The sequence below is a fragment of the Actinomadura madurae genome (genome assembly GCF_047130825.1).
In the GTDB taxonomy this organism is placed as follows: Bacteria; Actinomycetota; Actinomycetes; order Streptosporangiales; family Streptosporangiaceae; genus Spirillospora; species Spirillospora madurae.
This window is the reverse complement of the sequence record NZ_CP083237.1, coordinates 6,744,781-6,858,285: the sequence shown is the minus strand read 5'-3', so window position 1 is coordinate 6,858,285 and position 113,505 is coordinate 6,744,781. Positions and strand designations below refer to the sequence as shown.

Genomic DNA, 113,505 nt, shown 5'->3' with positions numbered 1-113,505 from the left:
CCATGAGCGCGCCCCACATCGCGGCGAGCACCGGGGCGGCGGAGCCGTCCGAGCCCGCGTACATGCTGCCGTCACCGGTGTTGATCGGCCCGGTGGGGATCTTGGGCGTCTTCGGCTCCATGTTGTTGCCGCCCTTCTCCGGGCTGGTGCTGAACCGGACCGAGCCGAAGCCCTTGCAGACCACCGTCGCCGTCGTCGGGTCGGGCAGCTTGCTCCGGAACGTGCCGGTGGCGGTCCAGGTGGCCTTGCCGGCCTTCTTCACCGGCAGCGGGTTCCTGGTGTAGCCGTTGCCGGTGATCGTCACCGTGCTCGGGCAGGTCACCGTGAAGGTCGTGGACAGACCGGGCGCGACTCGGCGGCTCGACAACTTCACCTTGTCGTAGCCGAACTTGAACGTCGGCTTCGTCGGCGACGGGCTCGGCGACTCCGTCGGCTCGCCGCTGATCTGGTACCAGTGCGGCTGCTTGTCCCCCGCCTTCTTCATGCACTTCAGCAGCGTGCCGTCCGCGGCCTTGGCGGTCTTGCCGAGATCTTCCTTCTTGCAGAACTGCCCATCCTTGGGCGGCGCGGTCGCGAGTGCGGGGCCCGCCATCCCGAGCACCAGGGAACCCGCGGCGATCGCCGCCGCGGCCAGCCGAGTTGCGCGCATTGCCTTTCTCCTCTGATCGGGGACTCCCGTGCCCTCCGGGCGAGGACCGCACTTCAGCGATGGCGGGGATGCCGCGGGCCGGCGGCTGGCATGCGAGTGCGCTCGTGGTCCGGTTCCCGGTGAGACGCAAGAGAATGATGGGCCCGAAGCTTAACGGCGAGCCATTGCGACACAACCCCGTAACTGGGGAAAGATTGGTTGTCTGACCGAGTCCGGACATCTGTCGAGCTCGTGTAAACCGCTGCGACGGCTACGCGACCTCCTGATCAATATGCCGTCTGAACAGGCGTGTCGATATCCGGCGGAGATCAATGGCTCGAACGGCTCTGGGTGAACGCGGCGTTGATCTTAGCAACGGAATTCCGGGACGCTCAGCCAAGGCGTGCCTGGAGAATGCCCTCGACGCCATGGAGGAAGGTCTCGGAGACCAGTTTCGGGTCGAAGAGGCAGCCGGCCGCCATGGCGCCGTCCCGGAGCATGACGAGATGCCGGCCGGCCAGGTCGGCGGGTGCGTCGCCGACCTGTGCCAGCAGATCCGTGACGGTGTTCAGGAACCACTGCCGGTGCGCCAGGACGGTCTGGTGGATCGGGTGGGCGGGATCGGGATATTCGGCCGCCGCGTTGAGGAAGGCGCACCCCCGGAAACCGGGAGACCGGATGCCTTCGGTGATGGAGGTGCCGACGGCTCGGACTTTGTCGGCCGCCGTACCGCCGCTCGCCTGAGCCGCGCCGATCTGCGCCCGGATTCCCTTGTCGGCCTGGTCGAGATAGGCCAGGACGAGGTCTTCCTTGCCCGAGAAGTGCCGGTACAGCGTGGCGCGGGTCACCTGCGCCTCCGCGATGATCCGGTCGACGCCGACGGAGTGGATCCCCTCGGCATAGAAGATCCTCGTCGCGGTGCCGAGCAGCCGCGCTCGCGCTTCGGACGTCCTGCCGCCTTCTGGGCTCCGGCTCATGCCGCCCAGGGTAGCAACATGATGAGGGAGAACGTTCGGTCTTGACAGCGCCGCGGCGACCTGCTTCTCTTAATGAGACCGAACGTTCTCCCTCTCCAGATGCGGAGCTAAGGACCCGATGACCCAGCCGCTGCACCGAACCACGCCGCCGAGAGGCACCCCCATGGACACCGCCACCGCCACCGCCACCAGCGATCCCGCCACCCTGCGGAAGCTGTACTTCCTGCGCTTCGCGTTCGCCGCGATCTGGGCCGCCCTGCTGTTCACCACCGCGGACACGCTCGGCCCGGCGAGCGTGGCACTGCTGCTGATCTACCCCCTGTTCGACGTGGCCTCCGCGGTCGTCGACGCGCGATCCACCAGGGCGAGGGGCGGGACGGCTTCGGCCCTGTTCGTGAACATCGCGGTCAGCTCGCTCACGGTCGCCGGCCTCGCCGCCGCCGCGACGTCCGGTATCCCGGCCGTCCTGCGGGTCTGGGGAGCCTGGGCCATCACCGCGGGGGTCGTCCAGCTCATCGCGGGCGCCGTCCGCCGGGGCATGGGCGGGCAGTGGGCGATGATCATCAGCGGCGCCATCTCCACGTTCGCCGGCGCCTCGTTCCTCCTCCAGGCGGGTGCCGACGATCCCTCGCTGGGCGCCCTCGCCGGCTACGCCTTCCTCGGGGGCGTGTTCTTCCTCATCTCCGCGTTCCGCCTGTCCACCGCCGCCCGCCACGGGGCATGACCACCCGTCCCGCGTCGATGGGCCCGGCCGGAACCGGCCGGGCCCATCGGCATGGGTGACCGCGGGGCATGCTGGGAGTTCGGCGGAGAGGAGCCACGATGACCCTGACGATGACCGCGGCCGAGCGGGAGGCATTTCTCGCCGAAACCTACGTGGGCGTTCTGAGCGTCGCGGACGAGGCGGGCCGGGCGCCGCTGGCGCTGCCCGTCTGGTACGCCTACGAGCCGGGCGGCGAGATCACCTTCATCACCGGCCGGGACAGCCGCAAGATGGCCCTGATCCGGGCGGCCGGACGGGTGAGCCTGGTGGTCCAGGACGCCGCGCCGCCCTTCTACCGGTACGCCACGGTGGAGGGACCGGTCGTCGGGTTCGAGGATCCGGCCCGTCTGGAGGACCGCCGCGAGATGGCCGAGCGCTACCTCGGCGTCGAGGACGGCGCCAAGTACCTGGAGTCGACGAAGGACGTCGCCGACACGATGGTCCTGACGCGGGTGCGTCCGGAACGCTGGTACACCCGCGACTACACCAAGCAGTCCGGCTGACGATCCCGGCGGCCTGAAGGGCGACCCACCAGTCTTCCGTAAGCCCCTGACGCCCGCCGGGGCCCGCTCCCCGCAGCGTCGCGTCGGCGAGAAGGGGACACGGGCGGGCGGCCTCGTGGGTCTACGCGGGGAGTGCGCCGTGCACGATCGCGTGGGCGATGCTCCGGACGAGTTCCGCGCCGATGTACTCCGGCGGCGCGGTGACGAGGGCGAACAGCGCGCCGCCGTACAGGGTGATCAGAACGGGGATCTTCTCGGCCGGGATGGCGAGGCCGAGCTCGGCGTGATGCCCGGCGGTGAAGCGCACCGACGCGTCCTCCAGCCCCGCGAGGGCCGCGGCCAGGGCCGGTCGCCGCGTCGCCTCCAGCTGCAGTTCGAAGATCGCGCGGTAGCGGGTGCGGTGCGTGGTCGCCGCCGCGAGCAGTGACCCGGCCAGCAGGTCGGCGATTCCGACCGGGCCGCGCTCGCTCTCGTGGCGGCGGGCGGCGTCGTCCATGTCGGCGTGGTGCAGCTCGACGACGCGTTCCGCGGTGGCCACCAGGAGCGTCTCGCGGCTGGGGAAGTAGTTCGAGGCCGTTCCCGAAGGCAGCCCCGCGGCCCTTTCGACCGCGCGATGGGTCACGCCGTGCACGCCCGATGCCGCGAGCAGGTCGATGGCGGCATCGGTCAGCTCCCGGCGCCGGCCGGGGTTGGTCCGCGGCATCCCGACATCGTATGGCAGTATCCGTACTAGAACGATCGTAGTGGTAAGGAGAACCTGTGCGAGTGGTCGTGGTGGGAGCGGGTCTGGGCGGCGTGTCGGCAGCCGTCGGCCTGTGCCGGGCGGGACACGAGGTGCTGCTGTACGAGCGCGGCGCCGAACTTCGGGAGGCGGGCACCGGCGTCGTGATCATGCCGAACGGCGTCCGCGCGCTGGACGAGCTGGGGCTGGGCGACGCCGTCCGCAGGCGGGCGATGCCCGCCGTCACCGGCGGGCTGCGGGACTGGCGGGGACGGCCGCTGCTGGTCACCGACGCGGGCCAGGCCCAGCAAGAGGTCGGAACCGTCGCCGTCGTGGGGCGCGCCGAACTGCACCGGGCACTGCGAGCCCCGCTGCCGCCCGAGTCCGTGCGCACGGCGACCGCGATCGAGCGGCTGGAACCCACCGAGAACGGCGTGTCGGTGATCAGCGACGGCGAGCGCCTGGACGAGGCGGACGCGGTGATCGTGGCCGACGGCATCGGCAGCACGCTGCGCGGCCGGCTCTTCCCCGACCACCCCGGCCCGCGGCGGGTCGGGCGGCTGGACCTGCGCGGCACACTGCCCGCACCCTCCGGCCTCGACGTCGCCGAACTCCTGGCCGGCATCCTCATCGACCGGCGCACCGGGTCGATGTTCGGCCTGTTCCCGCTGGGGGACGGCGGCCTGTACTGGTTCACCGACTCCGCGCTGCGCCAGTCCCCGCCGGCCCCGGAGGAGGCGCGCCGGCAGATGCTGTCCCTGATGGCCGACTGGCACCCGGCGGTCCCGGCCCTGATCGAGGCCACCCCGCCCGCCGACATCTACGTCGACGCGATCGCCCGCCTCGCCAGGCCGCTTCCCACCTTCGCCGTCGGCCGGATCGCCCTCCTCGGCGACGCGGCGCACGCCATGACCCCCGACCTCGGCCAGGGCGCCAGCCAGGCCTTCGAGGACGCCGCCGCGATCACCCGCCACCTCGACGGCGCCGGCCCGTCGATGGTCGTCGAGCGCCTGCGCCGCTACGACGCCGAACGCCGTCCCCGCGCCAACCGCCTCATGCGGCAGTCGTCCCGGCAGTCCCGGCTGACCTCGAAGACCGGTGCCACCGCCTGGCTCAGGGACGCCGCGCTCCGCGCGATCCCCAGCCGCCTCGCCACCCGCCAGCTGGCCGCCCTCTGGCAGGCGTAGTGATGTAGAAGCCCGGCGCGGGGTCGTGAACATGTGGTTCACGACCCCACGCCGGGTGTCCGCGCTCAGCAGTTCGTGCTCAGCGAGGGAGGGGTCGTCCCTTCGTCTCCGGGCCCACGAACCAGATCACGCAGAGCGCGATGACGTACGACGCGACCCCGACGGTCGTCGCCGCGGTCGATATGCCACCGAGCAGGCTGATGAGCAGCCCGGTGGCGAGCGTGACGAGCGAGCCCGCGATCCGGGCGGAGTTGAACACCGTTGAGATCGCGGTCGCCCGTCCCGCCGTGGGGAAGAGTTCGGGCATGTAGATCGGCATCCACGCGAACTGCCCCAGGATGAAGAATCCGGCGATGCCCGCGGCGACGAGGGCGACGCCGGGCGTCGAGACGGCGAAGAAGAAGATCGGGATGATCAACGCCGATCCCGCGTAGTACAGCAGCATGGTGGGCTTGCGGCCCCACCGGTCCGCCAGGTAGCCCAGCAGCAGGTACCCCGGCACGGACGCGGCGTTGAACACCAGGCCGGCCTTCGGGGCCCACGTGCCGGCGGACTGCCCCGCCTGCGTTGCGAGCTGGCCGGTGAACTGCGGGATCCAGGCCGACACGCTGTAGAGGCCGACGACCGACACCACGGTGATCAGGAGCAGCCGCAGGGCCCTCTGACGAAGGTGCGGCTGGCTGAAGACCGAGGTGAACGGTGACCGCAGGAGCTCACGGCCTTCTGCGCCGACCTGCCCACCGCGTGCCGCGGCGGCCCTGGCCGCACGCCTGCGGTCGCGGATCTCCGTCCACATCTCGGGGTCGTGGACGGCCCGGCGCACGTACAGCACGACCAGCGCGGGCAGTGCCCCGACCAGGAACAGGTACCGCCATGCCTCGGTGCCCACCGGCTGCAGGAGGAACCAGGTCAGAGCGGCGAGCACGGCGCCGACCCCGAATCCGGACTGCAGCACGGCGGCCGCCCGTCCGCGGGAACGGTCGGGCCACAGCTCGCCGATGAGAGCCGTCGCGCTGCCCCACTCGGCGCCCAGGCCCATGCCGGTGACGAAGCGCAAGGCCAGCAGCCACCAGTAGTCGGGGACGAACGCCGTCAGGCCGGTGAACAGCGCGTACCAGAGGATGGAGATCATCAGGGTGCGCCGCCGGCCGATGTAGTCGGCGACGAACCCGGCGACGATCCCGCCGAGCGCCCAGCCCAGGAGCGTCGCGGCGACCAGTGCGCCGACGTAGGCGGGCAGCTGCTGGAGCTGGCCGCTGGTCCCCACGCTGGTGACGGCGGCCGAGCCCGCCAGCACGAGTGCGTAGGTCTCGAATCCGTCGAACGTCCATCCGAGCCACGACGCGGCGAGTGCGCGGCGGCTGGACTTGTCGATGGTGCGCATGGTCCCGGGTCGATCGCGGGTGTCGAGCGGCGGTACGCCGCTATCCAGGTCGGACATGGTGCCCTCCTTGAGCCGTCAGTCGCGCACGTCGACCGGGGTCAGAACGGTGACGTCGATCGGCGTCGCGAGCAGGTCCGGCAGCTGGGCCCGGTAGTTCTTGTAGTGCGCGGAGGCGCGGTGTGCTTCCAACGCGCGGGAGTCCTCGTAGCACTCCAGCAACACGAACCGCGCGTCGTCCGCCTGGACGGCGAACAGGTTGTAGAAGTGGCAGCCCGCTTCGGCGCGCGTCGGCGCCACCATCCCCTCGAGCAGTTTCCGCAGCTGGTCGGCGTGCTCAGGCGCCGGGTCGAAGCGGGCGATCACGGTCACAGGGCTCTCGTCGGACACGGCGTCTCCAGTTTGCCGGGGCGGGGCGCCTGTTGCGCCCTCATGAACAATACGTTATAAAACGTCTTATGCATGGCGTCAAGGTTGAGACGCAGGCGGACCACCCGGCGCCTGGTCCCCTGCGCATGTCGGGACACGGCGGATCACGTCCGCCAGGTTTAATACGACTTATGACATCACCAAAGGACTCAGAGGCCCGCCTGGACCTGTCCGAGGCCGACCTGCGAATCCAGCGCGGCCCCACGTCGGCCACGGCTCAGCTGGCCGAACAGATCAAGGCCCTGATCGTCAAGCAGCAGCTGCCTCCTGGCGCGCGGTTGCCCACCGAGAAGGAGCTGATGGCGGAGTCCGGGCTGAGCCGCATCACCGTCCGCGCGGCGGTGGGCATGCTCGAGACCCAAGGCTGGGTCGTGCGCAAGCAAGGGCTGGGCACCTTCGTGTCCACACCGCTGGACCAGGAGCTGTCGTCGGGAGTCCGCACGATCACGGAGGTCCTGCTCGACCGGGGGGTGACACCGCAGATCGAGGTCATGAGCTTCGGGGTCGAACGCTCGTCGGCCTACGTCGCGCGGACTCTGGGGGAGCGTGAGGTGCTCACCATCCGCCGCCGCTACAGCGACGGCGAGCACCCCGTGGCGTTGGTGACGATCCACCTCCCGACCCGGGTGCGGGACGCCGCCGAGGCGTTGCGGTCGGCGGAGCCGGCCACCGAGACCACGTACACGATGTGGGAGCGGCGGCTGGGCACGCGCATCGCGGAGGCCCGGCACGAGATCCACGCCGCGGGCGCGTCCGCCGACGTCGCGGCGGCGCTGGGCATCGACGAAGGCGCACCGGTCCTCGTGCTCGATCGCGTCAGCTACGACCACGACGACCGCCCCCTGGAGGTCGTCGTCTTCCACTACCGGCCGGACCGCTACGGCTTCTCGGTGACGCTTCCCCGCGTCATCTCCGAAGGGACGGTCGGCATGACAGAGCGAACAGAAAGGTTGCGTCAATGACCGGCACCGATCCCGGCACACCGGGTCCCCCTCGCGGGGGCGGCCCGCACGTCGGGTTGATCCTCGCCCTGACCATCCGGGGCCTGTCCGTGGGCGCCTACCCCGACATGGCCCGCGTCGCGCGGACGGCTGAGTCCCACGGGTTCGACTCGGTATGGCTGTGCGACCACTTCCTGACCCTGAGCCCCGACGATTACGTCCGAGACGCCGGGATCACCGCCGACGCGAGCGACGCGACGCCCGCGGCGCAGGGACCGTCGTCGATCCCACTGCTCGAGTGCTGGACGGCGCTGTCAGCGCTGTCGCGCGACACGACCTCGTTGCGCCTGGGCACGAGCGTGCTGTGCAACTCGTACCGCCATCCCGCCGTCCTCGCCAAGATGGCCGCGACCCTCGACGTGATCTCGGGCGGACGCGTGGACCTGGGGCTGGGGGCGGGCTGGTTCCAGCAGGAGTTCGAGGCCTACGGGATCCCCTTCCCGTCCACCGGCGACCGCGTCTCGGCGCTCGCCGAGTCGCTGCAGGTGATGAGAAGCGTCTGGACCGAGGCGAACCCGCGGTTCCGCGGCGAGTTCTACACGATCGACGGCGCGATCTGCGACCCGCCGCCCGTCCAGAAGCCGCACCCGCCGCTGTGGATCGGCGGCGAAGGACAGCGGGTCGGCCGCATCGCCGTCCGGCACGCGAACGGCGTCAACGTACGGTGGTGGCCGGCCGGGAAGTGCGCTGAGCGCCGGGTGCTGCTCGACCGCGAGTGCGAGTCGATCGACCGTGATCCGTCGACCTTCGAACTGTCCGTGACGACGCTGCTCGCGCCCACCGAGTCGCCCGAGGCCCGGCAACGGCTGCGCGCGCGGTTCAGGTCGATCCCGGAGAGCGGCCTCATCACCGGCTCCCCCGACGCCTGCGTCGAGCGGATCCACGAGTACCAGGCCGCCGGGATCGACCATTTCCTGTTCACGATCCCGGACGTGGCCGACTCCGACCACCTGGACGTGGTCGGCGAGCAGATCCTCCCGCACCTCGACACCGCCCGTGCTCCCCAGCCCGCCTGACCTCCCCGGACACCCGTTGAAAGCGAGCCGCACGTTGACCTCCGATGTGACCTCCAGGACGACCGAGACCGCCGGTGAGGAGTACCTCCGCCCGACTGCGTACATCGACTCCGACCACCCGATCGTCGTCGAGACCGCCCGCCGTCTCACCGAGGGCGCCACGACCGACGTCGACCGTCTGGGCCGCATCTACCACCACGTCCGCGACCTGCCCTACGACATCCTGGCCTCGTTCCGCTATCTCGCGAAGGGGCGGACGGCCGCCAGCGACGTCCTGGAGAACGGCGTCGCGTTCTGCATGGGCAAGGCCAGTTCCTTCGTCGCGCTGGCCCGAGCCGCCGGAATTCCGGCACGCGTCGCCTTCCAGGCGCTGGACGCCCCCGAGATGGAGTTCCTGTCCCCAGAGGTGCGCGTGCTGTGGGGCGGGCCGGCCGGTCGCCCGCTGCCGTGGCACTCGCTCGGCGAGGCCTTCGTCGGCGGCCGGTGGGTCAAGCTCGACGCCACGATCGACGCGCCCACCGCGGCCAGGCTGGGCAAGCCGTACGCGATCGGCTTCGACGGCCGGACCGACATCCCCACCGTCGAGGGACCGGTGCTGCGGGAGAACGGCAGCTACGCCGACTACCCCGCCGAGGTCGCGGACTGGTACCTGCGCGTGGCCCGCGAGGTGCTCGACGCGCTCGAATCGCGAGAGGCGCACGACCGCGTCGCCGCCGACGACGTGCTGTGGAGCGGGCCGGACCCCGAGCTCGTCGGCCGTCAGGCCGTCGCCTGACCTTCCCCTCCGTGGCGCGGCGTGCAGGTCGAGCCACCGTGACACCCGCCGCGCTCCCGCGCGCCGACCCGAAAAGGACACCACGATGTCCGTTCGTCAGATCCGCTCTGTCAACCCCGCGACCGAAGAAGTCCTGGGCCGCTTCGACCCGCACACCCCGGACCAGATCGATACGGCCCTCACCCGGGCCTCGACCGCGGCCGCTCAGTGGCGGTCCACTCCGATCGAGGTTCGCGCCGAGCACCTCCACCGCGCGGCCGCCATCTTGCGCGCCGAGCGGGACCGGCTCGCCGCGCTGATCACCGAGGAGATGGGCAAGCCCATCGCCGAGGCCGAAGCCGAGGTCGAGAAGTCCGCCTGGTGCTGCGAGTACTACGCCGAGCACGGTCCGGTGATGCTCGCCCACGAGTCCGTCGAGACCACCGCCACGCGCAGTCACATCGCCTACGACCCGCTGGGTCTCGTGCTCGCGGTGATGCCGTGGAACTTCCCGCTGTGGCAGGTGTTCCGGTTCGCGCCGCCCGCGCTGCTCGCGGGCAACGGCGCCGTGCTGAAGCACGCGTCGAACGTTCCGCGGAGCGCCCTCGCGATCTCCGAGGTCTGGGAGCGGGCCGGGTGCCCGGCCGGGCTGTTCACCACGCTGCTGGCCGGCCCGGACGCCGTGCCGGGCCTCATCGCCGACGACCGCATCCACGCCCTGACCCTCACCGGCTCCACCGAGGTCGGCGCCCAGGTCGCGGCCATGGCCGCTTCGCACCTCAAGCCCCAGGTGCTGGAGCTCGGCGGCTCCGACCCGTTCATCGTCCTCGCGGACGCCGACGTCCCCGCCGCCGCGGATGCCGCCGTCACGGCCCGGATGCTCAACGCCGGGCAGAGCTGCATCTCGGGCAAGCGCTTCATCGTCGAGGACGCGGTCGCCGAAGAGTTCACCGAGGCGTTCGCCGCGGGAGTCGCCGCGCTCACCGTCGGCGACCCCTTCGACCGCGACGTGCGGATCGGTCCGCTGGCGAGGGCGAGCATCCGCGCGGACGTGCTCGACCAGGTGCGCCGCAGCGTCTCGGCGGGCGCCAGGATCGTCACCGGCGGCACGGTGCCGGAGGGGCCGGGCTTCTACTACCGGCCCGCCGTCCTCGACAACGTCTCCCCTGAGATGGCCGTCGCGGCCGAGGAGACCTTCGGTCCGGTCGCCGCGGTCATCCGGGCGAAGGACGCATCCGACGCGGTCGACATCGCCAACGCCACCGAGTTCGGTCTCGGTGCGGCCCTGTGGACGTCGGACCTCGATCGCGCGAACCACATCGTGCCCCGCATCGACGCGGGCGCCGTGTTCGTCAACGGGATCGTCGCGTCCGACCCGCGTCTGCCCTTCGGCGGCGTCAAGCGCAGTGGCTACGGGCGTGAGCTGGGCGCCTTCGGGATCCGGCAGTTCACCAACGTCAAGAGCGTGTGGGTCGGACCTGCGCAGCACGGTCAAGACCACCCGCTCAGCGAATGAACCACCAGGCCGGGAACGATCTGCGGCGACAAGGCTGCCGGCAAGGCGGTGCCTGTGCTGCGGACGTCCTCAGGCCCCGGTCGTCTTGCGTGATCGTCGCTCCGCGCTCATGAGCCGGTCGCAGTCTTCGTAACCGAGATCGTACAAACTGATGATCTTGGATGTTCGCTTGCCGGCCTTCAGGAACCGTGCCACCGCGCGAGCCGACCCGAACACCGACCGCCACACCAGGTCGTCGCGGTCGTACGTCCCGCTGTTCGGCAGCTCCCCCTGGCCAGGCCGGGTGCAGTGAACGCGGCCGACCACCTGGTACTTGATGCGATCGCCCATCGGAGTCAGCAGCACCCGGACCCGCCCCTGCATGGTTCAGACGTCGCCGGTGGTGAGGGTTGCTTCTATGCCGTAGTGGTCGGAGAGGACGGTCGAGGCACCGGTGGAGAGCTGGATCGCCTCCTTGAAGACCAGGCGGGTCGTCGCGTCCGTCCCCGGCCGGACGAGGAGCTGGTCGATGGCGCCGATGTCCGCGTAGTCGGGACGGTAGGTCGGTTCCGTGTCGCCCGCCAGGGCGTCCTCCAGTCCCGTGGCGGACACGAACTCCTGGAAGTAGGGGGAGTCGCGCGGGACGTTGAAGTCGCCCATGGCCACCAGAGGCTCCGCCCGGTCGATCCTGTTGATCGCGGACGCCAGCCGCCGAAGCTCCGACTGCTCCACCTTGGCGTACCGGTTGCCCGGCGACCAGTCCATGTCCATGTTCGCGGACAGGTGCGCGTTCACGACCGTCAGGTGACCGGTGGGCAACCGGACACGGGTGAACAGGGCGCCCTTGCCCAGCAGCCATTCGGGACGGGCCGGACGCGCGAGCGCGAACGGCTGGAAGTGCCGCCGCGTGATCGGATGGCGGGAGAGGGTCACCAGGCCGCCGCGGACGAGCGGGAGCGGAAGCATTCGGAACGAGGCCGCGTGCGGGTAGGAAGGGACGGCGCGGCGCAGCACCGCCAGGACCCGCGGCGAGATGACCTCCTGCAAGCAGACGACGTCGTAGTCCATTTGCTCGATCAGCCCGGCGAGCACGCCGATGCGCGCCCGGGCCTGCCCGCGGAACAGCGTGTTGAAAGTGAGAACGCGCGCCTTCACGACTCGCCCCGCGGTGCCCGCGCGCCGCGCCGGACGTCGTCCTTCATGACCATGGCCGCCACTCTACGTGCCACCGCGAGCCGAGCACGGCTTCCGGCGCGGCACTCTGTGACTCTCAAAAGGAGTTTCTTCCTGCGGTTTCCGCGGGATCTCACCGCCGCCGAAAAGCCCCGGTGTTTATGTGGGATGGAGCAGATGTGAAGCCGGATCTCTCACCGGGACTCGCGCGCCGGTCGCAGGGCTAGCCCGTGAGCGCGGCGGGCTAGCCCGTTCACGTTGAAGAGTGGGAGGGGGTGGTGCATCATTGACGCCTTCACCCCACCGTCGAAAGCGCCCGCCATCGAAAGCCGGTTGATGCCCAGCCCTCCGAGCAACGGCGAACAACTCTGCTCGATGCCCCGCTGTGGCCGCACGTCGTCCTTTCACGTGCGGCTGGAGGCGGCCGGTGTCCCCGAGGAGGGAGGCCTCGATTCCTGCGGCGCCCATCTCGCCGAGACCGTGCAGGAATTGGCGACGCGAGCCCGTGGGCAGCGGCGGGACCACGCGCGGGCGATCGTGTACGCGACGGTGGACGGGCGGCGCCCGGATGGGCCGGGGCCTTTCGACCGGTTCGCACTCGGCGCCATACCAGTGTGACCCGGCTGGTTCCGGCCATTGCCCCGCACTCCAGGCAGTTCCGATACTGGGCGGGCAATGCCGAACGCGGCCGGACGAAAAGGGGTCGGCATGGGATTCCAGCTTGGCTTGTTCTCCCCCAACACCGAATCGGGACTCGCGATCACGACCGCACCGGAAAGGTGGCACGCGACCTGGGACAACAATCTCCGGCTCGCCCGGATCGCGGACGAGTCGGGCATCGACTTCCTGCTCCCGGTCGCCCGCTGGACGGACTGGGGCCCCGACACCGACTTCCACCGCAGCGCCCTCGACCCGCTCGTGTGGGCGTCCGGCCTCCTCGCCCAGACCGAGCGGATCCGCGTGTTCAGCACCGTCCACACCGCGTTCCACCATCCGGTCGTCGCGGCGAAGCAGCTCGCGACGGCGGACCACCTCAGCAGGGGGAGGATCGGCCTGAACATCGTCGCGGGCTGGCACGCTCCCGAATACGAGATGTTCGGCCTCACGCTGCCCGACGACCACGACACGCGCTACGCCCTGGCCCAGGAGTGGTGGGACGTCGTCAAGCGCATCTGGTCGACCGAGGAGCCGTTCGACCACGAGGGGCAGTTCTTCCAGTTGAAGAACGTCGTGGGCCGGCCCAAGCCGTACAACGGGCACAGCCTGCCCGTCATCAACGCGGGATCGTCCACGCAGGGGCGTTCGTTCGCCGCGCGCAACGCCGACCGCGCCTTCACCGTCGTCGCCGGCCCCGAGGACGGCGCCGAGATCGTCAAGGCCATCCGCGCCGAGGCGGCGTCCCACGGCCGGACGGTCGGCGTCTTCACGCTCGGCCACGTCGTGTGCCGCCCGACGAGGACCGAGGCCGAGGACTTCCTGCGCTACTACGCGGACGAGCACGCCGACTGGCCCGCCGTCGACGAGGTCATGCGGCTCCAGGGGCTGCACGCGCAGTCGTTCACCCCGGAGATGCTGCAGATCTACCGGGACCGGTTCGCGGCCGGGCACGGCAGCTGCCCGCTGATCGGCGACCCCGACGACGTGGCCGAGGGGATCGCGGAGTTCGCGCGCGCCGGGTTCGACGGTATCGCTCTGTCGTTCCTCAATTACGCTGAAGAACTGGGGTACTTCGCCGCGGAGGTCATGCCGCGGCTCCGCGCCCGGGGTGTCCTGTCCATCGACCGCCGAACGGATTCGCCTCCAGGACCATGACTTCTCTCGACATCTCGCCGCCCCTGTCCGCCCACCAGCGGATCGTCAGCACGGACATCGACCTCCTGCACGACACGGTCGAACCGTTCGCCGTCGGCCACGACCTCCAGGCGATCGAGCCGCAGGTCCCGCTGGACGGGCAGGTCAACGCGCTCGGGCTGGGCGCGGTCAACCTGGTCTGGGTGCGGTACGGCGGCGGCGGGGTCATCGTCGACACCCCGCCGACCGAGGGGCATTTCGCCCTGTGCGCCCCGCAGGCGCCGATGGGCGTCGAGTACCGGGCGACGAAGACGAGCGAGACGGCCGGCGACCACCTGGTGCTGTCCCACGACGAGTCGATGCGGATGAAGCCCCATGCGACGCTGGGCTGCCTGGTCGTCGCCACGAGCACCGGGCGGCTCGCCGACCACCTCGCCGGCCATCTCGGGCGCGACCACACCGCGCCGCTGCGCTTCCACAAGGCCGGGCCGGCCATCGCCGAGCCCTCGATCATCCAGAGCACCTGGCGGTACGTGTGCGCCATCCTCGACACCGCCACCGAGCGGGGCGGGCTCCATCCGCTCGCGGCCCGCAGCCTGGAGGACGCGCTGCTCACGGCGATCCTCCTCGGCCTGCCGCACACCGGCACCGCGACCCTCGCCGAGGAGCCCGGCAAGGCCCCCCACCATCTGGCCGGGGTGATCCGCGAATGGGTCGAGGCGCACCATCACCGGCCGATCGGCGTCAGCGACATCGCGGCGGCCGTGGGCGTCGGCGTCCGGCAGCTCCAGGTGATCTGCCAGGACCAGTGGGGGACGACGCCCACGCAGCTCTTACGCGGCGTCAGGCTGGACCACGCGCGCGCCGCGCTCACCATGGCGCTGCCGGGGCCGCGCACCGTCTCGGACGTGGCCGAGGCGGCCGGGTACCTCCACATGAGCCGTTTCGCCGCCCACTACCGGCAGCGCTTCGGCGAGACCCCCACCGAGACGCTCAGGAGACGCTGAGTCCGCTCGGGAGCCGCCGGGTCAGCCGTGGAGGCGTTCCACGTTCGTGCGGAGGCGGTCTCCCGCCCGGCGTGCGAGCCCTGCGAGCGCCCTGTTCGCGGTGGGCGACACGCGAGAGAGCGCGCGGGCGAAGCGTGCCTCCACGGTGACGAGAGCCACCGGCGTGTCCTGCCGGACGGCCCGCAGGACGGCCTGCGCGACCTTCTCCGGCGGGAACCCTCGGCGTTCGATCGCCCGTCCCAGGCGGTCACGAAGTTCGCTGTCCACGCTGGGCGGCAGACCGGCGAAGCGGGTCCGGCCGATCATTGGTGTGTCTATCGCGCCGGGGCAGACGGCCGAGGCACCGATCCCGTAGCGGTCGAGGTCGAGGCGGAGGCATTCGGTCAGCTGGAGTACGGCGGCCTTGGTCGCGCTGTAGGCGGGCAGGTCCGGACTGGGCATGAACGCCGCCATCGACGCGATGTTCACGATGTGGCCCCACTCGCCGCGCTCCACCATCTGGCGGCCGAACAGGCGGGAGCCGCGGTACATGCCGTCCAGGTTGATGGAACGGATGCGCGCCCACTCCTCCTCGGACGTGTCGAGCAGGGAACCCGCGACGGCGACGCCCACGTTGTTCACCACGATGTCCGGGACGCCGAACGTGTCACGCACGTACTCGGCGAACCGTTCCATCCCGTCGGCGTCGGCGACGTCCACCCCGTAGACGTGGGCTTCGCCGCCCGCCGCCTCTATCTCGTCCACCGTGTGCTTGGCGGTGCCTTCATCGATATCTGCGACGACCACCCGTGCCCCTGCTGTGGCGAAGGCATGGGCGGTCGCTCGTCCGATACCGCTGCCCGCACCCGTGATGACGACGAGATCGCCACCGAAGTCCTTACCGGGCTGTCCCGCCGCGCGCGCGTGGGCCAGCCCAGGTGTCTCCGGCCCGCCCTCGATGTGCTCTACGAACTCGCTGATCCAACGGGCGATGAGGTCAGGGTGGCTACGGGCCACCCAGTGCCCGGCCGGGGCGCGCCGCACGTAAAGGCGTGGCACGGCACCCCGCGCGGAGAGCAGGAGCGACTGCGAGCCGTAGCGGTCCTTGACCGGGACGATGAGCTGCACGGGGACGTCCGTCCGCCCATCGCCCGCGGGGACCGAGCCGCGCCGCATGTTGGCCCGGTACAGGCCGAGCCCGTTGCGGGCGTCGGCCCGCAGCGTCTCCGCCGGGTGCCCGGACCGCGGGTCGGCGCCCTCACGCAGCCGCATCGTGCGCCCGAACCCCGCGGCGAGCACCCGGGCCGCCGCCTCGCCCACCCGCGGCGCCATCAGCACCGGCATGTAGACGCTGCGCCGCGCCTGCCCGAGGACCTCCGCGACGCCGCGCGGACCGGACCGGACGGCCTCCCGCGCCCAGCGGGCCATGTGCCGCCGGTCCGGGCCGGAGATCGACGTGAACGAGGCGATCCGGCCGCGCAGCCGGTCCCCGATGACGGCCTCCCAGCCCTGCACCGACCCCCAGTCGTGCCCCACCAGGTGGACGGGCGCGCAGGCGCCCGCACCGTCCAGGACGGCCTCCAGGTCACCCATGAGCCCGTCCAGCCCGTAATCCATCGGGTCGGACGGATCGCTCGACGCGCCGGCGCCCCGGACGTCATAGGCGATGACGCGGAACCGCCCGGCGAGCCGCTCGGCCACCTCGTCCCACATCGCGGCCGTGTCGGGGTACCCGTGGACGAGGACGACCGCCGGCCGGTCGTCCTCGCCGCGCACCCGCACGGCCAGCTCGATCTCGCCCGACCTCGCCCGCTGGTCCCGCATCAGCCCGCCCGCCGTTCCGTAGGAGCCGTCTCCCGCGAAACTACGCCTCCGGCACGGGCCGTCCAACGCCTACCGGACGGGCTGGCGGAGAATCGTGCGCATCTTCTCCGGGTCGGTCTCCCGCGTGTCGGACAGGTAGATCTCATGGTGAAGCCCGTTCACCACGAGACCCTCGGCCTCCATCAACGCGGTCATCCGCGCGAGCGACGCGGGCTCGTCCGAATACGCGCCGTGGTGCATCATCTGCACGCACCGCCCGTCCGCGTAGGTCACGTACTGGACGCGCGCCGCCGCGGGCAGCCCCGGACGCACTTCCTCACGTGCCCTTTCCACCTGCGCACTTCCGTCCGGGAGACGGAGGAACAGGTGCCACCGCCACTCCTCGCGGGGCACCTCGAACGGCGAGCGCTCGTCCTCCACCCACCAGCGTCCCTCCAGCGGAACCATCGGCGCGCCCAGCGCGCCCATCACCGCGTACAGCGCGCCCACGCTCTCGTTGTACGCGGCGCCTCCCGGCTCGCCGCGGCCGGTGACGACCAGGCCGGACACGGCCTCGTGCTCCACCAGCTCCGGCTCGTCCGCCGCCTCATACCAGCTCATCAGGATCCTCCACTCGGACCATCACCCGGGTCTCCAGGTGTTCGGGCGGCGTGGTCGCGGGGTCGTTGAGGTACACCTCGCGGACGGGCCCGGCGGGCGTGTGCCCGTAGTCGCCGAACCACGCGAGCACGCCATGGACCGTGAGCGGTATCTCCTCGTACGGGCCGACATGGACGGCCGCGGCGAACGCGCCGCCCGGCAGGACCTCGTCGCCGTCCGCGGCCCGGACGGCCACCCGCACGTCGAACTCCTCCGCCATGTCCAGCGGGAACAGGCCGACGAGCAGTCCGTCCGGCGACATGCGGGGCAGCAGCCGCGCCACGCACGCCGACGTCGCGTCCGGGATCGTCGCCGGCGTCGCCGCCGCGCGCTCGGCGAACACCCGCAGCGCCGGCTCCCGGACGACCGACACGCCGGTCTCCGGCAGCCCCTCCGCGACCACGCGGTCCAGGAGCCGGAGGGCGCGCCGCCGCCGGGCGACGTCCGCCTCGATCCTGTCCCGCGCCTGCCGCAGCGCGCCGCCGTCCCCGGACAGGACGCGCGCGACGTCCGGCAGCGGGACGTCCATCGCCCGCAGCAGGCCGACCAGCAGCGCGTCCCGTGCCTGGTCGGGCCGGTAGTAGCGGTAGCCGGACGCCGGGTCGGTCCAGGCCGGGACCAGCAGGTCCAGCTCGGCGTAGTGCCGGAGCTGCTTGACGCTCAGCCGGCTCAGCCGCGCGAACCGTCCGATCGGCAGGAGATCGTTGCTCACAGGCCCCACCCTGATGTCTCCCACAGTGGGAGAGTCCAGCTCAGGAGGGACGCGCGCTCAGACCGGTGCATGAACGCAGGCCGTTCCACCGCTTCAGCTCGGACTTGGCGGCGGCGCCCTTCATCGGGATGGGAAGGCCCCCGGAGATCTGCGCGGGGCTCCACTTGTCCTTGGTGACCTTGCCGTTCTCCACCTTCAGGAACAGCACACCCGACTTCGCCGTCTGCCCGTTGGCGGAGTAGAAGACGAAGTTGCCCAAGCCGTAGTGGACGTACTTGCCCTCCATGTAGCCGCCGCCCAGCGGGATGTGCGCGTGACCGCCGACGATGATGTCGGCTCCGGCGTCGACGAGCGCCTTGGCCAGTTCCTTCTGCCGGGGCAGCGGGCACGACTCCAGCTCGGCGCCCCAGTGCAGATGCACGATCACGACGTCCGAGCCCTGGCGCGCCTCCTTCACCGCCTGGACCATCCGAGGGACGTTCTTCGCCGACGCGAGACCGCCCTTGCCGTCGGTGGCCGTCCACGCCTGGATCAGGTTGTCGTCCATCACCTGCGTGGCGCCGACGATGGCGAGCTTGTTGCCCTTCACGGTGACGCGGTACGGCTCGTAGGCCTCATCGGCGTTCTTGCCGATCCCCACAACCGGGAACCTGGAGCGCTTGATGGCGGCCAGGGAGTCGCGCAGGCCGCCCTCCATGAAGTCCATGCCGTGGTTGTTGGCCATGGACGTCACGTCCACCCCGGAGGCCTTCAGCGCCTTCAGCGCGGACGGCGGCGCCCGGAACGCGAACTCCTTCCCGGGCGCCTTGGTGCCGCCCGTCGTGATGGCCGTCTCCAGGTTGACCATGGCGAGATCCGCCGCGCGCAGCTGCCTGGCGACCGGGCCGAGCGCCGTGGACGGGTTCCCCAGCCGGCCGCGCAACTGCCCCTCGAAGTGCGTGTCGCCGCCGAACGCGAGCAGGATCGGCTGCTTGGCGGCCTGCGTCGGCCGCGTCCCGCCCGGAGACTTCGACGCCGACGGCGACGACGTCGCGCCCTTCGCGTCCGAGCCGCCGGAGCCGCCGCACGCCGCGGCGGCCAGCGCCACTCCGGCCACGACCGCGGCCGTCCTCCCCCGTCTGACCATCGTCTCGCCTCCGTCCGGCCCCCCATGGACCTGCTGGTCGGATCGGCCCAGCATGCCATGTCCTCCCCGGCCGCCCCACCAGGTACCACGCCCATGACCGCTACTGTGCACCGCCATGACCCTGCGCTTCGACCAGACCGGCTGGGAACCGCTCCAGCCGGGGGCGTTCCGCAACGCCGACGGCGACACCCTCGCCCTCTACGGGTTCGACCTCCCGCCGGACCTCCCCGCCCCGCTGGAGCGGCTCGACCTCCTCCGCGCCCGCATCGTCGCGAAGACGGCCGAGTCCGGCGGCGGCGTGGTCGAACTCGACGTGATCACGCTGGACGGGCTCCCCGCCGTCCGGCAGATCGTCAAGCTCCCCCTCCCGGACCGCCCGGCCGGCGTCGCCTACCTGGCCTCGTTCACCGTCCCGCGCGCCGACCGCAGCCTCGTCCTGAAGCTCCAGTGCCTGGAGCAGGGCGTCACCGGCATGCGCGACAGCGTGGCCTTCAACCACTTCATGACCGAATACGGCCAGGGCCGGGACATGCAGGAGATGATGCGCTGGTGGGCGCAGCACCCCTACACCCCCGAAGTCCAGGGCGGCCTACCGCGCAACCTCTCCGACGACCCGGGCTGGGACCCCCACTTCCCCCAGCACCCCCTCTCCCGGGCCCGCCGCATCCTGGCCACCCTGCCCGCCACCATCGAACTCCACCCCGACTTCAAAGCGGCCCCACCCTTCAACCCCTGACCACGCCAGACGCGTACCGTAGATAGGCTCTGGCCAGGTAGAGGATCGAATTCCAGGAGCCTGAGCATGCCCCTCCCTGTGTGGGCGACGGACCCATCCAGCCTCTCCATCACGGAGGAGGAGTACGAAGCCCTGCCGTCAGAGGTGTGCAAGTCGATCGAGGTCGTGAACGGCAGCGTTGTCTTCTGCGAGTCCCCGAGCCTGGAGCACCAGGTGGTGTCCCGCAACCTGACGTTCGCACTGCTGGCCGCCCGCCCGCCGAGTCCCTGCATCAACGTGGTCCAAGACCTGGACATGCGGTACCGGTATTCCAACCCCCACGCAAGCCAGCGACGGGACAAGAAGCGGTTCACCGTGCGGCGCCCCGATATCAGCGTCCTGCACTGCATCGATCGCGGCGCGAAGCTCTGGTCGGACGACGTCATCACCGCCGTGGAGATCACGTCCTCCGACGACGACAGTGACTTCACCGACAAGCGTGCCGAGTACGCCCTTCAGCGCATCCCCGCCTACCTGATCGTCGTCATGGACGATGGGCGGATCGGAGCCATTGAGGAGCACCGGCTCGATTGGAGCGGGCGGAACTACCAGTTGGTGGCCGTTCACCGCGGATCGCTGGAGACCGAGTTGCCCGAGGGCATGAAGCTCAACGTGTCGTTCTCCGAGTTGGAGAGCGTCTGAGTCAGGGGCGGTCGGCGTTTTCTTCCTTGCCGTTGGGTTTGAGGCCCGGGGTCAGTTCGAAGGGGCCTTCGGGGCCGGAGAGTTCTTGCTGGTCGGATTGTTCGGGTTTGCGGGCGGCGTTCTCCAGGGCTGACTTGGCTTCGTCCAGGGAGCCGCCGAAGGCCTTGCTGACCGCCTGGAGGGCCGTGGTGACCTCGCTCGGGATGACCCAGAACGTGCTGCCCTGGCCCTCGGCAAGCTTCGGGAGGGTCTGGAGGTACTGGTAGGCGAGGAGCTTCGGGTCCGGGTCGGCGGCGTGGATGGCGCTGAAGACCTGCTCGATCGCCGCGGACTGGCCCTCGGCCTCCAGGATGGCGGCGCGCTTGCCGCCCTCCGCCTTCAGGATCGCGGACGCCTTCTCGCCCTCCGCGGTGAGGATCTTGGACGCGCGGGCGCCCTCGGCGGTCAGGATCGCGGCGCGCTTCTCCCGCTCGGCGCGCATCTGCTTCTCCATGGCGTCCTTGATGGACGGCGGCGGCTCGATCGCCTTGATCTCCACGCGGGTGACGCGGATGCCCCACTTGCCGGACGCGTCGTCCAGCACGCCGCGCAGCGCCGTGTTGATCCGGTCGCGCGACGTCAGGGTGGCCTCCAGGTCGAGGGTGCCGATGACGTTGCGCAGGGTCGTCGCGGTGAGCTGCTCGATCGCCTTGATGTAGTTCACGATCTCGTAGTCGGCGGCGCGCGGGTCGGTGACCTGGAAGAACAGCACGGTGTCGATGTGGACGACGACGTTGTCCTCGGTGATGACGGGCTGCTTCTTGAACGACACCACCTGCTCGCGCAGGTCGATGAGGGACTTCACGCGGTCCACGAACGGGACGACGAAGCTGATGCCGGGTTCGAGGGTGCGGTGGTAGCGGCCGAGGCGCTCGACGTTGCGGGCCCGCGCCTGCGGGATGATCCATACCGCCCGCATCACCGCGGTGGCCAGGACCACCACCCCGGCGATCAGCACGATGATGACGGCGATGGCGATGTCGGTCATGGTGGCTCCTCATCCCGTCCGGACGAGACCGGGTAGAGCAGGGCCGTGGCCCCTTCGATGGCGAGGACGTCGGCGGTGGCGCCGGCCGGGATGACCAGGTCCGGGTCGTAGGGGCGGGCCGTCCACTCCTCGCCGCCGATCCGGGCGCGCCCGCCGCGGCGGCTGACCTCGGTGAGGGTGAACGCCTCGCGGCCGACCAGCGCGGCCGTGCCGGAGCGCAGCGGCGGCGGCTGCCTGACGTGGCGCTTGGCGATGGGGCGCACGACGGCGATCCCGGCGATCGAGCCGATCGCGAAGACGGCGGCCTGGACGGCGAAGGGCAGGCCCAGCGCCCCGGTCAGGCCGGCGGCCAGCGCGGCGACGGCGAGGATGCCGAGCGCGAACGTGAGCGTGAGCAGTTCCGCGATCCCGAGCAGCGCGGCGACCAGCAACCAGGCGACCCACGGCTCCATAGCAGCTCCCTAGTGGCTGCCGAAAGTCCTCTATCTCAAAGTAACTCCGAAATCGCCCTCGCGGCCATGCCCGGCGATGGCGCCACCTGGGCGGAATTGCCATGATGGAAGACGGTTCCGTTCACAAGGAGTGTCCCGATGGGCGACCGCACGGCCTTCCGCACCTGTCCGCTCTGCGAAGCCCTGTGCGGGCTCGAACTGACCCTGGACGACGCGGGGACGGTGACCCGCGTCCGCGGCGACGAGAAGGACCCGTTCAGCCGGGGCTTCATCTGCCCCAAGGGCGCCACGCTCGGAAGCCTCGACGGCGACCCCGACCGGCTCGCGGAACCGCTCGTCGGGGGCGGGGCGGCCGGATGGGACGAGGCGTTCGAGGAGGTCCGGCGGGGTCTGGCCGACGTCATCGCGCGGCACGGGCGGGACGCCGTCGCCGTCTACATCGGCAACCCGACCGCCCACTCGATCGCCGGGCCGCTGTACGGCGGCGCGATCGTCAAGGCGCTCGGCACCCGGAACCTCTACACGGCGAGCACGGCCGACCAGATGCCGAAGCACGTGTCGTGCGGGCACATGTTCGGCGACCCCCTGGCGATCCCGGTGCCCGATCTGGACCGCACCGGCCACCTGCTCATGCTGGGCGCCAACCCGCTCGAATCGAACGGCAGCCTGGCGTCCGCGCCGGACTTCCCCGGACGGCTCAAGGCGATCCGGGCGCGCGGGGGCAAGGTCACGGTCGTCGACCCGCGCCGGACCAGGACGGCCGCCCTCGCCGACGAGCACCTGTTCATCCGGCCCGGGACGGACGCGTTCTTCCTCATGGCGCTCGTCCACATCCTGTTCGCCGAGGACCTCGTCGCGTCCGCCGAGCACCTCGCGGGACGCGTCAACGGCCTGGACGACCTGCGCGCCCTCGCCGTCGACTTCGCCCCCGAGCGCGTCGCGCCCGTCACGGGCATCCCCGCCGGGACGATCCGCCGCACCGCCCGCGACCTCGCCGCCGCCGACCGCGCCGCCGTCTACGGCCGCATCGGGACGTGCACCCAGGCGTACGGGACGCTGAACAGCTGGCTCGTGGACGTCCTGAACGTCCTCACCGGGAACCTCGACCGGGAGGGCGGCGCGATGTTCCCGCGCCCCGCGCACGCGCCCGTGTACCGCCGCAAGAGGCCGTTCACGACCGGACGCTGGCGCAGCCGCGTCCGCGGGCTGCCGGAGGTCAACGGGGAACTGCCGGTCGCGACGCTCGCGGACGAGATCGAGACGCCCGGCGAGGGGCAGATCAGGGCGCTGATCACGATCGGCGGCAACCCGGCGCTGTCGGCCCCGAACGCCGCCCGGCTCGACCGCGCCCTCGCCGGCCTGGAGTTCATGGTCAGCGTCGACCCGTACCTGAACGAGACGACCCGGCACGCGAGCGTGATCCTGCCGCCGCCCCGCCCCGCGCAGACGCCGCACTACGACATCGCGCTGACCGGCCTCGCCGTCCGCGACTACGCCCGCTACTCGCCGCCCGCCGTGCCGCTGCCGGACGGGCGCCCGAGCGAGGCCGCCGTCCTCGCCCGGCTCGCCCTGATCGCCTCCGGCACGGACGGCGACCCCGCCGCGCTGGACGAGATGGTCATCACGGCGACGCTGCGGAAGGCCGTCACGCTCGACGGCTCCCCGGTGCACGGCCGCGAACCGGACGAGCTGCGCAAGATGCTCGACTCCGGCACCCTGACCGAGCAGCGGCTCGACATGATGCTGCGCCTCGGCCCCTACGGTGACGGCTTCGGCGCCGAACCCGGCGGCCTCACCCTCTCCAGGCTGCGCACCGAGCACCCGCACGGCCTCGACCTCGGCCCCCTCAAGCCGCGGCTGGACGAGGTGATCTGCACCACGTCAGGGCGCATCGAACTGTGCCCGTCCACGTTCGCCGCCGACGTCGACCGCCTCCACTCCGCCCTGCGCGACCCGGGCACGTCCGGCGGGACGGTGCTGATCGGACGCCGCCACCTCCGGTCCAACAACAGCTGGCTGCACAACGTCCCCGAACTGGTGCGCGGCTCCAACACCTGCACCCTCCAGCTGAACCCCGCCGACGCCGACGCGATCGGCGTCACCGCAGGCGACACGGTCCGCGTCACATCCCGCACCGGCACCGTCGACGCCGTCGCCGAACCCACCGAGACGATCATGCAGGGCGTGGTCAGCCTGCCGCACGGCTGGGGCCACGACCGCCCCGGAACCCGCACCGAGGTCGCCGCCCGGCACGCCGGCGTGAACGTCAACGCCGTCACCGACGAGCAGGAGATCGACCCCCTCTCCGGCAACGCCGTGTTCAACGGCGTCCCCGTCACCCTGGAGGCGGCGCGCTGACCCCTTGTTTAGCCCCTCCCGGCTACAGGTAGGTATGACTGGCCGCAGGTGAACACCGAAGACTAGTGTCGCAACAGGCGTCTCACGGGGCCGCGGAGGAGGGACATGAACCGACGGGTCAACATATTCCGGCGCGGGTCCCGCCCACCGGCGTCCGCGCGCCTGGCCGACGTCACCGAGAACCTCGAGCACGCCCGCGGCCTCGACCGCACCATCCGCGTGCTCTCCACGGCCGTGCGGCGCACGCTGCGTCCCGGGCCCCTCAAGGACACCCTGCACGGCGTCCCGTTCGGGCACCCCGCCCACCCGCCGCTCACCGACGTGCCCATCGGCATGTGGCTGTCCGCCGCCGTGCTGGACCTCATGCCCGGGACGCGCCGCGCCTCCCAGGCCCTCGTCGCCGCCGGCCTCGCCGGCGCCGTCCCGACCGTCCTCACCGGCATCGCCGACTGGTCCGCCCTGCACCGCGAACAGCAGCGCGTCGGGCTGATCCACGCCGCCGGAACGGCCACCGCCGGCATGCTGTACTCGGCGTCCCTCCTCGCCCGCTACCAGGGCCGGGACGCCGCCGGACGCGCCTTCGGCTTCGCCGGCCTCGGCGCCCTGTTCGCCGGCACCTACCTCGGCGGCCACCTCGCCTTCCGGCAGGCCGCCGGCGCCAGCCACGCCGACCAGCTCGCCCACCTCGTCCCGCTCGGCTGGCACGACCTGTGCGCCGCCGACGAACTCCCCGACGGCTGGCCCGTCGCCCGCCGCCTCGGCTACATCAGCCTCTTCGTCCTGCGCCGCGGCGACGACGTCCACGTCCTCGCCGACCGCTGCAGCCACCTCGCCGGCCCCCTCCACCAGGGCCGAATCATCACCGACGACAACGCCGACACCTGCGTCGTCTGCCCCTGGCACGGCAGCACCTTCCGCGTGGCCGACGGCTCCGTCCTCCACGGCCCCGCCACCGCCCGCCAACCCACCTTCGAGACCCGCGTGACAGAAGAGGGCGTCCTCCAGGTGAAGCCGGTTTAGCCCTGTTGGCCCAGGGGGGCGACCCCCTGGAACCCCCGTTACGAGCCGGTCGATCCTCACGCCACGGTGCGGCTTGTCGTGACCGTGCGGGTTTGTGGCGTGTCGCTGCGGTCGCCCGGCTCGACGGGCATGCGCGCTCCGCTCGCTGCGCTCGCTCCGCGCGCCTGCCCGTGGCCTCAGCCGAGCTTCAAGCCCCGAGAGGGTGTGAATTGTGCTCGTTCAAGAGGGGTCGAGCGGCTCGTTCGAGAGGGTTCTCGGGGGCGGGAGACCTGGTGTTTTGTGGGGTTCTGGGGGATTCGGCGAGGGAGGTTCGGGGTATAAGTCGAATATATGTTCGACTAGGTGAGGGGTCGCGGGGATGAAGGGCGACTGGGTCGAGATCGTGGTGGACGCCGGGGGCGACGGGACGCGGACGTACGAGATCACGGCGAGCCGCGCGGGGCGCCGGGTGGAGGTCGCGACCCGGCGCGGCGTCGTGGAGGTCAGCGAGGTCACCCGCACGGGCACCGCCGTCAGGACGGCGCGCTTCATGGCCAGCCGGGTCCTGGCCCTGGTGGAGCACCCCACCGGGGACGGCCGCGAGGACGAGGGCTAGAGCACCAGGTTCACGATGGCGACCAGGCCGACGACGACGATCACGCCGCGGAGCGCCATGGGCGGGATGCGCCGGCCGACGGAGGCGCCGATCATGCCCCCGCAGGTGGAGCCGGCCGCGATGAGCAGGACGACCCACCAGTCGATCCCGGTGTCGCCGAACAGCCACGTCAGCGTGAACAGGATCGCGGCGGTGCCGTTGACGACGGCCGACAGGACGTTCTTGCCCGCGTTGAGGCGCTGCAGGTCGTCGTCCAGCATGATGCCGAGCAGCGCGATGAGGATGATGCCCTGCGCGGCGCCGAAGTAGCCGCCGTACATGCCCGCGAACAGGACCCCGACCCACAGCGTCGCGCCGCCGTGCGGACGGCGCTCGCCCTCCCGGCGGCGCACCATCCACTTCTGGAGGCGGGGCTGCACGACGACCAGGACCAGCGCGATCGCGATCAGCGCGATGACGATGACGTTGAACGCCTTCTCGGGCAGGCCGAGCAGCAGCAGGGCGCCGATCACCGAGCCGGCGCAGGACGCGGTGGCGAGCCGCAGCAGCCGGCCGCGCTGGCCCTCCAGCTCCTTGCGGTAGCCGATGGCGCCCGTCACGCCGCCCGGGACGAGGCCGATGTTGTTCGACACGTTCGCGACCACCGGCGGGTAGCCGAGCGCGACCAGGGTCGGGAAGGTGATCAGGGAGCCGGACCCGACGACCGTGTTGATGCCTCCGGCGGCCACTCCGGCCGCGAAGACGGCGACCGCGTCCAGCAGATCCAAGTAAGTCCCATCCCTGCGTCATGTGTTACTGAACGGCGCACACATCGTAGGGACCGCGCGGTGACCACCTGGGCACTGGGGTCGGTCAGCGGGCGGAGCGGGCGTACCAGCGGCCGTTCTGCCGCTCGATCGTGAGCGGGATCCCGAAGGTGTCCGACAGGTGCTCCTGGGTGAAGACCTCGTCCACCTTGCCCTGCGCGACGATCTGCCCGCCGCGGAGCAGCAGCGCGTGGGTGAAGCCCTCCGGGACCTCCTCCACGTGGTGCGTCACCATCGCCATGGTGGGCGCGGACGGGTCGTCGGCGAGGGCGGCGAGGCGGGCGACGAGGTCCTCGCGGCCGCCGAGGTCGAGACCGGCGGCGGGCTCGTCCAGGAGCAGCAGCTCGGGGTCGGGCATCAGGGCGCGGGCGATCTGGACGCGCTTGCGCTCGCCCTCCGACAGGGTGCTGAACGTGCGGCGGATCAGGTCGGCGCAGCCGAGGGCCTCCAGCAGCGCGACGGCCCGGCCCACGTCGGTCGAGTCGTACTCCTCCTGCCAGCGGCCGAGGATCGCGTACGAGGCGGTCAGCACCAGGTCGATGACCGTCTCGTTGGTCGGGACCTTCTCCGCGACCGACGAGCTGGCGATGCCGATGCGGGGGCGCAGCTCGAACACGTCGGTGCGGCCGAGCTCCTCCTCCAGGATCTCGACGGCGCCGTCGGTGGGATGCAGCATCGCGGCGGCGACCTGGAGCAGTGTCGTCTTGCCGGCCCCGTTCGGGCCGACGATCACCCAGCGGTCGCCCTCGTTGACGGTCCATGTGACGTCGCGCAGCAGGTGGGCCCCGCCGCGCCTGACCCCGACTCCGCGGAGCTGAAGTACCTCGCCTGCCATCGCGTGCCTTCGTCCCCAATCCGGTGGTCCCGTGGTCCGGTTCAGGAAAGAACCTATGCGATCCGGGACGGGCGTGGGCCACCCGGTTCGGTCGGAATCGGCGGTCCGGGAACGCTCCCGCACCGCGAGAGGTCTGTTACGTCCGGTGGCACCGGCGATCCGAGCGCTTATCGTGGTTCGCATGCCCATTGCGAAGTGTCCGGGACAGGGAATGAGCACGAACGAATGAGCAGGGGCGTCGCGATCGCTCTGGTCGCCTGGGGCAATGCGTGGCTGACGGGCAGCGTCGGCCTGGACGAGGCGGTCGACGAGATCGAGAAGAGCGGCGGCCCGCAGATCGTCGGCGGCGAGCCCGCCGAGGTGACGCTGCGCCGCGGGCTCGGTGACCTGCGCGTCGGCGGGATGGCGGCGCTGCGGCTGGCACTGCCCGAGCCGGGCGACCCGCTCGGGCTGACCGGCCCGCCGGGCCTCAACGCCGCGGCGGTCGAGGCGGGGGCGGCCGTCGTCGCCGTGCTCGACGGGCGGGCGATGGGGCTCGTCCCGTCCGAGGACAGGCGCGGCTCGTCGTACGTCGGCGTCCGCTGGACGACGCACGACGCGTCGCCGGTGCCGCCGGACGTCCCGTCCCTCGCCGAGGCCGACCACCGGCTCACCCTCGCGATGCGGGACGCGACCGAGGCGCTGCTGACGGTGGACGACTTCGCCGGCGTCCCGCCCGAGATCGCCGACGCGCTCGTCGACCTGCGCGACCCCGACCGCGGCGACCATCCGCTCGCCCCCGGCTACCCGCCCCGCGCCCACCGCGTCGCGGCCCTCGCCGGGCGGCTGTCGCTGGTGGTCGACCTGGCCCGCCAGATGGACGACCGCGGCCTCAGCGCCGACCAGATGAGCCGCCGCGGCGAGGCCCTGCGCCTCCTGGACGGCGCCGTCCGCCGCGCGCTGGTGGCGGCCTGCAACAGCGCGTTCGACCCGGTACCTGGAGCGGAGCGCTAGCGGAGCGGAAGGTACCGGGTCGAACCCCTCCGGGGGGGCGTGGGGGTTCTCCCCCACAATGACCCGACCCGGTACCTGGAGCGGAGCGCTAGCGGAGCACCCTCCCTGTAAAGCGAAACGGGGCGCCCCGGTGGGGGCGCCCCGTTTTTGCAGGTGTGGTCAGGCGCGGACCACGAGGGTGTTGCAGATCTTGTCGGCGAAGGTCTGCTTGCGGTCGTCCCACAGCGGCCAGAGGAAGCCGATGTAGCAGGCGAAGCTGTCCGCGACGTGCGCGATCTTGCGGACGAACGCCATACCGAAGCCGATCGGCTGGCCGGTCTGGGCGCTGACGAGGCGGATGCCCATCTGGCGCTTGCCGATGGACTGGCCGGTGGTGCCCTCCTGGTAGCAGATCCAGAGGCCGCCCGCGATGGAGATGGCGGCGCCGATCAGCATGAGCAGCAGGCCGAACAGGGCCGCGCCGCCGCTGCCGGAGCTGGACAGGATGATCATCAGGATGTACAGCACGAACACCGGACCGGCGAAGATCAGGTAGTCGATGATGTAGCCGCCCGCACGCGAGCCCCACTCGGCCAGCTGGCCGGTCGAGCCGTAGTGGTGGTGGTGGACCTCCTGGTACCCCGGCTGGGCGGGTGCGCCGTAGCCGGGCTGGGCGGGAGGCTGCTGGCCGTACCCCGGCTGGGCGGCCGGGGGCTGGCCGTAGCCCGGCTGCGCCGGGGGCTGACCGTACCCGGGCTGCGCCGGGGGCTGACCGTAGCCCGGCTGGGCCGGGGGCTGCTGACCGTAGCCGGGCTGGGCCGGAGGCTGCTGGCCGTACCCGGGCTGTTGCTGCCCGTAGCCCGGCTGCTGACCGTACGGGTCGTAGGGGTTACCCACACTTGCTCCTTATTGATTGACCCTGTGGTTATGTGACGCCCGCCGGACCCGGTGGGCTCCGCAAGTCTGACCGAGGATCGACCGCGGCTCAAACGCGCAGAACACCGAACCGGACGAGCTGCCACAGCTCCGCCCCCGCGAGGGCGGTGCCGAGCATCCAGGCACGGGTCTTCGGCTGGAGTGCCCACCACCGGCCTCCCAGGCCCAGCGGTGCGGCGGCGACGACGACGGCGCCGGCGAGCGCGACCGGGTTCGCGAGGACGGCCTGGGCGGGACGCCCCGAGCCGAACTCGATGAACACGGTCGTGCCCCCGCACATGGGACACGGGATTCCGGTGAATGCCCTCAGGGGACAGAGCACACCGGGGTCGTTCACGCGGTGGATCCAAGCCGCGCCGATGGCCGCGGTGGCCATCGCCGCGACGCGCAGCACGACACCCAGGGGTCCGTGCCGCGCTGCGGTGAGGGTCCGGCTGACGATCCCCCCGAGCACACCTTCCGGTGTACCGGCGGGCGCCGTCCCGGGCGCTCCCCCCAACGAATCCTCCGCCTCAGTACGTACAGGTGAGTGACCCGTATACCGGGTGCACCCTGAGGCGGGTCAAGCGCGGGCAACGATCCGCTACCGGACCGTTACGCGGCGCAGGGCGACACCACCTCGGGGTAAGAGTAGGACAAAACGGCAGCTACGTGCGCACTCTTTAGCGGGACGAGTATGAATGAATCGGCCGGATCCCGCCGTGCCGGCGGCGTTCACGCGAGAGCAGGGACCGCGTGACGCCGGATCCGCGGGGGTCAGCTCTGCGCGGCGGCACCGACGACCATGGGACCCTCGGCGCCGGTGAAGTGCTCCGCCTCGACGACGTCGGCGATGACCGCGGTGATGTTGTCCGGTCCGCCGTTCTCCCGGGCCAGCTCGATCAACCGGTCGACGGCCCGCTGCGGGTCGGCCTCGGCGGACACCACCTCGTAGATCTGCTGCGCGTCGACCGGGCCGCTCAGGCCGTCCGAGCACAGCAGGTAGCGGTCGCCGAGGCGGGCCTCGCGGAGGCGCAGGTCGGGCTCGCGGTCGTCGCGGCCGTCCAGTACCCGGTACAGGACGTGCGACAGCCGCGACGTCTCGGCCGGGTCGGCGGTCTGGCCCGCCTGCTCGGCCTCCGCCTTGAGCAGCTCGTCCATCGTGTGGTCCTGCGTCATCTGGAAGAGCTCGCCGTCGCGCAGCAGGTAGCCGCGCGAGTCGCCGACGTGCGCCAGCGCGACGGACTCGCCGGACCAGAGCATGGCGGTGAGCGTGGTGCCCATCCGGCTCAGGTCGGGGCGCTCCTCCCGGACGATGCGCAACTTCTCGTTGGCCTCGGCCACGGCGCGGCCCAGCATGTCGACAAGATCGTCTTCACGGGCATCGGTGTCCAGCGAGCGCAAGGAGCCGATCACGGTCGAGCTCGCGACCTCGCCGCCCGCATAGCCGCCCATGCCGTCCGCGACCGCGATCAACCGTGCACCGGCGTACCCGGAGTCCTCGTTGTTCTCCCGGTTGCACCCGATGTCACTGCCTGCTGCGTACCTGATTGCTACGTTCATACCAATTTCGATGACGATCCTGTCAGAGGAGTTGTATCAGCCGCGGGCGGTGGTCTCCCCGGTTTCCCCGGCCGCGCCGGACGTTCCGACACCGTGCCGGACCGCGTACAGCGCCGCCTGCGTCCGATCCTGGACTCCCAGTTTCATGAGCAGATTACTGACGTGCGTCTTGACCGTCTTCTCGGACACCACGAGCGCGCGGGCGATCTCCCGGTTGGACCTGCCCCGCGCGATGTGCACGAGCACCTCCCGTTCCCGTTCGGTCAGCGCGGCGAGGCCGCGGTCGTCCCCACCGCCGCCGTCCGCCGTCCCGTCCCGCAGCATCGCCTCGGCCGCGTCGGGCGCGAACAGCACGTGCCCGTCGTGGACCGCCCGGATCGCCTGGACGAGCGCCTGCGGGTCGACGTCCTTGTACAGGTACCCGGCCGCACCCGCCTGTACGGCCGGCAGCACGTGCCCGCGCTCCGTCACGCTGGTCAGGACCAGAACCCGTGCCTGCACCCCACGAGCCCGCAGCTCCGTCAGCGCGGTGAGGCCGTCGGCGCCGGGCATCTTGAGGTCCATGAGCACGATATCGGGCTCCAGGGATTCGGCCAGTGTCACGGCCGACGTCCCGTCCTCGGCCTCGCCGACGACCTCGATGTCGTCCTGGATGCCGAGGAAGGTGCGCAGCCCCTGCCGGACGACCGGGTGGTCGTCGGCGATCAGCACCTTGATCGCTTCGCGCCGCGGGCTCACAGGGGCACCTCCAGCCGGACGGTGGTGCCCCTCCCCGGGGCGGCGTCGATCGTGAGCGCCCCGCCGATCGAGTACGCCCTGTCGCGCATGGAGGCGAGCCCGAGCCCGCCCTGCGGATCGGTGTCGGACGCGTCGAACCCGGCGCCGTCGTCGGAGACCTCCAGCACCGCACGGTCGTGCTCGGTGCCGAGACGCACCTGGACGGTCCGCGCACCGGCGTGTCTCAGCGCGTTGTAGAGCGCCTCCTGCGTGATGCGGAACGCGACGGCCTCGTGTTCCTCCGGCAGGACGACGGCCTCGTCGGCGGTGATGCCCACGGCCGTCTCGTAGGCCCGGTCCAGCACCTCGACGTGCTTGCGCAGGGACGAGACCAGGCCGTCCGCGAGATCGGCCGGACGCAGCTCGAAGATCACGGCGCGCAGCTCGGCGAGGGCCTCGGCGGCGAGCCGCTCCACCTGCTCCAGCTCCTTGACGGTCCGGCCGGGGTCGCGCTCGGCCAGCGCGGCCGCGGTGCGCGCCGTCAGCCGCAGCGAGAAGAGCTTCTGCGCCACCGCGTCGTGCAGCTCGCGGGCCAGCCGGTTGCGTTCGGCGACGACCGTCAGCTCGCGGTTGCGCTCGTAGAGGCGGGCGTTCGTGATGGCGATCGCGGCGTGCGCGGCGAACAGGGTGAGCACGTCCTCGTCGTCCTGGCCGAAGCCGCCCGGACGCCGCTTGTTGGCCAGGAAGATGATGCCGATGACGTCCTCGCCGTCGCGGATCGGCACGCCGAGGAAGTCCTTCAGGACGGGATGCGCGACCGGCCACCCCTCGAACTCGGGCTCCCGGCGGATGTCGGCGAGCCGCTTGGGCGTGTCGCCGTGCAGCATCGCGGCGAGCATGCCGTGCTGGCGGGGCAGCGGGCCGATGCGCTCCCAGTCCTCGTCGGAGACGCCCTCGACGACGAACTCGGCGAACGAGCCCTCGTCGTCGGGCACGCCGAGCGCCGCGTACCTGGCGTCCAGCAGCTGCGCCGCCGCCCGGACGATGACCTGGAGCACCTCGTGCACGGACAGGTGCCGGGTGACCGCGAGCACGGCGGAGCTCACGGCGTGCAGGGTCGCGCCCTGGTCGCCGCGGCAGGCGTCGTCGGTCTCCATCCCGGCCTCTCGGTCTCCCCCTGCGAGCGCCCCGCGGTGCTCACATGTGAAGACCGTACTCTCTGGGCGCGTCTTCCCGAATCAGCCGGAGGAAGTACGTGCCGGCGCGGTGCCGTCCCCCGGGAGGGGACACCGGTCCTAGGACCATCTGACGACGGTCCCGGGGGCCCGTCGGCCGATGTCCCGGAACGCCCCGGTTCCTAGCGTCGAGAGCATGAAGACGGCACTGATCACCGGAGCCTCCCGGGGGCTCGGGCGGGCGCTCGCCCGCGGCCTCGCCGAGGACGGCTGGAACCTCGTCATCGACGCGCGCGACGCGGCGGCGCTGGCGGCGGTCGCGGACGAGACCGGCGCGACCGCGATCGCGGGGGACGTCACCGACCCCGCGCACCGGGCCGCCCTCGCCCGCGCGGCCGGCGGCGGGCTCGACCTGCTCGTCAACAACGCGAGCACGCTGGGCCCGACGCCGATGCCGCGGCTCGCCTCGCTCCCCGCCGACGCCCTGGCGGACACGCTCGCGACGAACGTCCTCGCGCCGCTCGCGCTGATCCAGGCCGTGCTGCCGGGCCTGCGGGAGCGGCGGGGCGCGATCCTCAACATCACGTCGGACGCGGCCGTGGAGAACTACGAGACGTGGGGCGGCTACGGGACGTCCAAGGCGGCGCTGGAGCAGCTGTCGAACGTCCTCGCCGCCGAGGAGCCCGGCGTCGCCGTGTGGTGGGCGGACCCGGGCGAGATGAACACCGCCATGCTGCGCGCGGCGGGCGAGGACGCGGACGCGGCACCGCCGCCCGAGCAGGCCGCCGCCGTGCTCCGCGGGCTCGTCGCCGACCGCCTCCCGAGCGGCCGGTACCGGGTGGCGGACCTGGCGGGCGCGCGATGACGACCGTCCTGGAGCCCGGACGGGAGACGGTCGCCGGGCGGAGCGTGATGGGGTCCGGGCTGCGGGGCGCGACGCTCGGGATCGTCATGGTCGTGACGCTGCTGGCGTTCGAGAGCATGGCCGTCGGCACCGTCATGCCGCTGGTCGCGGGCGACCTGAACGGCCTGTCGCTGTACGCGTGGGGCTTCAGCTCCACCCTGATCACGAGCCTGCTGTCCACGGTGCTGGCGGGCGGCTGGGTCGACCGGTCCGGGCCGTCCCGGCCGCTGATGATCGGGCTCGGCACGTTCGTCGCCGGGCTGGTGGTCGCGGGCGCGGCGCCGTCGATGTGGCTGTTCGTCGCCGGGCGCGCCGTCCAGGGCCTCGGCACGGGCGTCGCGCTGGTCGCGATGTACGTGGTGATCGCCCGCGTCTACCCCGAGGAGATGCGGTCCCGGGTGTTCGCGGCGCTGTCGGCGGCGTGGGTGCTGCCGTCGCTGATCGGCCCCGCGGCGGGCGGCGCCGTGGCCGAGCACATCGGCTGGCGGTGGGTGTTCCTCGGGCTGATCCCGCTGGTGGTCCCGCCGACCCTGCTTCTGCTGCCGGTGCTCCGCGGCATCGGGACGGTCACCGGCTCCTCGGTGGCGGGACGGCCGCGCTACCTCGCCGCCGCCCTGGTCGCCGCGGGGGCCGGGACCCTCCTGTACGGCCTCGACGGGACGGGCTGGACGATCGTGCCCGCGGTCCTCATCGGCCTCGCCGGCCTGGCGTTCGGCCTGCCGCGCCTGCTGCCCGCCGGGACGCTCCGGTTGCGCCGCGGGCTGCCGAGCGTCGTCCTCGTGCGCGGCCTGCTGGCCGGCGCGTTCTTCGGAACCGACGTGTTCATCCCCTTGGCCTTGACCCGGCTGCACCACTTCACCGCCACGCAGGCGGGGATCGTCCTGACGGTCGGCGCGCTCGGCTGGTCGGCGGCGTCCCAGATCCAGGCCCGCTCCGAGCGGTCCCGCGAGTTCTTCGCCGTCCTCGGCGCCGTGTTCCTCGCGGGCGGGATCGTCCTCGCCACCGTCGCCCTCCAGATCTCCGGCTGGCTCACCGCCCCCGCCTGGATCATCGGCGGCGCCGGGATGGGCTTCTCCATCGGCAGCCTCTCCGTCCTGCTCCTCGACCTGTCGCCCGAGGACGAGCAGGGCGTCAACTCGTCCGCGCTGCAGATCAGCGACACCCTCGGCTCGTCCCTCGTGGTCGGGGTCGCGGGCGCGCTGGTCACCGGCTTCGGCGCGGCCCGGCTCGGCGCCGGGCTCGCCGTCGCCGGAGCGCTGTTCGCCGCGATCGCCGTGTTCGGCGTGATCGCCGCACTCCGCCTGGAGGTCCGGAAATGACCGTCGAGTTCACCCTGCCCCCGGCCCTGGAGGCGCACGAGCCGCCCGAAGCGCGCGGCCGGACCCGCGACGGCGTCCGGCTCCTCGTCGGGCGGCGCGCCACCGGCGAGGTCGCCCACCACGAGTTCCGCGACCTGCCCGCGCTGCTGGACCCGGGCGACCTGCTCGTCGTCAACACCTCGGCCACGCTGCCCGCCGCCGTCCGGCTCGACCGGATCAGCGTGCACTTCTCCACCCCGGTGCCCGGCGCGGACGACCGGCTGTGGATCGTCGAGCTGCGCCGCCTCGCCGGCAAGTCCAGCCGCCCGTACTCCGGCGGCTGCCCCGGCGAGTGGATCCCGATGCCCGGCGGCGCCACCCTCACCCTCGTCGGACGGCACGCCGCCGGATCCCGGGAGTCCGACCGGCTCTGGCAGGCCCGGCTGAGCACCGACGTCGTCCCCTACCTGCGGCGATACGGGACGCCGATCCGGTACGGGTACGTGCGCCGCGACTGGCCGGTCTCCGCCTACCAGACGGCCTTCGCCCACGACCGCTCGACGGGCAGCGCGGAGATGCCGAGCGCCGCCCGCCCGTTCACGCCCGAGCTCGTGACGCGCCTGGTCTCCCGCGGGGTGCTGTTCGCCCCGCTCACCCTCCACACGGGCGTCGCGTCGCCCGAGGCCCACGAGCCCCCGTACGCCGAACGCTACGAGGTCCCCGAATCGACGGCCGCGCTCGTCGAGCACGTCCGCTCGCGGGGGCGCCGGGTGATCGCCGTCGGCACGACCGCCGTGCGCGCCCTTGAGACGTCCGCAGACGCCTTTGGACGCGTCCAACCGTCCTCGGGCTGGACGGAGCACGTCGTGACGCCCGAGAGCGGCGTCCGGGCCGTGGACGGGCTCCTCACCGGCCTGCACGAGCCCCGGTCGTCCCACCTGATGATGCTCACCGCCATCGCGGGCCGCGAACTGCTCGCCGCCACCTACGAGTCCGCCCTGGCCGAGGGCTACCTCTGGCACGAGTTCGGCGACCTCAACCTGATCGTGGCCGGTTAGTCCCCCCGTCTCGCATGCCGGACCTGCCGGACGAGGCGTGCGGCGCGGCCGGTACCGTTGTGAACGTATGGACGGGTCAGCGCAGCGCACGCTGCTCATCACGCTCACCGGACGCGACCGCCCCGGCGTGACGTCGCGTCTCTTCCGGACACTCTCCCAGTTCCCGCTGACGGTCGCCGACGTCGAGCAGGTCGTCATCCGCGGCCGGCTCGTCCTCGGCGTCCTGCTCGCCTACACCGAGGGCGCCGACATCGGACGGGTGTGGAACGCCGCCGAGCACGTCGCGAACGACCTCGACATGGAGATCGAGCTGTCCACCGGGCGCAACAAGCGGACGCACCGGCCCGGCGGCCGGCTGCACGTCACCGTCCTCGGCAACCCGCTCAAGCCCGCCGCCATGGCCGGGATCGCCGGCCGGATCTCCGCCCACGGCGCCAACATCGACCGCATCGAGCGGCTCGCGCAGAACCCCGTCACCTGCATCGAGATGGACGTCTCCGGCGCCGACCCGGACGCGCTGCGCGCCGGGCTCGCCGTCGAGGCCGCCGAGCAGCAGGTCGACGTCGCCGTCCAGCAGGGCGGCCTGCACCGGCGCGCCAAGCGGCTGATCGTCATGGACGTCGACTCCACCCTCATCCAGGGCGAGGTCATCGAGCTGCTCGCCGAGCACGCCGGCTGCCTGGACGAGGTCGCCAAGGTCACCGAGGCCGCCATGCGCGGCGAGCTGGACTTCGAGGGCTCCCTCCGCGAGCGGGTCGCCCTCCTCGCCGGGCTGGACGCCTCCGCCATCGACGACGTCCGCGGCAAGCTGCGGCTGGCCGCCGGCGCCCGCACCATGGTCCGCACCCTCAAGCGCCTCGACTACAAGTTCGCGATCGTCAGCGGCGGCTTCACCCAGGTCACCGACGCCCTCGTCGACGACCTCGGCATCGACTACTCCGCCGCCAACACCCTGGAGATCGCCGGCGGCAAGCTCACCGGCCGCGTCACCGGCCAGGTCATCGACCGCGCCGGCAAGGCCGCCGCCCTGGAGCGCTTCGCCCGCGAGGCCGGCATCCCGGTCAGCCAGACGGTCGCGATCGGCGACGGCGCCAACGACCTCGACATGCTCCAGGCCGCCGGCCTCGGCATCGCCTACAACGCCAAACCGGTCGTCCGCCAGGCCGCCGACACCGCCGTCAACGTCCCCTACCTCGACACCATCGTCTTCCTCCTGGGCATCTCCCGAGAAGAGGTAGAGGCCGCAGACGCTCTAGATTCCCAGGGGTAGCGACCCCCCTGGAACCCCCCGTCACGACGCAGGCGATCCTCACGCCACGGTTGCGGTCTGTCGTGCCTGTACTGACGTGCGCGGCGTCCCTGCGGTCGCCTGCGTCGACGGGCATGCGCCCTCCGCTCGCTGCGCTCGCTCCACGCGCCTGCCCGTGCCCCCGGCTGATGTTCGGACTCCAAGAGAGCGCGAATCGAACCTCCGCCACGAGGCGGGTGAGGTTCGGGGGGAAGGGGGGTTCGGGTAGATCTGGATCATGTTGCGGCGGCCGGTGGGGGCTTATGCGCGGGTTCGGGAGACCCTGGCCCGAGCCCATGGGCAGGTGGCACCCATGTACGGGGTGGCCGCCGCTGTGGCCATGGCCCTGCCCCTGCTCGTGGGGGCGGTGAACGAGCATCCGGCGCAGGGGTCGATGGTCGCGCTCGGGGCCTATCTCGTCGCCCTGCGGGCGCCCGAGGGGCCCTACGGGGCGCAGGCGCGGAACCTGGCCGCAGGGGTGCTGATCGTGTCGGTCGGCGCGGGGGTGGGCGGGCTGCTCAGCGAGCACCGGTGGCCGACCGTGCTCGTGGTGCCGCCGCTGGTCGCGCTCGGGGTGGCGGTGCCGCGGATCGGGGCGACGGCGAGCCTCGCGGTGCTGCTGAGCGCCGTCCGGCCGGAGTCCGCGGACGTCCTGAACGTCGGCCTGCTGGAGCTGGCCGGCGGGCTGCTCACCGCGCTGCTGCTGCTGGCGCCGTACCCGGCGCGGCGGCTGCTGCCGCTGCGGGAGGCGCTGAGCGAGGCCTCCGACGCGGTCGCGGAGGCGCTGGACGCCGTCGCGGAGGACGTGGGGGCGCCCGACGCGGCGCCGCTCGACGCGGTCGAGCTGACGAACCCCGACCTGCTGGCCGTCACCCGGATCCCGGACTGGGAGGCCAAGCGCCGGGCCGCGTCGGAGGCGCTGACGGCGGCGCGCTCCACCTACGCGCTGTACCGGTCCGGACGCGGGGACGGGGACCCCACGCGGCCCGAGCGGCTCATCGACGCCCTCGGCCGCGTCCTGCACGAGACGGTGACGCTGCAGGCCGTCCTGGAGGCGGCGAAGAACTACCCGCCGGACCGCGAGTGGCGGCTGGAGACGCAGACGGCGATCTCGGCGCTCGCGGCGCGGCTGCGGCTGCTCGCCGGCGCGATCGCGACGGCGGGCGAGGCGCCGCTCGGCCGGGAGGAGTCCGCCGCCGTCCGGCGGATGGGGCGCGCCGCCGAGCAGATCAGGCGCGCCGGGCTCGCCGGCGACGAGGACCTCGTCGCGGTCGCGCTGATCGGCCAGGTGCGCCGCTCCATCGACCGCATCGCCGGCGAGGTCGCGTCCGCGCGCCGCGTCGTCGCGGGCGGGCTGCGCATCGGGCTCGGCGCGCCGCGCATGCCGGACACGCTCGATCCGACGCCGGCATGGGACCGGCTGCGCCGCGCCGTCCGGACGCGGTCCCCGAGGTTCCGGCAGGTGTCGCGGGTGTTCGTGACGGCGCTGGTGTCGATGGCGCTGGCCGCCGCGTTCGAGATCCCGCACGGGCACTGGATGACGATCACCGCGATGCTGAGCCTGCGCGCCACCTACGGCGAGACGGTCGAGCGGCTCGTCCAGCGGGTGGGCGGGACGGCGGCCGGGTCCGTCGTGGCGGCGGTGATCCTCACCCTGGCGCCCGGGGAGATCACGATCGCGCTGACCGTCCTCTGCTTCGCCGTCGCCGGGTTCGCGATGAAGCCGGTGAACTACTCCTACTGGGCGCTGTTCGGGACTCCGCTGGCGATGCTGCTGCTCGACTTCTCCACGCCCGCCGACTGGCGCACCGCCGGGGAGCGGATCGGGCTGACGTTCGCGGGGACGCTGATGGCCTACCTCGCCGTCCGGCTGCTGTGGCCCGCGGGGCACCTGGAGCGGCTCCCCGTCCAGCTCGAACGGCTGCTGCGGACGCACGCCGGCCTCATCCGCGCCACGGCGGACGTCCTCGCCGGGGAGCGCGTCCGGCTGCCGCACGAGACGATCGTGGCGGCGGAACGGGCGGCGGAGGCGGTCGCCGAGACCCGGACGCGGCTCGGCCAGGAGCGGCTGCCCGACACCGAGCTGATCGCCCTGCTGCGCCGGACCGTGGACGCCGCGCACCGCAGCCGCGACCACCTGATCGCGGTGGCGCGGCTCGCCCGCGAGAAGGCCGTGGACACCGGCCCGATCCCCGAGATCCTCGACCGGGTCGCCGACCAGCTGGAGGAGGCCGCCGGGCTCCTGGAGGAGCCGGCGGACCTCGACCCGGAGGCCGGCACGCCGGCCGAGGAGCTCAGCGAGGAGCTCGCCGACCTCGACGCGCACCTGTCCACGCTGACGCGGCGGCGGCGCGCCGAGATCAAGGCCGGTGTCGGGCGGGACGAGCCCACCCCGCTCCGGCACGCCCTCCTCCAGGTGTCCGGCACCCGCCACACGATCCGGGCGCTGCGCCGGGACGCGGCCACGGTCATCGACACGGCGCTGGAGGCCGCCGAGCCGCGTTCCTGAGTCAGCCCTTCGGGGTGTGGACGGTGCGGAGCGTGCCGGCGCCGGGCCGCGCGTCCGTCCACGCCCCCGGCAGGTCGATCACGGCGAGCGCGCAGGTGGGGAAGGAGTCGGGGGCCTGCCCGGTCAGGTCGTGGACGAGCTGGTGCACCGACGGGTTGTGCCCCACGAGCAGCACCCGCCCGGCGTCCTCCGGCGCCTCGGAGACGAGGGAGAGGAGGTGGTCGGGGTCGTTGCCGTAGATCCCGGCCTCGAAGCTCACGGCGGCGTCGAGCGACAGCAGGTCCAGGGTCTCGCGCGTCCGCGCCGCCGTGGAGCACAGGACGTGGTCGGGGACGAGGTCGCCGGCGCGCAGCCAGTCGCCGGTGGCGGCGGCGTCGCGCCGCCCGCGGTCGTTGAGGGTCCGGTCGATGTCGGACGTGCCGAGGCCGGCGACGGCCTTGGCGTGGCGGAGCACGATGAGCGTCGGCATGGCCGCCACCCTACGGCGCGACCAGCGCCGCGATGCCCCAGAGCACGAGCATGACGAGAAGCATCCCGCCGATCACGACGGCGAACCCCTTGGGCCCCGACATGCCCGGCTTCCCGCTGCCGCTGCTCGCCAAGGCCGCCTCCTGAAATCTGGGTCCGGGCGCGGGACGTCCGAGCCCTCGCGTACAGCGTACGACCGGTGCCGGGTGATCCAGACACGGCCCCGGGGAACGCGGAAGGGGCCGGTGGCGCGTCGCCACCGGCCCCTCTGCCTCAAGCGGTCAGGACTTGCCGGACGGCTCCTCGCTGCCCGACTCGGCACCCTCGGCGCCCACCACGGCCTCCTCGGGGCCCTCCTCGATGGCGCCGCCCTTGGCCTCGCCGCTCTCCGTCGCCTCCGGGGAGCCGCCCTCGACGGCGGGCTCCGCGGGCGGCTCGCCGATCGGGTCGGCGCGCCGCTTGGAGATCACGATGGCCGCGACGATGACCGCGACGGACAGCACGGTCACCGCGACGCGCAGCAGGGTGTTGCCCGCGTAGGTGACCACCGCGTCCGCGATCAGCAGCGCGACCAGGTTCATCACCTTGATCAGCGGGTTGATCGCGGGGCCGGCGGTGTCCTTGAACGGGTCGCCGACGGTGTCGCCGATGACGGTCGCCTCGTGCGCCTCGCTGCCCTTGCCGCCGAGGTGGCCCTCCTCGACGAGCTTCTTGGCGTTGTCCCAGGCCCCGCCGGAGTTGGACAGGAACACCGCCATCAGCACGCCCGCCGCGATGGCGCCGCCCAGGAAGGCGCCGAGCGGCGCGTACCCGAGGGCGAAGCCGACCGCGATCGGCGTCATGATGGCCAGCAGGCCGGGGGTGGCGAGCTCGCGCTGCGCGTCCCGGGTGCAGATGTCCACGACCCGGTCGTAGTCGGGCTTCTCGGTGTAGTCCATGATCCCGGGCTTGGTGCGGAACTGCTCGCGCACCTCGACCACGACCCGGCCGGCGGCCCGGCCGACGGCCATGATCGCCAGACCGGAGAACAGGAACACCACGGCCGCGCCGACGATCAGGCCGATCAGCACGTTCGGGCTCGCGATCGACAGGTTGAACGCGAGGAACTCGTCGCCGATCGCGTCCTTGGCGCTCTGCGACGCGTCGCTCAGCGCGGCGATCACCGTCGTGCGGAAGGAGCCGAACAGCGCGGTCGCGGCGAGCACCGCCGTCGCGATCGCGATCCCCTTGGTGATCGCCTTGGTGGTGTTGCCGACCGCGTCCAGCCGCTCCAGGACGGACGCGGCCTCGCCCTGGACGTCCCCGGACATCTCGGCGATGCCCTGGGCGTTGTCGGAGACGGGGCCGAACGTGTCCATCGAGACGATCACGCCGACCGTGGTGAGCAGCCCGGTGCCGGCCATCGCCACCGCGAACAGCGCGACGGTGGTGTTGCCGAAGCCGAGCAGGAACGCCCCGTACACGGCGCCGCCGATGACGAGCGCGGTGTAGACGGCCGACTCCAGCCCGAGCGAGATGCCGGACAGGATGACGGTCGCGGGGCCGGTCCGGGCGCTGCCGGTGACCTCCTTGACCGGCCTGCGGTTGGTCTCGGTGAAGTAGCCGGTGAGCAGCTGGATGGCGCTGGCCAGCACGATGCCGATGAGGACCGAGCCGAGCGCGACCCAGCGCGGGTCGGCGTCCAGGCCGCGGATCTCGGCGTCGGTGACGTTGCTCAGGTCGGCGAACGACGAGGGCAGGTAGGTGAACGCGGCGATCGCGACGAGGACCGCCGAGATCCCCGCGGAGATGAAGAAGCCCCGGTTGATCGCCGTCATCCCGGAGCGGTCGCCGGTGCGGGGGGCCACCGCGAAGATGCCGATCACCGCGGTGATCACGCCGATCATCGGCACGATCAGCGGGAACACCAGGCCCTCGTTGCCGAACGCCGCGGTGCCGAGGATCAGCGCCGCGACGAGCGTGACCGCGTACGACTCGAACAGGTCGGCGGCCATGCCGGCGCAGTCGCCCACGTTGTCGCCCACGTTGTCGGCGATCGTCGCCGCGTTGCGCGGGTCGTCCTCGGGGATGCCCTGCTCGACCTTGCCGACGAGGTCGGCGCCGACGTCGGCGGCCTTGGTGAAGATGCCGCCGCCGACACGCATGAACATGGCGAGCAGCGCGGCGCCGAAGCCGAAGCCCTCCAGCACCTTCGGCGCCTCGCCCTGGTAGGCCAGGACGACGACCGCGGCGCCGAACAGGCCGAGGCCGACGGTGAACATGCCGGCGACGCCGCCGGTGCGGAAGGCGATGCGCATCGCCGTCTTCTCGCCGCCCTGCTCGCGCGCGGCGGCGGCGACCCGGACGTTGCCCCGGACGGCCAGCCACATGCCGGTGAAGCCGGTGACGGCGGAGAACAGCGCGCCGATGACGAAGAAGACGGACCGGCCGATCCGCTCACCCGTGGAGTCGGCCGGCAGGAGCAGCAGAACGAGCGGGATCAGGACGACGAAGACCGCGACCGTTCGGAACTGGCGTTTCAGATAGGCGCTCGCACCTACCTGTACCGCTCGCGCGATCTCCTGCATCTTGTCGGTGCCCTGGCCAGCGGCCAGGACATCGCGCACGAGACCCGCGGCGACGGCCAGTGCGAGCAGCGCGATCACGGCGACGACGACGACCAGGGAGAGGTCGCCGCCGCCGAGATCCACTTCTGCGCTGGCCGGGCTTGACAGGGAAAACCCGGACATCCGTCCTCCTCGACAGGGGCATTGCGTCTCGATCGCCCAAAAGACGATCTTTACCGCGTACCCCGCGAGTCATGATTTCGAACGCCTCGCACGGCAACGCGGGTGCGGGGAGTCTACGCACGTACAAGGCGATTGTTAAGGCCGCGACACCCCTGATGAAGATGTCGCCGAAATGCAATCCGCGATACGCCGGAAATTGACCTATTAGCCTGATCAACGGCCATCGGCCCAGGTCAACCCGGGCCAGCTCACTATTACCCCGCCGTTACCTTGACAGGCGCAGGGACCTATGGCGCTTCGGCGTCTCCACCGGCGTCCCCAATCAAGCTAGGCATTAACACGGATTATGTCCAGACCCAAATCGGGACGATCTTGGGTTGATCACGAGAGAATCTCACACCACAGGCACCACACGCCCCACCGGCCCCACCCCGGGAGCGTCGCGGGGCGGTCGCCGGGGCCGCCCTCGCCCGGACCGTCCTGGGGCCACCCCCGGGGTTGCCGGAGGCCGTCCTGGAGCCGTCGCCGGGGCCGTCCTGGGTCGGCCCGGGGTCGACCCGGGGGTCGCCGGAGGCGGTCCCGGGGCCGGACACGGCGAAGGCCCCGCCGGGGTGGCGGGGCCTTCGGCCGCGAGCGAGGACGGGGCGCGTCAGATGGTCGCCTCGGCTTCGGCCGGCCAGCTCATCCGGATCTGCACGCCCTTGGGCGTGGCGGCGATCTCCACGTCGTCGGCGAGCCCGGCGATCACGGCCAGGCCCAGTTCGGCGGTGCCCTCTCCGAGCCCGTACTCGAGCTCGTCCGCGGACGGGGCGGCCGACAGGCCCCCCGCCGTCTCGTCACCGGGCACGGTGTCGCTGACGGTGACCTCGAAGCGGCGGTCGGCGCCGCTCAGCTCCAGGCGGACGGGCTCGTCCGGGCAGTGCCGCCGGTGCGCCTCCACGGCACGCGAGCACGCCTCCCCGACCGCGAGCCGCACCTCGTCCAGCAGGGGTTCGGCGACTCCGCTGCGGCGGGCGACGGCGGTCACGATCAGCCGGGCCGTCCGGACGTGGACGGGGAGCGCGCTGAAGGACAGTTCAACGGTCGACATCTCAGCCGCGGGCCGCCTACTTGGCGCCCTTGCGCTTCTCCTCGGCCTCGGCGATCGAGTCGTGGATGCCGAAGACCTTGGTCAGCCCCGTGATCCGGAAGATCTTGAGGATGCGCTCCTGGGTGCACACCAGCTCCAGCGAGCCGTCGTGGGCGCGCACCCGCTTCAGCCCGCCGACGAGGACGCCGAGCCCGGTGGAGTCGAGGAACTCCACCTTCTCCATGTCCACGAGCAGGTGGAACTTGCCCTTGTTGACCAGGTCGATGAGCTTCTCGCGAAGCTTCGGCGCCGTGTAGACGTCGATCTCGCCCTCCACGTTGATGACGGTGAGGCCATCGTCGGTGGTGTAGTCGTTCACCTTCAGGTCCACAGATCCTCCACGCGCCGTGCAGCACTATCCGATCCCGGCGTCCGGACCGCCCGAGCGGCGGCGTCCACCGAGACTTCGCCGTGATTCAACCACGCTCCGGCGCCGTGCACGCAGGTAATCGCCCACACGGGCGAAAGTTCGCGCCATCCCGTCTGACCTGCTGATCTCAGGGCCAGGGCAGGGGGTAACAGCCCTCCGTCGCCGGGGCGTTCCCGTTGTTTTGCCCAGGCTGGCAAACTGAAAACCTGATGGGCGCCCAAAGATCTTCAACTCCCCTGGACCGGCTGCTCGCCGACCCTGCGCGGCGCGATCGCATCACCCATGTGGAGAGCGTTCCCGCACGTCAGGGCCGCCACGCGAGCTGGCCGTCCTGGGCTCATCCGCTCCTGCTGGACCGGCTGGCCGCGGCCGGCATCGACGCCCCGTGGGAGCACCAGGCCGCGGCGGCCGAGCACGCCCGCGCCGGCCGGTCTGTGATCATCGCCACAGGCACCGCGTCCGGAAAATCGCTGGCCTACCTGCTGCCGGCCGTCGAGGCGATCTACGCGGGCGACGAGGACGCCCACCGCGAGGGGACGGTCCTCTACCTCTCGCCGACGAAGGCCCTCGCGGCCGACCAGCTGCGCGCGCTCCGCTCCCTCCGTCTCACGCGCGTCCGGGCCGCCACCTACGACGGCGACACTCCGCACGACGAGCGGACGTGGGTCCGGCAGCACGCCAACTACGTGCTGACCAACCCCGACATGCTGCACAGGTCGATCCTGCCCGGGCATACGCGCTGGTCGTCGTTCCTCCGCCGCCTCCGGTATGTGGTCATCGACGAGGCGCACGGGTATCGCGGCGTATTCGGGTCCCATGTCGCGCACGTCCTGCGCCGCCTGCGCCGGCTCTGCGCGCGCTACCGCTCGTCCCCCACGTTCATCCTCGCTTCCGCGACGGCGTCCTCCCCCGCGATCGCCGCGTCCCGCCTCACCGGGCTGGACGTGGTCGCGGTCGACGACGACGCCTCGCCACGCGGCCCCGCCACGTTCGCGCTGTGGGAACCGCCGTTGACCGACCTGCGCGGTGAGCGCGGCGCCCCTGTACGCCGTACCGCCACGGCCGAGGCAGGCGACCTCTTGGCCGACCTGGTCGTCGAGGGCGTTCAGACGCTCGCGTTCGTCCGGTCACGGCGCGGTGCGGAGTCGGTGGCCCTCAGCGCCAAGCGCGCACTGCACGAGGCAGCGCCTGACTTGGCGGAACAGGTCGCCGCCTACCGCGCCGGCTACCTGCCCGAGGAGCGGCGCGCCCTGGAAGCCGCCCTGCGCTCGCGCTCGATCATCGGCCTGGCGAGCACGAACGCCCTGGAGCTGGGCGTCGACGTCTCCGGGCTCGACGCCGTCCTCGTGTGCGGGTGGCCGGGGACGCGCGCGTCCCTCTGGCAGCAGGCGGGACGTGCCGGACGTTCCGGGCAGGCCGCCCTGTCGGTCCTCGTGGCGCGGGACGACCCGCTCGACACGTTCCTCGTCCACCATCCGGAGGCGATCTTCGGGACGCCGGTCGAGGCCACCGTCCTCGATCCCGACAACCCCTACGTCCTCGAACCCCACCTGTGCGCGGCGGCGTCCGAGATGCCGCTGACCGAGGACGACCTCCCGCTGTTCGGCCCCGCGACCGCCGACCTGCTGCCCGACCTCGTCCGCCGCGGGCTCCTCCGCCACCGTCCCGCGGGCTGGTACTGGACGCGCCGCGACAAGGCCGCCGACCTCGCCGACATCCGGGGGGCGGGCGGCGCCCCCATCCAGGTCGTCGAGCTGTCCACCGGACGCCTGCTCGGCACCGTGGACGAGGCCTCCGCGCACACCACCGTCCACGAGGGCGCCGTCTACATCCACCAGGGCGAGTCGTTCATCGTCCACACCCTCGACCTGGACGACGGCGTCGCGCTCGTGGAGGCCGCCGACCCCGACTACTCCACGACCGCCCGCGACGTGACCGACATCGGCATCGTCGAACGGCTCCGCTCGGTCTCCTGGGGCGAGGCCACGCTCTGCTTCGGAACCGTCGAGGTCACCCGCCAGGTCGTCGCCTACCAGATGCGGCGCCTGCAAACGGGCGAGATGCTCGGCGAGAAGCCCCTGGACCTGCCGCCCCGCACCCTCCGCACGCGCGCCGTCTGGTGGACGCTCTCCGAAGACCAGATCTCACGCTTGGACGACCTCGACCTGGCGGGCGCCGCCCACGCCGCCGAACACGCCTCGATCGGCCTGCTCCCCCTGTTCGCCACATGCGACCGCTGGGACATCGGTGGCGTCTCCACGGCCGTCCACCCCGACACGGGGCTGCTCACCGTCTTCGTCTACGACGGCCACGAAGGCGGCGCGGGCTTCGCGGAACGCGGCTACGCCGACGCGGCGTCCTGGCTGCGGGCGACGCGTGACGCCATCGCGTCCTGCGAATGCGACTCGGGCTGCCCGTCCTGTATCCAGTCGCCCAAGTGCGGTAACGGCAACGACCCCTTGGACAAGCGCGGCGCCCTGGACCTCCTGGCCGTCCTCCTGGACGGAGCCCCCCGAGAGCGTTAGGCGTTGGGCGCCATGCGCTGCGCGGAGACGGGCGGCTGGTCGTCCATGCCCCGGCGCGCCTGGGCCAGGGCCTGCTGGAGCTTGCGCCGCTCGATCTCCAGCGTCTGCAGCGACTCCTCGTGCTCGTCCCGCAGATCCCTCAGTTCCCGCCGCATGTTCATCGCGCGCCGGAAGCCCAGCATCGCGACCGTCACGCCCGCCATCAACACGATGGCGACCACCGCACCGGCCATGAAGACATGCCACTGCGCCGTGACCCCCGGCACGTCGTTCCCGAACACGGCCATCTCGGCGGCGCCGCCGTTGTCCAGCACCACGGCCACCCCGACCGCGACGGCGGCGAGCGCGACGATCAGTCCCAAGAAGATCATGCGGAGGGTCTCCTCTCCAACGGGCCCCACCGGCCCGGAACGGGCCGGAATCCCGGGCGACGGGCCGCATTACCGGACGATCCGACTCGGCATGGCAGCCTAGACCCTGCCCAAACCGGTCGCCAGCCCTTCCTGATCATCGGAACCCGCCGCCGCCGTCCGGCCACGCAAGGTCACCCGGCGCCGGCGGGCGTCACGTGAGGGCGGGCTCCGCGGGGAGGGTCGGCCGGATGTTCTGGTTCAGACGGAACAGGTTCGCGGGGTCGTAGGCGTCCTTGAGCGCGACCAGCCGGGCGTACTTCTCCTCGCCGAACGCGTCGCGGACCCGGTCTCCCTCCGCCGTGAAGTTGAGGTAGGACGCACCCGTGCTGAACGGGCGCAGCGCGGCCGCGAACCTGCGTGTGGCGGCGGTCATCGCGGCGTCGTCGGCCGGATCCGACCACACCGCGATCGGATGGAACAGGTAGCGGGCGTCGCGGTGCGAGAAGGCGGTCGCCTCGTCCGGCACCCGGGCGACGCCCTGGCCGATCCGGAAGAGGACCATCTGGCTCAGCGGCGCCCCGCGCCCGGCCAGGTCGACGGCGTGGGAGAGGTAGACGTCGATCGCCGCGTCGTCCAGGTCCCGCATGTACTCGCCGCGCCAGTAGTTGCGGAAGCCCGGCGGACAGGTCGGGTCGAGGATCGCCTGGAACTCGGTGTAGGGCATCGGTGAGATGAGGTCGACGGCCGGCCCCATCTCCCGGAGCGGCCGGATCGCGTCCTCGCCGAGTTCCGGGGCCCCGACGTAGAGCACGAGCACCCCGAACACCGGTTTCCCCACGAGCTCCGGCGGGACGAACGGCGCGGACGGCGCGGTGAGGACGGCACAGGACGTGGACAGCTCGTCGGGCGCGGCGTCCGCCCAGTCGCGCCACCGGCGCACGAGTTCCGGTGCCCGCTCGACCGGGAAGGCCGTCAGCCCGGCGAGGACGGTCGGGCCGAGCGGCTCCAGCCGGAACTCGAACTCGGTGACGATGCCGAAGTTCCCGCCGCCGCCGCGGATGCCCCAGAACAGCTCGGCGTTGTCGTCCTCGCTGGCCCGCACGATGCTCCCGTCGGCGAGCACGACCTCCGCCGAGACGAGGTTGTCGCAGGCCAGCCCATACTTCGAGGACGTCCAGCCGTAGCCGCCGCCGGTCGTGAACCCGCCGATGCCGGTCGTGGTCACCCGCCCGCCGGGGGTGTGCAGCCCCTCCGCCTGGGTGGCCGCGTCGTACTCCCCCCACAGCACGCCGCCGCCCGCCGTGGCCGTCCGCGCGACCGGGTCCACGGTGACCGACTTCAGCCCGCCTAGATCGATCATCATGCCGTCGTCGCAGGTGGCGAGCCCCGCGACGCCGTGGCCGCCGGAGCGGACCGCCACGAGCAGCTCGTTGTCGCGCGCGGTGTCGACCGCCGCGGCGACGTCCGCCGCGTCCGCGCACCGGGCGATGACCGCCGGGCTGCGGTCGATCATCCCGTTGAAGACGCTCCGTGCCTCGTCGTATCCGGGCTGGGACGGCAGGAGCACCGTGCCGGAGAACCCGCCTTTGAGGGCGTTCACCACGTTGATCGGGGCCATCACTCCTCCTTCGGATCGTCAGATGGCACGATCGTGGCGGAACCCCCGTTCCGCGAGCGTTCCGCGCACCCGCTCCTCGAACGCGCGCTGCCCCCGCCGCCGCGCCGCGGCGAGCGCGCGGTACAGCTCCGCGTCCACCTCGCCGCGGGGCTCGCCGAGCGCCGCGAGGAACAGGGCGCGCAGCCGCCGGATCTCTGCCTCCCACAGCCGGGCGCCGCGGCCCATGCCGAGCGCCTCGTCCGCCAGGGCCAGCCCGGCGCCGGGCTCGGCCGCCAGGGCGTACCCCTCCAGCAGCAGCCGGGTCGCGACACCGGGCAGCCCCGGCGCGGGCGGCTCGCCCAGGACGACCTGGTCGCGGGAACGGCGCAGGCGCTCCAGGCCCTCGGACGTCCGCCCGGCGAGCACGTCGAGATATCCGCCGAACAGTTCCATCGGCACGCGCACCTGGCGGGGAGCGCCCTCCGCGAGGTCCGCCTCCAGCCCCCGCACGTGCCGGCGGAACTGCACGGCGTCCCCGCGGTCCATCGCGTCGATCGCCGCCCACAGCCACGTGACCGCCCTGCTGTACGCGTGCGTGGACCCCTGCGCGACCCCCAGCGCGATGGCGCGCTGGCGGTCGGCCTCGGCGCCGCGGCCGAGCAGCCACAGCGCGTGCGCCAGCCGCAGCCGGACGATCAGCTCGGTGTCCTGCCCGTAGCGCAGGACGTGCGCCCGGCGCCGCGCGGGCCGGAACCGCCGCACCGCCGCCGTGAAATGCCGGCGCGCCCGCTCCAGGTCCCCCGCCCAGTAGGCGGCGATCCCGTCGACGTAGTCGGCCTCCACCCACAGCACCTGGTCGCCGTCCCGTTCGGCGCGCGCCCGCAGCCGCTCGCCGAACCCGTGCGCCGCCGCCCACTCCCCGCGCGTCAGTGCCGCCAGCGCCAGCGACCAGACGAGCGGCGGATCCGGCTCGCCGCCGAGCCGGTCGGCGAGCCGCAGCGCCCGCGCGTGCACCCGCGCCATCCGCTCCGACCCGTGCCCCTCGCATGCCACCAGCGGCGCCGGCAGCGCCGTCAGCAGCCGCAGCTGGAGCCGCGCCGTGCCGGGGCCGCGCGGGAGACCGTCCGACAGCTCCAGCGCCCGCTCCAGCGCGCGGGCAGCGTCGGCGTGCGCGTGCAGCCACTGCGCGTCCCGCGCCGCCCGCTCATGCCACCGGACGGCCGCCGCGGTCGCGCCCGCCTTCTCGTAGTGCGCCGCGAGCGCCGCCGCCGCGCCGCCGCCCTCCTCCAGCGCGCGGGCCACCGCGAGATGCGCCCGCCGCTGGCGGGGCGGCCCGAGCGCGGCGTAGGCGGCGTCCCGGATCCGTCCGTGGCTGAAGTCGTAGGCGCTCGGGCCGTGCGCCCGGACGATCCCGCGGCGCCACAGCTCGTCCAGCGCGGACACGAACGTCCGCTCGTCGAACCCGCTCGCCGCCGCCGCGACGTCCGCGGTGAACGCCCGCCCCACCGCCGCGGCGACGCCCGCCAGCTCCGCGGCCGGCTCCGACAGCCGCGCCAGCCGCCCCGCGATCACCGCCTGCACCTTCGGCGTGGCCGCCGGCGCGTCCGCCCGCAGCGCCTCCACCAGGAACAGCGGATTGCCCTCGCTGTCGCCGTACAGCCTCTGGAGATCAGCGGCGTCCAATGGCATGCCGGTGATGCGCTCGGCCAGCAGCGCGGTCTCCTCCCGGCCCAACCGCCCGAGCTCGATCTCGGTGAACCGCCCGAGCGCCCGCAGCGACCGGATCAGCGTGCCGAGCGGATGCCCGGCGTCGAGGTCCTCCTTCCGTGCGGTGACGGCCACGAGCAGCCGCGCGGACGGCGCCGCCCGCACCAGGTAATGGACCAGCCTGAGCGACTGCGCGTCCGACCACTGGGCGTCGTCCACCACCAGCAGCAGCGGCGCCCCGGCGGACATCAGCGCCCGCCGGATCGCGCCGTAGAGCCGCCGCCGCAGCTCGGGCTCCGGCAGCGCCTCGGGCGGCGCCACCGCCAGCTCGGGCAGCAGCCGGGAAAGCTCGGTCAGCCGCGCCCGATCCAGCCTCGGCAGCCGCGCCGACACCGGAGGGGACCGCAGCCACGCCGTCACGACCCCGTAGGCGATCGTCCCCTCCGCCGGATAGGCCCGCGCCTCCACCGCCGGCGCGCCCACGCGGACCCTCAGCTCGTCCACCAGGCGGGTCTTGCCGATCCCGGCCTCCCCGCTGACGAGCACCAGCTGCGCACGCCCGGACGCCGCCTCCCGCCACACCCCCGCCAGGCGCTCCCACTCGGCGGCCCTCCCGACGAACGGCGACATCGCGGCCGGCGGCTCCGCCTCCGCGACGAGCGCCTCGTACATCGCCCGCGTCTCCGGCGACGGCCCGACGCCGAGCTCCCGCTCCAGCGTCGTGGCGCACACGTGGTACGCCCGCAGCGCCCGCACCCGGTCACCGCCCTCACCGCAGAGCCGCATCAGCAGCCGATGCCCCTCCTCCCGCAACGGATCGCAGCCCACCAGCTGCTCGGCGTACCGGACGGCGTCCGGCCACCGCCCCTCCCGGCCGCGCCGCTCCGCGAGCTCCGCCAGCGACCCCATGTACAGCCTCGCGAGCCGCTCCCGCTCCTCGATCAGCCACTCGTCATAGCAGCCCTCCAGCAGCTCACCGCCGTAGAGGCCGACCGCGTCCTCCAGCCGCCCACCCGCGATCGCCAGCTCGAACTGCTCGACGTCCAGCCGCACCGGCGCCTCGTCCCGCCACCGCACCGTCCGCGCCCCGATGTCGACGAAGCGGTCGACGTCCGGCAATGACCGCCGCAGATTGTGCAGCACCTTGCGAAGGTTGGTGAGCGCCTGCCCATCGGTCGAGTCCGGCCACAACAGGAACGCCAGCCGCTGCCGCAACTGCGGCGCCTCCCGATGCAGCAGCAGATACGCCAGCAACGACTCCACCCGCGCCGACTCCAGCGTCGGAAGCGCCTCCCCGTCCAGCCGGAGCTCCACCCCGCCGAGCAGCCGCACCCGCAACGCCGGCGCCATCTCAGAACGCCCCCCGCGTCAGCCGAGCCCGAGCGCGCCCCACACCCCGAAACGCCCCGCGGCCGAACTTCCCCCCGGCCATCCCCCCACGCTACGCCCACCCCCACCACCCCTCCCAAGCCCACCAACCCCTGAGACGGCCCCAGGAAAGCAAGCACCCACCGGGCATTTCCAACCCGGCACAGCCGACCACCGCCCCCACCCACCAGCACGCTTGACACACCAGCCAGCACCATGACCCCGGAGCGACCGCCAGCCATCGGCCGCCTGGCTACGGCCTCGGGGGAGAAAGCCATACACAGCGACCGTCTCTGACGATGCGGGCAATGATCGAGCCGGTAATCACGAAGCGAAAGCAGCGCTGCCGCCCAGCGAGCGGATACCACAAGCCCCGCACCCCGCAGTGCCACAGGACAAGTGAACGTGGCCGACCGGCTGGGCACGCTTCGGCGCATTGGCCCGCTGGCGAGAACCATAGAACTCACCCCGCAGATCCAGCACGCCACCGAACAGGCCCGCCGGCTCACCGCCGAACCGATCACCCGCGCCCACAACGCCGGCGCCCTCCGCACCGACGCGACCGCCCCGGAAATCTTCCTGCTCCGCCAGCCGCGTAGACGGCCACCCATGCCGCGCCCACCGGATCGCCCGGCCCGCACCCACGAATCGCCCGGCCCGCACCCACGAATCGCCCGGCCCGCACCCACGAATCGCCCGGCCCGCGCCCATGAATCGCCCGGCCCGCCGGGCCCATGAATCGCCCGGCCCGCCGGGCCCATGAATCGCCCGGCCCGCCGGGCCCATGAATCGCCCGGCCCGCCGGGCCCATGAATCGCCCGGCCCGCCGGGCCCATGAATCGCCCGGCCCGCCGGGCCCATGAATCGGCCGGCCCGCCGGGCCCACGGGTCGGCCGGGTCGGGCGCAGACCATTGAGTGAGATCCCCTGGACCGGCGGCCGTTCCACGGTCCGCTCGATGGACCGGGAACGGCAGTCGGCCAATCGCGAGCCGGGTGACGGTCGGCTCGCCGGAGAGCCTCCGGCCGCGTGGCGGCCGGGTGGGCTGTGAGTATGGGCATGCGCCAGGGGGAGGGGCGCGGTGCGGGCTACTTGCTGCGGCGGCCGCGTTTGGGCTTGGTGGCGGGTTGGGCGATGCGGACGCTTACGCCGCTGGAGCGCTTGCCGAGGGTTGCGGGACGGCGGCCGGGCTTCGGCCTGGGCGAGTCGACGGTCCTCGGGCCACCGGTCCTCTTCGCCGGTTTGCCGGCCTTGGCCCCGGCGAGCGTGACCGGGGCCGTCTTGGCCAGCGCCTCGGCTCGCGCGATCTGCTCGCGGGCCTTGGACACCCGCTTGCGGCCGGTGCCGCTGCGGGCGATGCGCGCGGCCATGCCCTTGCTGCTGGTCGGGCCCTGCGCGACGCGCAGTCGCCGCGTCCACGTCCCGAGATGCGCAGCGATGATCAGCAGGACCATCGCGATGCCGACGCTCTTGCCCCACTGGAGGCGGTCGGTCGCGGCGACGTTCTCCGCCTTCGGCGAATCGGTGGCGATCTGCGGCGCCGGGTAGGTGAAGCCGGGCGTCGCGCCGTCCGGCTGGACGGACGGGAGCGTGACCGGCGACTGGTTGTTGAACGGGGTCAGCGGCGTCCCGGTGCTGGGGACGCTGCCGCCGGACGGGAGAGACGGCGCCGAGCCGCCGGGCACCGAGCCGGAACCACCCAGCGAGGCGCTGGCCGTGGATGCGCTTGAGGACAGGGAGCCGCCCGTTCCCGTCGACCGCCGGGCCTTGACGCCCACCGAGACCGCGCCACTGGACCGGGTCGCCGACAGGGTGGCGGAGCAGCTCGTCCCCTGGCACAGGGAACCGACCGAACCGGACTTGGACTTCACACCCGAACCGGACAGCGTGTACCCGGTGAGGTCGTCCTCAAGGCCGCGGTTCCACTTCACGACGACCTTGCCGCCGGACGCGCTGGCGGACACTCCGGTGGGGGCCGCCGGCGCGATGCGCACGGTGAAGGTGTTGGAGTCGTAGATGTTCCCGGTCTGCTTGCCCTTCAAGTAGACCTTGTAGCGGCCGTTCCGGCCGATGGAGAAGGTTCCGGACATGTCCCCGGAGAAGCCCTTCTCCTGGAGGAACGTGTCGCCGATGCCGGGGCCGTCCACCCTCAGCTGCATGGTGATGGCGAAGTCGAAGTGGGCCTTGGCCGTCAGCTCGGACCCGCTGGTGATGACCGCGCCGTTCGCCGGGGTGATGACACTGGTCGTCGCGGCCTTCGCAGGCAGGGCGGCGAGTACCGGGAAGCTCATCGCAAGGGGCGCCGCGAGCGCGACTGCACCGATCCTGCGACTGATGGTCACGGCCTCAATCCCTTCGACAGCGTCCTGCTCGTTCGTCCCGCGGAGGGCTCGCGGGTCACACTGTGCCTGGAGATGGCTACGGGCTTACGGCAGCGTAACGTACCACCGGGTAGCAAAAGTCACAGGAGCATGACAAAGAGGAACGTGTTTTCATTCTCCGACGACCTCCCACCCTATTGACACTCAGTGCAACGATGTAAGCGTTACCTTACATCGTCCCGTCCCACGGGGCCAGCCCTGGCCCGGGAAGCGACTCGCAGACCGCCGATCCCCATCGGCACATGCAGCTCGACCGTCACCGACACCTCGACCACGTCACCGCGCACCCGGCACCGCGCCACGCGGGCACCGGACTCGACCGCGATCTCTTTCGCCCTGGCGCAGGCGTCCCCGTACGCGACCCGCGCTGCGCCTGCCAGAGCCGCCATGTCGGCCGCCGCGTCCCCCCGATGCCTCGCCACCCGGACGCCGCCGACCATGATCGCCGTGACACCGACCACCCACACGAGGACCGAGAACGCGAGCACCCACACCGTCCCCGACCCCCGATCCCCCCGCAACAAGCTCGACCCCCACCTGGGCTGGTTCGCGGTGTGTGCAGGGTCAGGAGGCATCGGCGGGGGTTCCTGGTTCTGTGGGGGCGGCCACATGGGCTTGGACGGTCAGGGGTGGCAGGCCGATCGCCGCAGCGGGGCGGACAGGGGCCGAGACGTCCACGTGGACGGTCGCCTCGTCGCGCCGGACCTCGACGGTCGCCCCATCGGGGACGGCCTCCTTCACCAGAGCCCGTACCGCGGTGAGGGACTCGCCCCTGGCCGCGGCACGGGCGCCGGCGCGGGCCGCGTCCGCGCAGGTGAGCTGGACGGACGCGACCGTCACGCCCCACAGGGCGACCGCGGTGATCAGGACCAGGGCGGGGAGGGCCACGGCGATCTCCGCCGTGACCGTCCCGCGGTCCCTCAGCCGGCCAGCTTCAGGGCCTTCTCGATGATCTGTAAGAGCAGCGACTTCACCTGGGAGCTGGTCACGATCTTGAACAGCAACCCGGCGAAGGCCGCCGCCGCGATGGTGCCGACCGCGTACTCGGCGGTGGACATCCCGCGGTCCTTGCATGCTCCGGACCATCGCCGCACCACCGTCTTCATGGCCCTCATCGGGGCTCCTTTCGCTCGTGGTTCTGTTCAAGGCTGCTGTCCGGGCGGACCGGGTGAAGGGTGAACGCCGTTCTGTGGATAACCCGGCTCACCAGGGCAGGAGGAGGGTCGAGGCGATCCCGGCGATGGCCGGGACGACGCCCAGCAGGATGAAGGCGGGCAGGAAACACAGGCCGAGCGGGGCGAGTGCCCGGACGCCCGCCGCCCTGGCCCTGGCGGCGGCCGCCGAGCGGGCGACGCGGCGTTGGTCGCGTGCAAGGCGGCTGAGAGACGGGGCGAGAGCGGCCCCCGTCGACGTCGCCCGGACGGCCGCCCGTGCCAAGGGTGCGAGCATCGGCTCCTTCGTCAACGCCAGCCACGCTTCCGCCGGATCGGCTCCCAACCGGATCTGGACGGAAACGGCACGGAGCTCGTCCCCGAGTGGGCCACCAACGGCGTCCGCGACGGCGGTCACGGCCTCGTGCCAGGGCGCGCCGCCACGCAGGCATGCGGCGAGAAGATCGACCGCGGCCGGGAGGTCCGCGATGAGCCGGGCCTGCCTGCGGCGGCGCTCACCGCTGCCGAGACGGCTGAAGGACGACCACACCGCCACCGCCGCCAGAACACCGATCGCCCAGCCGGTCGGCCCGCCCAGCACCACCACGCACAGCACTCCCGCCGCACCAGCAGCGGCACGCCTGAGCAAGACGTCCCGCCGCTGAGCCTCTTCTGAGGGCCCGTCCCGTCCCTTCACGGCATCGGGCGCCCCACCCCGCCGGAAGGCGGCCTGACCCCGCGCACGCCGCGGACTAGCAGCGGCATGCTTCGGCTGTCTCCCACGAAACTGCTTGGCCAGCCTGTGCGTAGCGGTACTCGTCCCCCTAGGAAGGAGAAAACCGGACACCGCAGCGCAGAGCACAACCATCCACACCGTCACGCCCCCACCTGCCTACCCTTCGCTCACCTTGTCGCCCGGCCCGAGCCCATCCGCCCCCGCTGCAAGCCGACTGACCTGCCTTCCCCAACTCGCGGCGCCCCCGCCCCACCCGCAAACAGAACAGCCGGCGCCACGTTCAGCACGCGGCCAGGGAGCGCGCGCAACGGAAGCCAGAGCAGCTCTGTCTCCAGACGGACAAGTCCGTCCGCAAGGTGGTGAACGCCCTGCTCGGAAGGCTGACCGACACCAGTCCCTCCGAGCCGCCCGCACACCAACGCCTCCGCCGCAGTGCCGCAAGCCCCCACGGCGTCACCAACACCAGCGCCAGACACACACTGCGCACCCGGCCACTTCCCATCCGACCGCCTTGCCAGCGCACAGATCTGCCTCCGGGTGGGCAAGTTCCGGCCCACCAAGGTGGAGACGTTCCGTTCGGGAGGCCGACCGACGCCTGGTTCCCGAGCCGCCCGCGCACCAGTTCCTCCGCCGTAGGCGCCGCGAGCCCAACCGCGTCGCGGACACCGGCGCCAGACACACACTGCGACGCCTGGCCCCTTCCCATCCGTCGCCTTGAAGGGAGGTGGTGGTGCGGGGTGATCATGGGGGCCTGGGAGTTCGTGGGGTTAGTGGGGATTCTGCGGATTGGGCTAGGTGGCGGGTCCAGTAGAGGCCTGTTGCGTTGAGGGTTGTGCCTGTGATCAGGCAGGCCAGGCCTGGGAGGGTTCCGAAGAGGAACTGGATGGGGTGGGCGCCTAGGGCTGCGGCCATGGCCAGGCCCAGGAGGGGGAGCGCGGCCAGGAGGCGGGCCGTTGCGCGGGGGCCGGCCAGTTGGACGGAGACCTCCTGGCGCTGGGTCTCCTCGTCGCGTAGGGCGCTTGCGAGGCCGTCCAGGACGGTGGCGAGGGTGCCGCCGCGTTCGGAGCCGACGCGCCAGCAGGCCGCGAGCAGGCGGAGGCCCTCGGCGCCGGGTTGGGCGGCCAGCTTGTCCAGGTGGTCGGGCGGTGGGCGAGGCAGGCTGAGGAGTTCGGCGGACACGTGCGGGTCTAGGACGGCGGCAGCCGCTGTGAAGGCCTCGTCAGGGGTGCGGCCGGCGGCCAACTCGGCGGCCATGGCGTCGCACAGTTCGATGACCGCGGTGCGGCGGCGTTGTGGACGTGTTCGGTGTTCCCGGAAGGTCTCGATCCTGGTCTGGAGGGGGCGCAGTGGATTTGAGGGTTTTGGGGAGGTCAGGCGGTCGAGGCGGTGGGACGCTGGGGAGGGTGTCAGGAGCGTCCAGGCCGCGGCGGCCGCGCAGAGGACGGCGAGAACCTCGATCATGTTTCGCCCCTCAACCGGGCGGCCAGGGCGTCCACGCCCGGGGCCGGGACGGTTTCGCCGGAGGTGGTGAACGAGACGGCGGGGACGACGCCGACCAGGCCGTCGGGGGCCCGCTGGAGCAGGCAGATCTCGGCTACGCGGCGCCGGCCCCCGCCCGGCTCGCGGACCAGATGGACGACGATGTCCAGCGCCGCTGCCAGCTGGCTGTGGACGGCCTCCCGTGTGAGCCCCGCCGCACAGGCGAGGGCTTCCAGGCGGGCGGGTACGTCGGCGGCCGTGTTGGCGTGGAGGGTGCCGCAACCGCCTTCGTGGCCGGTGTTCAGGGCTTGGAGGAGAACCACTACCTCGGGGCCGCGCACCTCGCCTACGACCAGGCGGTCGGGGCGCATGCGGAGGGCCTGGCGGACCAGGTCGTTCAGCGTTACGCCGCCCGCGCCCTCCATGTTCGGGGGGCGAGCTTCGAGGCGGACGACGTGGGGGTGGGACGGTTTCAGCTCCGCGGAGTCTTCGACCAGGAGCAGGCGTTCCGATGGGTTCACGAGCGAGAGCAGGGAGCTTAGGAGTGTGGTCTTGCCCGTTCCCGTGCCGCCGGTGATCAGGAAGGCGGCGCGGGACTCGATCAGGGCGGCGAGGAGGGCGGCGCCCTCGGGCGGGATGGTGGTCGCCGTGACCAGCTCGTCCAGGGTGAAGGCGCGGCGGCGGGGGAGGCGGAGCGACAGGCAGGTGCCGGTCGCGGCCACCGGCGGCAGGACCGCGTGGAGCCGCACGCCGCCCGGCAGGCGGGCGTCGGCGTAGGGGGAGGCGTCGTCGAGGCGGCGGCCGGCGGCGGCGGTGAGGCGCTGGGCCAGGCGGCGCAGGGCCGGTTCGTCCGGGAAGCGGACGGAGGTGCGGACCAGACCGGAGCCGGTGTCGATCCAGACCTCGTCCGGGCCGTTCACCAGGACGTCGGTGACATCCGGAGAGCGCAGCAGCGGCTCCAGGGGGCCGGCGCCGACGAACTCGGCGCGTAACTCGTCGGCCAGGGCGAGGACCTCGCGGTCGCCGAGCAGGCGTTCTTCCGCGCGCAGCGCGGCGGCGACCCGGCCGGTCGTCGCCTCGCCGCCGGTGTGGGCGAGCCTGTCCCGGACGGCGTCGGAGAGCCCGGTCACGCGGCGGCCTCCTGGTAGGCGGTGGGCTGGAGGGCGAGGTCGTCGAGGACGGCGGCGCAGAAGTCGGCCAGGGGGCCGCGGCGGCAGGCTCGTTCCAAGGTGCCCTCGTCCGTCGCGGCGGGCAGGCGGCGGTCGCGTTCGAAGGTGCCGGCGGACGGCAGGTCGAGGGCGGTCACGACGGCGTCGGGCGTGAGGCCGCCGGGCGCCGGGCCCTGGACGACCAGGCGCAGGTCGGCGGTGTCGCGGCGCAGCGCGGTGGCGAGGCCGTCGGCGGCGACGGTGGCGCGGACCTCGGCGGGGACGAGCAGCAGGGTGCGGTCGGCGGTGCGCAGCGCGGCCCGGCCGACGTCGCCGGGGTAGCGGGGGACGTCCACGACGACCAGGTCGAACCCGCGGGCGGCGGCGTCGAACAGCGACCCGACGGCCTCGTCGGAGACCGGGACGGGTTCGCCGCGCCGCCAGGAGAGGACGGACAGGTCGCCCGCGCGGGGCAGGGTCTCGCGGAGCGTGGCGGTGCTCAGCCGGCCGCGGCGCTCGGCGAGGTCGTGCCAGCGGACGCCCTCGTGCTCCTCCAGCCCGAGCATGAGGTCGACGCCGCCGCCGAACGGGTCGGCGTCGACGAGGAGGGTGCGCAGTCCCTGGTTCGCCGAGGCCACGCCGAGCGCGGCGGCGAGGACGCTGGCCCCGGCGCCGCCGCGGGCGCCGACGACGCAGAGGGTGGTGGCCCAGCCGCCCTCGGGCTCGCAGGCGGCGGCGAACGCGTTGACGAGCCAGTCCTCGTGGTCGGGCAGCGCGGCGACGTCCTGGGCGCCGGCCTCCACCGCGAGGCGGTACGCGTCGGACGTGGCGCCGTCGCCGGTGACGAGGACGACGCCCGGCCGGCGCTGGAGGCCGGCGGCCGCCACGTCCCCGGCGGCGTCGGCGCCCACGAGGATGAGGGCCGGCCACGTCCAGGCGGGCCTGGCCTCGTCGGCGCCGTAGGCGACCTCGGCGTGGGCGTCGGCGGCGGCCGCGAGGCGGAGCAGGCCGTCGGCGAGCGCCGGGTCGGAGGTGACGATCAGTGCCGCAAGGTTCATCGGATGGCTCCTTCGACGTTCGGAGACATCCACCTTGCGGGGCGCCGCGCGGGCGCCGCTGGGAATACGTGACCTGTGGATAACTTCCCGCCGCGGGCGGCGGGGCGGTGGCGCGGAGGTGTCTCGCGGGCGCCACCGCCCGGCCGCTGCACGACTGGGCGACCCCCGCCGGGGGGGAGAGCGGGGGTCGCCGGACGGTCCGGCTCCGGGGGGGTAGAGCCGGCCCGTTTTCCCAGGAAAGACTCAGGGAGTTCAGCCCGTATGTAAGTTCGCGCTATGCCACGGGCAAACTCGCGGACTCCAGTCTAGGCAGATACAACATATGCTGCCCGATCGTCGAGAGTTCCGTCGAGTCGCAAACTCGTCCGGCACGTGACGATTTTTCGCACCTGGCGGTAACGATCCGCCGAAGGCGGGACGCGTGCGACGCGACCGCACCGGCGCCGGGGCTCCCGTCCCAGTGCACAAGGAGCGCAACGGGGCGGGAGTGGGAGCGTACAGGAGAACTAAAGATCTTTCCCGCCACATCCGGGATCGGCGCCCAAAAGGAAACGATCACGGTGTGTAATCAATTACCGGACCAAAGTTATGATTCTGGTTAGTCCGGAATATCCCCCGTCAGCCCCATAGGGCACCCATGTCTCCTCCGGCTCCGGACCCGCCGCCCCCGCGCGTTTCCCCAACAGGGGCTTGTCAACAGGGCAAATGAGGCGTAGACAGGTCGTACGGACCACGTGTCCGAGCACGGCACCCGGGCACCCACGCGCGACCAGCCGCGGGAGGCGCGTCGAGACGGGCTTGACCCGGTCCGACGGATATGAGGTGCACGCTTGGTAACCCGGTGTGACGTGTTTGGCGGCGGCGTCCCCGAGCGGGGCGCCGCTCGCTTGCGCCCACCGCCCCTCCGCAGGCGTCACCCGCGGACGTCCAACCCCAGCGTCGTCGCCAGCACGACCGCCTGGTAGGCGTCGATCACCGCGCCCCTCATCTCGGCGGTGAGCGGGTCGAGGGACGACAGGTCACTGCCGCGTAGATCACAGCGCGAGAAGTCGGCCTTGTGCAGCGATGCGCCCGACAGGTCGACCTCGCGCAGTTCCGCCCCCGAGCACCTCGCGCCCGTGAGATCCGCCTCGCGCATGCGCACGTCGGTGAACGAGGCCCGCCGCAGATCGGCGCCTGGGAGACCGGTGAACGACCAGTCGCCGCCCTTGACCTTCATCAGGTCGTGTGTACAGCCGTCGAACAGGCTCCCCAGGAACTTGCACCCGGTGAAGGACGCGTCGAAGAAACCACATCTGACGAACGTGCAGTTCACGAACGCCGCATCCGTATGGCTGGACACGTTGAAACGCACGCCCCTGAACGTGCAGCCGGTGAACATGGCACCGACGCCACTGGCCTCCGTCATGTCCACGTCCACGAACAGGACGTTTTCGTGGTTCTCACCCGTCAGGTCACGAGAATCCCAGTTCTCCGAAGAGATGGTGACGTTCGTCGGCGCGGCGGGTCGTCCGTGCATGCGATCGACCATGCGAACAGCATGGCCCCACCCACCGACAACGCGTCAGCCGCGCATGAACGCTTCGCAGATTGCCTGGGAGTCTCGCGCGGCGGCGGCCACGGCGGCGGAACAGTGCGCGACCCAGCGCGCCACCCCCTCGGACGTACCGGACGTGTAGCCGCGCAGGGCCTCGGCGTACTCCTCGAACAGTTCGAGGTGCCCGACCTCCGGCGCGACGAGCGACTTGGGGTCGAGGCCACGGGCAACCAGCGTGAGACGCTGAGCGGCGCGGGCGACGACCCCGTCCCCCCACCCGAACGGGCGCAGCGCCAGCAGTTCGCCGTGCACGATCGACGAGACGACCAGCGCCGGCGCCTTGGTGGGCTCGGTCAGCAGCCCGCTGAGCGCGTCCAGGCGAGCCGTCACCTCCGACAGCGCGGGAGGCTCGCCAAGGCCGAGAACGTCCTTCACCACCCCGTCGCCACTGCGCGGACGTCCCAGCTCGGCGCCGGCCACCGCGTCGGCCCCTGCGAGGACGTGCAGACGCGCCAGCGCCTGCCGCGGTGCCTTCCGCCAGACGCCCGCCAGCGTGCCCAGCTCGGCCGAGACGCGCAGCGTGCCCTGGACGACAGGGTCCGACGGGTTCTCCGTGGTGCGAAGCTCGTCCAGCGTTACCGGGGAGCCTTCGAGGACGGCTGAGGCGCGCGCGCCGCGCAGCGCCGACTCCGTGGACACCTCGGCGCTGCGCCGCCGCAGGATCCGGTGGCCGAGCAGCCGGTCCACAGCCTTACGCGCGTCGTCGACGGCGTCGGCGACACCGGGCAGGTCGGCTACGGCGGCGAAGGCATCGGTCACGGCCCGACCTTATGCGGTCCCGTCCGGCGTTCGCGCATCGGGTCGTGAGGGCGTAGAACGGAGACGGTTCCCGCATGCCGGACCTGGGAAGGCCCGGCCTGTCGGCACCGCACGAACCGTCCGGAGACGTAGGCGCCGCTCGCGCTCTCCCCCCGACACCCGGGTCCGCGGCCTTGTGAGGACCGGGACCTTCCTGGTGAAGTGGGGAGACCGGGCGACCCCGCATCACCTAGCAAGGAGTTCGCGTTGAGCAACAGCCAAGAAACACTGTCGAACCTTCTGCAGGAGACGCGCCGCTTCTCCCCGCCCGCTGAACTCGCCGCCGAGGCCAACGTGAAGGCCGAGGCCTACGAGCAGGCCGCTGAGGACCGCCTGGGGTTCTGGGCCGAGCAGGCCGACCGGCTCACCTGGACGAAGCGCTGGGACGACGTCCTGGACTGGAGCAACCCCCCGTTCGCCAAGTGGTTCGTGGGCGGTGAGCTGAACGTCGCCTACAACTGCGTCGACCGGCACGTCGAGGCCGGGCGGGGAGCGAAGGTCGCCTTTCACTGGGAGGGGGAACCGGGTGACTCCCGTACCCTCACCTACGCCGACATGCAGACCGAAGTGAACAAGGCCGCGAACGCGCTGCTCGAACTGGGCGTCCGCAAGGGCGACCGGGTCGCGATCTACCTGCCGATGATCCCGGAGCTGCCGATCTCGATGCTGGCGTGCGCGCGCATCGGCGCGACCCACTCGGTCGTGTTCGGCGGTTTCTCGGCGGAGGCGCTCCGCACCCGCATCGACGACGCGCAGGCCAAGGTCGTCATCACCGCCGACGGCGGGTTCCGGCGCGGCAAGCCGTCCGATCTGAAGGGGATCGTGGACGAGGCCGTCGCGCAGACGCCGACGATCGAACACGTCCTCGTGGTGCGCCGCACCGGCGAGGCGGTGGCCGAGAACGACCGCGACCTGTGGTGGCACGACGTCGTCGAGCGGCAGAGCGACCAGCACACCGCGGAGCCGATGGACTCCGAGCACCCGCTGTACATCCTGTACACATCCGGGACGACGGGTAAGCCGAAGGGCATCCTGCACACCACCGGCGGCTACCTCACGCAGTGCGCGTACACCCACTGGGCGGTGTTCGACCTGAAGCCGGAGAAGGACGTCTACTGGTGCTCGGCCGACATCGGCTGGGTGACCGGACACTCCTACATCGTGTACGGGCCGCTGGCCAACGGTGCGACCAGCGTCATCTACGAGGGGACTCCCGACACCCCCAACAAGGGTCGCTGGTGGGACGTCATCCAGAAGTACAAGGTGTCCATCTTCTACACCGCGCCCACGGCGATCCGGACGTTCATGAAGTGGGGCGACGACATCCCGGCGCAGTACGACCTGTCGTCGCTGCGCGTGCTGGGGTCGGTCGGCGAGCCGATCAACCCGGAGGCCTACGTCTGGTACCGCGACAAGATCGGTGGCGGCCGGACGCCGGTGGTCGACACCTGGTGGCAGACGGAGACCGGCGCGATCATGATCAGCCCGCTGCCGGGCGTGACGGCGGCCAAGCCGGGCGCGGCGATGCGCCCGCTGCCGGGGATCGCCGCGGACGTCGTCGACGACCAGGGCCGGTCGGTGCCGGACGGCGGCGGCGGCTTCATGGTGCTCAGGGAGCCGTGGCCGAGCATGCTCCGGACGATCTGGGGCGACGACGAGCGGTACGTCAAGACGTACTGGTCCCGCTTCGAGAACCTGTACTTCGCGGGTGACGGCGCGAAGAAGGACGCGGACGGCGACATGTGGCTGCTCGGCCGCGTCGACGACGTCATGCTGGTGTCCGGGCACAACATCTCCACGACGGAGGTGGAGTCGGCGCTGGTCTCGCACCCGAAGGTCGCCGAGTCGGCGGTCGTCGGCGCGACCGACCCGGTGACCGGGCAGGCCATCGTGGCGTTCGTGATCCCGCGCGGGGACGCCGGCGGCGAGGTGGAGGGCGAGGAGTTCCTGCGCGAGCTGCGCGACCACGTCTCCAAGACCCTCGGCCCGATCGCCAAGCCCCGGCAGATCATGATCGTTCCGGAGCTGCCGAAGACCCGCTCCGGCAAGATCATGCGACGGCTGCTGCGGGACGTGGCGGAGAACCGCAGCATCGGCGACGTCACCACCCTGGCCGACAGCACGGTGATGGACCTGATCTCCGAGAAGCTGCCCAGCGCCAAGTCCGAGGACTAGCCACCAGGGGACCAGAGGAACCGACGCGGCCCGCGCCCTGCCCACACCGGGGGGCGCGGGCCGCTTCTCTGCGCACACTCCGCACGGCCACTGCGCACACCCCGCACGGTCACTGCGTACCCTGCGCGGGGTGCGCTCCGCAGGTCCGGAAACCACCCACTGAATCATCGCAGGTAAACTGGGCTTAGGTGCGCCGGGAAGCCTGGTCGGCAGGGGATTGTCCCGTTGCGTGCGGGACGTGACCCATGTCCGTCGTCCGCCGCTTCCGAGGATCCTTTATGGCGCGCCCCACCGTGAAGCGCCGCGTTGCCGCAACGTGGCCGCTCCGTCCCACCGTCCGTTACAGCACGCAGGTCGCCAGTGCGCTCCGCACGGAGACGATCGGCGGCGTCGTGATGCTGCTCGCGGCCATCGCCGCGCTCGTATGGGCCAACACGCCGTGGGCCGGCGCCTACGAGGACCTCCGGACGTTCGAGATCAGCCCGCACTGGCTGCACATCGGGCACATGGACGTGCAGCACTGGGCGTCCAGCGGGCTCCTCGCGGTGTTCTTCTACATCGCCGGCCTCGAACTGCGCGAGGAGCTGACGTACGGCGAGCTGCGCCATCCGCGGGACGCCGCGCTGCCGGTGATCGCGGCGGGGGCCGGGGTAGTCGCGCCGGCACTGATCTTCCTGGCGGTGAGCGCGGGCGAGCCGGGCGCGCTCGGCGGGTGGGCGGTGCCGACGGCGACGGACATCGCGTTCGCGCTGGCCGTGCTCGCCGTGACGTTCACCTCGTGCCCGGCCCCGCTGCGCGCGTTCCTGCTGACGCTGGCCGTGGTGGACGATCTGATCGCCATCGCCGTCATCGCGCTCTTCTACACCGACACCCTGCACTGGACGCCGCTGGCGCTCAGCGTGGCGCTGATAGGCGCGTACGGCCTCTTGCAGTACAAGGGCGTCCGCTCGCCGTGGGTGTACGTGCCCATCGCCGTCCTGGCCTGGTACTGCCTTCAGCGCAGCGGGATCCACGCGACCGTCGCCGGCGTCGCGCTGGGAATGCTCACCAGCCCGAAAGAGACGCCCGACGGGCGGCCGACCAACGCGGAACGCGCCGACCACGCGCTGCGGCCGTTCTCCGCGGGCGTCGCCGTTCCCATTTTCGCTTTCGTGTCGGCCGGTGTCGGGCTCGGCATGTCCGAACTGGGGGCGGTGTTCACCGATCGGGTGGCCCTCGGGGTGATCGCCGGACTGGTGATCGGTAAGTTCGTGGGCGTCTTCGGCGGCGCCTGGGCGGCCGTCCGGCTCGGCCTGGCGACGCTCGGCGAGGATCTGCACTGGCACGAGATCGCGGGGGTCGCGTTGCTCGCGGGGGTGGGTTTCACCGTTTCGCTGCTGATCGGCGGTTTGGCCTATACCGACCCGTCACAATTCGAGAGAGTGACGACTGCGGTCCTGATCGCGAGCGTTCTCGCCTCGGCGGCCGCCGCCGTCGTCTTCCGGAGAAGGGTGCGTCTGCGCGCGCGCCCGGGCTAAGGAGAAATGCGATATGTCGGAGGCAACACCGGACGAGCGCGTCGAGGAGAAGTCCGTCGGCGAGCTGGTCGCGCTGGCGTCGAGCTCCATCTCCAACCTGGTCAGAGCGGAGATGGACCTGGCCAAGCTGGAGCTGAAGGCCGACGCCAAGAAGGCGGCGATCGGCAGCGCGATGTTCAGCGCCGCCGGGGTGCTCGGCGGGCTGGTCGTCATCCTGCTGTCCATCGCCTTCGCCTACGGCCTGGTCGGGTTCGGCCTCTGGCACTGGGCCGCGTTCCTCATCGTCGCGGTCGTGTACGCGGCGGTGGCCGGGCTGTTGATCCTCTTCGGCAAGTGGCGGATCTCCAAGATCGAGGGTGCGAAGCGGACCCGGAAGACGCTGAAGGAGGACCTGGCCGCGCTGCGCAGCCGCGGCGACTCGGGTGCCCCCGAGCTGACGGCCTGACGGGCGCCATGTCCGGGCACGACGCGTCGCTGATCGAGGTCGAGGGCCCGTGGACGCACCGGCAGATCAGCGCCGGCGGGACGCGTTTCCACGTCGCGGAGGCCGGTGAGGGACCGCTCGTCCTGCTGCTGCACGGCTTCCCCGAGTTCTGGTGGTCCTGGCACCACCAGCTGGTGTCGCTGCCGGCCGCGGGATACCGGGCGGTGGCCGTCGACCTGCGCGGCTACGGCGGCAGCGACAAGCCGCCGCGCGGGTACGACCTGGTCACCCTGGCCGGGGACGCCGCCGGGCTCGTCCGCGCGCTGGGGGAGGCGAACGCGATCGTCGCCGGGCACGACTGGGGCGGGCTGCTCGCCTGGACGATGGCCGTCTACCACCCGAAGATCGTCCAGCGGCTGGCGGTGGTGGGCGCCCCGCACCCGCTGCGGTTGCGGCAGGCCGTCGCCGGCGACCCGCGCGGGCAGGGATGGGCGGCGCGCCACACGTTCGGCTTCCAGTTGCCCATGTGGCCTGAACGGCGCCTGGTCCGCGACAACGCGGCGCTCGCCGGGAAGCTCCTGCACGACTGGTCCGGTCCAGGCTGGCCGGAAGAACGCACAGAACAGCTCGTACGGAAGGCCGTGCAGATACCTGGGGCGGCCCACAGCGCGCTGGAGTACCACCGCTGGCTCGTCCGGTCGCAGGCCCGCCCGGACGGTATCCGCTACGCGCACCGCATGCGAGCCCCTATCCAGGCACCCACGCTCCAGGTGCACGGCGCCCTGGACACGTGCATCCTCCCGTCCAGTGCACAAGGCTCCGGCCGTTACGTGACCGCTCCTTACCGCTGGACGCTCATAGAGGGCGCGGGCCACTTCCCCCATCAGGAACGCCCCGAAGAGTTCGACACGCAGCTTCTCGGCTGGCTCGCCGACCCGGGACCGGAAGGCTGAAACCCCCGCGTACCGTGGAGGCATGCGGGATCGGGACGAGTCTGGACGCCCACGCAACGCACGGCCACGCGACGCGTACGGACGTCCTCTGCCGCACGGCGCCAGCGGCATACCCACGATGCCGGAAGACCTCGACATGCCCCCAGGCGAAGCTCTGGCCGAGGCCCAACGGCTTCTGGACGCCGATCGTCCGTTCCACGCCCACGAAGTACTGGAAGCGGTCTGGAAGGCCGCGCCGGAGCCCGAGCGTGAACTGTGGAGGGGTCTGGCACAGGTCGCCGTGGGGATAACCCACCTCCGCCGGGGAAACGCACGCGGCGGCGAAGCCCTGCTCCGCCGCGCCGCCGACCGGATCGTCCCGTACCAGGACGCGCCACCGCACGGCATCGACGTCCGCGGAATCGTTCAGCGCGCCCGTGCCCTGGCCGAGGAGCCGCAGAACGGCCCCATCCCCCTCCGCCTCACAAACCCCTAGGCCGGAGCGGTCCCCTCGTCGGAGCAGCCCCCTGGCCGGAGCAGCCCCCTGGCCGGAGCAGCCCCCTATTCGGAGCAGCCCTAGTCGGAGCAGCTCTGCGTGGACACCGGCTTCGTGGCGTTCGCCCCCGCCCGCGCGTCGGACGCGACCTCCTCGGCGGTGAGCGCGTACCCGGTGGACTCGGTGTCGAGCGCCGCCGCGAAGATGACGCCGTAGACCCGGCCGTCCGTGGACAGCAGCGGCCCGCCGGAGTTGCCCGGCTCGACCTTGCCGCGGATCGCGTAGATCTCGCGGCTGACCTGGCCGGAGTGGTAGATGTCCGGGCCGCGCGCCGTCTGCCGGGCGCGGATGCGGGCCGCCCCCGGCGTGAACGGCTGGTTCTTCGGGAACCCGGCGATGATCGCGTCGTCCCGGACGCGGGCCTCCTTGGCGAACTGCAGCGCCGGCGCCCGCAGCCCCGGCACGTACAGGACGGCGATGTCGCGCTTCGGGTCGTACAGCACGACCCGCCCCCGGTTGGTGTCGCCGTTGATCGTCGCCACCACGGAGGAGCCGCGCGCCCCGGCGACGACGTGCGCGTTCGTCATGATGTGCTGCGGCGCGAACACGAACCCGGTGCCCTCGATGCGGCGCTGGCACTGCGGCGCCGTGCTGACCACCTTCACGATGCTGTCCTTGGCCGCGCGCAGTCCCCGCGTGTTCAGCACGGACTCGTCCGGCGGCGGGACCTGCACCACCGACTCGCCGCCGAGGCCGTTGAACACCTGCGGGAACTCGCTGCTCTTCACGAACCCCTGGAACGAGGTGAACCACGTCTGCGCCTGCGCCGGCATCACGTCGTCGATGCCGTTGATGATGGAGGAGCCCTTGACCTGCGTCCGGACGGGCTTGAACTCGGAGTTGGCGACCAGGCTGCCGAAGAACCAGGCGACGATGAGCAGCGACAGCGCGCTGACGAACGTGCCGCCGACGGCGTCGGCGGTGCGGGCGTTCATGCCGGTCACCCGGTTGCGCAGGACGGCGCCGAGCGACGAGGCGACGAGCTGCCCGAGGGTGGCGGCGAGGAAGGCGATCACGATGGCGAGCAGCGCCTGCTGGGCGGCTCCGTCCACCGCGGCCTCCGCGATCGGCGGCGCGATCAGCACCCCGATGACGCCGCCGCCGACGAAGCCGACGAAGCTCAGCAGGCTCACGATGAAGCCCTGCCGGTAGCCCGAGACCCCGAACAGCACGACGAGCACGAGCAGGATGAGATCGAGTACGTGGTCGTGCAGCACGCGTTCACCGTATAGGTCCGCGCCGCCGCTTCACGTCCCCTCGATGTACCAGATTCGGGTGCGCGAGGTAGCCGCCGGGAGTGACGCGCGCGCGTGACCATCGCCGTACGCACCGCGAACGGCGCCCTGACCCGTGGCGAGCTCTCCGTGCGGACGCGGCGAAACGATTTTGTGGGAATGCACGAGGCCGTCAGCCGCGCGCGGCGAGGTCCACGACCTCCTGCGGGAGGTCCTCGACCCGCGAGGTGTCCCAGGGGCGGTTCCAGCCGCCCGCGTCCAGGACCTGGGTCAGCAGCGCCGCCGTGAAACCCCAGACGAGCATGTCCCGCACGTGGAACGCCGGCCCCACCCTGATCCCGGACGGGTGCCGCACCATCAGCCGGTTCCGCGGGTCGACCAGTTCGCCGAGCGGGACGCGCGCGACCGTCGCGACCTCTCCAGGATGGCCGGGCGCGATCTCCGACGGTTCGCGCCACCAGCCGGCGACGGGCGTGACCCGGTGCGCGCTGTGCGACAGGTACAGCTCGGGCAGCGAGCACAGGACGTCCACGCCGGACGGCTCGACGCCGGCCTCCTCCCACGCCTCGCGCAGCGCCGCCGCGACCGGCCCGTCGTCCTCGGGGTCGATGCGGCCGCCGGGGAACGCGGGCTGCCCGGCGTGGTTGTTCAGCGTGGCGGCGCGCTCGGTGAGCAGGACGTCCGGACCGTCCGCACCCTCGCCGAACAGGATCAGGACGGCGGCGTCGCGGGCGCCGGGCTCGGGCCGGAACATCGGCGGCACCGGCATCCTCGGCGCCTCGGCGAGGAACCGGTCGAGCCAGGCGGGGCGGCTGAGGGTGGTGTCGGTCACGTCCGTCCCAACTCCGGGCGGCCCGCGTTCCTTCCCGGGCGGGTCACGAGAACGGTCCGGGCTTGACGAGCTTGCGGGCGGTGTCCTCGTCCGTCGGGCCCTCGCCGAAGGCCGGGCACAGCCGCGCGAGCGGGCACGCGCCGCAGGCCGGACGGCGGGCATGGCAGATGCGGCGGCCGTGCCAGATGAGCCTGTGGGACAGCATCGTCCAGTCCTTGCGCGGGATGAGCTCGCCGACTTCCTGCTCGACCTTGACGGGATCGTCCTCGGTCGTCCAGGCGAACCGCCGGGCGAGGCGGCCGAAGTGGGTGTCGACGGTGATCCCGGGGACGTCGAAGGCGTTGCCGAGGACGACGTTGGCCGTCTTGCGCCCGACGCCCGGCAGCTTCACGAGGTCGTCGAGCCGCCCCGGGACCTCCCCGCCGAACCGGTCGCGGAGCGCGGCGGACAGGCCCATGACCGACTTGGTCTTGGCGCGGAAGAAGCCGGTGGGCTTCAGGATGGCCTCGACGTCCTCGGGGTCGGCGGCGGCGAGGTCCTCGGGTGTCGGGTACTTGGCGAAGAGCTCCGGCGTGGTCAGGTTGACCCGGACGTCGGTCGTCTGCGCGGACAGCACGGTCGCCACGAGGAGCTGGAACGGGGTCCCGAAGTTCAGCTCGCAGTGGGCGTCCGGGTAGGTCTCGGCCAGGATCCGGTTGATGCGGCGTGCGCGCCGCACCAGCCCCAGGCGTGTTTCGTCCTTCCACTTCCGAGCACGCGCCTTCGGGGACGCCTCCGTCGCCATACCGGTCAGCCTAGAGCCTCGCCCGCGTCGCCCGGCCGCGCGAAGCGTCCGGCAGGACATCCGATGATCCCAAAAAGACGCATATGTTCTTTAATGGTAGAGTCGCCCCATGATCCGTGACTCCTCCCGGTGGGCGGCGACCCTCGCCGGGCGGCGCGTGCTGATCACCGGCGCCGCGCGGGGGATCGGCGCGGCCCTCGCCGCCAGGCTGCACGAGCGCGGCGCGCGGGTGGCGCTCGCCGGGCTGGAGCCCGACCACCTGTCCGCCGTCGCCGGGGAGTGCGGGCGGGCCCCCTGGTGGACGTGCGACGTGACCGACCGCGACCGGGTCGAGGACGTCGTGACCAGCGCGGTCGAAGAGCTGGGCGGCCTGGACGTGGTCGTGGCCAACGCGGGGGTGGCCGCGCAGATGCCGGTGATAGGCGGCGACCCGTCCGTCCTGGAACAGAGCCTGCGCGTCAACGTGCTCGGGGTGTTCAACACCCTCCGAGCCGCCGGGCCCCACATCAGCCATGAACGCGGCTACGCCCTCGCCGTCGCGTCCCTGGCGGCGGCCGTCCACGCGCCCTTGCTGGGCGCCTACAGCGCGTCCAAGGCAGGAGTCGAGGCCCTCGGCAACACGTTGCGCGCGGAGCTGCGCCCCTGGGGCGCGAAGGCGGGCGTCGCCTACTTCGCCGAACTCGACACCGACATGACGCACCGCGGGTTCAGCACCGAAGCGGCGTCCGCCTTGATGGACGCGGCGCCGCGCAGCAGCTTCGTTTCGGGCGTCGCGCCACTGCGAGTGGGGATCGACGCGCTGGAGCGCGGAATCGCCCGACGTTCCAAGCGCATCGTGGCTCCTTGGTGGGTCGGAGGCGTTCTGCCGGTCCGGATGGTCGTGCAACCCATTTCCGACCGCGTCGTCCAGAAGGGACTACGTGAGATCCTGGAAATCGCCAGGAACGAGCAAGTCGAGCTGACCACACCGCAACCTGAGCCCCGCCGATGACCTCACCCCGCGCCACCCCCGGCAGCCGCCGCGACGTGGGGCTCGTCAACTGGCTCATCTGCCGCGTCGCAGGGCGGGCCACGGGGACCGGGCGGCCGCCGAACCTGTTCCTGACGCTGGCGCGCAGCCGCGGCCTGTTCCGCGGCTGGCTGTGGTTCGCCGGACGGCTCATGCCCGGCGGAACCCTGCCGCGCCGCGAGACCGAACTCGTCATCCTCCGCGTCGCCCACCTGCGCGACTGCCGCTACGAGTTCGACCACCACGTCCGCCTCGCGCGCCGCGCCGGCCTCCACGACCGGGACATCGAGCGCGTCGAGGAGGGGCCGCGCGCCCTCGGATGGACGCCGCGCGAGCGGGCGCTCCTCATCGCGACCGACCGGCTTCACACCGAACGGGACCTCGACGACGAGACCTGGATACGGCTGCGCGCCGTTCTCACCGAGGCGGAGTGCGTCGAGCTGACCATGCTGGCCACCCACTACGAGATGCTCGCCACCGTGATCACCGCGCTGCGCGTCCAGCCCGACCGCCGGCCTGACGGCTAACCGTCCAGGACGCCCGAGCGGAGCAGCAGCCGTACGTGCTCGATGACCGGCGGCCCGACCGCCCGCAGGGCCTCCATGTCGCCGGCCGCGACGGCGGGCGTCACCATCGTGCTCACCGCCGACACCACGATCTGGCAGGCGAAGCGGCCCGCGTCCCCGGTCACGCCCATGAGGTCCGCGAGGCCCTCCGCGAGCATGTGCTGCACCTCGGTACGCCGGCGGACGGCCTCCGGCCCCGCCGCGTACACCTCCACCAGGAACAGCCGCGCGTACCCCGGATCCAGCGCCAGAGTCTCCAGGTAGGTGGTGAACGCGCGCTCGAACCTCTCCGCCGGGTCTCCCTCACTCGCGCCGGCGCTCGCCACGGTGTCGGCCAGATGGAGGCGCAGGAACTCGCTCGCCTGGTCGAACGCCGTCATGAAGCAGTCGAGCTTGGACGAGAACAGCGCGTAGAAGCTCTGCCTCGACACCCTGGCCCGCTTCAGCACGTCCTCCACCGACGTGCCGACGTACCCCTTCTCCGCCATCGCCGCCGCCATCGCGGAGCACAGCCGGTCGCGGTGCACCCGCTCCACCTCCGCGCGGGACAGCGCGTGACGCCCCCTCGGAAGGCGCCGCGGTGAACTCTGCATCCGCTCAGGCTAGGGCACGGTGCCGTCCAGCCGAGATCATCCGGTATCAGGTGTTGAGACCGGTGTGACGGCATTCACCCGATGGTCCGTACACTGGGCGAACGGGACCGTGACCGCTTCACGGGCACGGAGCACGCGGTCCGCGTTTCGGCGCGCCGTGACCCTGCCTTCACGTACGCGGTGGGACGTACGTCACACTAGGCATGTAGGTGTTCGAGGAGGAGAAGCGTGACCGATCGCGACGTGGACGTTCTGAGCAGAGCCCCGCTCTTCGAGGCCCTCGACGAGCAGGGCGCCAAGGCGCTGCGCGCCAACGTGACCGAGGTGCGTCTCGCCCGCGGCCAGACGCTGTTCAACGAGGGCGAGACCGGAGACCGGCTGTACGTCGTCCTCGAAGGCAAGATCAAGCTGACCCGGACGGCGCCGGACGGCCGGGAGAACCTGCTGAGCGTCCTCGGCCCGTCCGAGATGTTCGGCGAGCTGTCCCTGTTCGACCCGCGTCCCCGCACCGCGAGCGCCATCGCGGTCACCGAGTGCCGGCTGGCGGGGCTCGGCCACGACGACCTGCGGCCCTGGCTCACCGGCCACCCCGAGGTCGCCGTGCAGCTGCTCCGCGCGCTGGCGCAGCGGCTCCGCAAGACCAACGACGTGATGGCCGACCTGGTGTTCACCGACGTCCCCGGCCGCGTCGCCAAGGCGCTGCTCGACCTCGCCGAGCGGTTCGGCCAGCCGTCGGAGTCGGGCCTGCACGTGCACCACGACCTCACCCAGGAGGAGCTGGCGCAGCTCGTCGGCGCGTCCCGCGAGACCGTCAACAAGGCGCTCGCCGACTTCGCCCAGCGCAACTGGCTGCGCATCGAGGCCCGCGCGGTGGTGATCCTCGACATCGAACGGCTCCGCAAGCGCTCGAAGTGACCCCCGCCGGGAGCACGCTCGCGCGGCGGCACGGGAGGCGGCCCCGCCCGGCGGGCCGTCAGCGCTCCCGCAGGTAGTCGAGCTGGGCTTGGACCGACCACTCGGCCGCGGGCCAGAGGGACCTGTCGACGTCGGCGTAGACGCGCTCGACGACCTCGCGCGCCGTCCGCGCACCCGCGGCGACGGCCGCCTCGACCTGGGCGAGCCGCTCGCGGCGGTGGTCGATGTAGTGGTCCAGGGCGGCGATCGGGTCGTCCAGCTTCGGTCCGTGACCGGGCAGGATCGTCTCCGCCTCCACGTCGGCGGAGAACCTGCGGAGCCGGTCGAGCGAGGTCAGGTAGTCGCCCAGGCTTCCCTCCACGACGGTCGTCCCGTACCCGAGCACGGTGTCACCGGTGAGGACGGCGCCGTCGGCCGGCAACCAGAACGTCAGCGAGTCGTCGCTGTGCCCCGGCGTCTCCATGATCCGCAGCTCCAGGCCGCCCGTCGTGACGACGTCGCCCTCCGCGAGGCCCTCCTCCCCGAGCCGGTGCGCCGGGTCGAGCGCCCGCACCGTGAGCTTGCCGCCCGCCAGCTTCGCGAACTTCCCGGCGCCCGCCGAATGGTCGGGGTGGCCGTGGGTGAGCAGCACGAGCCCGACTCGCAACCCCCGTGCCTCGACGGTGTCCAGGACGCGCCGGAGGTGCTTGCCGTCCTTCGGGCCGGGATCGACGACGACGGCCTCGTCCGCTCCCGGCTCGGCGATGATCCAGGTGTTGGTGCCGTCCAGGGTCATGGCGGACGGGTTCGGCGCGAGCACACAAGTCGCCCGTTCAGTACCCATCCCGTCGATCTCCGTCATATCCCCCATCCTGCCCGAGGCCCGATCAGGGTGACGGACCGGGTTCCAGCCGAGACGCTCCAGGTGCCGGAGCGCGGAGGTCCCCGCCAGCCGCCACGCGACGGACCGGTTCAGCGGCACCCTGCGCGGCACGGTCAGCCCTGCGAGTAGTGCCGCGCGACGCTCTCCGGCAGGACGAGATACGCCTCACCGTCGACGATCTCCGCGACGGGCTCGTGCACGACGATCTCGCGCCGCGCCGCCAGCACGTCCGCGACCGTGTCGAACGCGGCCAGCTCCGCCAGCGTCGCGATGGTCGGCGGCAGCATCATCCACTCGCCCTTCGCCGCCCGCTCGGCCGCCTCCGCCGGACGGACCCAGGCGACCTGGTCGGCCTCGGTGCTGACGTCCCTGGCCCGCTGCCCCCGCGGCATCGCGGCCACGAAGAACCGGGTGTCGTACCGCTTCGGCTCGATCTTGGGGGTGATCCAGTGCGCCCACGGGCGGAGCAGGTCCGCGCGCAGCACGAGGCCGCGCCTCGCCAGGAACTCGCCGAACGACTGCGACCGGTCGAGGAGCGCCTGCCGGTCGGCCTCCCAGTCGTCTCCCCGGGTGTCGTCCACGACCGTCTCGCCCGTCGGCCCGGCGAGCAGGACGAGCGTCTCTTCGAACGTCTCCCGGACGGCCGCGCAGACCAGCTCCCGCGCCAGCGTCTCGTCGGCCTTGAACGCCTTGCCCCACTCGGCGGGAGGCGGGCCGGACCATGCCGGCTCCGCCTCCCCGTCACGCGGGTCGACCGAGCCGCCGGGGAACACGTACGCGCCCGGCGCGAACGCCATCGACCGGACGCGGCGCAGCATGAACGCCTGCAGCCCGTGCCGGTCGTGGTCGCGCAGCACGACGACCGTCGCCGCGTGCCTGGCCGGAGGGGGCTCGGCGCGGCCGTCCCGAATCGCCTCGACCTGGTCCCGGAACGAGTCCGGCAGCTTGAGCCCGTTGGTGATCCCCATGGCGGCCAATTCGGACATACCGAATGGCATTCCGTCAAGAGACCTCGGCGATCAGCTCCACCTCGACCGGCACGTCGCGCGGCAGGACGGCGACGCCGACGGCGCTGCGCGCGTGCCTGCCCGCGTCGCCGAACACCTCGACCAGCAGGTCGCTCGCCCCGTTGATGACCTCGGGCTGGCCGTGGAAGTCCGGAGCGCTCGCCACGAACCCGACAACCTTCACGATCCGGACGACCCGCGACAGCTCGCCGAGCTCGGCCTTCAGCGCCGCGACGCAGTTCAGCGCGCAGATCCGCGCCTGCCGCGCCGCCTCCTCCGCGTCGACCTCGGCGCCCACCTTCCCGGTGGCGCCCAGCTCGCCCTTGACCAGCGGGACCTGCCCGGCGGTGTACACCAGCGACCCCGTCCGGGCCGTCGGCACGTAGGACGCGACCGGCGGGACGACCTCCGGCAGCTCGATCCCCAGCTCGCGGATCCGCTCTTCGGGCGTGCTCATGCCACTCCTCCTCGTTACGACTGGACTTCGCGCTTGAAATAAGCCACGAGGTTCTCCGGGTTCGGCCCCGGCAGGACGGTGACCAGCTCCCACCCGTCCTGTCCCCAGTTGTCGAGGATCTGCTTGGTCGCGTGCACCAGCAGCGGAACGGTCGCGTACTCCCACTTCTTCATGGCCCTCACCCTAGCGATGGGCCGACCGGAACCCCGTTCGAACCCACCCGGGACCCGTCGTACCGCTCCCGCGCCTCGTGGACGTCCTCGATGTGGCGGTTCGCCCACTCCAGCATCGAGGTGATCAGCGGCATGATGCGCTCGCCCAGCACCGTGAGCGCGTACTCGACCTGGACCGGCACGGACGGCGTCACGGTCCGCGCCACGAAACCGTCCCGCTCCAGGGACCGCAGCGTCTGCGTCAGCATCTTCGCGCTGACCCCGGGCATGGCGCGGCTGATCTGCGCGTACCTGCGCGGCCCCTCCGCCAGCTCGACGAGGACCATCGTGCTCCACTGCTTGCCGACGATGCCCAGCAACTGGTTCATCGGGCACGCCTCCATGAACGCGTCGAACGCCGCCTTCTCCTGCTCGCGGCGCTGCGCGGCCGTCGTCGTCGCCATGCTGCGGGCTCACCTCCTGGTGCCGAACGCACTCCTGGGTAACCTCTTCCGGCACACCGCTGTTCCGGCGAAGGTGGGGGCGTCCCTCACTCAGGAGTTGCGGCATGCACGCGATCATCATCAGAACGGCCGGCGGACCCGAGTCCCTGGAGGACGCCGACATACCGGTCCCCGAACCCGGGCCGGGCCAGGTCCGGATCCGGGTGGCGGCCGCGGCCGTCAACCCGGTCGACCGGGCGGTCCGCTCCGGTGCCCTTGCGGACGCCGGCCTCATGCCCGCCTTCGGCACCCGCCCCTGGTTCGGCGTCGGCATGGACGTCGCCGGAACCATCGACGCGGTCGGCCCGGGAGTGCATCGGCTCGCCGCCGGAGACGCCGTCGTCGGCCTCCAGGACCGGCTGGACATCCCGCTCGGCACCTACGCCGAGGCCCTCGTCCTCGACGCCGCCGCCGTCACCCACGCGCCCCGCTCGGCCTCCCCCGTCGAGGCGGCGACGCTACCGCTCAACGCCCTGACCGCTCTCCAGGCGCTCGACCTCCTCGCCCTGCCGGAAGGAGCGACTTTGCTGGTCACGGGCGCCGCCGGCGCCGTCGGCGGCTACGCCGTCGAACTCGCCGCCCACCGTGGCCTGCGCGTCGTCGCCTCCGCCTCCGCGGCGGACGAGCCCCTCGTCCGCCGCCTCGGCGCGGACATGTTCGTCCCCCGCGACGCGCACCTCGCCGACGCGGTCCGCGCACTCGTCCCCGGCGGCGTCGACGGCGCCGTGGACGCGGCCCCCTGGCCGGCGCCGCCCTCGACGCCGTCCGGAACGGCGGAACGTTCGCCACCGTGAACGGCGGCCCGGCCATCCCGGTCCCGCTACGCGGCATCACCGTCCGCAACGAGTGGATCAGCGCCAACGCACCCCAGCTCAGCCACCTGGTCACACTCGTGGACAAGGGCCACCTGACCCTCCGCGTAGCCGACACCCTCCCCCTAACCGAGGCCCGCAAAGCACACGAACGCCTAGAAGCCACCCCTCTACGCGGCCGCCTAGTCCTCACCCCCTAGAACCACCCACGTGACGACCAGACCGAGGCCCCGCAACGCGCATCAGCACCTAGAGGCCAGCCCCTCCCACGGCGGCCTGGCCCTCAAGCCCTAAAAGCGTCCACACCACGGCACGCTCAGCACGCCGGCGGACCCGCGCCCCGTGGTGGCACCGCCGCATGGCCAGGCCGAGCTGAGACGAACGTCCACGGCCCCGCCCGGCAGCGCGGAGCAGGCCGCGATGTGGGACCTCAGACGCGGCCCCTCCACACCCGTCCAACACGAGCGGTCGGCAGGCGCCGCCCCGAGACCGGCGCTCCTCGGCGGCGGCGTGGCCATCTGGCGGCGTCGACCGCCCGGCGGACGTCCGCTCGGCCACCGATCGCGCGGGGGGCGTCAGCGCGGCAGTTTGGGACCGGGGCGTTGCGCGGGGGGGCGCTTCTAGCTTGGGTCCTGCTCGGCGCGGAGCATGACGCGGCGGAGGAGGTCCGACAGCGTGCGGCGTTCGTCGGGGGTCAGGGCGGCGAGGAGGCGGGTCTCCTCGTCGCCCACCCCGTCCAGGGCCTCACGCCAGGCGGCGCGGCCCTCGGGGGTGAGCTCGACGACGACCCGGCGGCGGTCGGTGGCGGACGGCGACCTGTGGACGAAGCCGCGGCGCTCCAGCGCGTCCAGCCGACCGGTGATCGAGTTCGGCGGCATGCCCAGGTCGGCGGCGAGCTCGGAGGGCGCGGCGGTCCCGTGCCGGCCGGCGAGGGCGTGGAGCGTGTCGTACTCGTGCCGCTGCAGGCCGGAGGCGACGAGGAGGTCCTCCCGGACGCGCTTGATGTGCTTGACGAAGCGCCCCATCCGGGTCACGGCGCCCTCCGTGTCCGGATCGAGGTCGGGAAGGATCGGCGTCCACCGCGCCACGTGCTCATCGGTCCGGTCTCTGTCGCCCATGGCGGCGATCGTATCCAGGCGGTAATTCGTTGACGAATAAATCCGTAACGAACTACCCTGCGCGCCAAGGCTCACCCACCGCGCGGCCGGGACTTCCGGCTACTGTTCAGCGCGCGTGTCCTGTCCCTGACCGGCGATGCCGCGATTCCCGCGGCGCTCACACTCGCCGTGCTGCGGGCGACGGGCTCCACGTCGGCGCTCGCCCTCGTGCTCGGCTGCGCAATGGTGCCGCACCTGCACCTGCTGCCGATCGGCGGGGTCGTCGCGGACCGGTTCAGCGCGCGCGCCGTCGCCCTGGTCACCGACCTCGTCGGCGCGGGTGCGCATCTGTTCGCCGCGCTCGAACTGATCGGCGGGGAGCCGCGGCTGTGGCACCTCGCCGTCGCCCGAGCGGTGGGCGGGACCGCTTCGGCGTTCCAGACACCGACCATCTCCCTACTCATCGCGGGCACCGTCGAGACGTCCGGGCTCCAGCGCGCCAACTCCCTGATGGGCGCGGCCAACGGCGCCACCAGACTCGCCGGGCCGGCCCTGGCTGGCACGTTCGTGCTGACCATCGGTCCCGGATGGACGTCCCTGCTGGACGCCGCCTCCTTCGCCGCGAGCGCCGCCCTCCTCGCCATGCCCCGCGTCCGGCACGTCCCGCTCCCGCGGCGCTCGCTGCGCGCGGACCTCGCGGAAGGCTGGTCGGAGGTCCGGTCGCGCGACTGGTACTGGACGAGCCTGACCGCGCACGGCGTCTGGAACGGAGCGTCCGCCGTTCTCCTCACCCTCGGGCCGGCCCTCGCCATCGAGCGGCTCGGCGGCGAGAAGACGTGGATCGCGACCGTCCAGGTGGGCGCCGTCGGGCTCGTCGTGGGGGCGTTGCTCGCCGCCCGCGTCCGGCCGCGCCGTCCCGTCCTCGTCACGAACGCGGGCCTGGCCACCCTGGCGCTGCCCCTCGCCCTGCTGGCCGCGACCGCGCCCGCGCCCCCGGTCATCGGCGCCTGCGGGCTTGCGCTGACCGGGCTCGGCGTCCTCAACTCCACCTGGGAGAACGTCGTGCAGATGAGCATCCCCCCGCAGGCGCTGGCCCGCGTGACGTCCTACGACTGGCTGCTGTCAAGGCCGCGGCGCCCCTCGGCTACGCGCTCGCCCCGTGGGCCGCGTCCAATTGGAACGCGTCCGCGCCACTCTGGACCGCGGCCGTCCTGGTCGCCGCGTCCTGCCTTGCCACCGCCGCGGTGCCCGGCGTCCGCCACCTGACCATGCCAGAGCCGACCCCACTAGCGGCGTCCCCCTAAAGCCGCCCACCCCACAACCGCCTTTGGACGGTCCCACGACCGACCGACCGGTCGCGGAGGACCGCCCCGGCCACGCCCTCGGGCCTGCGGAGGAGGCGTCCGCCGCCTGGCGCGGATGGTGACCCACGGCAAGTCGGCCGACCGGGTTATCGGCGGCCGTGCATCGCCCGTCTACCGGCCGGACGCGGCCGCCGCGCTGTCGGGTGGGCGTCCGTGGCAAGGAACGGCAGGCGCCGACGAGCGCGACACCGTCCCCACGCGCCCCCACGCTGGGTCGTCCATGGGACGCGGCGGGGGCTGCTCGTGGTCTCCTAGTTCAGTTGGGGGGCTGCTGGCTCTCTCCGGTCCCGCCGTCGGGGGCGCCGGTGATGCCGCGCTGCTCGTCGTCCTGCGGGGCGGCCACCTGGGACTTCGGCTCGTCCAGGCCGATGACGGGCGGGACGTCCTCGGCCGACTTCAGCGTGGACGGCTGTTCCGCCGCCTTCGCCAGTTCCGCCTCGGCCTTGGCGAGCCGCTCCGCGAGGCCGGGCTTGCCGTCCCCGCTCCCCGACTCGCCGCTCTGGCCGTGACCGCCGGTGACGCGGTCGAAGAACCGCAGGACCTCGACCGGCAGCGGCATGACCAGCGTGCTGTTCTTCTCGGCCGACACCTCCACGACCGTCTGCAGCAGGCGCAGCTGGAGGGCCGCCGGGTCCTGCGACATGATCTCCGCGGCGGCGGCGAGCCGCTTGGACGCCTGGAACTCGCCGTCCGCGGTGATGATCCGGGCGCGGCGCTCCCGCTCGGCCTCGGCCTGCCGGGCCATCGACCGCTTCATGCCCTCCGGCAGCGACACGTCCTTGATCTCGACCCGCTCGATCAGGACGCCCCACGGCCCCTCGGTGATCTCGTCGATGATCGCCCGCAGCCGCATGTTGATCTTCTCGCGCTCGCCGAGCAGCTCCTGCATGTCCGCCTGCCCGATGACCGACCGCAGCGACGTCTGCGCCACCTGCGAGACCGCATAGCCGTAGTTGTGGACGTTCACGATCGCCTTCACCGGATCGACCACCCGGAAGTAGACGACCGCGTCCACGCGAACGCTCACGTTGTCCTGGGTGATGCCGTCCTGCCCGGGCACCCCCATGGTGATCGTCTGCTGGCTGACCTTCTGCATCCGCTCGATGATCGGCAAAATCACCGTCAGGCCGGGACCGCGGACCGCCCCTGGACGCAGCTGGCCGCCGCGCTGCACCTGGCCGAACCGGAACACGATCCCGTGCTCGAACTGCTGCACGATGCGGATGGACGACGACAGGACGATCAGTCCGCCGACGAGGACGATGAGCAAGATGACCAGGGCCACCGCTGCCATCACGGCACCTCTTCTCGCGTGCTGGCCGGGCACCGGGAGCGCGCCCCCGGAACCCCGGCAGGCTTCTGAACCCGTACGATTCAGGCGGAACCGCCGAGAGCAACGGTTCACGTTTCCCAGCTAACCGCGCGGGCAGGCCGGATGACAACGTCCGGGCGGATCGACCCGGGCGGCATCGTGTCAGGGATCACTTGCACGAGGGCGTCCGCCCTCTCAAGTGTTTGACGAGTGAACGATATGGTCGATCGGGTGAGTGCGAGAGACACCGACTGGGACGGCGTACGCCTCCACGTGGTCACCGGGAAGGGCGGCACGGGCAAGACGACCGTCGCGGCCGCCCTCGCCCTTGCCCTGGCCGCCGGAGGCCGCAAGGTCCTGCTCGTCGAGGTCGAGGGGCGCCAGGGCATCGCCCAGATCTTCGACTGCCCGCCCCTCCCGTACGAGGAGCGCCGCGTCGCCGTCGCGCCGGACGGCGGGGACGTACACGCGCTGGCCATCGACACCGAAGAGGCGCTCATCGAGTACCTCGAGATGTTCTACAACCTCAAGCGCGCCGGGAAGGCGATGACCAAGCTCGGCATCGTCGACTTCGTCACCACCATCGCCCCCGGCCTCCGCGACGTCATCCTCACCGGTAAGACCTCCGAGTCGGTACGCCGTAGGAAGAAGGACGGCTCCTTCATCTACGACGCCGTCGTGATGGACGCCCCGCCCACCGGCCGCATCACCAAGTTCCTGAATGTCAACGACGAGGTGTCCGGCCTCGCCAAGGTCGGCCCCGTCCGGAACCACGCCGACACCGTGATGAAGGTCGTCCGCAGCCCCGAAACCGCGGTGCACTTCGTCACGCTCCTGGAAGAGATGCCCGTCCAGGAGACGATGGACGGCATCCACGCCCTCACCGAGGTCGGCCTCCCGGTCGGCGGCGTGATCGTCAACATGGAGCACCAGCCCGTCCTGACCGAGGACGACCTCGCCGCTGCCGCCGCCGGCACGCTGGACACCGACGAGATCATCCGCGGCGTGAAGGCCGCCGGCCTGGAGCACGACGCCGAGTCGATCGCCGCCGTCCTCGCCGCCGAGGCCACCGACCACGCCCGCCGCACGGCCCTCCAGCGCCGCGAGAAGGAACGCCTGGAGTCCATCGACCGCCCCCGCTACACCCTCCCCCTCCTCTCGGACGGCATGGACCTCGCCGGCCTCTACGACCTGGCCGCCGCCCTCCGCGCCCAAGGCGCCGCATGACCCAGCACCCCCACCCCACCCGGGCACCGCACAACACCCCCGCACTGGCTCCCCACCAGACACACCAGCGTGAACACACTGCCCTCCGACCTGCACACCCGGCTGGCGCACATCCTCACCGAGGCGACGGGGATGAACGCGCGCACCTGCGAGCATCCGCATACGCGCCCACCCACCACGACACCTCCATACCTGACTGGACGCCGCACGACACATCCACACTCGGCGGCGGGCTGTGGCACGGCGGGGCTAGGCCTGACCAGCCACGCTATGGCGCGCCTGTGGACGGTGCGGTGGGGTTTGACGTACTTGCGATTGGTCCGGTGACCGGCGGCGGGGTCGCGTCTGGGGTGTCGCGGGGTGGCGTTTCGTGGGTGGCGTTGGACGGTGCCGAGGCGGTGCCGCCAGGTGTTTCGTGGGTCGCGCTGGATGACGGGCATGGGCTCGGGCCGGACGTGAGCGTTCGCCAGGCACGAGGGTTCTGCGCACACAGGCACCGCGCCGGGGATGACGAGCGAGCGGCGCGTGGGCGCGGTCCTGGGGAAGGGCCCTTCCGAGCCAGGGCACGGACGGCAGAGGTGAACCGATGAGCCCGATCAGCAAGACCCCTCCGGCACTGGACGTCGACGGGCTGCTCGACGACCCCCGCACGAAGATCATCGTGTGCTGCGGGTCCGGGGGCGTCGGGAAGACCACCACGGCCGCCGCGCTCGGGGTGCGCGCCGCCGAGCGGGGACGGGACGTTGTCGTCCTCACCGTGGACCCGGCGCGCCGGCTCGCCCAGTCGATGGGCCTGTCGGAGCTCGACAACAACCCGCGCAAGATCGAGATCGACGGCGACGGCGAGCTGCACGCCATGATGCTCGACATGAAGCGGACGTTCGACGAGATCGTCGAGGCGCACGCCGACCCGGACCGCGCGAAGCAGATCCTCGCCAACCCCTTCTACCAGTCGCTGTCGTCCAGCCTGTCCGGGACGCAGGAGTACATGGCGATGGAGAAGCTCGGGCAACTGCACCGGTCCGGCGCGTGGGACCTGATCGTCGTCGACACCCCGCCGTCCCGCAACGCGCTGGACTTCCTGGACGCGCCCGAGCGGATGGGCCGCTTCCTCGACGGCCGTTTCATGAAGATCCTCGCGGCGCCGGCCAAGACCGGCGGCCGCTTCGGCGTCAAGGTGATCAGCGCCGGGTTCGGCGTGTTCACCGGCGTCATCAACAAGGTCCTCGGCGTCCAGCTACTGCGGGACGTGCAGACCTTCGTCGCGGCGTTCGACACGATGTTCGGCGGGTTCCGCGAGCGCGCCGAGAAGACGTTCAAGCTGCTGCAGACCCCCGGCACCGCGTTCCTCGTCGTCGCCGCTCCCGAGCCGGACGCCCTCCGCGAGGCGTCCTACTTCGTCGAGCGTCTCGCCGAGGAACGCATGCCGCTCGCCGGACTCGTCGTCAACCGCGTCCACGAGTCCGCCGCCGACACGCTGTCGGCCGCCCGAAGCCAGGCCGCCGCCGAGACGCTGGAGGAACGCGGCGAGCACAAGCTGACCGCCGCGCTGCTCCGTCTCCACACCGACCGCATGCAACTGGCCGCCCGCGAGGACCGCCTCCGCGACCACTTCGCGTCCACGCACCCGACCGTCCCCGTCACGGCCGTCCCCGCCCAGGCGGAGGACGTCCACGACCTGGACGGCCTGCGCCAAGTGGGCGAAGACCTGGCGGCCCCCACCTCATCCGCACCGGCAGCCTGACCCCGACCACAAGCACCCCCTTCCTGGCTGGACGCGCCGCACCGCCCCACGCGGCATCTCACAGCCCCGACATACGGCCCGCCGGACACATGCAACGTCGGGCGACCCTGGCCTGCAAGGGTGCGCCAACGCCCGACTACCCGCCGCGCGACACCCAACCTGACCGCTAACACCCCTCCTTCCTGGCTGGACGCGACGCGCCACCCCACGCGGCGTCTCGCAGCCCTGACATGCGGCCTGCCGAATCCCAGGCAACGTTGAGCGACCCTGGCCGGCGACGGTGCGCCGATGCCCAACTCCCCGCCTGCGAACACAGCCTGACCGCTCGGAGGCCGTCGGGAGAAGCGAACGCCAACTTGTGGATAACTACCGGTCTCCGCAGGTCAGGCCGCCGGCAGCGAAGGAGTGCGGAACGCTGACGCCTGACCGCCGAACAGGGCGTCACGCTGAGCGGCGTTCGCCTGGTGGGGCTCGCCCAGGGCGATGTCGCTGACGGCGGTGAGCCTGTCGTGGTGCTCGGGAGCGAGGCTCACATCGAGGGCCGCGAGGTAACCGTCCAGCTGATCCAGGTTCCGCGGGCCGATGATGGGCACCGTCGGCGTCGTGGAGCGCGCCGCCCGTTCACGCAGCCAGGCCATGGCGACCTGCGCCGGCGGCAGGCCGGTCTCGGACGCGACGGAGAGCAGTTCGTCCACGATGGCGGTCTTGTGGTCGCTGTCCTCCTTCTGGATCACGCGTCCCCAGGTGGTCAGGCGCCCTTCCGCACCGGAGCGGTACTTGCCGGTCAGCAGACCGCCGCCGAGGGGTGACCACAGCGCCGTCCCGAGCCCGAGCGCCTCGGCCATCGGCAGCACCTCCCGGTCCGCGGTGCGCTCGGCCAGGCTGTACTCGTGCTGGACCGCGATGATCGGTGACCAGCCGCGCAGATCGGCCATCGTGACGGCGCGGGAGACACGCCACGCCGGGAAGTTGGACAGGCCGCCGTGGACGACCTTCCCGGACGCGACCAGGTCGTCCAGGCCCCGCACGATCTCCTCGACGGGCGTCACCGCGTCCGGGAAATGGACCCACAGGAGGTCGATGCGATCGGTCCGGAGGCGCCGCAAGCTCGCCTCGACCGCGCGGACCATGTGGGCACGCCCGTTCCCGGTGCTGTTCAGGCCAGACGCCGGGGTCACCGGATTGGCGAACTTTGTGGCCAGCGTGAACCGGTCGCGCTTCCCGTCGAGCAGGTCGCCGATGATCTCCTCGGCCTCTCCGGCCTGATAGGTGTCGGCGGTGTCGATGAACGTCCCGCCGGCCTCGGCGAACCGTTCGAAGATCTTGCGGGCGGTGGCGGGTTCGGCGCCCATGCCCCAGCGCGTCCCGAAATTGCCCGTGCCGAGCGCGTACTCCGACACGCGCAGGCCGGTGTTCCGGCCGAACGTCATGTACTCCACGCCGCCTCCAAAGTAAAACGATCGGTGTACCTGGAGCAGGTTAGCAAAGGTACAACGATCGGTATACTTCGGTCATGGACGAGACGGACCGGCAACCGCACGGCGGCCGGGGCGCCCGCGAACGCATCCTGTGGGCGGCGGCCAAGCTCTTCTACCTGGAAGGCATCAACGCCACCGGCCTGGAGCGCCTGACAGACGTCGCCCACGTGTCGAAACGGACGTTCTACAAGCATTTCCCCAGCAAGGACGCGCTCGTCGAGGCTTATCTGAGGCGCTTCCACTACGAGACGCCGCTGTCACGCACGCAGGTCCTGGACGACGAAAGCCTCACTCCCCGCGAACGGCTCCTGGCGCTCTTCGAACCGCCCACGCCCGGCACGGCCCTGCGCGGATGCCCCTTCCACAACGCGGCCGTCGAGATCTGCGACATCGAGACACCGGTCCGCACGCTCGTGGCCGACTACAAGGAAGCGTTCGCCGAACGGCTCGCCGCGACGGCGGCCGAGGCCGGAGCGTCCAACCCCCGAACGCTGGGCCGCCAGCTGAACCTCCTCTTCGAGGGAGTCACCGCACTGTCGACGTCCGCGAACTCGGCAGACGTCTTCACCGACGCCCGCACCACCGCCGAGATACTTCTCGACGCCTCCTTGAGCACGTCCTGACCTGCGAAATTCCGTTGGCTTGCGAGGCGGCCGACTCGCCTACGGCGTCGACAAACGCAGAGGTGACGACCTTGTCCAGGCTCGCACCGCCCGCGTCCTGACTCTCGGGCTGCGCCCGGCCACGTCATCACCGTCCTGCTCACGCTGCGCCGGCTGCGCGCCAACCACAAGCACCACCACCCGCACCGCGCTGCGGTTCGTCCTGGAGCACCCCGGCGCCGACGCGCTCATCGCCGCCCGCCGCCCCGCCCTCCTGGACTGCTTCGACGGCGGTTTGGACGGGCTACCCTGCGCGGCGGGTGAGGCAGTGGATTGCGAGCTCCCCGGACCCACCCCCGGCGTCGCCCGACGTCGCCGAGCGCACCAAACAGCTGACCTCAGCGACGGTCCCCGAGCACACCCGGCGGCAGTTCAAAGGCGATGCTGCCTCTGACCAGGTCACCTCGACGACCGAGACGACGGCGGCGGTATCACGCGACGTGGTGGGTCCGGCGGTCAAGGCATACCGGAACATCAACCTCGTACGCCTCCAGCCTGACGACCTGGTGCAGGCGGAGGCGATCCGCACGGCCCGATCTGTCCGAATCGCACGTGCTTCAGCCTGGCGCGCGTTACTCCGTGTAGCAGAAGATGATCGGACGACCTCAAAACGAACACTCACGGTATCGACTTCGCGCCGCCCATCGCATTCACAACAAGCCGATCGGAGCAATAGCCGCACATCGCACTCAGATCGACCAGCACCTGCGGATTTGCCGCCGCAGCAACCTGATCGAGCTGGTCGTTGAGCGACACGAGACTTAGCGGTGGCAGCGCGTCGAGCCACCGAATCACCATGCACCCGTGCTGATCACAGCAAATCCAACCCGATAGTGCTGCGCAGCCCGGTAGGGAGCGCGGTCAACCTATGCCTGGTCGCGGCTGGTTACAGCGGCGGCAGTCGCCACCATGGCAGGCCGCGGCGGCGGGTCTTGGCCGCAGCGAGCCGCAACGGCGGCGGTCTTCCACCACCGCAGGTCGAAGCAGGGGGTCTTGGCCCTGGCCAGTCGCAAGAGCGGGCAGTCGTCACCACGGCAGGTCGCGGCGGCAGTTACCCGCAGCGGGCGGCGGGTCGCGGTCGCCAAGGGTCGCGGTGACGGTGTCAGGTGGCGCGCCGCTGTTGGACTGTGTGCGTGGTGCGTTGGTCGCGGTCGTTGGTCGCGGTCGCTGGTTCGGCCGTGGGCCGTGGTGTGGGCGGCGGGGGCGTGCGCCGGTCCTGCCGTCGTACCGACCGCGGGCGTCGGCAGCGCCACAGCGCCGACGGGAGGCACCGCGCGGTGAAGCCATCGCGAGCGGGCTTGGCCCACAGGCCCACAGGCCCACAGGCCCACAGGGCCACAGGCCCACAGGGCCACAGGGCCACAGGGCCACAGGGCATGCGACGTAGCGCGCTGCGCCCGTCAGGCCACCAACGTGAGGCGTGGCAACGGGCCTGTACCGGTTGGAGGTCGGTACAGGCCCGCGGTCACGCTTCTTAATTGGACCTTCCCGGTCCTTGAACCCCTGCCGGACGGGCCGTGAGGCCCGCCGAGGTCAGCTGGCGACGAGTTCTTCCTCGTCGACCTCGACCGACCGCTCGTACTCGTCCTTCGCGGTCTCCAGCAGGTCGCGCCACGATTTCACATCCGGCCGCCGCCGTAGCAGAGCACGGCGTTCACGCTCGGTCATGCCGCCCCAGACACCGAACTCGATCCGGTTGTCGAGGGCGTCAGCGAGACACTCCGTGCGCACTGGGCAGCCGCGGCAGATGAGCTTGGCCCGGTTCTGCGCCGCTCCCTGCACGAACAGGGCATCCGGATCCGCGTTACGGCAGGCGGCGCGGGCGGTCCAATCCGTGATCCACATCTTGGCCCCACTCCCCTAGGGTCTGTGTCGATTTGCGCTCCTTGGCCGGACGGGCGCGGACGTCAGGCCGCCAAACGAAAGCCGTGGGGAAGAACTTACGGAAGCGAGGGACGTTTCAACAGCCCCCGATGGGCCCATTCTCGATATAGCCCACCGGGGCCATACCGCCGGAACGGACTAGTTACCTGTAGTTGACGCGCCAGACACAGCGCAGGTTGTCATCATGAGGGCATACCGGACGAACGTCCTGATCGTGGGGCCCGGAAAGCGGGGGCGCCGGGGGACCTGTCCCTAATGCACTGCTCGTCCCGCGTACCCTATACCCCGTGCGCGTTGCGAAATCGGATCGGGTCAAGGCTGCGTCCACGCTGTTCAGGCTGCTCGGGGCCGGGGTGGTGGCGGGGCTCATCGTCGCGCTCATCGCGCTGCCCGCGGTCGGCAGCGCCGGGCTGACGGCCCGCGACGCCGCCAACAACTTCGAGGACATGGAGGGCGAGCTCAAGACGACACCACCGTCCGAGAAGACGGTGATGTACGACGCGAGCGGCAAGCAGGTCGCCACGTTCTTCGACAAGTACCGCGAGTCCGTCCGGCTCGACCAGGTCGACCCGATCATGCGCAAGGCGATCATCGACATCGAGGACTCGCGGTTCTACGAGCACGGCGCGCTCGACCTCAAGGGCACCATCCGCGCCCTCGCGTCCAACGTCGAGTCCGAGCAGACTCAGGGCGGGTCCACGCTCACGCAGCAGTACGTCAAGAACCTCCTCGTCGACAGCGCCCGGACGCAGGAGGAGTACCGCGAGGCCACGGCTCCCACGGTCGGGCGCAAGCTCCGCGAACTGCGCTACGCCCTCGACATCGAGCAGCGCATGACCAAGGACCAGATCCTTGAGGGCTACCTGAACATCGCCTACTTCGGCGCCGGCGCGTACGGGGTCCAGGCGGCGGCCAAGCGCTACTTCAGCGTCCCCGCCAGCAAGCTCAACCTCGGACAGGCCGCCCTGCTCGCCGGCATCACCCAGAACCCCGCCGCGTTCGACCCGATCCGTAACCCGAAGGACGCGCGGCACAGGCGCGACATCGTCCTCTACCGGATGGCGCAGCTCGGGCACATCAGCAAGGCCCAGGCGGACGAGGAAGCCGCCAAGCCGATCGAGCTGAACCGCACCGACCCGGTCGGCGGCTGCCAGTCCAGCAAGGCGCCGTACTTCTGCGAGTACGTGAAGTACGACATGCTCAACATCCTGTCGGACGGCAAGTACTGGGAGCTCGAACCGAAGCAGCAGCAGGCCGTCGTCAACGAGCTCAACCGGGGCGGCTACACGATCCGCACCACGCTCGACATGGACGACCAGCGCGCCGTCGACAAGACGCTGCGCCAGACCGTCGCCCCCGGCGGCAACCGCGTCGGCGCCGAGGCGATGGTCGAGCCCGGCACCGGCAAGGTCAAGGCGATCGGGCTCAGCAAGCGGTTCGGCCCCGGGAAGGGCCGGACGACCATCAACCTGCCCGCCGACTCCCGCCACGGCGGCGGCAACGGCGTGTCCGCGGGCTCGACGTTCAAGATCTTCACGCTGGCCGCCGCGATCGACCAGGGCATCCCGGTCAGCACCACGATCAACTCGCCGCAGACGACCACGATCGGCGGCTTCCAGCCGTGCCGCTACACCGGGATGTACCAGGGCAAGAAGGTCAAGAACGCCATGATCGGCGGCGGCACCTGGACCCTCTCCAACGCCGGCGACAGCGAGAAGGGCAACTTCAACCTCAAGACCGGCACCTGGCACTCGGTCAACACGTTCTACGCCCACCTGGAGAAGCGCGTCGGCGTCTGCAACGCCGTCAAGATGGCCGAGAAGTTCGGGATGAAGCAGGGCAACGGCAACCCGCTCCTGCCGATCGCGTCCCAGGTCCTCGGCGTCAACGACATCGACATGGTGCACCTCGCCGCCGCCTACGCCGGCTTCGCCGCCCGCGGCAAGTACTGCGCCCCCATCTCCGTCACCGAGGTCGTCGACCCCGAGGGCAAGAAGCTGAAGCTGCCCAAGCAGGACTGCCACCAGGCCCTGGACGAGGACGTCGCCGACAAGGTCAACTCGATCCTCCAGGGCGTCCTCACCAAGGGCACCGCGGCCGGACGCGGCATCGGCCGTCCCGCCGCCGGCAAGACCGGAACGTGTGAAGAGTTCACCTGCGCCGTGTTCGCCGGATTCACCCCGAACCTCGCCGCCGCCACCGCCTACTGGGACTTCCGCGGCCCCTGGCAGTACAAGGTGTACGGCGTCTACGGAGCGGACATCCCCGGCGGCATCTGGCAGCAGTCCATGCGGAGCGCCCTCGCCGGCGAGCCGGCGCCCGGCTTCCGCACCCCGTCCCGCGACTTCGGCGACACCACCCGCGTCCCCGAGGTGAAGGGCGACACGATCGGCGCCGCCACCGCCAAGCTCAGGGGCGCCGACCTGAAGGTCAAGGTCGCGCCCGGGTCCGTCGACTCCGACCAGCCGCGCGGGACGGTCGTGTCCACCTCCCCGGACGGCGGCACCGAGGTCCCGCCCGGCAGCACCGTCATCCTCTACGTGAGCAGCGGCAAGAAGGGCAACGGGCGCGGCCAGCCGAACGGCCGGTCATCTCCCTGGGAGGACTGAGACGCAAGGGCCCGGCGAGCGTGCCGGGCCCTTCCTCATTCCGCGAGCTGGCGCCTGACCTCGGCGGCGACGCGCCCGCCCTCGGCGCGTCCGGCCACCTTCGGATTCACCGACTTCATGACCTGACCCATCGCGCGCGGCCCGGACGCGCCCGTCTCGGCGATCGCGTCCGCCACCAGCGCGGTCAGCTCCTCGTCCGACAGCTGCGCGGGAAGGTACTCCTCCAGCACCGAGCCCTCGTCCCGCTCCGCCTGCGCCTGCTCCTCCCGGCCCGCGTCACCGAACGCCGCCGCGGCCTCGCGGCGCTTCTTCGCCTCCCGGGTGAGCACCTTGACGACGTCGTCGTCCGACAGCTCGCGCGACTGCTTGCCGGCGACCTCCTCGTTCTTCACCGCGGTGAGGGCCATCCGCAAAGTCCGCGTGCGCACCTCGTCACGGGCCTTCATCGCGGACGAGAGGTCGGACTCCAGCTTCTCCTTCAGGGTCATGCCCAACATCATGCCCGTCCGGTACCTTCTGCCTCATCAGGATTACCGCGCGGTGCCCATGTCTGAAAACATGGAACCCTGAGAAGGGAGAGCCGTGCGAAAGATCTACGCCGCGCCCCTGGGACTCCTGGGGGCGGGAGCCGCGACCTTCGGGTACGCCTCGCTCATCGAGCGGAACTGGTTCCGGCTCCGCCGTTTCGACGTGCCCGTGCTGGCGCCCGGCCGTCCCCCGGTGAAGATCCTGCACCTCTCCGACGCGCACCTCACCCCCGGCCGCTCGCGCCTGATCCACTGGGTCCGCTCCCTGGACGCGCTCGAACCCGACCTCGTCGTCAACACCGGCGACTCCCTCTCGCACCGCGACGCGATCGGCCCCTTCCTGGACGCCCTCGGCCCCCTCCTCGACCGTCCCGGAGTCTTCGTCTACGGGTCGAACGACCTGTACTCGCCGGTGCTGAAGAACCCGCTCCGCTACGTCTGGCGGACGAGCCAGTCCGACTACGACCGCCGCCGCCGCGAACCCGACCTTCCCTACCGCGAACTCGGCTCGTCCCTCCAGGCCGCCGGCTGGCTCGACCTCAACAACCGCATCGGCCGCCTCAAGGTCGGCGAGCTCGACGTCGAGTTCGGCGGCATCGACGACTCCCACATCAACCGCGACCGCTACGACAAGATCGCCGGCCCGGTCGACCCGCAGGCCGACGTCCACCTCGGCGTCATGCACTCCCCCGAACCCCGCAACCTCGACCGCTTCACCGCCGACGGCTACGACCTCCTCCTCGCCGGCCACACCCACGGCGGCCAGGTCTGCGTCCCCTTCTACGGCGCCCTCGCCACCAACTGCGGCATCGACCGCCCCCGCGTGAAGGGCCTCCACCAGCACCGCGGCTCCTGGCTGCACGTCTCCGCCGGCCTCGGCACGTCCCCGAAGGCCCCCATGCGCTTCTGCTGCCCGCCCGAGGCATCCCTCCTCACCCTCGTCCCCCGCCGGTGAGCTGGAAGACCGCCTCCTTCACCGCCTTCTGGTACGACTTCGCCGTCCAGAACCGCGTCCTCTCCCGCGTGGGAGCCCGCGTCCTCTGGAACTACGACATCGACCACCTCCATACGTCCATCGCCGCCCAGGACCCGTCCGCCCTCACCCTCGACATCCCCTGCGGCGGCGGCATAGCGGTCACCGACAACCCCCGCCACGTAGCCGCCGACCTCTCCCGCACAATGCTCAACCGAGCCCGCCGCAAGACAACAACCCTCCTCCAGGCCGACATCTACGCCCTCCCCTTCGAAAACTCGACCTTCGACACCTGCCTCACCTACAACGGCCTCCACTGCCTCCCAGACCCAGCCGCCGCTGTACGCGAGTTGGCCCGCGTCCTACGCCCAAGCGGTTGGCTCCGCGGCACCACCATCGTCCGAGGCGCAGGCCGCGACCCCCTCATCAACCTCCTCCGCCGCCAAGGCACCTTCGGCAACCCAGGCACAGTCACCGACCTCCGCACCTGGCTGACCACCGCCGGCCTGACCTCGATAGAGCTCACCCACTCCGGCGCCGTGACCGGCTTCACAGCCCGTAAATAGGGACGCAGCACCCCCCGGCATCCGCTAAGGTGGACTAGGCGCCGGGAGAACGTACGACTCCCGGGCAGCCACCACCGGGGTGTAGCGCAGCTTGGCAGCGCGCTTCGTTCGGGACGAAGAGGTCGTGGGTTCAAATCCCGCCACCCCGACAGAAACCGCCAGCTCAGAGGCCGGTTCTCCACACAGGAGACCGGCCTCAAGATCTTTTGACCCCCATCTGACCCCGCCCCCGACCGTGACTCCGCGACCTCCAAGGTCACGCACCATCACCTACTGGTCACATCTCAGCTCTCTCCGGACCCGTTTGAACCTCAGCCCCAAGCTTCCCCAGCGCCTGCTCGCCACAGGCGGACGCAGTGCGGTTGGCCTCGCCCTGGTCGACGAGGCTGCACCTTGAACACCGCGATGAGAGCGCACGAAGCACATACTCAGTGACCGTGAACGTTGAGCCTTCGCGATAGCCACGACGCGATCGGTGGCCACAAGTGCCCGCCCCGGCACTGTGTCACTGCGTCCGTGCCATCTCCTCACCTACTTCCTGCGCGAAGCGCATCGTAAGCAAGCGGCCAACGTTCGAGGGATGCCACCGCGGCCTCCCGTGGGGGTCTGCACGGACTCGGCGTTAAGCCTTGCTGCGATACCCCGGATAGTGAGCCCCTCCTGATGCAGGCTGAGAACGTAGACCATCAACTCACGTGTACAGCACGGCAGGCGGCCCCGCCGCGCAGACTAAGACGTCTTCTCATTTGGTTAGTCGGCGGTGACAGATGAGGGTGGCGGTGATGCCAGACGAAGGCCAGGAAGTGTTCGGGCTTGCGTTCGTAGCGGCGGTGCAGGCGGCGGCAGCCGCTCAGCCGGGACACCGTCCGTTCCACCACCCAGCGGTAGCGTCCGAGCCGGTCGGAGGACTCGATGCCGCGGCGCGCGATGCGCGGGGTGATGCCCCGCCCGCGTAGCCAGCGCCGCAGGTCGGTGTAGTCGTAGCCTTTGTCGCCGTGCACTTTTGGCGGGCGGCGACGGCGTGGCCCGCGCCGGGAGCGGATCGGCGCGATGCCCCGCACCAGCGGCTCCAGTGCGAGTTTGTCGTGGGTGTTGGCCGCCGAGATTCCGACAGACAGCGGCAGTCCGGCACGATCGGTCAGCAGATGGATCTTCGACCCAGGTTTGCCGCGGTCGACAGGATTCGGGCCTGTCAGCTCCCTCCTTTGGCGGCACGGACACTGACGGAGTCGATCGCGCACCGCGACCAATCCAACTCACCGCGCGCACCCAACTCGTCCAGGACGAGCCGGTGCAGCTTGACCCACACTCGCGCAGTCGTCCACTCGGTGAAACGCCGGTGCGCGGTCGGGCCCGACGGCCCGAACACCGGCGGCAGCTGCTGCCACGTACAACCTGTGGTGGCTACGAAGATGATCGCCGCCAGGACCTCACGATCCCCGTACCGGCGCCGGCCACCGCCCTGCGGCCTCGTGGAGCGGGCGGAACCACCCGCTGGAACAGCTCCCACAACTCCTCTGGCACCAGCCGCTCGACCATCTCCACGTCCGCAGGCATGCACGACCCCAAGGATGAGGACGAGCTCAGCCTCGTCCTCGAAGGCCAGGGATGCCGCTTTCGGCCGGAGGTACTCCAGCACACGAGGCCAGCCCACAGCCCGCAAGCGCTTGGCTTGCGCCGACCCCGGAGACGGGCACACTGCGGACGGCGTTGTCATCGAGCGGTCCCTTGTGGTCGGCTGTTCCGGTGAACATCGATCAGTTCTTCGGCTACGGGCTTGAGGCCAGCACAGCTCGTAGATGTGCTTCAGCCACGCTGGTTTTGTATTCGCCTGTCGACCCCCGGGTTCGGCGGGGTGCTCCAGTGGAGGCGGCCGCTGAAGATCGTGATCGCCCCGTCCCCTAGATCGGAAGATCGTGCTCCAGCCACAGAGATCGTCAACGCTGTGCGAATTGTCCCTCGGCCGCGCGAGCGTCCCTCGAGGAGAAGAATCCGAGGGTGGGCACCTCCGAGGTGCCCACCAGCAGGGCACGATCAAGCAGGGTGTTGAACTCCTCGCAACTGGTCTCCGGGAGAAGAACACACGAGTGGCAAGCGGCTCGGTTTAAGTTGTCGGTGCCACTGGTCTGCGCTTCCATGCACAGTGGATCAGCGGAACACCACGACACTCGTTCTAGGGCGCTGCGCACAGAGGCGGCGAGGCGCCCCGATTCCACCTGGGCGACAATGCCGCCAAGGCTTCCGGCGGAGTCGCTGGTGGCCGTGTAGACCAAGAAGCCGGACATCTTGTCGGACACGTACAGGCGCTCACGCAAAGACGCCGCGGGGTACCCCGAGTCCAAGCTCCACTCATTGATGATCGAGTGAGCCAGCGTATGAATCATGACCAGCCGCGGTGTGATCTCTCGGTCCGGGTCCAGGCCGAATCGTGCGAAACGCTCTCGGTACGCATGGCCGATCGGAGTTATCCGGGTCTGAACCTCGGGCCGTGACTCCCACTCGGCCACTCGATCCGGATCTAGCCGGAGGAAGACGCCCTCTCCGATGACTTGGATCGCGGGCAGCCAATCAGGCTGGTTCTCTGCCGAGTAGAGCGGCGTCCGCCGATCGATGTTCGCACTGTTGGGCGCGGCTAGACGAGTGAATCCCTTGAGGACGCGTACCTCTCGTAGTCGCTTCACCCGCATTACCTTGTCGAGGGCCAGCTCTGTTGCGATCGCCTTGTCCGGCCATGGTACGCAGACGAAATCCTGCGGTCCCGGTTGCTCTTGCGTGGTCCTGGTCAACGCCTGGTACTCGTCGAACTTCAGCGTCTCCTCGGAGTCGTCCGTCTGACCGGCATCGTCCTGACGACGCCTCACGACCGCCTGGATGATCTCTTCCACGCTGTACAGCCGGTGGTTGTCCAGCTCCAGCTCTTCTAGACGATCACGTAGGTCAGGCGCCTTCTTCAGGGACTTCCAATGGCGTTCCACCAGCTTCTGGACGCCCTCCGACCATGGCGGGATCGAGAGCGCGGATCGCACATCGGAGAACCAGACACCGGACGCGCCTCGCTGCATCGCCCGCGGGAGCTCTTCACATTCCTCTGCCGGAACGTCACCAAGCCAGGGGCGCCGTCCGGTGCAGTCGCTGATCCCCCTCAGCGCAGCTTTCCTCAGGGCGCCTTCCATGGTGACCGGGCGCACGCCGCACGAACAGGAGATCTCGATGTCGCCGAGCGAGGCGCTGCGTCCTGTGGCCTTCAGCCTCAGGTCGTGCCGCTGAGAGTCACTTCCGACGGAATTGCCGCCCTTGTGGAGCCAGCGAAAGTAGGGAAAGTCGTCGATGTGACCTGCGGCGCAGCAGACGACGAATCTGGACGGCACCAGCTCGCGATCGCACTCCTTGCACTTGGCAGGACTGCGGCTCGCACCGAAGAACTTCGCCTTTGCCAGTCGGTTGCACCCAGGGCAGGACTGGATCTCGGGGAACCGGACCACCGGAATGTCGCCGTACTTGCTGCTTTCGGACGCCGGGGGGAGTCGGAAGCACTCCACCCCGAGTTCTTTCTCCAGCCGGCGCTCGTGGATGATCTGATCAAAGGGACCGAGCTCGGGCCAGCGGTCGAGTCCGGCCACCATGAACGACTCACTGCCGACGGCTATCAGAGAACCGACCCCATAGGTTGTGATGAGCTGAGCCCTTCGGACGCCCCCTATGGGTTTCCCCTTCACCGCACTGCCCTGTCCAGGTAGATGGTCGACTCGACATCGACGTCGCGCAGACTCCATAGCGTCGCGAACGCGGAAGCGATCGAGTCGTCCGACTGGTCCCATCGGCCGGCGTCGACCATCAGTCCGGGCTGTCGGTACGTGCCGTATGTGAGCTCCGGGTCTTCGTCCGCCGCCTCGCGCCACTGGGCGATGATCTCTTTGATCTGCTCTTCCGTCATGTCTCGCTCGGCTCGGTCGGCGACCCGCTCGACGCGGGAGAGGATCTGATCGCAGATCACGTTGAGTTCGTCCTCGAAATCGGCGATGTAGGCGGCGGCCTCTTTGGGGCGAGCCACGGGGATCATCAGGCGGGCTAGCGCCACGATCGCGGCGTGGAGACCGCGATCGCGGGCACGCGCCGAGAACGGCGTCACGCTGGTCGCCTCGACTTGGCGATACAAGCCGGAGTGATACGAGGTGAAGTTCTCGTAGTGTGAGCGATCCCTGGACCGCGCTCCATTGAAGAGGGTCGCCACCAGCCCAGGCCACTTCCGTCCGACCCGACTGGTGGCCTGGATGTACTCAGAGGTGGACTGAGGCTGCCCCATCATGACCATCAAGCCGAGACGATCCACGTCGACCCCCACGGAGATCATGTTGGTGGCGAGGATCACGTCCAGTGCATCCGGATACGGCGTGGCCATGTCCTGTAGGTGACCAGGGATGGCACTGGACGGCTCACGACTGGTCAGCTCGATGTCCCGGCGGATGTCACGCCGTTTCTGGCCGAGACTCTCGCTGAGGAGGTCGAGACGGTCGTTGACGTCGTCCTGAACCTGAAGCTTGGCGCCGCCGAGAAGTCGAAGGCTGTTGAAGTAGCCCAGGAGTGTCCAGTAGGCGTCCCGGACCTCGTCGCTCCCCTCGATCACCTGGGCATGGTGGAGCAGAGCCGCGTACGTCCGCACCATCAGGCTGGTCTGGCTGGTGGCCGGCGCCATGAGGCCCACGTAGAGCCTGCTCGCTTTCCGGCAAGGTGGTGTCTCAACCGAGAAATAGGAGTCTCGGGCATCGAGGCCGGGCGGTGGGAACTGCTCCACCTGACGATCGAACAGCGCCAGGCCCTGGTGCACGGCACGACGGATCGTGGCGGTGGAGGCGATGACTTTGGGCCGTTGACCGATCAGGTCCACGACGGTCTCGTAGAGACCCGCCAGAGTGCCCAGCGGGCCGGAGATGAGATGCAACTCGTCCTGGATGATCAGTTCGGGCGGTGGTTCGGAACTGAAGTGGTTGAAAAGGTTGCCGATCTCCGGCTTCCAGGGCAGCCCGGCGAACTTGTCCGCCGTGGCAATGATCAGGGTCGGGCGCTGCGCATAGATGGTCTCGTCGACTACGTGGACCGGAAGGCCGTCAGCGAAGTCACAGCCCGGGGCGCCACAGGCGATCACCAGGCGATCGGCGGAGATCTTGTAGTCGTAATGGTCCAGCGCAGTGCCGCACCAGCAGCAGGAACGTATTTGGACCGGGTTCTCCTCCTGTACCTCTTCGTTCTTGGCGAGCCTCCGCAGGGACCGCTTGGCCTCATCCAGCGTGTTGGGCGTGGAGCCACGGCCGACCCACATGCCTATGGAGATCTCGCGCTGACCGAGATGGGCTCCGGCGTCCCGACGCAACCGCTCCATGCAGCACATGAGGAGGGCGGCACGTTCGAACTGCTGAACCGTCAGCAGGCGAAGGGTGTACCGCATCAGGACCGTGACCCCGCCTCCGTTCTGCGGGTCTCGTAGTCGCCTGAGGAAAGTGGAGAAGGCGATCAGGCCTAGGTACGCCTCGGTCTTGCCACCACCGGTTGGAAACCACAGCACGTCGGCGATGTCGCGGTCGACCGACTCTCGATCCACGACACCGCGCAGAGAGAGGAGTATGAACGCGATTTGGAACGGGCGCCAGGTGGCCGCCGTCTCATCGGGCTCGCACGCATCTCGGTTCGAGGACCTCAGCCATTCCGTACGAGCACGCTGCAGTGCCATGGAACGGTTCGCAAGTCGGAACGCCTCCATGGGGGCTGGATCCGCAGGATCCGCCAAGATCTCGATTCCCGCATCCATGCGATCGCAGGATGTCGTACACCGCCTCAGGTGCTCGAGGGCCGTCTCGCGCAGACTCTTGTCCGCGATGTCGTCGACCTGGTTACGTCTCTGGCGAATCCAGGCACGGTAGCCCGAGGTGAAGCCCTTCAGGGCGGCGATGACCTCGGCATCGGACACCGTTGCAAGGCGATGCATTCCGAGGCGAGCCACGTCGATTTCAAGATTGGAGTCGGCCAGCCGGAGATCGTAGGTGGGCACGAACGTCGTTCGAACCCATCGAGGGGCAGGGACCCCAGCCAGCTCGTTGACGGCGACCTTACTGGGCTCCCACTCCACCGCACAGCCATGGCCGGTAGCGAAACTCGGCGCATGACGGTAGAGCAGCCTGTAGGCACCGGCTTCCTCATCCGTGTCCGCGGAACCAAGCGGTGGCCGCTCCACGAAGGGTGACGATTCAGCGACGGGCCGTACTGTGATGCGCGGCTGGAAGAAAGCCGTCTCATCTCGAATAGAACTGTTGTCCTGAGCCACAGACAGGTTGAGGAGAGCCAGCGTGACGGCTGCGACTCCTTTAGCATTCGCTGGCCGTACCCGAACGAACAGTTCAAGATTGTCGGCGACTCTGATCGACTGCTGGCCCACTTCCGAAACCTTGATGCAGTGGGGTTCGATCGGCAGGCTCCTGCGCCGCCATGGTTCCTCCGCCACGGAGCTGGTGCGAGTACGACGTCCTTCCGCAGGAGCATCGGACACGTAGCGCGCTGCCTCCACTTCGACCATGATCGAATCTGAGATCGTAAGGTCGACCGAAAAGGACATCCCCATCGAGGACGGATAACGGACGTGGGCCATGGCAACAGCCGGGTCGGGAAAGTCCCCCTGGCGCCTGTTCTCGGGGGCCTCATCCAGCGGGTTGTTCTCGGCGACACTGTCCCGGGACTGCGGAAAAAGGATCCCGGCGGCGTACTTGGTGATGGGGGGATCCGTGATCGTCTCTTCGGCTGCACCGGTCGGTCCGATCAGATCTCGCTCCAGCCTGGTGACCAGCTCGCGGCGGAACGCATAGTGCCCGTCAAAGCTCACGACTGCACTCCTGCCCAGTCGAAACGTCCCAGTCCCACGATCCGCGGTCGCAACCAGATGCCCGACCAGCCGAGCCCTGCGTTGAGGCCGGCCGCTTCACGGCCGATCACGGTTTCGACGTTGTCCACTCGAAGCTCCTTGATCCTAGGCGGCAACCTACGGTCGCGCCCGGGCAGAAGCGCTCGCAACGCTCTGGCGAAGGATTCGGTGGTCACTCCGGCCCGGTGCCCGTCGTGTTCCACGAGGTACGCGGGAGAGTCCTCGGTCGATGCGACCGGGAGCCGAACGAGCGTGATGGGGTCGCCCTCTCGCACGGAAGTCGCAAGGTAGTGCTGAATCTTCAGGGGATCTTCCTGGAAACCGACCGTGCCAGCTGGCTCGTCCCGATTCACGTCTTCCGGTAGGACCTCAATTCCGAACACTCGCCCGGCCTTGAACCCCAGCTCAGCCCACCGCCCGTCACGCTGCCGCTGGAGACGGCCGGCAGTGAGCTTGGCGATCGCCTTCACATGGATCAGGAGATCGCGTGGCCGGGTCATGGCCACGTACAGCAGTCGAGCACGCTCGGCCTGCTCGATGGGGTCGTTCTCAGGTGCATCACCGGGGTCCACGACGATCACCTGATCGAATTCGAGGCCCTTGACTCTGTGAACGGTCGAGATCACGAGGCCGTCCGACCACTGTTGACCGAGCTCGTCGGGCAGTCCTCCACGGATCAACCGCTTCCGTATCGCCGGAAGATCGAGCGTCTCGTCGCGTCGGCCTCGATCGATGCGCCGAAGAAGCTCCCAGGAGACCTCCGGATCGACGCCGGCCCTACCGAGCACGTCCAACACCTCGGTCTTCTGCGGCTGCTTGGAATCGAGCTCGCGGAAGAGCGAGCCAACCCACGAAGGGATGGCCCTGTCTTGAGCGGACCGCTGGAGCCGGTGTGGGACGCCGAGGTCGTGAAGCCGCCGCGAAATCAGCAGGACTTCGTCGTTCGACCTGCAGAGCATCGCGGTCGTACCGGCCATCCGGGCCAGGACCGGGGCCGCCTGGTCGATCGTGCCGAGGGAGTCCCCTGCCATGAGCGTGGTCCGCAGACTTCGCTGAATCTCGTCGAAGGGCGCGTCCACGGCACCTAGCGACTCACCGTAGGCGATCGCCGCCCGGGCCTCGGACTCTCGAGCACGAAAGTTCCTCTCGAGTGCGACCTCATCGAGCTCATCTTTGAAGCGTTCGCGCACCTCCGCGTAAAGTCGCGCCGCTCCCTCCAGACGCTCCTGCGGATCGTCGAGTTGGAAGCCATAGATGCCTTGGGCCGGATCGCCGAGCAGGGTGAACCCCTCGATACCGGTTTCCAGTAGCGCCAGTACGAGCTCAGCGCGTTCACCGACGAGGTCCTGAACCTCATCAACGACCAGATGATGGATCTCTTCTACCAGTTCACCGACGTTCGGGTCTTCCTTGATCAACCGAGTCGCTTCACGAATCCGTGGCCCGAACCCCAGACGCTGCCAGCTACCATCGGGCTCTACCTCGGACAGGAGCCAAGTCGCGTAGGCGTCGAACGTCCGAACGTCCACATGCCCGACGGCGGAGCCGAAGACGGCCAGACGCTTCCTGACCTCGCTGACGGCTGCGCGCGAGAAGCTCAGTACAAGGATCTCGGATGGTTCGAGTTCCTCTTCCTCGATGAGGAAGGCGAGGCGATGGATCAAGGAGAGGGTCTTGCCAGATCCTGCCGGAGCCGTCACCAGAAGACGAGCCTCTGCGGGTTCTTCGACGACCTGCCGCTGCTCTTCCGTCAGCTGAACGTCGGTGCTCATCAGCTCTTCCACAGGTACTCGAACTGACGGAACGCGAGCTCTTCGCCGTACTGGGCGATGTTGTCGGCGACGTTGACGATGAGACACTCCTCCTTGCCGCCGTTCAGCGGACCACGGAGGCCTCTGCCGATCATCTGCTGGTAGACGTTCGGGCTATACGTCGGCCGAGCGACGATCACTGCCCGCGTCGCCGGCGCGTCGAACCCTTGAGACAAGACGTTGTAGTTGGCCAGGACGCGAACCTTGCCCTGCCGGAACTGCTCGATCGCATGCCGGCGCTGGCCAAGGTCGGTATCGCTCGATACCGCGGCCGCCGACACGCCCTTGCGGGTGAGCAGCGCCGCCATGGTCTGGGCGTGGTTAACGGATGTAGCGAACAGCAGAATCGGCCAGTCGTCGGGCAGCTCGAGGATCTTGTTGATCAAAATTCCGTTACGGATGGCGTCATGGCCGAGCCGCTCCTCAGCCGATGCCGGCAGTCGACGCAGCTGAGCAAGTGAGTCTCGCTCCTGCGCACTCAGATCGAGACTGGCACCCGGAAGTTCCTCATGCTTGACCTGGGCCAGCACTCCGAGCTTCTGCAAGGTCACGTACGGCTCGGCGCCCAGGATCTCCGGGCCGTCGCGGTGATGGTCCAGGCGGTTGCGCCCATAGCGCGCGACGAGCCGGTCGGTCTCTTCCGTGTTGGTGCCACGGAACGGGGTCGCGGTCAAGCCGATCAGAGGGCAGCGTGATCGATGAGGAGTCAGCCCGAGAGCGGCGAGGACCCGGGTGTATCGCGGACTGATCGACGCATGCGCCTCATCCACGACGACGGCCTGGGCTTCACGTAGCCACTCATAGCCGTCGGCCTCGATGACCTTTTCCAACTTGGCGTCGGTGGCTATGACGAGGTGATATCCCTCGTCCACGGGGTCCACCTCGTTGGTGGACCAGAGTCTGCTGATCGTCAACTGCTGAGCCGGACCCGTGTTGCGCCACACCATCTGCCAGGTCTGGACCGCCTGCTCGCACAGTTCCTCCGTCTGCGCCACCCACAGAACCGGGGTAGACACAGCGAAGGGAGGAAGCACCCGCAGACGGCGAATGATCGCCTCCACGGCGACGCGAGTCTTACCCGCTCCGGTCGGCAGGCTGAGCATTCCGCGTAGGGCGGGCCGGCTTTGGAGCACCTCCTGAATTCGACCGACCATGAGCTCTTGGTAGTCGTGCAGGGCTGGGAAGTTCACCGGACCTTGCACGGTGAGCACAGGTTCGAGGCCTGGTTGGCGGAACCCGGCATACTCGGCGGGGAAACCAAGATCCGCTACGAAGGCCTTCGCCAGATGGTTGCCTGCCATCTGGGTCGGTACGGGGAACCCCCGGTCCTCCAGTTCCTGCCGGAACTCCCGCAGGACGCCTGAGCCGTGGACGGCGAGCGCCAACTCGGCGACGGTCCGGTCGTCGACCGGGCCTTCCTCGGCCTCGACTGCGTCGACCAATCCGTACGGCAGCCTCTCCCGAAGAACATCGTCCCCGAGCATGGCCACCAGCTTGTCTCGGAGGTCCTCCAGCTCGCGGACCTTGAGGATCTGCTGGTCTCGCTGGATGTCCTCCCGATGCTGAAGGACCTGACGACAACGCTCCTCCGAGAGTCCTAGCCTGAGAAGGGCGTTCAACTCTCTGAGGAGCGCCAGGTCGTCGCCACGATCGAGCCAGTAGACCGTCTCTTCGCGCCGGCCGATGTCGACAGGTTGTGAAGTCTGACCCGACGGCGTACGGACGAGTTGCACCAACGCCTCGCAACGCAGCAGGTCAAGGCCGCGCAGCGGACGTCCGGGTTCGAATTTCAGCTGTGGGAACACATCCTCGAGGGGAGTCGGCTGACCTGAGGACGTAGCGCGAAGCTCGGTGATGTAGACCTCGTCGAAGGTCTTCATCCCCCACTGGTCCACGAGCCGGGCAACGTCGTCCGACTCAGGAACGAGCAGAGCCGCGATACCACCCGCCATGAGACGCTGATACTGGCTGGAGTCTGCCGTGGCGACGGCCTCCGCAGGAGAGCAGGTGGTCCATGTCTCGCCCTGTTGGCAACGGATTTTGACGGGAGCGCTCAACTGCGTGGCGGCAAGCGCATACAGCGCGCCAAGCTCCACGTGTCGTTCACTCTCCAGGGCCTGGTTGAGGAGCGAAAGCCAGAGGCCCCCCTTGATCTCCGCCAAGCTGTTGGCGAGGCCGAGAGCCCGCGCGAGACCAGGGTTGATATCAGCGACCGGCAGGACCCGAGCGTGGGCGGCCAAGCCTGGCCCGACGCAGTCTGCGATCCGACGGATACCCATCGAGGTGGCAAGCCTGCCGCTCTTCTCAATGGCCCACACCAACGGTGACGGAACGGGGAGGGGCGTGTCATCGGGACGAGTCAGCGCATGGACCGTCCACTTGGTGACCAGGCCCTCTACCGGCAGGTTCTGGATGAACCGAGAGCGCGCGGCCGGGGAAAGGTCGAACAGGAGCCCGAGATGTCCGGCGGGATGGGCGCCTTCGAGCTCGATCCTGCCCTGTTGAGGCCTGCGAACACCTGCCGGCAGGGCCTTGTAGTACAGGTCGACCATGCTCGACCTGTAGTCACCGAACCACACCGCCGACGACGGGTTCACATCAGGAAGCGGCACGTCCGACATACCCAACCCGCGCAGCATCCTGATGTCATCGTGATGAAAGTCTTCATCCACCATGAAATCCGAGTCATCCGGACTCCCGGAGGGAATGACAACCCCCGGTAGAAGGCAGCGGCTCAACCGTTTGTAGGTCCCGGCACGTGTTCGGACCATGAGATCCGCTACAACGCCACGGCTGATCACATGCTCAACGGCACGATCCACCGGGACGCGCCGGGCGAGCTGCCAGAACCGATCCCAATCCGGCCCCAGGTAAAGGGCAAAGCCTCCGGAGACCGCCGCAGAGAAGCGGCCGAAAGCGTCGGCTGCCTTGATCCCGAGGATCTCGAGGAATTGAGAGGTCTCTGGGTCGTCCTCCAGTTCCGGATCCACGTACACCGTGTCCTCGGAGGGGGGATCCATCGCCGTACGCCGGAAGACCTTGCCCTCCTGCGGCGGGACCAGTCGCCCGTCGGCCGTACGGAGAACCGCAGCTCCGCGAGCCAGATCCTGGTAGGGATGCTCTTCGTCGACCATCTCGGCCACGATCGACAACGCAACCGCGGACGCAGCGGCCGTACCGTCGGAGACCAGCGCTTCCAGCCACTCCTGGACGGTCGCAGCCCTGCCGTTCACGTCCTCGATCAGCATGTAGGCGCGTGCCCTGCGCGTCTGCGTCCTCTCCACAGAAGGGTGGCACCATTCGACAGGACGACCAGGGTACGAGGCCCATCGCTCCACCCACACTTTCCAACGCTCCTCGTTCTGGTCGGGAGCCTTTGGATGAATCCGGACGTCACCGGGGCGCTGGAGCGCGCCCTCCTGGTCGGGGATGGAACGGTTATTCGCTACCTCTATGCGGACGCGCTCAGTAAGGAGCTCGTCTGCCCAGTTGCGCGTTTCACGACCACGAGCCGTGATCAGCTCAAGAGGGCGTGCGGGATCTTCAGGCGTGGCGAGGCGCGGAAGAGAGGCGGCAATCAGACGGGCCGCCTCCTTCATTAGCTCCTGGTTGAACGTGTTCCCATCGAGGATATGCCGGCGGTCCTCATTCGTCTTCCAAGCAGCGTTCAGGACACCGCTCAAGGTCGTATCGTACTCCGTTGGAAAGAACGCCCAGAAGGCCCCGTCCCTGTTCCATCCAGAGTTTGGAACAGCCCAAGCGATGGGAACCGCGACACGCTGGCGATACTCACCCGCATCTGCCCATGCGTCATCAGAGAGAATGGAGTTCATCTCGAAGACCGACCACTCTGAGGGATCCTTCTCGACACCGTTCTCGATCACCTGGAGCGATCGGCGAACGCCGTCGCCCTGGACAAAGATCTCCTTGCGATACGAGACGTTTCTGCGGTCCTCGAGGATCACCCGGCCGGCATGCGGAGAGAACACCGCAAACACCTCCGGGAATACACGGAGCTGCTCAGCGAGTTGGTCGGCGAATCTGCCATCACGCAAGGGCAGCTTCACCACGGTCACGGCCCAGGACATCAGCTCATTGAGCGTTGGGTCGGCCATCCGTTCCCCGTCTGCATCAAGGAGATGCGCGATACGGAGGACAGGTGTGGGCCGCTCCCCGGGAACGCGTTCCAAAATCCGCTCCCGCGCGCGAGTTGCCGACCACCCGAAAGAGCCGGTACGACTGAAGAAGAGCGGTTGGTCAGTAACGCTCAGGACGGACTTGAAACCGACGCCGAAGCGACCGATCTCTGCACCTCGCTTGCGGGACAGATGCGAAGCCAAAATGGTCCGGGCACCATCGGGAGTGATCGGGTTACCACGGTTCGCACAATACAAAGCCTCCGTCGTGAGCACGATATGAATGAGCCCGTTACGAGAACCCATGAGCTCATCGGCGCCGTTCTGGATCAGCTCGTACAGCTGCCGGTGTCCGTAGCCTCCCTCCCGGATGGAGGTCTCGATGTTCGCGTGCTCCTCAATCAGATCAGCGTTGGCCACGTAGGACTGGAGACATGCCTCCGACTGAGTGAGGACGACCTGAGCGACAGGACTGTCCTCGCCCGACCAGCCGGAGCGTCCGGCGGGCTCGGCCTCATTCGAACTGACCACTTAGATCCGCTCTCCTCACGAACACACGCGAGATGTCCCTTTTAAGTAACGTCATGCCAGACGGGTACGACAGCTGGGCCCCATGAGCGAACAAACCAGCCGTCATGACTCCAAGTTCGCCAGCCGATGGTGTCCGGGCGGAATCTCCGCGGGGGCGTCGTCATGCGACTCGATCAGCCAACCCTCTTCGATCAGTTGGCGCAGCTCTTGGCGCCATGTCGGAACCTTGGCAACGCGTTCAAGCTGCTGGGGGCTCGCTGGCCAGGGACTGATGTGGAGGAGGTATTCGATCAGTCTCTCACCTGGGGTTGCGCCACCGATCGATCCGATGGTCTCTTCGCTCGAGGCAACAGCCTCCTCCAGGTATGGAGCATTGAGCCGGTAGGGCGCGTCAGCACCCGCACGTGCCGTGTCGATGTCCCAACCGACCTGACGAAGTTCGCGGATACGTCGGGCCCATGCCCGGATGGCCGCCACACCCTCCAGTTGATGGGGCGAGACCTCTTCCCCAGGATGACTGCGAAAGTAGAGAAGCAACGCCGTTCGGGCTCCACCAACGACGTCGTGGCGAACCTCGGCGAGCGCCTCTCGCGACTCAGCAAGGTGCCTGCCGACCTCGGCCGCGGTCTCCAGCCAGTCCTGAGCCCTCAGATTCTCACGCGGCGTGGCCTGCACGATTGCCAACGCGTCCTTGAGTGACTGCTCAAGCTTCTCCAGTTGCTCCCGGTGGAGACGCCGACCACTCTCGGCCGAGTGAACGTTCATTGAGCCGCCAACGCCTTCCTCTGTGCCCTGTAGTGGCGAGGGAGGGTCGTCTTTCGGCACGCTGACGCGGAGCCCAGCCATCGAATGACTCGGTCAGCAACCCTGAAGAGACCATCCAAGCGTTACAGGTCCCAGACCATCAGGCTAAGAAGCTCATCCAGGCACGGGGTCCTTGACGACTCGAGTCGAGCCGCCCTCGCGGAGATTATGCGGTCCACCGCAAGGATGTCAACAGCTGGTCATCTGCATCAACGACGTAAGGGGTGAAATGCAGATTATCCCTTACACCACCTTAACACAGTAAGGGTGAGAATCGACACAAAAGGGCATATTTCACGCGGATTTGCCTCGACCCCTTGCGCTCAACGAGGTTGATCAGAAAAGCTCCGTTATGCCCGGCTCGCCCGGGCGGTGGGATGACTCTCTTACAGGGTCGTTCCTGTGTACGCGGGGATATCCGATCGGGCTCGGGCCAAGCAGCCTCAAGCCGAGGGCATCCTCGCCGCCACAAAGGTACGAAGTCCATGTTCTTGAAGTGAAAGAAGGGTGGCGTAGAACCATGAGTGCACCGTCGGCACGACCCGAACAAGGCCGAGACCCACCACTGGGAGGAAAACAAACATCAGCGACCATTAAGCGAGCGGCTCCTAATCTATTGCAGGCCGGGCTTGTTTTACCGGTCCAGGAGTTACTCGAGGTGCTTGGTCCCTTGTAGACGTGGATGTCTCTGCAACTGCGCGTGTGGCTTTCCACCCTTCCGGTGAAGGCGCACAGCAACATCCGAGATTCCAGAGCGAGGCCGAAAGAGCGGTCGTGGGGTATTGGCCGCTTGCTGGCGCACCGTCACAAAAAGGCCTCATGCGCAATAGCTGTTCATCGCCCGCAGCGCTATCGACCCTTCGCGACGGGCACGAAAGGCGAGAAGAACTCGCCAGGATCGTTCCCCGGGGCGGCTGGCGCCATAGCCCCACATTCCTCCAAAGGAGCAAGCACCGCCGTGATCACGCCTGCCGCCCCGCAAGGGCCATCGGAAAGGCAGCAGTCTTCACCACCCTCCGAAAAGGGAGAGGAGTCCCCGGACGGAGAGTATGAGAGCGCACACGCCGAGATAGCGCTCGGCCTCTCTCCCGACACGGGCGAGATTCGGAGCACGGCCAAGGCCAAGATCGGAGCCGTCGTCCTGGTAGGCGTCGGCGGCCCGACCTGCACCCTCTCACTGGCTCGACACGCGGGCCTTGACCCGAACTGGACCGGCGTTCTGGTCCTCGTGTACTTGATACTCGCCGGCTGGCTTGCCCTAAAGCATCGCAAGCGGTAAGTGAGCGGTGGGAGGCCCCGGTTCAGGTCGGCCGGGGCCTTCCGCTTTCTGGAGATCAGCGGAACCTTCACCTCGCGCGTACGATCGATTCGACCTTGAGTGCCGCTTCTCTGGGGTCCTCGTGTTCCCAGATCCTCACAGTCACCCAACCTGCGGCCTTGAGCAAGGCATCGGTCTCCCGATCACGCGCGCGATTTTTTTCGACCTTGTCGGCCCAGTAAGCAGCGTTGGTAGCCGCCTTCGTGTGATGGTCCGGACAACCGTGCCAGAAGCATCCGTCAAGGAAGACCGCCACTTTGGCACGTGTGAAGACCAAATCCGCCGTACGCCTCACATCCGGGAGCGGCCGTACCGAGACTCGGTAGCGGAGTCCCAAGGCATGCACGGCACGCCTGAGTGCCAGTTCCGGCTGGGTGTCGCGTCCTCTGTTGGCTTTCATGCTCCTGCGGACGCCGGGACTCGAGGCGACGGTCGGCCGCACAATCATCATGGATACCACCGTAGGCTTATCCAGCGAGGCATACCGAGGTGAACAGGCTAAACCGCACAGCGAGCACCGGAGGCGTTATTCTTAGCGGTCACGTCATCTCGACCGCCCGGAGCTGTCGTTGCGCTTCTCCAGGTTTCAAGCTTCCTGAGCATCCCATCGGTAGGCGCCGACCAGCCGAATGCCGCACAGAGAACGTGCATCGCCAGACGAGGGGGGACAGCGTTCCCGATCTGCTGACCCACGTCCCTCCCTTCCCAAGGGTAGTCCCGCGGGAAGGTCTGGAGCTGGCCGGCTTCCAAGTAGCTAAAGCGAGGCAGCTCTTCTTCGTCATCGGAGACGACGCGGTTACGGAAAATCTTTCCGGTTACGGTGGCTGAGGGCTCGTTGTGGGCTCGACGGCCACGATCCTTCGGATCGCCCCCTGTGCCGTAGTTCGAGATCACGGAGAACCGGTAGGGGCGATCGAGCGCATCCTCCATCGTCACCCACGGCTCCAGGCTTGGATTGCCCTCATCCCGCCGCACGCCCTTGCGATAGGCCCGGTGAGTGGGACTGGGGAGGCTGACCGACTCAGCATCCAGGCGAGCGATGAGGACAGCCCGCTTGCGGGTTTGCGGGACGCCGTACATTTCCGTGCTCAACACATCGCAATCAACGGCGTACCCCTCGCCCTGCAAGGCCTTCGCGTAGGCCTCCCATACGGGCAGGACCGCCGGAACCTGCTCGAGAACGATGGCCTTGTAGGGGATCTTCCACAGGTCGATCGCCTCAAGCGCCCAGCGCAGCGGCTCGAGAACCAGGCCGGTCCGCTCATCACTCAGATTGTTGAGATCTTTCGCGATCACATCGCGATCTTCTCGATTGACCATTCGCTCGACGAAGCTCAGAACGTCGTCAAGAGCCTTGCGACCAACGCCGGTGCCAGCGACGGTGAACGTCTGACAAGGGGGGCCGCCGGCCAGCACGTTCGCATCGGGGAAGTCGGTAGGCCCGTAGCCGCGCACGTCATCTTCGACGGTCTCTAGGCCAGCCTTACGTCGTGTCTCACAGGCGGAGGCCTCCCACTCGAGGCCGACGGTCGGGACACCAAGCTTCTCCGCCGCCACATCAAGTCCACCGGGGCCAGCGAACAGGTCCACGATCTTGCGGGGTTGCACTTGATCTCCAGGTAGGTCGTTCGTTCCTGATTCCGCCGCAGGTTCCTCACGAGATCATCCACGTTGGGCGACGGCGGCGCCAGCAGCTACGCAGCGTATCGTGCGCCGCCGACGGCGTCCTCTGCACTCGCGACTCATCATCGCGGGTTTGTCCAGCGGGTGTGGCCATGAGGGTGAGGACGGTGGGGCCGAGCAACCGTCGATCGTGTCGCGGTGGTGCTGGATCACTCGCCGGGCATGGAAGGCCTCGCCATCTTCAAGGCCGACGCTGGATTGTTGTCGGCAAGCTTGAACAAGCACCCGAAGGGCCGGGTTGTCCGGTCCTTCGAAGACTGCGTCAGTCGGCTATCGGGTGGTTGAGCGGTTGCGGGTTCTGGCGAGGGCCTCTAGGGCTGTTTCGTCGGCATCGGGGAGGGTGTGTAGGTAGCGCTCGGTGGTAGCGATGGAGGCGTGGCCTAGGCGTTCTTTGACTATTTGGAGGTCGGCGCCGCCGTTGAGGAGCCAGGAGGCGTGGGCGTGGCGTAGGTCGCGCATGGTCGGCCTGAAGTCGAGGCCAGCGGCGGCGATGGCCGGGTTCCAGATGTCGCGGCGGAACCAGTCGTTGGGGATGTGGCCATCCGTCATGCGCGTGCGGAGGGGGCGCGGGTTGTCTTTGCCGTTGGCGCGGCGGGCAGCTCTGTAGAGGGAGAAGGCGCCTCGGCAGTAGTCGCAGCGGCAGCGCCCGGCGGTGTAGCCGCTGAGAGTGCCGTGGTTGTAGGTGCGGCCCTTCTCATTCGGTTCGGTTCGGTTCGGCCGAGTGTCTCCGGGTCTGGGATCTCGGTGATGCGGGCTCGGGGCTTGTCCTGGGGCGGCATGTGGAAGAAGAGGTCGTCTCGGGTGAGGCGCGCCGTCCTGGTGGGCTCTTCGAGCTTCTCGGTCATCTGGGCGCTGAATTTGAAGCGGCGGTACTCCTTGTCCTTCGGGTAGTCCTTGACGAGGAAGTGGCCGCCCTCCGGGTGGAACTTCGGGTTCAACTCCACGACCATGCGGCTGACCGTGAGGATGCGCGTCTTGAGGTTGAGGTCCTTGGGACGCAGCTCGCTGAGTTCGCCCCAGCGGAGGCCGCTCTCGATCTCGGTTTCGGCGAGGAGGCGGAAGGTGCCTTCGGGGAGGGCGTTGTAGACGTCATCGAACTGCTCGGGCGTGACGATCTGGAGAGGCTTGCGCGCGATGGGCGGAGACTTCACCCCACGGCAGGGGTGCAGGTAGGTGACCTGGTCGTCCAGTGCCGTGGTGAAGATGGCACTGAGGATGATCTTGTTGCACTGGATGGTCACGGGCTTCATGCCCTGGTTCTTGAGCTTGGCGATCCAGGCTCGGACGTGCTCGGGGAGGATGTCGACCATCCGCATGCCGCCGAACTCCGGCATGAGGTGTTTGTAGATGGCGTAGGTGTAGCCCTCCCGGGTGCTGGCCTCCATCTCATGGTTCGGGAGCCAGGTGTTCTCGACGTAGTCTCTGAATCGCTGTCTTCCGCGGGAAGGTTCTCCGGTTCGACCTTCCGATACCTTAACTTCGGCGCGTTGCCAGGCTTTGTCCGCTTCTTTTTGCTCGCAAAGGTTCCGGCAGACCTTCGCTGGCCGCGAATGTCGTCGTAGTAGGCCGTGTAGCGAGGCTTGCCGTCCTTGCCCACTCTCTTGCGTGTCTGCCCCATGGGCTTCCGCCTCTCAGGCTTGATCATCTGACCCTCGTTTGACCCCGGACTGCGAGTGATGGCGTGGCCCTAGAGATCACGCGCTGGCAGCCGAACAGGTCATCTACCTGGGATTTTACAGAGATCAAGCTTTATCTGCGAGTCGCAGAAAACGTACAATACGCCCTTCGGGATGAGGAGATCGTGGGTTCAAATCTCGCCGGCCCGACACTGAATTGGCAGGCGAGAGAGAGCTCGGGGTTACCTTGGATTTCCCCTTTGATGTTTAAGTCCAAGGGAACACACTGTCACGAGTCGATTTCGGACTGCTCGTTGAATGGAGTCGGTGACCGGTCAGAGCTTGCCGTACGAGCTGTGAGTGCGCCGATATCGGGCTGGGACTACTTTTGTCGTTTGTGATGAAGCCGATTTGAAGCTGGGGGCGCGTAGGGTTGGCTGGTATCAGTCTCCTGTTGGGTGCGGGCGCGGCTTCTCATGCCTGGTGACGGTTTGTCGGAGGGGGGTGAACATCGTGCTGCGGACGAGTGTGAGTAGCAACCGGATGCGACGGATGACGTCGCTGAGGTTCGGCTACATTTTCTGATTCGCAGGGACCGGTGATCACAATGAGAGACACAATCCGTGTGTGCGCCGGTCACGACTTGGACGGGCCGTTCACCCTCGGGCGGCGGTTGCTTGCTCTCGTGGATGCGGCCCGTTCAGGTGGACCGATCAGCATCAAGGAACACATCGTTCGTGCGTTCATCGGCGTGCCCTCGATGGACATGGACCCTTCGATACTGCCTCTGAGCTTGACCGTCGACCCGCGTTGGCGCACCAGGTTTTACGGGCAAAGCCATGTGAGGCTCGTTTGCTATGAGCTGGCCAAGCTCCTTGTGGCGGACGGAGTTCTGTCGGACCTGTCGATTGAGGTCTGCCATGCGGAGCTGGCGGATGAGACCGATCGCGAGTTGCTGGATGCCCTCGACCGGCGGGTCCGCCGGTCTTCGACAGGGCTCCGGATCGCTCGCCGCCCGAGTGATGGCGGTGAGGCGAGGCTCTATCCCGATGTGCAGGCGGCGGAGATGGTCGAGATGCCCCGCTTGGCCGGCGCGGGGGAGCGTCGGTCATGGCACGATGCCAAGGCCGCAGAGCTCATTGATGGATCGCACCATCGTGCTGCGCTGGTGTTTCATCTTCTGCGGGGTACCTCGCCTGATGCTGCCAGGTCTCACCTGCGGCGGCTTCTGATCGATGCGGCTGGGTTGGGTCACTACGAGGCTGCTCTGAGGTACGGTCGGCAGTTCCTCGCCTCCGGGGCTTCAGCAGATGAGAG

General features: G+C 70.4%; 102 protein-coding genes, 1 tRNA gene and 1 pseudogene (2 of these 104 cut by a window edge). 41 read left to right on the top strand and 63 right to left on the bottom strand.

The annotated features are described in order from the left end of the window. Together K8Z49_RS31460 and K8Z49_RS31455 are read right to left on the bottom strand one after the other, a co-directional pair. Positions 1 to 649, bottom strand: partial view of a hypothetical protein gene (locus tag K8Z49_RS31460; protein ID WP_075021302.1) — the 5' portion only. 56 nt of this gene lie to the left of the window's left edge; 649 of the gene's 705 nt are visible here — the first part of the coding sequence; its start codon is at positions 647 to 649; its stop codon lies beyond the left edge, outside the window. Between the two features lie 371 nt (positions 650 to 1,020). Next, complete coding sequence (locus tag K8Z49_RS31455; protein ID WP_021593343.1) at positions 1,021 to 1,605, bottom strand: TetR/AcrR family transcriptional regulator; 585 nt, start codon at positions 1,603 to 1,605, stop codon at positions 1,021 to 1,023. A 163-nt stretch (positions 1,606 to 1,768) separates the two neighbouring features. On the opposite strand from K8Z49_RS31455, the gene K8Z49_RS31450 reads away from it, so the two are divergent. Next, entirely contained in the window at positions 1,769 to 2,329 is a 561-nt protein-coding gene (locus tag K8Z49_RS31450) for a hypothetical protein (protein ID WP_075021303.1), read from the top strand. Between the two features lie 98 nt (positions 2,330 to 2,427). Continuing rightward, the gene (locus K8Z49_RS31445) at positions 2,428 to 2,871 is read left to right on the top strand and encodes a pyridoxamine 5'-phosphate oxidase family protein (protein ID WP_021593341.1); all 444 of its coding nucleotides are present in this window, start codon (positions 2,428 to 2,430) and stop codon (positions 2,869 to 2,871) included. A 121-nt stretch (positions 2,872 to 2,992) separates the two neighbouring features. Here the strand turns inward: K8Z49_RS31445 and K8Z49_RS31440 are convergent, their stop codons facing one another. Continuing rightward, positions 2,993 to 3,574, bottom strand: a complete 582-nt coding sequence (locus K8Z49_RS31440; RefSeq protein ID WP_021593340.1) for a TetR/AcrR family transcriptional regulator — start codon at positions 3,572 to 3,574, stop codon at positions 2,993 to 2,995. Between the two features lie 56 nt (positions 3,575 to 3,630). On the opposite strand from K8Z49_RS31440, the gene K8Z49_RS31435 reads away from it, so the two are divergent. After that, the gene (locus K8Z49_RS31435) at positions 3,631 to 4,779 is read left to right on the top strand and encodes an FAD-dependent monooxygenase (RefSeq protein WP_075021305.1); all 1,149 of its coding nucleotides are present in this window, start codon (positions 3,631 to 3,633) and stop codon (positions 4,777 to 4,779) included. Positions 4,780 to 4,858: 79 nt separating this feature from the next. Here the strand turns inward: K8Z49_RS31435 and K8Z49_RS31430 are convergent, their stop codons facing one another. Both K8Z49_RS31430 and K8Z49_RS31425 read right to left on the bottom strand, forming a co-directional pair. Next, a complete protein-coding gene (locus K8Z49_RS31430; protein ID WP_075021306.1) occupies positions 4,859 to 6,220 on the bottom strand; it encodes an MFS transporter in 1,362 nt (453 codons plus the stop codon). A gap of 18 nt (positions 6,221 to 6,238) precedes the next feature. Then, positions 6,239 to 6,550, bottom strand: a complete 312-nt coding sequence (locus K8Z49_RS31425) for a putative quinol monooxygenase (RefSeq protein ID WP_024934473.1) — start codon at positions 6,548 to 6,550, stop codon at positions 6,239 to 6,241. Between the two features lie 170 nt (positions 6,551 to 6,720). On the opposite strand from K8Z49_RS31425, the gene K8Z49_RS31420 reads away from it, so the two are divergent. The 4 genes from K8Z49_RS31420 (at position 6,721) to K8Z49_RS31405 (ending at position 10,876) form a co-directional block, all read left to right on the top strand. Next, positions 6,721 to 7,551: a GntR family transcriptional regulator gene (locus K8Z49_RS31420; RefSeq protein ID WP_021593336.1), complete on the top strand. Its 831-nt coding sequence runs from the start codon at positions 6,721 to 6,723 to the stop codon at positions 7,549 to 7,551. Next, positions 7,548 to 8,606, top strand: a complete 1,059-nt coding sequence (locus K8Z49_RS31415) for a TIGR03619 family F420-dependent LLM class oxidoreductase (RefSeq protein WP_075021307.1) — start codon at positions 7,548 to 7,550, stop codon at positions 8,604 to 8,606. The genes K8Z49_RS31420 and K8Z49_RS31415 overlap by 4 nt, the downstream gene beginning before the upstream one ends. Before the next feature lie 46 nt (positions 8,607 to 8,652). Continuing rightward, complete coding sequence (locus tag K8Z49_RS31410; RefSeq protein ID WP_021593334.1) at positions 8,653 to 9,381, top strand: transglutaminase-like domain-containing protein; 729 nt, start codon at positions 8,653 to 8,655, stop codon at positions 9,379 to 9,381. Positions 9,382 to 9,466: 85 nt separating this feature from the next. Beyond that, positions 9,467 to 10,876, top strand: coding sequence for an NAD-dependent succinate-semialdehyde dehydrogenase (locus K8Z49_RS31405; protein WP_021593333.1), 1,410 nt, complete (start codon positions 9,467 to 9,469; stop codon positions 10,874 to 10,876). A gap of 69 nt (positions 10,877 to 10,945) precedes the next feature. Here K8Z49_RS31405 and K8Z49_RS31400 read toward each other — a convergent pair whose 3' ends face one another. Both K8Z49_RS31400 and K8Z49_RS31395 read right to left on the bottom strand, forming a co-directional pair. Next, positions 10,946 to 11,221 (bottom strand): hypothetical protein, encoded by a 276-nt coding sequence (locus K8Z49_RS31400; RefSeq protein WP_412515903.1) that lies wholly within the window; start codon positions 11,219 to 11,221, stop codon positions 10,946 to 10,948. A 21-nt stretch (positions 11,222 to 11,242) separates the two neighbouring features. Next, positions 11,243 to 12,010, bottom strand: coding sequence for an endonuclease/exonuclease/phosphatase family protein (locus tag K8Z49_RS31395; protein WP_021593331.1), 768 nt, complete (start codon positions 12,008 to 12,010; stop codon positions 11,243 to 11,245). A 726-nt stretch (positions 12,011 to 12,736) separates the two neighbouring features. On the opposite strand from K8Z49_RS31395, the gene K8Z49_RS31390 reads away from it, so the two are divergent. Beyond that, complete coding sequence (locus K8Z49_RS31390; protein WP_083597649.1) at positions 12,737 to 13,840, top strand: LLM class flavin-dependent oxidoreductase; 1,104 nt, start codon at positions 12,737 to 12,739, stop codon at positions 13,838 to 13,840. Further along, on the top strand, positions 13,837 to 14,826 hold the full coding sequence (locus K8Z49_RS31385) for an AraC family transcriptional regulator (RefSeq protein WP_021593328.1): 990 nt from the start codon (positions 13,837 to 13,839) through the stop codon (positions 14,824 to 14,826). Before K8Z49_RS31390 ends, K8Z49_RS31385 begins: the two co-directional genes overlap by 4 nt. Positions 14,827 to 14,847: 21 nt before the next feature. On the opposite strand, the gene K8Z49_RS31380 is transcribed toward K8Z49_RS31385, so the two are convergent. The 4 genes from K8Z49_RS31380 to K8Z49_RS31365 all read right to left on the bottom strand — a co-directional run bounded on the left by K8Z49_RS31380 (position 14,848) and on the right by K8Z49_RS31365 (position 19,106). Continuing rightward, the gene (locus tag K8Z49_RS31380) at positions 14,848 to 16,629 is read right to left on the bottom strand and encodes an SDR family oxidoreductase (RefSeq protein WP_412515902.1); all 1,782 of its coding nucleotides are present in this window, start codon (positions 16,627 to 16,629) and stop codon (positions 14,848 to 14,850) included. 69 nt (positions 16,630 to 16,698) lie between these two features. Continuing rightward, entirely contained in the window at positions 16,699 to 17,229 is a 531-nt protein-coding gene (locus K8Z49_RS31375; RefSeq protein WP_412515901.1) for a GyrI-like domain-containing protein, read from the bottom strand. Continuing rightward, a complete protein-coding gene (locus K8Z49_RS31370; protein WP_412515900.1) occupies positions 17,216 to 17,980 on the bottom strand; it encodes a MerR family transcriptional regulator in 765 nt (254 codons plus the stop codon). The genes K8Z49_RS31375 and K8Z49_RS31370 overlap by 14 nt, the downstream gene beginning before the upstream one ends. Before the next feature lie 40 nt (positions 17,981 to 18,020). Then, positions 18,021 to 19,106, bottom strand: coding sequence for a CapA family protein (locus K8Z49_RS31365; RefSeq protein ID WP_111832894.1), 1,086 nt, complete (start codon positions 19,104 to 19,106; stop codon positions 18,021 to 18,023). A 115-nt stretch (positions 19,107 to 19,221) separates the two neighbouring features. On the opposite strand from K8Z49_RS31365, the gene K8Z49_RS31360 reads away from it, so the two are divergent. Further along, entirely contained in the window at positions 19,222 to 19,842 is a 621-nt protein-coding gene (locus K8Z49_RS31360; protein ID WP_021593322.1) for a hypothetical protein, read from the top strand. A 66-nt stretch (positions 19,843 to 19,908) separates the two neighbouring features. Further along, positions 19,909 to 20,523, top strand: coding sequence for a Uma2 family endonuclease (locus K8Z49_RS31355; protein ID WP_024934467.1), 615 nt, complete (start codon positions 19,909 to 19,911; stop codon positions 20,521 to 20,523). Position 20,524: 1 nt separating this feature from the next. Here the strand turns inward: K8Z49_RS31355 and K8Z49_RS31350 are convergent, their stop codons facing one another. Further along, a complete protein-coding gene (locus K8Z49_RS31350) occupies positions 20,525 to 21,550 on the bottom strand; it encodes an SPFH domain-containing protein (RefSeq protein ID WP_021593320.1) in 1,026 nt (341 codons plus the stop codon). Continuing rightward, entirely contained in the window at positions 21,547 to 22,002 is a 456-nt protein-coding gene (locus K8Z49_RS31345; protein WP_021593319.1) for an NfeD family protein, read from the bottom strand. The genes K8Z49_RS31350 and K8Z49_RS31345 overlap by 4 nt, the downstream gene beginning before the upstream one ends. A 138-nt stretch (positions 22,003 to 22,140) precedes the next feature. Between K8Z49_RS31345 and K8Z49_RS31340 the strand changes: the two genes are divergently transcribed. The 3 genes from K8Z49_RS31340 to K8Z49_RS31330 all read left to right on the top strand — a co-directional run bounded on the left by K8Z49_RS31340 (position 22,141) and on the right by K8Z49_RS31330 (position 25,975). Beyond that, on the top strand, positions 22,141 to 24,360 hold the full coding sequence (locus K8Z49_RS31340; protein WP_412515899.1) for a molybdopterin oxidoreductase family protein: 2,220 nt from the start codon (positions 22,141 to 22,143) through the stop codon (positions 24,358 to 24,360). Between the two features lie 105 nt (positions 24,361 to 24,465). Beyond that, positions 24,466 to 25,380 carry a Rieske (2Fe-2S) protein gene (locus K8Z49_RS31335; protein ID WP_021593317.1) on the top strand — a complete coding sequence of 305 codons (915 nt, stop codon included), beginning with the start codon at positions 24,466 to 24,468 and terminating at the stop codon, positions 25,378 to 25,380. 358 nt (positions 25,381 to 25,738) lie between these two features. Next, on the top strand, positions 25,739 to 25,975 hold the full coding sequence (locus K8Z49_RS31330) for a hypothetical protein (RefSeq protein WP_075021316.1): 237 nt from the start codon (positions 25,739 to 25,741) through the stop codon (positions 25,973 to 25,975). On the opposite strand, the gene K8Z49_RS31325 is transcribed toward K8Z49_RS31330, so the two are convergent. Continuing rightward, the gene (locus tag K8Z49_RS31325; RefSeq protein WP_021593315.1) at positions 25,972 to 26,742 is read right to left on the bottom strand and encodes a sulfite exporter TauE/SafE family protein; all 771 of its coding nucleotides are present in this window, start codon (positions 26,740 to 26,742) and stop codon (positions 25,972 to 25,974) included. The genes K8Z49_RS31330 and K8Z49_RS31325 overlap by 4 nt on opposite strands. 85 nt (positions 26,743 to 26,827) lie before the next feature. Continuing rightward, the gene (locus tag K8Z49_RS31320; RefSeq protein ID WP_021593314.1) at positions 26,828 to 27,616 is read right to left on the bottom strand and encodes an ABC transporter ATP-binding protein; all 789 of its coding nucleotides are present in this window, start codon (positions 27,614 to 27,616) and stop codon (positions 26,828 to 26,830) included. A gap of 225 nt (positions 27,617 to 27,841) precedes the next feature. Between K8Z49_RS31320 and K8Z49_RS31315 the strand changes: the two genes are divergently transcribed. After that, positions 27,842 to 28,609, top strand: a complete 768-nt coding sequence (locus K8Z49_RS31315; RefSeq protein WP_021593313.1) for a hypothetical protein — start codon at positions 27,842 to 27,844, stop codon at positions 28,607 to 28,609. 159 nt (positions 28,610 to 28,768) lie between these two features. On the opposite strand, the gene K8Z49_RS31310 is transcribed toward K8Z49_RS31315, so the two are convergent. From K8Z49_RS31310 to K8Z49_RS31290, 5 genes are all read right to left on the bottom strand, one after another. Next, positions 28,769 to 29,485 (bottom strand): RDD family protein, encoded by a 717-nt coding sequence (locus K8Z49_RS31310; RefSeq protein WP_021593312.1) that lies wholly within the window; start codon positions 29,483 to 29,485, stop codon positions 28,769 to 28,771. Positions 29,486 to 29,573: 88 nt separating this feature from the next. Then, entirely contained in the window at positions 29,574 to 29,900 is a 327-nt protein-coding gene (locus K8Z49_RS31305) for a DUF2752 domain-containing protein (protein ID WP_052357302.1), read from the bottom strand. 380 nt (positions 29,901 to 30,280) lie between these two features. Beyond that, positions 30,281 to 31,066, bottom strand: a complete 786-nt coding sequence (locus K8Z49_RS31300; protein WP_024934465.1) for a PP2C family protein-serine/threonine phosphatase — start codon at positions 31,064 to 31,066, stop codon at positions 30,281 to 30,283. A gap of 36 nt (positions 31,067 to 31,102) precedes the next feature. Continuing rightward, positions 31,103 to 31,804 carry a response regulator gene (locus tag K8Z49_RS31295; protein ID WP_021593309.1) on the bottom strand — a complete coding sequence of 234 codons (702 nt, stop codon included), beginning with the start codon at positions 31,802 to 31,804 and terminating at the stop codon, positions 31,103 to 31,105. After that, positions 31,801 to 32,940, bottom strand: a complete 1,140-nt coding sequence (locus K8Z49_RS31290) for a GAF domain-containing sensor histidine kinase (RefSeq protein WP_021593308.1) — start codon at positions 32,938 to 32,940, stop codon at positions 31,801 to 31,803. The genes K8Z49_RS31295 and K8Z49_RS31290 overlap by 4 nt, the downstream gene beginning before the upstream one ends. A 214-nt stretch (positions 32,941 to 33,154) precedes the next feature. Here K8Z49_RS31290 and K8Z49_RS31285 point away from each other — a divergent pair, with 214 nt between their 5' ends. The 5 genes from K8Z49_RS31285 to K8Z49_RS31265 all read left to right on the top strand — a co-directional run bounded on the left by K8Z49_RS31285 (position 33,155) and on the right by K8Z49_RS31265 (position 40,015). Then, positions 33,155 to 33,823 (top strand): SDR family NAD(P)-dependent oxidoreductase, encoded by a 669-nt coding sequence (locus K8Z49_RS31285; RefSeq protein ID WP_021593307.1) that lies wholly within the window; start codon positions 33,155 to 33,157, stop codon positions 33,821 to 33,823. Beyond that, on the top strand, positions 33,820 to 35,181 hold the full coding sequence (locus tag K8Z49_RS31280) for an MFS transporter (protein WP_412515898.1): 1,362 nt from the start codon (positions 33,820 to 33,822) through the stop codon (positions 35,179 to 35,181). Before K8Z49_RS31285 ends, K8Z49_RS31280 begins: the two co-directional genes overlap by 4 nt. After that, positions 35,178 to 36,218 (top strand): S-adenosylmethionine:tRNA ribosyltransferase-isomerase, encoded by a 1,041-nt coding sequence (locus K8Z49_RS31275; RefSeq protein WP_075024226.1) that lies wholly within the window; start codon positions 35,178 to 35,180, stop codon positions 36,216 to 36,218. The genes K8Z49_RS31280 and K8Z49_RS31275 overlap by 4 nt, the downstream gene beginning before the upstream one ends. A gap of 67 nt (positions 36,219 to 36,285) precedes the next feature. Next, positions 36,286 to 37,488: a phosphoserine phosphatase SerB gene (gene serB / locus K8Z49_RS31270; RefSeq protein WP_075024227.1), complete on the top strand. Its 1,203-nt coding sequence runs from the start codon at positions 36,286 to 36,288 to the stop codon at positions 37,486 to 37,488. A 331-nt stretch (positions 37,489 to 37,819) separates the two neighbouring features. Continuing rightward, positions 37,820 to 40,015, top strand: a complete 2,196-nt coding sequence (locus K8Z49_RS31265; RefSeq protein WP_412515897.1) for an FUSC family protein — start codon at positions 37,820 to 37,822, stop codon at positions 40,013 to 40,015. 1 nt (position 40,016) lies between these two features. On the opposite strand, the gene K8Z49_RS31260 is transcribed toward K8Z49_RS31265, so the two are convergent. The 5 genes from K8Z49_RS31260 to K8Z49_RS31240 all read right to left on the bottom strand — a co-directional run bounded on the left by K8Z49_RS31260 (position 40,017) and on the right by K8Z49_RS31240 (position 44,672). Then, positions 40,017 to 40,484, bottom strand: coding sequence for a SixA phosphatase family protein (locus K8Z49_RS31260; protein WP_083598429.1), 468 nt, complete (start codon positions 40,482 to 40,484; stop codon positions 40,017 to 40,019). Positions 40,485 to 40,494: 10 nt separating this feature from the next. Continuing rightward, positions 40,495 to 40,617, bottom strand: a complete 123-nt coding sequence (locus K8Z49_RS31255) for a hypothetical protein (RefSeq protein ID WP_255270371.1) — start codon at positions 40,615 to 40,617, stop codon at positions 40,495 to 40,497. A gap of 147 nt (positions 40,618 to 40,764) precedes the next feature. Then, entirely contained in the window at positions 40,765 to 43,212 is a 2,448-nt protein-coding gene (locus tag K8Z49_RS31250) for a sodium-translocating pyrophosphatase (RefSeq protein ID WP_111832649.1), read from the bottom strand. Between the two features lie 649 nt (positions 43,213 to 43,861). After that, positions 43,862 to 44,302, bottom strand: coding sequence for an ATP-binding protein (locus K8Z49_RS31245; protein ID WP_021597911.1), 441 nt, complete (start codon positions 44,300 to 44,302; stop codon positions 43,862 to 43,864). Positions 44,303 to 44,318: 16 nt separating this feature from the next. Next, positions 44,319 to 44,672, bottom strand: coding sequence for an STAS domain-containing protein (locus tag K8Z49_RS31240; protein ID WP_021597910.1), 354 nt, complete (start codon positions 44,670 to 44,672; stop codon positions 44,319 to 44,321). Positions 44,673 to 44,920: 248 nt separating this feature from the next. On the opposite strand from K8Z49_RS31240, the gene K8Z49_RS31235 reads away from it, so the two are divergent. Continuing rightward, complete coding sequence (locus K8Z49_RS31235; protein WP_412515896.1) at positions 44,921 to 47,236, top strand: DEAD/DEAH box helicase; 2,316 nt, start codon at positions 44,921 to 44,923, stop codon at positions 47,234 to 47,236. Here K8Z49_RS31235 and K8Z49_RS31230 read toward each other — a convergent pair. The 13 genes from K8Z49_RS31230 to K8Z49_RS31170 form a co-directional block, all read right to left on the bottom strand. Further along, positions 47,233 to 47,607, bottom strand: coding sequence for a hypothetical protein (locus K8Z49_RS31230; RefSeq protein WP_412515895.1), 375 nt, complete (start codon positions 47,605 to 47,607; stop codon positions 47,233 to 47,235). The genes K8Z49_RS31235 and K8Z49_RS31230 overlap by 4 nt on opposite strands. A gap of 193 nt (positions 47,608 to 47,800) precedes the next feature. Continuing rightward, the gene (locus tag K8Z49_RS31225) at positions 47,801 to 49,207 is read right to left on the bottom strand and encodes an FAD-binding oxidoreductase (RefSeq protein WP_412515894.1); all 1,407 of its coding nucleotides are present in this window, start codon (positions 49,205 to 49,207) and stop codon (positions 47,801 to 47,803) included. Positions 49,208 to 49,225: 18 nt separating this feature from the next. Then, positions 49,226 to 52,243, bottom strand: a complete 3,018-nt coding sequence (locus tag K8Z49_RS31220) for an ATP-binding protein (protein WP_412515893.1) — start codon at positions 52,241 to 52,243, stop codon at positions 49,226 to 49,228. 1,105 nt (positions 52,244 to 53,348) lie between these two features. Continuing rightward, positions 53,349 to 54,602 carry a hypothetical protein gene (locus K8Z49_RS31215; RefSeq protein WP_412515892.1) on the bottom strand — a complete coding sequence of 418 codons (1,254 nt, stop codon included), beginning with the start codon at positions 54,600 to 54,602 and terminating at the stop codon, positions 53,349 to 53,351. 203 nt (positions 54,603 to 54,805) lie between these two features. Then, positions 54,806 to 55,162, bottom strand: coding sequence for an Rv3654c family TadE-like protein (locus K8Z49_RS31210; RefSeq protein ID WP_256255758.1), 357 nt, complete (start codon positions 55,160 to 55,162; stop codon positions 54,806 to 54,808). Positions 55,163 to 55,205: 43 nt separating this feature from the next. After that, the gene (locus K8Z49_RS31205; protein ID WP_111832653.1) at positions 55,206 to 55,529 is read right to left on the bottom strand and encodes a TadE family type IV pilus minor pilin; all 324 of its coding nucleotides are present in this window, start codon (positions 55,527 to 55,529) and stop codon (positions 55,206 to 55,208) included. Positions 55,530 to 55,561: 32 nt separating this feature from the next. Next, entirely contained in the window at positions 55,562 to 55,756 is a 195-nt protein-coding gene (locus K8Z49_RS31200; RefSeq protein ID WP_021591533.1) for a DUF4244 domain-containing protein, read from the bottom strand. Positions 55,757 to 55,844: 88 nt separating this feature from the next. Continuing rightward, positions 55,845 to 56,399: a type II secretion system F family protein gene (locus tag K8Z49_RS31195; protein WP_412515891.1), complete on the bottom strand. Its 555-nt coding sequence runs from the start codon at positions 56,397 to 56,399 to the stop codon at positions 55,845 to 55,847. A gap of 870 nt (positions 56,400 to 57,269) precedes the next feature. Next, positions 57,270 to 57,989 (bottom strand): type II secretion system F family protein, encoded by a 720-nt coding sequence (locus K8Z49_RS31190; RefSeq protein ID WP_412515890.1) that lies wholly within the window; start codon positions 57,987 to 57,989, stop codon positions 57,270 to 57,272. Next, entirely contained in the window at positions 57,986 to 59,137 is a 1,152-nt protein-coding gene (locus tag K8Z49_RS31185) for a TadA family conjugal transfer-associated ATPase (RefSeq protein WP_412515889.1), read from the bottom strand. The genes K8Z49_RS31190 and K8Z49_RS31185 overlap by 4 nt, the downstream gene beginning before the upstream one ends. After that, positions 59,134 to 60,213 carry a septum site-determining protein Ssd gene (gene ssd / locus K8Z49_RS31180; protein WP_111832656.1) on the bottom strand — a complete coding sequence of 360 codons (1,080 nt, stop codon included), beginning with the start codon at positions 60,211 to 60,213 and terminating at the stop codon, positions 59,134 to 59,136. The genes K8Z49_RS31185 and ssd overlap by 4 nt, the downstream gene beginning before the upstream one ends. A gap of 913 nt (positions 60,214 to 61,126) precedes the next feature. After that, positions 61,127 to 61,732, bottom strand: a complete 606-nt coding sequence (locus K8Z49_RS31175) for a pentapeptide repeat-containing protein (RefSeq protein ID WP_021591529.1) — start codon at positions 61,730 to 61,732, stop codon at positions 61,127 to 61,129. A 45-nt stretch (positions 61,733 to 61,777) separates the two neighbouring features. After that, complete coding sequence (locus K8Z49_RS31170) at positions 61,778 to 62,569, bottom strand: oxidoreductase (protein ID WP_412515888.1); 792 nt, start codon at positions 62,567 to 62,569, stop codon at positions 61,778 to 61,780. A 246-nt stretch (positions 62,570 to 62,815) separates the two neighbouring features. On the opposite strand from K8Z49_RS31170, the gene acs reads away from it, so the two are divergent. From acs to K8Z49_RS31145, 5 genes are all read left to right on the top strand, one after another. Continuing rightward, entirely contained in the window at positions 62,816 to 64,783 is a 1,968-nt protein-coding gene (acs, locus tag K8Z49_RS31165) for an acetate--CoA ligase (RefSeq protein ID WP_412515887.1), read from the top strand. Between the two features lie 278 nt (positions 64,784 to 65,061). Next, entirely contained in the window at positions 65,062 to 66,300 is a 1,239-nt protein-coding gene (gene nhaA / locus K8Z49_RS31160) for a Na+/H+ antiporter NhaA (RefSeq protein WP_021591526.1), read from the top strand. 13 nt (positions 66,301 to 66,313) lie between these two features. Further along, positions 66,314 to 66,745, top strand: a complete 432-nt coding sequence (locus K8Z49_RS31155) for a phage holin family protein (protein WP_111832658.1) — start codon at positions 66,314 to 66,316, stop codon at positions 66,743 to 66,745. Positions 66,746 to 66,753: 8 nt separating this feature from the next. After that, a complete protein-coding gene (locus K8Z49_RS31150) occupies positions 66,754 to 67,677 on the top strand; it encodes an alpha/beta fold hydrolase (protein WP_412515886.1) in 924 nt (307 codons plus the stop codon). 118 nt (positions 67,678 to 67,795) lie between these two features. Further along, positions 67,796 to 68,152 (top strand): DUF309 domain-containing protein, encoded by a 357-nt coding sequence (locus tag K8Z49_RS31145; protein WP_244938800.1) that lies wholly within the window; start codon positions 67,796 to 67,798, stop codon positions 68,150 to 68,152. 80 nt (positions 68,153 to 68,232) lie between these two features. On the opposite strand, the gene K8Z49_RS31140 is transcribed toward K8Z49_RS31145, so the two are convergent. From K8Z49_RS31140 to nth, 3 genes are all read right to left on the bottom strand, one after another. Beyond that, positions 68,233 to 69,429: a MarP family serine protease gene (locus K8Z49_RS31140; protein WP_021591522.1), complete on the bottom strand. Its 1,197-nt coding sequence runs from the start codon at positions 69,427 to 69,429 to the stop codon at positions 68,233 to 68,235. Positions 69,430 to 69,619: 190 nt separating this feature from the next. Further along, the gene (locus K8Z49_RS31135; RefSeq protein ID WP_052357300.1) at positions 69,620 to 70,216 is read right to left on the bottom strand and encodes an NUDIX hydrolase; all 597 of its coding nucleotides are present in this window, start codon (positions 70,214 to 70,216) and stop codon (positions 69,620 to 69,622) included. Between the two features lie 106 nt (positions 70,217 to 70,322). After that, entirely contained in the window at positions 70,323 to 71,063 is a 741-nt protein-coding gene (gene nth, locus K8Z49_RS31130) for an endonuclease III (RefSeq protein WP_033330367.1), read from the bottom strand. A gap of 109 nt (positions 71,064 to 71,172) precedes the next feature. Between nth and K8Z49_RS31125 the strand changes: the two genes are divergently transcribed. Continuing rightward, entirely contained in the window at positions 71,173 to 72,054 is an 882-nt protein-coding gene (locus K8Z49_RS31125; RefSeq protein ID WP_021591519.1) for an SDR family NAD(P)-dependent oxidoreductase, read from the top strand. Further along, positions 72,051 to 72,599 (top strand): carboxymuconolactone decarboxylase family protein, encoded by a 549-nt coding sequence (locus K8Z49_RS31120; protein WP_021591518.1) that lies wholly within the window; start codon positions 72,051 to 72,053, stop codon positions 72,597 to 72,599. The genes K8Z49_RS31125 and K8Z49_RS31120 overlap by 4 nt, the downstream gene beginning before the upstream one ends. Here the strand turns inward: K8Z49_RS31120 and K8Z49_RS31115 are convergent. Next, complete coding sequence (locus K8Z49_RS31115; protein ID WP_033330366.1) at positions 72,596 to 73,231, bottom strand: TetR/AcrR family transcriptional regulator; 636 nt, start codon at positions 73,229 to 73,231, stop codon at positions 72,596 to 72,598. The two genes, K8Z49_RS31120 and K8Z49_RS31115, sit on opposite strands and share 4 nt — an antisense overlap. A gap of 228 nt (positions 73,232 to 73,459) precedes the next feature. Between K8Z49_RS31115 and K8Z49_RS31110 the strand changes: the two genes are divergently transcribed. Next, the gene (locus K8Z49_RS31110; RefSeq protein ID WP_021591516.1) at positions 73,460 to 74,146 is read left to right on the top strand and encodes a Crp/Fnr family transcriptional regulator; all 687 of its coding nucleotides are present in this window, start codon (positions 73,460 to 73,462) and stop codon (positions 74,144 to 74,146) included. 58 nt (positions 74,147 to 74,204) lie between these two features. On the opposite strand, the gene K8Z49_RS31105 is transcribed toward K8Z49_RS31110, so the two are convergent. The 5 genes from K8Z49_RS31105 to K8Z49_RS31085 are packed head-to-tail and all read right to left on the bottom strand — an operon-like array spanning position 74,205 to position 77,088. Then, on the bottom strand, positions 74,205 to 75,119 hold the full coding sequence (locus K8Z49_RS31105) for an MBL fold metallo-hydrolase (protein WP_412515885.1): 915 nt from the start codon (positions 75,117 to 75,119) through the stop codon (positions 74,205 to 74,207). A gap of 2 nt (positions 75,120 to 75,121) precedes the next feature. After that, positions 75,122 to 75,976: an NUDIX hydrolase gene (locus tag K8Z49_RS31100; RefSeq protein ID WP_075024241.1), complete on the bottom strand. Its 855-nt coding sequence runs from the start codon at positions 75,974 to 75,976 to the stop codon at positions 75,122 to 75,124. Positions 75,977 to 76,010: 34 nt separating this feature from the next. Beyond that, complete coding sequence (locus tag K8Z49_RS31095; protein ID WP_412515884.1) at positions 76,011 to 76,472, bottom strand: RidA family protein; 462 nt, start codon at positions 76,470 to 76,472, stop codon at positions 76,011 to 76,013. 14 nt (positions 76,473 to 76,486) lie between these two features. Further along, positions 76,487 to 76,645 (bottom strand): DUF4177 domain-containing protein, encoded by a 159-nt coding sequence (locus tag K8Z49_RS31090; RefSeq protein ID WP_021591512.1) that lies wholly within the window; start codon positions 76,643 to 76,645, stop codon positions 76,487 to 76,489. Between the two features lie 5 nt (positions 76,646 to 76,650). Next, a complete protein-coding gene (locus tag K8Z49_RS31085) occupies positions 76,651 to 77,088 on the bottom strand; it encodes a winged helix-turn-helix transcriptional regulator (RefSeq protein WP_021591511.1) in 438 nt (145 codons plus the stop codon). A 104-nt stretch (positions 77,089 to 77,192) separates the two neighbouring features. On the opposite strand from K8Z49_RS31085, the gene K8Z49_RS31080 reads away from it, so the two are divergent. Continuing rightward, positions 77,193 to 77,921, top strand: a complete 729-nt coding sequence (locus K8Z49_RS31080; protein ID WP_412515883.1) for an alcohol dehydrogenase catalytic domain-containing protein — start codon at positions 77,193 to 77,195, stop codon at positions 77,919 to 77,921. Continuing rightward, on the top strand, positions 77,918 to 78,139 hold the full coding sequence (locus K8Z49_RS31075; RefSeq protein WP_412515882.1) for a zinc-binding dehydrogenase: 222 nt from the start codon (positions 77,918 to 77,920) through the stop codon (positions 78,137 to 78,139). The genes K8Z49_RS31080 and K8Z49_RS31075 overlap by 4 nt, the downstream gene beginning before the upstream one ends. 420 nt (positions 78,140 to 78,559) lie before the next feature. Here K8Z49_RS31075 and K8Z49_RS31070 read toward each other — a convergent pair whose 3' ends face one another. After that, positions 78,560 to 79,057, bottom strand: coding sequence for a MarR family winged helix-turn-helix transcriptional regulator (locus tag K8Z49_RS31070; protein WP_075024243.1), 498 nt, complete (start codon positions 79,055 to 79,057; stop codon positions 78,560 to 78,562). Between the two features lie 57 nt (positions 79,058 to 79,114). Between K8Z49_RS31070 and K8Z49_RS31065 the strand changes: the two genes are divergently transcribed. Continuing rightward, entirely contained in the window at positions 79,115 to 80,302 is a 1,188-nt protein-coding gene (locus K8Z49_RS31065; protein ID WP_412521204.1) for an MFS transporter, read from the top strand. A 354-nt stretch (positions 80,303 to 80,656) separates the two neighbouring features. On the opposite strand, the gene K8Z49_RS31060 is transcribed toward K8Z49_RS31065, so the two are convergent. Then, positions 80,657 to 81,694, bottom strand: coding sequence for an SPFH domain-containing protein (locus K8Z49_RS31060; RefSeq protein ID WP_412515881.1), 1,038 nt, complete (start codon positions 81,692 to 81,694; stop codon positions 80,657 to 80,659). Positions 81,695 to 81,943: 249 nt separating this feature from the next. Here K8Z49_RS31060 and K8Z49_RS31055 point away from each other — a divergent pair, with 249 nt between their 5' ends. Then, complete coding sequence (locus K8Z49_RS31055) at positions 81,944 to 82,939, top strand: ArsA-related P-loop ATPase (protein ID WP_412515880.1); 996 nt, start codon at positions 81,944 to 81,946, stop codon at positions 82,937 to 82,939. 586 nt (positions 82,940 to 83,525) lie between these two features. Continuing rightward, complete coding sequence (locus K8Z49_RS31050; RefSeq protein ID WP_021591504.1) at positions 83,526 to 84,683, top strand: ArsA family ATPase; 1,158 nt, start codon at positions 83,526 to 83,528, stop codon at positions 84,681 to 84,683. Positions 84,684 to 85,066: 383 nt separating this feature from the next. Here the strand turns inward: K8Z49_RS31050 and K8Z49_RS31045 are convergent, their stop codons facing one another. Further along, entirely contained in the window at positions 85,067 to 86,113 is a 1,047-nt protein-coding gene (locus K8Z49_RS31045; protein WP_412521202.1) for an aldo/keto reductase, read from the bottom strand. 83 nt (positions 86,114 to 86,196) lie between these two features. Between K8Z49_RS31045 and K8Z49_RS31040 the strand changes: the two genes are divergently transcribed. Further along, the gene (locus K8Z49_RS31040) at positions 86,197 to 86,784 is read left to right on the top strand and encodes a TetR/AcrR family transcriptional regulator (protein ID WP_412515879.1); all 588 of its coding nucleotides are present in this window, start codon (positions 86,197 to 86,199) and stop codon (positions 86,782 to 86,784) included. A 657-nt stretch (positions 86,785 to 87,441) separates the two neighbouring features. Here the strand turns inward: K8Z49_RS31040 and K8Z49_RS31035 are convergent. Together K8Z49_RS31035 and K8Z49_RS31030 are read right to left on the bottom strand one after the other, a co-directional pair. Continuing rightward, positions 87,442 to 87,621, bottom strand: coding sequence for a hypothetical protein (locus tag K8Z49_RS31035; RefSeq protein ID WP_412515878.1), 180 nt, complete (start codon positions 87,619 to 87,621; stop codon positions 87,442 to 87,444). A 735-nt stretch (positions 87,622 to 88,356) separates the two neighbouring features. Next, positions 88,357 to 88,668, bottom strand: a complete 312-nt coding sequence (locus tag K8Z49_RS31030; protein ID WP_021591501.1) for a WhiB family transcriptional regulator — start codon at positions 88,666 to 88,668, stop codon at positions 88,357 to 88,359. A gap of 326 nt (positions 88,669 to 88,994) precedes the next feature. On the opposite strand from K8Z49_RS31030, the gene K8Z49_RS31025 reads away from it, so the two are divergent. After that, on the top strand, positions 88,995 to 91,316 hold the full coding sequence (locus K8Z49_RS31025; RefSeq protein WP_024934449.1) for a penicillin-binding protein: 2,322 nt from the start codon (positions 88,995 to 88,997) through the stop codon (positions 91,314 to 91,316). Positions 91,317 to 91,351: 35 nt separating this feature from the next. Here K8Z49_RS31025 and K8Z49_RS31020 read toward each other — a convergent pair whose 3' ends face one another. Then, on the bottom strand, positions 91,352 to 91,804 hold the full coding sequence (locus K8Z49_RS31020) for a GatB/YqeY domain-containing protein (RefSeq protein ID WP_033330365.1): 453 nt from the start codon (positions 91,802 to 91,804) through the stop codon (positions 91,352 to 91,354). A gap of 94 nt (positions 91,805 to 91,898) precedes the next feature. On the opposite strand from K8Z49_RS31020, the gene K8Z49_RS31015 reads away from it, so the two are divergent. The 3 genes from K8Z49_RS31015 (at position 91,899) to K8Z49_RS31005 (ending at position 93,531) form a co-directional block, all read left to right on the top strand. Then, positions 91,899 to 92,798, top strand: a complete 900-nt coding sequence (locus K8Z49_RS31015) for a metallophosphoesterase (protein ID WP_021591498.1) — start codon at positions 91,899 to 91,901, stop codon at positions 92,796 to 92,798. Next, positions 92,795 to 93,382, top strand: a complete 588-nt coding sequence (locus K8Z49_RS31010; protein ID WP_412515877.1) for a class I SAM-dependent methyltransferase — start codon at positions 92,795 to 92,797, stop codon at positions 93,380 to 93,382. Before K8Z49_RS31015 ends, K8Z49_RS31010 begins: the two co-directional genes overlap by 4 nt. A 75-nt stretch (positions 93,383 to 93,457) precedes the next feature. Then, positions 93,458 to 93,531, top strand: a tRNA-Pro gene (locus K8Z49_RS31005). A gap of 593 nt (positions 93,532 to 94,124) precedes the next feature. Here the strand turns inward: K8Z49_RS31005 and K8Z49_RS31000 are convergent. From K8Z49_RS31000 to K8Z49_RS30975, 6 genes and pseudogenes are all read right to left on the bottom strand, one after another. Then, positions 94,125 to 94,921, bottom strand: a pseudogene (locus K8Z49_RS31000) (IS5 family transposase). A gap of 398 nt (positions 94,922 to 95,319) precedes the next feature. Further along, positions 95,320 to 97,155 (bottom strand): DrmB family protein, encoded by a 1,836-nt coding sequence (gene drmB / locus K8Z49_RS30995; RefSeq protein WP_412515876.1) that lies wholly within the window; start codon positions 97,153 to 97,155, stop codon positions 95,320 to 95,322. Beyond that, positions 97,095 to 100,250 carry a helicase-related protein gene (locus K8Z49_RS30990; RefSeq protein ID WP_412515875.1) on the bottom strand — a complete coding sequence of 1,052 codons (3,156 nt, stop codon included), beginning with the start codon at positions 100,248 to 100,250 and terminating at the stop codon, positions 97,095 to 97,097. Before K8Z49_RS30990 ends, drmB begins: the two co-directional genes overlap by 61 nt. Beyond that, a complete protein-coding gene (locus K8Z49_RS30985) occupies positions 100,247 to 102,061 on the bottom strand; it encodes a UvrD-helicase domain-containing protein (protein ID WP_412515874.1) in 1,815 nt (604 codons plus the stop codon). Before K8Z49_RS30985 ends, K8Z49_RS30990 begins: the two co-directional genes overlap by 4 nt. After that, complete coding sequence (locus K8Z49_RS30980; protein ID WP_412515873.1) at positions 102,061 to 106,767, bottom strand: DEAD/DEAH box helicase family protein; 4,707 nt, start codon at positions 106,765 to 106,767, stop codon at positions 102,061 to 102,063. Before K8Z49_RS30980 ends, K8Z49_RS30985 begins: the two co-directional genes overlap by 1 nt. Before the next feature lie 102 nt (positions 106,768 to 106,869). Further along, entirely contained in the window at positions 106,870 to 107,532 is a 663-nt protein-coding gene (locus K8Z49_RS30975; RefSeq protein WP_412515872.1) for a hypothetical protein, read from the bottom strand. Positions 107,533 to 108,529: 997 nt separating this feature from the next. Here K8Z49_RS30975 and K8Z49_RS30970 point away from each other — a divergent pair. After that, on the top strand, positions 108,530 to 108,850 hold the full coding sequence (locus tag K8Z49_RS30970; protein WP_412515871.1) for a hypothetical protein: 321 nt from the start codon (positions 108,530 to 108,532) through the stop codon (positions 108,848 to 108,850). A 67-nt stretch (positions 108,851 to 108,917) separates the two neighbouring features. Here K8Z49_RS30970 and K8Z49_RS30965 read toward each other — a convergent pair whose 3' ends face one another. The 4 genes from K8Z49_RS30965 to K8Z49_RS30950 form a co-directional block, all read right to left on the bottom strand. Then, positions 108,918 to 109,289, bottom strand: coding sequence for a very short patch repair endonuclease (locus K8Z49_RS30965; protein WP_412521200.1), 372 nt, complete (start codon positions 109,287 to 109,289; stop codon positions 108,918 to 108,920). A gap of 98 nt (positions 109,290 to 109,387) precedes the next feature. After that, complete coding sequence (locus K8Z49_RS30960) at positions 109,388 to 110,497, bottom strand: DNA cytosine methyltransferase (protein WP_412515870.1); 1,110 nt, start codon at positions 110,495 to 110,497, stop codon at positions 109,388 to 109,390. Between the two features lie 345 nt (positions 110,498 to 110,842). After that, positions 110,843 to 111,121: a tyrosine-type recombinase/integrase gene (locus tag K8Z49_RS30955; RefSeq protein ID WP_412515869.1), complete on the bottom strand. Its 279-nt coding sequence runs from the start codon at positions 111,119 to 111,121 to the stop codon at positions 110,843 to 110,845. Continuing rightward, positions 111,118 to 111,957, bottom strand: coding sequence for a tyrosine-type recombinase/integrase (locus tag K8Z49_RS30950; protein ID WP_412515868.1), 840 nt, complete (start codon positions 111,955 to 111,957; stop codon positions 111,118 to 111,120). The genes K8Z49_RS30955 and K8Z49_RS30950 overlap by 4 nt, the downstream gene beginning before the upstream one ends. 874 nt (positions 111,958 to 112,831) lie before the next feature. Here K8Z49_RS30950 and K8Z49_RS30945 point away from each other — a divergent pair. Beyond that, positions 112,832 to 113,505, top strand: partial view of a tetratricopeptide repeat protein gene (locus K8Z49_RS30945; RefSeq protein WP_412515867.1) — the start only. 1,186 nt of this gene lie beyond the right edge of the window; 674 of the gene's 1,860 nt are visible here — the first part of the coding sequence; the start codon lies at positions 112,832 to 112,834; the stop codon falls past the right edge of the window.

Excerpts from the sequence above, each read along its gene's own strand:
- K8Z49_RS31455 (WP_021593343.1), bottom strand. The coding sequence starts at position 1,605 with ATGAGCCGGAGCCCAGAAGGCGGCAGGACGTCCGAAGCGCGAGCGCGG.
- K8Z49_RS31450 (WP_075021303.1), top strand. The coding sequence starts at position 1,769 with ATGGACACCGCCACCGCCACCGCCACCAGCGATCCCGCCACCCTGCGG.
- K8Z49_RS31445 (WP_021593341.1), top strand. The coding sequence starts at position 2,428 with ATGACCCTGACGATGACCGCGGCCGAGCGGGAGGCATTTCTCGCCGAA.
- K8Z49_RS31440 (WP_021593340.1), bottom strand. The coding sequence starts at position 3,574 with ATGCCGCGGACCAACCCCGGCCGGCGCCGGGAGCTGACCGATGCCGCC.
- K8Z49_RS31430 (WP_075021306.1), bottom strand. The coding sequence starts at position 6,220 with ATGTCCGACCTGGATAGCGGCGTACCGCCGCTCGACACCCGCGATCGA.
- K8Z49_RS31420 (WP_021593336.1), top strand. The coding sequence starts at position 6,721 with ATGACATCACCAAAGGACTCAGAGGCCCGCCTGGACCTGTCCGAGGCC.
- K8Z49_RS31415 (WP_075021307.1), top strand. The coding sequence starts at position 7,548 with ATGACCGGCACCGATCCCGGCACACCGGGTCCCCCTCGCGGGGGCGGC.
- K8Z49_RS31405 (WP_021593333.1), top strand. The coding sequence starts at position 9,467 with ATGTCCGTTCGTCAGATCCGCTCTGTCAACCCCGCGACCGAAGAAGTC.
- K8Z49_RS31390 (WP_083597649.1), top strand. The coding sequence starts at position 12,737 with ATGGGATTCCAGCTTGGCTTGTTCTCCCCCAACACCGAATCGGGACTC.
- K8Z49_RS31385 (WP_021593328.1), top strand. The coding sequence starts at position 13,837 with ATGACTTCTCTCGACATCTCGCCGCCCCTGTCCGCCCACCAGCGGATC.
- K8Z49_RS31380 (WP_412515902.1), bottom strand. The coding sequence starts at position 16,629 with ATGCGGGACCAGCGGGCGAGGTCGGGCGAGATCGAGCTGGCCGTGCGG.
- K8Z49_RS31375 (WP_412515901.1), bottom strand. The coding sequence starts at position 17,229 with ATGAGCTGGTATGAGGCGGCGGACGAGCCGGAGCTGGTGGAGCACGAG.
- K8Z49_RS31365 (WP_111832894.1), bottom strand. The coding sequence starts at position 19,106 with ATGGTCAGACGGGGGAGGACGGCCGCGGTCGTGGCCGGAGTGGCGCTG.
- K8Z49_RS31360 (WP_021593322.1), top strand. The coding sequence starts at position 19,222 with ATGACCCTGCGCTTCGACCAGACCGGCTGGGAACCGCTCCAGCCGGGG.
- K8Z49_RS31355 (WP_024934467.1), top strand. The coding sequence starts at position 19,909 with ATGCCCCTCCCTGTGTGGGCGACGGACCCATCCAGCCTCTCCATCACG.
- K8Z49_RS31350 (WP_021593320.1), bottom strand. The coding sequence starts at position 21,550 with ATGACCGACATCGCCATCGCCGTCATCATCGTGCTGATCGCCGGGGTG.
- K8Z49_RS31345 (WP_021593319.1), bottom strand. The coding sequence starts at position 22,002 with ATGGAGCCGTGGGTCGCCTGGTTGCTGGTCGCCGCGCTGCTCGGGATC.
- K8Z49_RS31340 (WP_412515899.1), top strand. The coding sequence starts at position 22,141 with ATGGGCGACCGCACGGCCTTCCGCACCTGTCCGCTCTGCGAAGCCCTG.
- K8Z49_RS31335 (WP_021593317.1), top strand. The coding sequence starts at position 24,466 with ATGAACCGACGGGTCAACATATTCCGGCGCGGGTCCCGCCCACCGGCG.
- K8Z49_RS31330 (WP_075021316.1), top strand. The coding sequence starts at position 25,739 with ATGAAGGGCGACTGGGTCGAGATCGTGGTGGACGCCGGGGGCGACGGG.
- K8Z49_RS31320 (WP_021593314.1), bottom strand. The coding sequence starts at position 27,616 with ATGGCAGGCGAGGTACTTCAGCTCCGCGGAGTCGGGGTCAGGCGCGGC.
- K8Z49_RS31315 (WP_021593313.1), top strand. The coding sequence starts at position 27,842 with ATGAGCAGGGGCGTCGCGATCGCTCTGGTCGCCTGGGGCAATGCGTGG.
- K8Z49_RS31305 (WP_052357302.1), bottom strand. The coding sequence starts at position 29,900 with ATGGCCACCGCGGCCATCGGCGCGGCTTGGATCCACCGCGTGAACGAC.
- K8Z49_RS31300 (WP_024934465.1), bottom strand. The coding sequence starts at position 31,066 with ATGAACGTAGCAATCAGGTACGCAGCAGGCAGTGACATCGGGTGCAAC.
- K8Z49_RS31290 (WP_021593308.1), bottom strand. The coding sequence starts at position 32,940 with ATGGAGACCGACGACGCCTGCCGCGGCGACCAGGGCGCGACCCTGCAC.
- K8Z49_RS31285 (WP_021593307.1), top strand. The coding sequence starts at position 33,155 with ATGAAGACGGCACTGATCACCGGAGCCTCCCGGGGGCTCGGGCGGGCG.
- K8Z49_RS31280 (WP_412515898.1), top strand. The coding sequence starts at position 33,820 with ATGACGACCGTCCTGGAGCCCGGACGGGAGACGGTCGCCGGGCGGAGC.
- K8Z49_RS31275 (WP_075024226.1), top strand. The coding sequence starts at position 35,178 with ATGACCGTCGAGTTCACCCTGCCCCCGGCCCTGGAGGCGCACGAGCCG.
- serB (WP_075024227.1), top strand. The coding sequence starts at position 36,286 with ATGGACGGGTCAGCGCAGCGCACGCTGCTCATCACGCTCACCGGACGC.
- K8Z49_RS31265 (WP_412515897.1), top strand. The coding sequence starts at position 37,820 with ATGTACGGGGTGGCCGCCGCTGTGGCCATGGCCCTGCCCCTGCTCGTG.
- K8Z49_RS31260 (WP_083598429.1), bottom strand. The coding sequence starts at position 40,484 with ATGCCGACGCTCATCGTGCTCCGCCACGCCAAGGCCGTCGCCGGCCTC.
- K8Z49_RS31250 (WP_111832649.1), bottom strand. The coding sequence starts at position 43,212 with ATGTCCGGGTTTTCCCTGTCAAGCCCGGCCAGCGCAGAAGTGGATCTC.
- K8Z49_RS31245 (WP_021597911.1), bottom strand. The coding sequence starts at position 44,302 with ATGTCGACCGTTGAACTGTCCTTCAGCGCGCTCCCCGTCCACGTCCGG.
- K8Z49_RS31235 (WP_412515896.1), top strand. The coding sequence starts at position 44,921 with ATGGGCGCCCAAAGATCTTCAACTCCCCTGGACCGGCTGCTCGCCGAC.
- K8Z49_RS31230 (WP_412515895.1), bottom strand. The coding sequence starts at position 47,607 with ATGATCTTCTTGGGACTGATCGTCGCGCTCGCCGCCGTCGCGGTCGGG.
- K8Z49_RS31225 (WP_412515894.1), bottom strand. The coding sequence starts at position 49,207 with ATGGCCCCGATCAACGTGGTGAACGCCCTCAAAGGCGGGTTCTCCGGC.
- K8Z49_RS31220 (WP_412515893.1), bottom strand. The coding sequence starts at position 52,243 with ATGGCGCCGGCGTTGCGGGTGCGGCTGCTCGGCGGGGTGGAGCTCCGG.
- K8Z49_RS31200 (WP_021591533.1), bottom strand. The coding sequence starts at position 55,756 with ATGAGGGCCATGAAGACGGTGGTGCGGCGATGGTCCGGAGCATGCAAG.
- K8Z49_RS31190 (WP_412515890.1), bottom strand. The coding sequence starts at position 57,989 with ATGATCGAGGTTCTCGCCGTCCTCTGCGCGGCCGCCGCGGCCTGGACG.
- ssd (WP_111832656.1), bottom strand. The coding sequence starts at position 60,213 with ATGAACCTTGCGGCACTGATCGTCACCTCCGACCCGGCGCTCGCCGAC.
- K8Z49_RS31175 (WP_021591529.1), bottom strand. The coding sequence starts at position 61,732 with ATGCACGGACGACCCGCCGCGCCGACGAACGTCACCATCTCTTCGGAG.
- nhaA (WP_021591526.1), top strand. The coding sequence starts at position 65,062 with ATGGCGCGCCCCACCGTGAAGCGCCGCGTTGCCGCAACGTGGCCGCTC.
- K8Z49_RS31155 (WP_111832658.1), top strand. The coding sequence starts at position 66,314 with ATGTCGGAGGCAACACCGGACGAGCGCGTCGAGGAGAAGTCCGTCGGC.
- K8Z49_RS31150 (WP_412515886.1), top strand. The coding sequence starts at position 66,754 with ATGTCCGGGCACGACGCGTCGCTGATCGAGGTCGAGGGCCCGTGGACG.
- K8Z49_RS31145 (WP_244938800.1), top strand. The coding sequence starts at position 67,796 with ATGCCGGAAGACCTCGACATGCCCCCAGGCGAAGCTCTGGCCGAGGCC.
- K8Z49_RS31135 (WP_052357300.1), bottom strand. The coding sequence starts at position 70,216 with ATGCCGGTGCCGCCGATGTTCCGGCCCGAGCCCGGCGCCCGCGACGCC.
- nth (WP_033330367.1), bottom strand. The coding sequence starts at position 71,063 with ATGGCGACGGAGGCGTCCCCGAAGGCGCGTGCTCGGAAGTGGAAGGAC.
- K8Z49_RS31125 (WP_021591519.1), top strand. The coding sequence starts at position 71,173 with ATGATCCGTGACTCCTCCCGGTGGGCGGCGACCCTCGCCGGGCGGCGC.
- K8Z49_RS31120 (WP_021591518.1), top strand. The coding sequence starts at position 72,051 with ATGACCTCACCCCGCGCCACCCCCGGCAGCCGCCGCGACGTGGGGCTC.
- K8Z49_RS31115 (WP_033330366.1), bottom strand. The coding sequence starts at position 73,231 with ATGCAGAGTTCACCGCGGCGCCTTCCGAGGGGGCGTCACGCGCTGTCC.
- K8Z49_RS31100 (WP_075024241.1), bottom strand. The coding sequence starts at position 75,976 with ATGGGGATCACCAACGGGCTCAAGCTGCCGGACTCGTTCCGGGACCAG.
- K8Z49_RS31095 (WP_412515884.1), bottom strand. The coding sequence starts at position 76,472 with ATGAGCACGCCCGAAGAGCGGATCCGCGAGCTGGGGATCGAGCTGCCG.
- K8Z49_RS31090 (WP_021591512.1), bottom strand. The coding sequence starts at position 76,645 with ATGAAGAAGTGGGAGTACGCGACCGTTCCGCTGCTGGTGCACGCGACC.
- K8Z49_RS31085 (WP_021591511.1), bottom strand. The coding sequence starts at position 77,088 with ATGGCGACGACGACGGCCGCGCAGCGCCGCGAGCAGGAGAAGGCGGCG.
- K8Z49_RS31080 (WP_412515883.1), top strand. The coding sequence starts at position 77,193 with ATGCACGCGATCATCATCAGAACGGCCGGCGGACCCGAGTCCCTGGAG.
- K8Z49_RS31070 (WP_075024243.1), bottom strand. The coding sequence starts at position 79,057 with ATGGGCGACAGAGACCGGACCGATGAGCACGTGGCGCGGTGGACGCCG.
- K8Z49_RS31060 (WP_412515881.1), bottom strand. The coding sequence starts at position 81,694 with ATGGCAGCGGTGGCCCTGGTCATCTTGCTCATCGTCCTCGTCGGCGGA.
- K8Z49_RS31050 (WP_021591504.1), top strand. The coding sequence starts at position 83,526 with ATGAGCCCGATCAGCAAGACCCCTCCGGCACTGGACGTCGACGGGCTG.
- K8Z49_RS31045 (WP_412521202.1), bottom strand. The coding sequence starts at position 86,113 with ATGACGTTCGGCCGGAACACCGGCCTGCGCGTGTCGGAGTACGCGCTC.
- K8Z49_RS31040 (WP_412515879.1), top strand. The coding sequence starts at position 86,197 with ATGGACGAGACGGACCGGCAACCGCACGGCGGCCGGGGCGCCCGCGAA.
- K8Z49_RS31035 (WP_412515878.1), bottom strand. The coding sequence starts at position 87,621 with ATGGTGATTCGGTGGCTCGACGCGCTGCCACCGCTAAGTCTCGTGTCG.
- K8Z49_RS31030 (WP_021591501.1), bottom strand. The coding sequence starts at position 88,668 with ATGTGGATCACGGATTGGACCGCCCGCGCCGCCTGCCGTAACGCGGAT.
- K8Z49_RS31020 (WP_033330365.1), bottom strand. The coding sequence starts at position 91,804 with ATGACCCTGAAGGAGAAGCTGGAGTCCGACCTCTCGTCCGCGATGAAG.
- drmB (WP_412515876.1), bottom strand. The coding sequence starts at position 97,155 with ATGGAGTCTGCGCGACGTCGATGTCGAGTCGACCATCTACCTGGACAG.
- K8Z49_RS30985 (WP_412515874.1), bottom strand. The coding sequence starts at position 102,061 with ATGAGCACCGACGTTCAGCTGACGGAAGAGCAGCGGCAGGTCGTCGAA.
- K8Z49_RS30975 (WP_412515872.1), bottom strand. The coding sequence starts at position 107,532 with ATGAACGTTCACTCGGCCGAGAGTGGTCGGCGTCTCCACCGGGAGCAA.
- K8Z49_RS30965 (WP_412521200.1), bottom strand. The coding sequence starts at position 109,289 with ATGAAAGCCAACAGAGGACGCGACACCCAGCCGGAACTGGCACTCAGG.
- K8Z49_RS30955 (WP_412515869.1), bottom strand. The coding sequence starts at position 111,121 with ATGACGGATGGCCACATCCCCAACGACTGGTTCCGCCGCGACATCTGG.
- K8Z49_RS30950 (WP_412515868.1), bottom strand. The coding sequence starts at position 111,957 with ATGGAGGCCAGCACCCGGGAGGGCTACACCTACGCCATCTACAAACAC.